The 111240-nt window shown below is 64.1% G+C and carries 110 protein-coding genes and 2 pseudogenes (1 of these 112 only partly in view); 60 read left to right on the top strand and 52 right to left on the bottom strand.

The genetic code is table 11. The annotated features are described in order from the left end of the window. From RFM40_RS12985 to RFM40_RS12935, 11 genes are all read left to right on the top strand, one after another. A protein-coding gene (locus tag RFM40_RS12985) for a DUF3309 family protein (RefSeq protein ID WP_320226273.1) crosses the window boundary here: on the top strand, positions 1-6 show its end. 159 nt of this gene lie to the left of the window's left edge; only the last 6 of its 165 coding nucleotides appear in the window; its start codon lies off the left edge, out of view; its stop codon occupies positions 4-6. A 635-nt stretch (positions 7-641) separates the two neighbouring features. Continuing rightward, positions 642-1868, top strand: a complete 1227-nt coding sequence (locus RFM40_RS12980) for an anion transporter (protein WP_320277634.1) — start codon at positions 642-644, stop codon at positions 1866-1868. Between the two features lie 157 nt (positions 1869-2025). Continuing rightward, positions 2026-3039, top strand: coding sequence for a LacI family DNA-binding transcriptional regulator (locus RFM40_RS12975; RefSeq protein WP_320226275.1), 1014 nt, complete (start codon positions 2026-2028; stop codon positions 3037-3039). Further along, positions 3036-4553: a sugar ABC transporter ATP-binding protein gene (locus RFM40_RS12970; protein WP_320226276.1), complete on the top strand. Its 1518-nt coding sequence runs from the start codon at positions 3036-3038 to the stop codon at positions 4551-4553. The genes RFM40_RS12975 and RFM40_RS12970 overlap by 4 nt, the downstream gene beginning before the upstream one ends. Beyond that, positions 4553-5623, top strand: a complete 1071-nt coding sequence (locus RFM40_RS12965) for an ABC transporter permease (RefSeq protein ID WP_320226277.1) — start codon at positions 4553-4555, stop codon at positions 5621-5623. The genes RFM40_RS12970 and RFM40_RS12965 overlap by 1 nt, the downstream gene beginning before the upstream one ends. Positions 5624-5709: 86 nt before the next feature. Then, on the top strand, positions 5710-6699 hold the full coding sequence (locus RFM40_RS12960) for a substrate-binding domain-containing protein (protein ID WP_430691666.1): 990 nt from the start codon (positions 5710-5712) through the stop codon (positions 6697-6699). A gap of 204 nt (positions 6700-6903) precedes the next feature. Beyond that, positions 6904-7557, top strand: a complete 654-nt coding sequence (locus RFM40_RS12955) for a LysE family translocator (protein ID WP_430691665.1) — start codon at positions 6904-6906, stop codon at positions 7555-7557. Between the two features lie 334 nt (positions 7558-7891). Further along, positions 7892-9967: an ABC transporter ATP-binding protein/permease gene (locus RFM40_RS12950; RefSeq protein WP_320226278.1), complete on the top strand. Its 2076-nt coding sequence runs from the start codon at positions 7892-7894 to the stop codon at positions 9965-9967. A 760-nt stretch (positions 9968-10727) separates the two neighbouring features. Beyond that, positions 10728-12200 carry a polysaccharide biosynthesis/export family protein gene (locus RFM40_RS12945; RefSeq protein ID WP_320277633.1) on the top strand — a complete coding sequence of 491 codons (1473 nt, stop codon included), beginning with the start codon at positions 10728-10730 and terminating at the stop codon, positions 12198-12200. A gap of 553 nt (positions 12201-12753) precedes the next feature. Then, the gene (locus RFM40_RS12940) at positions 12754-12948 is read left to right on the top strand and encodes a hypothetical protein (protein ID WP_320226280.1); all 195 of its coding nucleotides are present in this window, start codon (positions 12754-12756) and stop codon (positions 12946-12948) included. Between the two features lie 309 nt (positions 12949-13257). Continuing rightward, entirely contained in the window at positions 13258-13716 is a 459-nt protein-coding gene (locus tag RFM40_RS12935) for a DOPA 4,5-dioxygenase family protein (RefSeq protein ID WP_320226372.1), read from the top strand. Between the two features lie 91 nt (positions 13717-13807). Here RFM40_RS12935 and RFM40_RS12930 read toward each other — a convergent pair whose 3' ends face one another. From RFM40_RS12930 to RFM40_RS12890, 9 genes are all read right to left on the bottom strand, one after another. Continuing rightward, entirely contained in the window at positions 13808-15007 is a 1200-nt protein-coding gene (locus RFM40_RS12930; RefSeq protein ID WP_320226281.1) for a Wadjet anti-phage system protein JetD domain-containing protein, read from the bottom strand. Further along, positions 15004-18447, bottom strand: coding sequence for an SbcC/MukB-like Walker B domain-containing protein (locus tag RFM40_RS12925; protein WP_320277632.1), 3444 nt, complete (start codon positions 18445-18447; stop codon positions 15004-15006). The genes RFM40_RS12930 and RFM40_RS12925 overlap by 4 nt, the downstream gene beginning before the upstream one ends. Further along, the gene (locus RFM40_RS12920; protein WP_320226283.1) at positions 18444-19109 is read right to left on the bottom strand and encodes a DUF4194 domain-containing protein; all 666 of its coding nucleotides are present in this window, start codon (positions 19107-19109) and stop codon (positions 18444-18446) included. The genes RFM40_RS12925 and RFM40_RS12920 overlap by 4 nt, the downstream gene beginning before the upstream one ends. Then, on the bottom strand, positions 19099-20613 hold the full coding sequence (locus tag RFM40_RS12915) for a Wadjet anti-phage system protein JetA family protein (protein WP_320226284.1): 1515 nt from the start codon (positions 20611-20613) through the stop codon (positions 19099-19101). The genes RFM40_RS12920 and RFM40_RS12915 overlap by 11 nt, the downstream gene beginning before the upstream one ends. A gap of 299 nt (positions 20614-20912) precedes the next feature. Continuing rightward, entirely contained in the window at positions 20913-21158 is a 246-nt protein-coding gene (locus RFM40_RS12910; RefSeq protein ID WP_320226285.1) for a MoaD/ThiS family protein, read from the bottom strand. Positions 21159-21218: 60 nt separating this feature from the next. Further along, a complete protein-coding gene (locus tag RFM40_RS12905) occupies positions 21219-23483 on the bottom strand; it encodes a xanthine dehydrogenase family protein molybdopterin-binding subunit (protein ID WP_320226286.1) in 2265 nt (754 codons plus the stop codon). A gap of 1 nt (position 23484) precedes the next feature. Then, a complete protein-coding gene (locus tag RFM40_RS12900; RefSeq protein ID WP_320226287.1) occupies positions 23485-23961 on the bottom strand; it encodes a (2Fe-2S)-binding protein in 477 nt (158 codons plus the stop codon). Continuing rightward, positions 23961-24821 carry an FAD binding domain-containing protein gene (locus RFM40_RS12895; protein WP_320226288.1) on the bottom strand — a complete coding sequence of 287 codons (861 nt, stop codon included), beginning with the start codon at positions 24819-24821 and terminating at the stop codon, positions 23961-23963. Before RFM40_RS12895 ends, RFM40_RS12900 begins: the two co-directional genes overlap by 1 nt. 296 nt (positions 24822-25117) lie before the next feature. After that, on the bottom strand, positions 25118-25702 hold the full coding sequence (locus tag RFM40_RS12890; RefSeq protein WP_320226289.1) for a TetR/AcrR family transcriptional regulator: 585 nt from the start codon (positions 25700-25702) through the stop codon (positions 25118-25120). 83 nt (positions 25703-25785) lie between these two features. On the opposite strand from RFM40_RS12890, the gene RFM40_RS12885 reads away from it, so the two are divergent. Further along, positions 25786-25908: a hypothetical protein gene (locus RFM40_RS12885; protein ID WP_320226290.1), complete on the top strand. Its 123-nt coding sequence runs from the start codon at positions 25786-25788 to the stop codon at positions 25906-25908. Here the strand turns inward: RFM40_RS12885 and RFM40_RS12880 are convergent. The 5 genes and pseudogenes from RFM40_RS12880 to RFM40_RS12860 form a co-directional block, all read right to left on the bottom strand. Further along, positions 25887-26195 (bottom strand): cupredoxin domain-containing protein, encoded by a 309-nt coding sequence (locus RFM40_RS12880; protein WP_320226291.1) that lies wholly within the window; start codon positions 26193-26195, stop codon positions 25887-25889. The two genes, RFM40_RS12885 and RFM40_RS12880, sit on opposite strands and share 22 nt — an antisense overlap. Further along, positions 26192-26716 (bottom strand): DUF4142 domain-containing protein, encoded by a 525-nt coding sequence (locus RFM40_RS12875; RefSeq protein ID WP_320226292.1) that lies wholly within the window; start codon positions 26714-26716, stop codon positions 26192-26194. The genes RFM40_RS12880 and RFM40_RS12875 overlap by 4 nt, the downstream gene beginning before the upstream one ends. Positions 26717-26902: 186 nt before the next feature. After that, complete coding sequence (locus RFM40_RS12870; RefSeq protein WP_320277631.1) at positions 26903-27595, bottom strand: RNA polymerase sigma factor; 693 nt, start codon at positions 27593-27595, stop codon at positions 26903-26905. A gap of 138 nt (positions 27596-27733) precedes the next feature. Beyond that, positions 27734-28525 (bottom strand): annotated as a pseudogene (locus RFM40_RS12865) (HPP family protein); the annotation flags it as partial. A gap of 220 nt (positions 28526-28745) precedes the next feature. After that, entirely contained in the window at positions 28746-29918 is a 1173-nt protein-coding gene (locus tag RFM40_RS12860; protein ID WP_320226294.1) for a cystathionine beta-lyase, read from the bottom strand. Positions 29919-30473: 555 nt separating this feature from the next. Between RFM40_RS12860 and RFM40_RS12855 the strand changes: the two genes are divergently transcribed. The 4 genes from RFM40_RS12855 to RFM40_RS12840 all read left to right on the top strand — a co-directional run bounded on the left by RFM40_RS12855 (position 30474) and on the right by RFM40_RS12840 (position 34795). After that, positions 30474-31502: an amino acid ABC transporter substrate-binding protein gene (locus tag RFM40_RS12855; RefSeq protein ID WP_320226295.1), complete on the top strand. Its 1029-nt coding sequence runs from the start codon at positions 30474-30476 to the stop codon at positions 31500-31502. A gap of 63 nt (positions 31503-31565) precedes the next feature. Then, positions 31566-32753, top strand: coding sequence for an amino acid ABC transporter permease (locus tag RFM40_RS12850; protein WP_320226296.1), 1188 nt, complete (start codon positions 31566-31568; stop codon positions 32751-32753). A gap of 4 nt (positions 32754-32757) precedes the next feature. After that, positions 32758-33915 (top strand): amino acid ABC transporter permease, encoded by a 1158-nt coding sequence (locus RFM40_RS12845; RefSeq protein ID WP_320226297.1) that lies wholly within the window; start codon positions 32758-32760, stop codon positions 33913-33915. Between the two features lie 76 nt (positions 33916-33991). Then, positions 33992-34795: an amino acid ABC transporter ATP-binding protein gene (locus RFM40_RS12840; protein WP_142867061.1), complete on the top strand. Its 804-nt coding sequence runs from the start codon at positions 33992-33994 to the stop codon at positions 34793-34795. A gap of 127 nt (positions 34796-34922) precedes the next feature. On the opposite strand, the gene RFM40_RS12835 is transcribed toward RFM40_RS12840, so the two are convergent. Then, positions 34923-36143, bottom strand: coding sequence for an FAD-dependent monooxygenase (locus RFM40_RS12835; RefSeq protein WP_320226298.1), 1221 nt, complete (start codon positions 36141-36143; stop codon positions 34923-34925). Between the two features lie 28 nt (positions 36144-36171). Continuing rightward, positions 36172-36417 carry a zinc-finger domain-containing protein gene (locus RFM40_RS12830; protein ID WP_126100681.1) on the bottom strand — a complete coding sequence of 82 codons (246 nt, stop codon included), beginning with the start codon at positions 36415-36417 and terminating at the stop codon, positions 36172-36174. A 237-nt stretch (positions 36418-36654) separates the two neighbouring features. On the opposite strand from RFM40_RS12830, the gene RFM40_RS12825 reads away from it, so the two are divergent. Both RFM40_RS12825 and ppx read left to right on the top strand, forming a co-directional pair. Then, positions 36655-38850, top strand: a complete 2196-nt coding sequence (locus RFM40_RS12825; protein ID WP_320226299.1) for an RNA degradosome polyphosphate kinase — start codon at positions 36655-36657, stop codon at positions 38848-38850. Beyond that, positions 38847-40382: an exopolyphosphatase gene (ppx, locus tag RFM40_RS12820; RefSeq protein ID WP_320226300.1), complete on the top strand. Its 1536-nt coding sequence runs from the start codon at positions 38847-38849 to the stop codon at positions 40380-40382. The genes RFM40_RS12825 and ppx overlap by 4 nt, the downstream gene beginning before the upstream one ends. A gap of 273 nt (positions 40383-40655) precedes the next feature. Here ppx and RFM40_RS12815 read toward each other — a convergent pair whose 3' ends face one another. From RFM40_RS12815 to RFM40_RS12800, 4 genes are all read right to left on the bottom strand, one after another. Beyond that, entirely contained in the window at positions 40656-41078 is a 423-nt protein-coding gene (locus RFM40_RS12815) for a DoxX family protein (RefSeq protein ID WP_320226301.1), read from the bottom strand. A 123-nt stretch (positions 41079-41201) separates the two neighbouring features. After that, entirely contained in the window at positions 41202-41624 is a 423-nt protein-coding gene (locus RFM40_RS12810; protein WP_320226302.1) for a DoxX family protein, read from the bottom strand. Positions 41625-41813: 189 nt separating this feature from the next. Continuing rightward, positions 41814-43211, bottom strand: a complete 1398-nt coding sequence (gene fumC / locus RFM40_RS12805; protein WP_320226303.1) for a class II fumarate hydratase — start codon at positions 43209-43211, stop codon at positions 41814-41816. Positions 43212-43478: 267 nt separating this feature from the next. After that, positions 43479-43958 (bottom strand): cupin domain-containing protein, encoded by a 480-nt coding sequence (locus tag RFM40_RS12800; RefSeq protein ID WP_320226304.1) that lies wholly within the window; start codon positions 43956-43958, stop codon positions 43479-43481. Positions 43959-44126: 168 nt separating this feature from the next. Between RFM40_RS12800 and RFM40_RS12795 the strand changes: the two genes are divergently transcribed. Then, entirely contained in the window at positions 44127-44393 is a 267-nt protein-coding gene (locus tag RFM40_RS12795) for a LysR family transcriptional regulator (RefSeq protein WP_320226305.1), read from the top strand. Beyond that, positions 44384-45037 carry a LysR substrate-binding domain-containing protein gene (locus tag RFM40_RS12790; protein ID WP_320226306.1) on the top strand — a complete coding sequence of 218 codons (654 nt, stop codon included), beginning with the start codon at positions 44384-44386 and terminating at the stop codon, positions 45035-45037. Before RFM40_RS12795 ends, RFM40_RS12790 begins: the two co-directional genes overlap by 10 nt. On the opposite strand, the gene RFM40_RS12785 is transcribed toward RFM40_RS12790, so the two are convergent. Beyond that, positions 45022-45798, bottom strand: coding sequence for an SDR family NAD(P)-dependent oxidoreductase (locus tag RFM40_RS12785; protein WP_320277630.1), 777 nt, complete (start codon positions 45796-45798; stop codon positions 45022-45024). The genes RFM40_RS12790 and RFM40_RS12785 overlap by 16 nt on opposite strands. 86 nt (positions 45799-45884) lie before the next feature. Further along, positions 45885-46535, bottom strand: a complete 651-nt coding sequence (betI, locus tag RFM40_RS12780) for a choline-binding transcriptional repressor BetI (protein ID WP_320226308.1) — start codon at positions 46533-46535, stop codon at positions 45885-45887. An 86-nt stretch (positions 46536-46621) separates the two neighbouring features. Here betI and choX point away from each other — a divergent pair, with 86 nt between their 5' ends. Beyond that, the gene (gene choX, locus RFM40_RS12775) at positions 46622-47560 is read left to right on the top strand and encodes a choline ABC transporter substrate-binding protein (RefSeq protein ID WP_320226309.1); all 939 of its coding nucleotides are present in this window, start codon (positions 46622-46624) and stop codon (positions 47558-47560) included. After that, entirely contained in the window at positions 47557-48393 is an 837-nt protein-coding gene (locus RFM40_RS12770) for an alpha/beta fold hydrolase (protein WP_320226310.1), read from the top strand. Before choX ends, RFM40_RS12770 begins: the two co-directional genes overlap by 4 nt. A 6-nt stretch (positions 48394-48399) precedes the next feature. Here the strand turns inward: RFM40_RS12770 and RFM40_RS12765 are convergent, their stop codons facing one another. Continuing rightward, a complete protein-coding gene (locus RFM40_RS12765) occupies positions 48400-49167 on the bottom strand; it encodes an NIPSNAP family protein (protein WP_320226311.1) in 768 nt (255 codons plus the stop codon). Positions 49168-49315: 148 nt separating this feature from the next. Here RFM40_RS12765 and RFM40_RS12760 point away from each other — a divergent pair, with 148 nt between their 5' ends. Then, entirely contained in the window at positions 49316-49924 is a 609-nt protein-coding gene (locus RFM40_RS12760; RefSeq protein ID WP_320226373.1) for a TetR/AcrR family transcriptional regulator, read from the top strand. Between the two features lie 62 nt (positions 49925-49986). On the opposite strand, the gene RFM40_RS12755 is transcribed toward RFM40_RS12760, so the two are convergent. Then, positions 49987-50580 carry a hypothetical protein gene (locus RFM40_RS12755; RefSeq protein WP_320226312.1) on the bottom strand — a complete coding sequence of 198 codons (594 nt, stop codon included), beginning with the start codon at positions 50578-50580 and terminating at the stop codon, positions 49987-49989. Positions 50581-50822: 242 nt separating this feature from the next. Here RFM40_RS12755 and RFM40_RS12750 point away from each other — a divergent pair, with 242 nt between their 5' ends. After that, complete coding sequence (locus RFM40_RS12750; protein WP_320277656.1) at positions 50823-51953, top strand: metallophosphoesterase; 1131 nt, start codon at positions 50823-50825, stop codon at positions 51951-51953. Positions 51954-51984: 31 nt separating this feature from the next. Here RFM40_RS12750 and RFM40_RS12745 read toward each other — a convergent pair whose 3' ends face one another. Beyond that, on the bottom strand, positions 51985-52164 hold the full coding sequence (locus tag RFM40_RS12745) for a CsbD family protein (RefSeq protein ID WP_292341301.1): 180 nt from the start codon (positions 52162-52164) through the stop codon (positions 51985-51987). A gap of 170 nt (positions 52165-52334) precedes the next feature. Here RFM40_RS12745 and RFM40_RS12740 point away from each other — a divergent pair, with 170 nt between their 5' ends. From RFM40_RS12740 to RFM40_RS12700, 9 genes and pseudogenes are all read left to right on the top strand, one after another. After that, entirely contained in the window at positions 52335-52994 is a 660-nt protein-coding gene (locus RFM40_RS12740) for a glutathione S-transferase family protein (protein WP_320226313.1), read from the top strand. Between the two features lie 120 nt (positions 52995-53114). Beyond that, positions 53115-53870: an SDR family NAD(P)-dependent oxidoreductase gene (locus tag RFM40_RS12735; protein WP_320226314.1), complete on the top strand. Its 756-nt coding sequence runs from the start codon at positions 53115-53117 to the stop codon at positions 53868-53870. Positions 53871-53947: 77 nt separating this feature from the next. Further along, positions 53948-54283, top strand: coding sequence for an ArsR/SmtB family transcription factor (locus RFM40_RS12730; RefSeq protein WP_320226315.1), 336 nt, complete (start codon positions 53948-53950; stop codon positions 54281-54283). Continuing rightward, positions 54283-55062: an SRPBCC domain-containing protein gene (locus RFM40_RS12725; RefSeq protein ID WP_320277629.1), complete on the top strand. Its 780-nt coding sequence runs from the start codon at positions 54283-54285 to the stop codon at positions 55060-55062. The genes RFM40_RS12730 and RFM40_RS12725 overlap by 1 nt, the downstream gene beginning before the upstream one ends. 141 nt (positions 55063-55203) lie before the next feature. Continuing rightward, positions 55204-55433: pseudogene (locus tag RFM40_RS12720) on the top strand (cold-shock protein). Between the two features lie 175 nt (positions 55434-55608). After that, entirely contained in the window at positions 55609-55827 is a 219-nt protein-coding gene (locus RFM40_RS12715; RefSeq protein ID WP_320222643.1) for a hypothetical protein, read from the top strand. After that, a complete protein-coding gene (locus RFM40_RS12710) occupies positions 55827-56234 on the top strand; it encodes a hypothetical protein (RefSeq protein WP_320277628.1) in 408 nt (135 codons plus the stop codon). The genes RFM40_RS12715 and RFM40_RS12710 overlap by 1 nt, the downstream gene beginning before the upstream one ends. 1 nt (position 56235) lies before the next feature. Next, a complete protein-coding gene (locus tag RFM40_RS12705) occupies positions 56236-56409 on the top strand; it encodes a hypothetical protein (RefSeq protein WP_320277627.1) in 174 nt (57 codons plus the stop codon). Positions 56410-56413: 4 nt separating this feature from the next. Continuing rightward, a complete protein-coding gene (locus RFM40_RS12700) occupies positions 56414-56863 on the top strand; it encodes a YkgJ family cysteine cluster protein (RefSeq protein WP_430691664.1) in 450 nt (149 codons plus the stop codon). A 62-nt stretch (positions 56864-56925) separates the two neighbouring features. On the opposite strand, the gene RFM40_RS12695 is transcribed toward RFM40_RS12700, so the two are convergent. Further along, entirely contained in the window at positions 56926-57513 is a 588-nt protein-coding gene (locus RFM40_RS12695) for a TetR/AcrR family transcriptional regulator (protein WP_320226320.1), read from the bottom strand. 196 nt (positions 57514-57709) lie between these two features. On the opposite strand from RFM40_RS12695, the gene RFM40_RS12690 reads away from it, so the two are divergent. Both RFM40_RS12690 and RFM40_RS12685 read left to right on the top strand, forming a co-directional pair. Continuing rightward, the gene (locus RFM40_RS12690) at positions 57710-58843 is read left to right on the top strand and encodes an alpha-hydroxy acid oxidase (RefSeq protein ID WP_320277655.1); all 1134 of its coding nucleotides are present in this window, start codon (positions 57710-57712) and stop codon (positions 58841-58843) included. Between the two features lie 176 nt (positions 58844-59019). Next, positions 59020-59631, top strand: coding sequence for a LysE family translocator (locus tag RFM40_RS12685; RefSeq protein WP_320226321.1), 612 nt, complete (start codon positions 59020-59022; stop codon positions 59629-59631). A 1-nt stretch (position 59632) separates the two neighbouring features. On the opposite strand, the gene RFM40_RS12680 is transcribed toward RFM40_RS12685, so the two are convergent. Beyond that, on the bottom strand, positions 59633-60664 hold the full coding sequence (locus RFM40_RS12680) for an AraC family transcriptional regulator (protein ID WP_320277626.1): 1032 nt from the start codon (positions 60662-60664) through the stop codon (positions 59633-59635). Between the two features lie 189 nt (positions 60665-60853). On the opposite strand from RFM40_RS12680, the gene RFM40_RS12675 reads away from it, so the two are divergent. Together RFM40_RS12675 and RFM40_RS12670 are read left to right on the top strand one after the other, a co-directional pair. Next, positions 60854-61279 (top strand): GFA family protein, encoded by a 426-nt coding sequence (locus RFM40_RS12675; RefSeq protein WP_320222649.1) that lies wholly within the window; start codon positions 60854-60856, stop codon positions 61277-61279. A gap of 56 nt (positions 61280-61335) precedes the next feature. Continuing rightward, positions 61336-61851: an OsmC family protein gene (locus tag RFM40_RS12670; protein ID WP_320226323.1), complete on the top strand. Its 516-nt coding sequence runs from the start codon at positions 61336-61338 to the stop codon at positions 61849-61851. 48 nt (positions 61852-61899) lie between these two features. Here RFM40_RS12670 and RFM40_RS12665 read toward each other — a convergent pair whose 3' ends face one another. The 4 genes from RFM40_RS12665 to RFM40_RS12650 form a co-directional block, all read right to left on the bottom strand. Beyond that, on the bottom strand, positions 61900-62337 hold the full coding sequence (locus RFM40_RS12665) for a VOC family protein (RefSeq protein ID WP_320226324.1): 438 nt from the start codon (positions 62335-62337) through the stop codon (positions 61900-61902). Positions 62338-62548: 211 nt separating this feature from the next. Continuing rightward, positions 62549-62935: a nuclear transport factor 2 family protein gene (locus RFM40_RS12660; RefSeq protein ID WP_320226325.1), complete on the bottom strand. Its 387-nt coding sequence runs from the start codon at positions 62933-62935 to the stop codon at positions 62549-62551. A gap of 18 nt (positions 62936-62953) precedes the next feature. Then, positions 62954-63388, bottom strand: coding sequence for an OsmC family protein (locus RFM40_RS12655; protein ID WP_320226326.1), 435 nt, complete (start codon positions 63386-63388; stop codon positions 62954-62956). Positions 63389-63417: 29 nt separating this feature from the next. Next, complete coding sequence (locus RFM40_RS12650; RefSeq protein WP_320226327.1) at positions 63418-64428, bottom strand: zinc-dependent alcohol dehydrogenase family protein; 1011 nt, start codon at positions 64426-64428, stop codon at positions 63418-63420. Positions 64429-64539: 111 nt separating this feature from the next. On the opposite strand from RFM40_RS12650, the gene RFM40_RS12645 reads away from it, so the two are divergent. After that, positions 64540-65157: a TetR/AcrR family transcriptional regulator gene (locus RFM40_RS12645; RefSeq protein WP_320226328.1), complete on the top strand. Its 618-nt coding sequence runs from the start codon at positions 64540-64542 to the stop codon at positions 65155-65157. Between the two features lie 122 nt (positions 65158-65279). On the opposite strand, the gene groL is transcribed toward RFM40_RS12645, so the two are convergent. The 3 genes from groL to RFM40_RS12630 all read right to left on the bottom strand — a co-directional run bounded on the left by groL (position 65280) and on the right by RFM40_RS12630 (position 68363). Further along, a complete protein-coding gene (gene groL, locus RFM40_RS12640; protein WP_320226329.1) occupies positions 65280-66932 on the bottom strand; it encodes a chaperonin GroEL in 1653 nt (550 codons plus the stop codon). A 62-nt stretch (positions 66933-66994) separates the two neighbouring features. Then, positions 66995-67291, bottom strand: a complete 297-nt coding sequence (gene groES, locus RFM40_RS12635; RefSeq protein WP_040975262.1) for a co-chaperone GroES — start codon at positions 67289-67291, stop codon at positions 66995-66997. 304 nt (positions 67292-67595) lie between these two features. Further along, entirely contained in the window at positions 67596-68363 is a 768-nt protein-coding gene (locus RFM40_RS12630; RefSeq protein ID WP_320226330.1) for an SDR family NAD(P)-dependent oxidoreductase, read from the bottom strand. 104 nt (positions 68364-68467) lie between these two features. On the opposite strand from RFM40_RS12630, the gene RFM40_RS12625 reads away from it, so the two are divergent. Beyond that, positions 68468-69367, top strand: a complete 900-nt coding sequence (locus RFM40_RS12625; protein WP_320277625.1) for a LysR family transcriptional regulator — start codon at positions 68468-68470, stop codon at positions 69365-69367. A gap of 217 nt (positions 69368-69584) precedes the next feature. Here RFM40_RS12625 and RFM40_RS12620 read toward each other — a convergent pair whose 3' ends face one another. Beyond that, entirely contained in the window at positions 69585-70211 is a 627-nt protein-coding gene (locus RFM40_RS12620; protein ID WP_320277624.1) for a TetR/AcrR family transcriptional regulator, read from the bottom strand. A gap of 116 nt (positions 70212-70327) precedes the next feature. Here RFM40_RS12620 and RFM40_RS12615 point away from each other — a divergent pair, with 116 nt between their 5' ends. From RFM40_RS12615 to RFM40_RS12600, 4 genes are all read left to right on the top strand, one after another. Continuing rightward, positions 70328-71512 (top strand): MFS transporter, encoded by a 1185-nt coding sequence (locus tag RFM40_RS12615; protein ID WP_320277623.1) that lies wholly within the window; start codon positions 70328-70330, stop codon positions 71510-71512. A 13-nt stretch (positions 71513-71525) separates the two neighbouring features. Continuing rightward, complete coding sequence (locus tag RFM40_RS12610; protein WP_320277622.1) at positions 71526-72806, top strand: D-arabinono-1,4-lactone oxidase; 1281 nt, start codon at positions 71526-71528, stop codon at positions 72804-72806. Then, positions 72803-73939 (top strand): alanine racemase, encoded by a 1137-nt coding sequence (locus RFM40_RS12605; protein WP_320277621.1) that lies wholly within the window; start codon positions 72803-72805, stop codon positions 73937-73939. The genes RFM40_RS12610 and RFM40_RS12605 overlap by 4 nt, the downstream gene beginning before the upstream one ends. 111 nt (positions 73940-74050) lie before the next feature. Next, positions 74051-74986, top strand: coding sequence for a bifunctional helix-turn-helix transcriptional regulator/GNAT family N-acetyltransferase (locus RFM40_RS12600; protein WP_320226335.1), 936 nt, complete (start codon positions 74051-74053; stop codon positions 74984-74986). Between the two features lie 116 nt (positions 74987-75102). Here RFM40_RS12600 and RFM40_RS12595 read toward each other — a convergent pair whose 3' ends face one another. From RFM40_RS12595 to RFM40_RS12565, 7 genes are all read right to left on the bottom strand, one after another. Then, the gene (locus RFM40_RS12595; RefSeq protein ID WP_320226336.1) at positions 75103-75936 is read right to left on the bottom strand and encodes an AraC family transcriptional regulator; all 834 of its coding nucleotides are present in this window, start codon (positions 75934-75936) and stop codon (positions 75103-75105) included. 158 nt (positions 75937-76094) lie between these two features. After that, entirely contained in the window at positions 76095-77030 is a 936-nt protein-coding gene (locus tag RFM40_RS12590; protein WP_320226337.1) for a phosphatidate cytidylyltransferase, read from the bottom strand. After that, positions 77030-77689, bottom strand: coding sequence for a lysophospholipid acyltransferase family protein (locus RFM40_RS12585; RefSeq protein WP_320277620.1), 660 nt, complete (start codon positions 77687-77689; stop codon positions 77030-77032). The genes RFM40_RS12590 and RFM40_RS12585 overlap by 1 nt, the downstream gene beginning before the upstream one ends. Next, positions 77686-78129, bottom strand: coding sequence for a hypothetical protein (locus tag RFM40_RS12580; RefSeq protein ID WP_320277619.1), 444 nt, complete (start codon positions 78127-78129; stop codon positions 77686-77688). The genes RFM40_RS12585 and RFM40_RS12580 overlap by 4 nt, the downstream gene beginning before the upstream one ends. Then, on the bottom strand, positions 78126-79463 hold the full coding sequence (locus RFM40_RS12575; RefSeq protein WP_320277618.1) for a phosphatase PAP2/dual specificity phosphatase family protein: 1338 nt from the start codon (positions 79461-79463) through the stop codon (positions 78126-78128). The genes RFM40_RS12580 and RFM40_RS12575 overlap by 4 nt, the downstream gene beginning before the upstream one ends. Positions 79464-79476: 13 nt before the next feature. Further along, the gene (locus RFM40_RS12570) at positions 79477-81264 is read right to left on the bottom strand and encodes a bifunctional alpha/beta hydrolase/class I SAM-dependent methyltransferase (protein ID WP_320277617.1); all 1788 of its coding nucleotides are present in this window, start codon (positions 81262-81264) and stop codon (positions 79477-79479) included. 36 nt (positions 81265-81300) lie between these two features. After that, positions 81301-81909 carry a CDP-alcohol phosphatidyltransferase family protein gene (locus RFM40_RS12565; RefSeq protein ID WP_320226342.1) on the bottom strand — a complete coding sequence of 203 codons (609 nt, stop codon included), beginning with the start codon at positions 81907-81909 and terminating at the stop codon, positions 81301-81303. Positions 81910-82202: 293 nt separating this feature from the next. Between RFM40_RS12565 and RFM40_RS12560 the strand changes: the two genes are divergently transcribed. From RFM40_RS12560 to RFM40_RS12550, 3 genes are all read left to right on the top strand, one after another. Next, positions 82203-82676: a MarR family winged helix-turn-helix transcriptional regulator gene (locus RFM40_RS12560; protein WP_320226376.1), complete on the top strand. Its 474-nt coding sequence runs from the start codon at positions 82203-82205 to the stop codon at positions 82674-82676. Continuing rightward, entirely contained in the window at positions 82673-83851 is a 1179-nt protein-coding gene (locus RFM40_RS12555) for an HlyD family secretion protein (RefSeq protein WP_320277616.1), read from the top strand. The genes RFM40_RS12560 and RFM40_RS12555 overlap by 4 nt, the downstream gene beginning before the upstream one ends. Before the next feature lie 292 nt (positions 83852-84143). Continuing rightward, a complete protein-coding gene (locus RFM40_RS12550; RefSeq protein WP_320277615.1) occupies positions 84144-85676 on the top strand; it encodes a DHA2 family efflux MFS transporter permease subunit in 1533 nt (510 codons plus the stop codon). Positions 85677-85704: 28 nt separating this feature from the next. On the opposite strand, the gene RFM40_RS12545 is transcribed toward RFM40_RS12550, so the two are convergent. Continuing rightward, complete coding sequence (locus RFM40_RS12545) at positions 85705-86226, bottom strand: CAP domain-containing protein (protein ID WP_320277654.1); 522 nt, start codon at positions 86224-86226, stop codon at positions 85705-85707. Between the two features lie 91 nt (positions 86227-86317). Between RFM40_RS12545 and RFM40_RS12540 the strand changes: the two genes are divergently transcribed. After that, on the top strand, positions 86318-86716 hold the full coding sequence (locus RFM40_RS12540) for a VOC family protein (RefSeq protein WP_320277614.1): 399 nt from the start codon (positions 86318-86320) through the stop codon (positions 86714-86716). A gap of 139 nt (positions 86717-86855) precedes the next feature. After that, on the top strand, positions 86856-87680 hold the full coding sequence (locus RFM40_RS12535; RefSeq protein ID WP_320277613.1) for a DUF2189 domain-containing protein: 825 nt from the start codon (positions 86856-86858) through the stop codon (positions 87678-87680). Between the two features lie 105 nt (positions 87681-87785). Here RFM40_RS12535 and RFM40_RS12530 read toward each other — a convergent pair whose 3' ends face one another. Beyond that, positions 87786-88418 carry a LysE family translocator gene (locus RFM40_RS12530; RefSeq protein ID WP_320277612.1) on the bottom strand — a complete coding sequence of 211 codons (633 nt, stop codon included), beginning with the start codon at positions 88416-88418 and terminating at the stop codon, positions 87786-87788. Between the two features lie 188 nt (positions 88419-88606). Between RFM40_RS12530 and RFM40_RS12525 the strand changes: the two genes are divergently transcribed. Further along, a complete protein-coding gene (locus tag RFM40_RS12525) occupies positions 88607-89395 on the top strand; it encodes an SDR family NAD(P)-dependent oxidoreductase (protein ID WP_320277611.1) in 789 nt (262 codons plus the stop codon). A gap of 56 nt (positions 89396-89451) precedes the next feature. On the opposite strand, the gene RFM40_RS12520 is transcribed toward RFM40_RS12525, so the two are convergent. Both RFM40_RS12520 and RFM40_RS12515 read right to left on the bottom strand, forming a co-directional pair. Continuing rightward, positions 89452-91425 carry a pilus assembly protein TadG-related protein gene (locus tag RFM40_RS12520; RefSeq protein WP_320277610.1) on the bottom strand — a complete coding sequence of 658 codons (1974 nt, stop codon included), beginning with the start codon at positions 91423-91425 and terminating at the stop codon, positions 89452-89454. Positions 91426-91451: 26 nt separating this feature from the next. Continuing rightward, positions 91452-93422 carry a TadE/TadG family type IV pilus assembly protein gene (locus RFM40_RS12515; RefSeq protein ID WP_320277609.1) on the bottom strand — a complete coding sequence of 657 codons (1971 nt, stop codon included), beginning with the start codon at positions 93420-93422 and terminating at the stop codon, positions 91452-91454. A 295-nt stretch (positions 93423-93717) separates the two neighbouring features. On the opposite strand from RFM40_RS12515, the gene RFM40_RS12510 reads away from it, so the two are divergent. Then, positions 93718-94578 carry a TIGR01459 family HAD-type hydrolase gene (locus RFM40_RS12510; protein ID WP_320277608.1) on the top strand — a complete coding sequence of 287 codons (861 nt, stop codon included), beginning with the start codon at positions 93718-93720 and terminating at the stop codon, positions 94576-94578. 148 nt (positions 94579-94726) lie between these two features. Next, positions 94727-95710, top strand: coding sequence for a bifunctional riboflavin kinase/FAD synthetase (locus RFM40_RS12505; protein WP_320275237.1), 984 nt, complete (start codon positions 94727-94729; stop codon positions 95708-95710). Between the two features lie 398 nt (positions 95711-96108). Here RFM40_RS12505 and RFM40_RS12500 read toward each other — a convergent pair whose 3' ends face one another. Further along, positions 96109-96663, bottom strand: coding sequence for an HdeD family acid-resistance protein (locus RFM40_RS12500; protein ID WP_320223294.1), 555 nt, complete (start codon positions 96661-96663; stop codon positions 96109-96111). Between the two features lie 142 nt (positions 96664-96805). Between RFM40_RS12500 and RFM40_RS12495 the strand changes: the two genes are divergently transcribed. After that, entirely contained in the window at positions 96806-98353 is a 1548-nt protein-coding gene (locus RFM40_RS12495; protein WP_320277607.1) for an acid phosphatase, read from the top strand. A 23-nt stretch (positions 98354-98376) separates the two neighbouring features. Then, positions 98377-98589 carry a hypothetical protein gene (locus RFM40_RS12490; protein ID WP_320277606.1) on the top strand — a complete coding sequence of 71 codons (213 nt, stop codon included), beginning with the start codon at positions 98377-98379 and terminating at the stop codon, positions 98587-98589. A 112-nt stretch (positions 98590-98701) separates the two neighbouring features. Here the strand turns inward: RFM40_RS12490 and RFM40_RS12485 are convergent, their stop codons facing one another. After that, positions 98702-100213 carry a CYTH and CHAD domain-containing protein gene (locus RFM40_RS12485; RefSeq protein WP_320277605.1) on the bottom strand — a complete coding sequence of 504 codons (1512 nt, stop codon included), beginning with the start codon at positions 100211-100213 and terminating at the stop codon, positions 98702-98704. A 131-nt stretch (positions 100214-100344) separates the two neighbouring features. Between RFM40_RS12485 and RFM40_RS12480 the strand changes: the two genes are divergently transcribed. Further along, positions 100345-100524: a hypothetical protein gene (locus RFM40_RS12480; RefSeq protein ID WP_320226355.1), complete on the top strand. Its 180-nt coding sequence runs from the start codon at positions 100345-100347 to the stop codon at positions 100522-100524. A 206-nt stretch (positions 100525-100730) separates the two neighbouring features. After that, complete coding sequence (locus RFM40_RS12475; protein WP_320277604.1) at positions 100731-100964, top strand: hypothetical protein; 234 nt, start codon at positions 100731-100733, stop codon at positions 100962-100964. A 192-nt stretch (positions 100965-101156) separates the two neighbouring features. Here RFM40_RS12475 and RFM40_RS12470 read toward each other — a convergent pair whose 3' ends face one another. Beyond that, the gene (locus tag RFM40_RS12470; protein ID WP_320277603.1) at positions 101157-101618 is read right to left on the bottom strand and encodes a phasin; all 462 of its coding nucleotides are present in this window, start codon (positions 101616-101618) and stop codon (positions 101157-101159) included. Between the two features lie 322 nt (positions 101619-101940). On the opposite strand from RFM40_RS12470, the gene RFM40_RS12465 reads away from it, so the two are divergent. Continuing rightward, a complete protein-coding gene (locus RFM40_RS12465) occupies positions 101941-102738 on the top strand; it encodes a MipA/OmpV family protein (RefSeq protein WP_320277602.1) in 798 nt (265 codons plus the stop codon). Positions 102739-102740: 2 nt separating this feature from the next. Here RFM40_RS12465 and RFM40_RS12460 read toward each other — a convergent pair whose 3' ends face one another. Further along, positions 102741-103175 carry an RES family NAD+ phosphorylase gene (locus RFM40_RS12460; RefSeq protein WP_320277601.1) on the bottom strand — a complete coding sequence of 145 codons (435 nt, stop codon included), beginning with the start codon at positions 103173-103175 and terminating at the stop codon, positions 102741-102743. 3 nt (positions 103176-103178) lie between these two features. Continuing rightward, positions 103179-103595 carry a type II RES/Xre toxin-antitoxin system antitoxin gene (gene parS / locus RFM40_RS12455; protein WP_320277600.1) on the bottom strand — a complete coding sequence of 139 codons (417 nt, stop codon included), beginning with the start codon at positions 103593-103595 and terminating at the stop codon, positions 103179-103181. A gap of 296 nt (positions 103596-103891) precedes the next feature. On the opposite strand from parS, the gene ileS reads away from it, so the two are divergent. After that, positions 103892-106867: an isoleucine--tRNA ligase gene (ileS, locus tag RFM40_RS12450; protein ID WP_320277599.1), complete on the top strand. Its 2976-nt coding sequence runs from the start codon at positions 103892-103894 to the stop codon at positions 106865-106867. Between the two features lie 205 nt (positions 106868-107072). Beyond that, positions 107073-107750, top strand: coding sequence for a hypothetical protein (locus tag RFM40_RS12445; protein ID WP_320226361.1), 678 nt, complete (start codon positions 107073-107075; stop codon positions 107748-107750). A gap of 59 nt (positions 107751-107809) precedes the next feature. On the opposite strand, the gene RFM40_RS12440 is transcribed toward RFM40_RS12445, so the two are convergent. Then, on the bottom strand, positions 107810-108271 hold the full coding sequence (locus RFM40_RS12440) for a nucleoside deaminase (protein WP_320277598.1): 462 nt from the start codon (positions 108269-108271) through the stop codon (positions 107810-107812). Between the two features lie 183 nt (positions 108272-108454). Between RFM40_RS12440 and RFM40_RS12435 the strand changes: the two genes are divergently transcribed. After that, positions 108455-110458 (top strand): pseudouridine synthase, encoded by a 2004-nt coding sequence (locus RFM40_RS12435; RefSeq protein ID WP_320277597.1) that lies wholly within the window; start codon positions 108455-108457, stop codon positions 110456-110458. Continuing rightward, entirely contained in the window at positions 110439-110993 is a 555-nt protein-coding gene (gene rsmD / locus RFM40_RS12430) for a 16S rRNA (guanine(966)-N(2))-methyltransferase RsmD (RefSeq protein WP_320277596.1), read from the top strand. The genes RFM40_RS12435 and rsmD overlap by 20 nt, the downstream gene beginning before the upstream one ends. Positions 110994-111240 lie beyond the last annotated feature (247 nt).

Here is a 111240-nt window from a genome sequence, read left to right as displayed (position 1 = left end):
CTCTGACCATCGTTCGATCAGAGCAGGAGGGCGTCGCGCAGAGCCTTTCGTCCGCGATGAACGGCTTGGCGTGATCGCGACAACGCCCAAGGTAGCTATGTCAAACTTTAATGACGAAGCCTTGCCAGCCATGCGAGAAAGCCGGCTCGTGTCGCGGTGGCCGCTTGCGGGCCGCCCGGGAGCCCGTCGACTCCGGCGGGGTGAGCGGCGGGCTCCTCGAAACGCGATCCGTCAGGCGCTCTGGCTTCCGCGCCCTCCGCATTCGAGACAGACCACACTTTGTCCCGGGCAGCTCAGCCGGTGCGTCCCTTCCGGGCAGCAATGACCGTTGGAACTGACCCAGCGGGCGCAAACGAAGACTTTCCTGGCGCCATAGCAGTGCCGGCATTCCGTCGAGGGCATCAGATTCTCCTTAGCCGAGATGCGATGCCCCCCTTCAACGACCGTGTTCATCCGTTTAGTCCGCAACGACTGGATTGTCGGCCCGGTTTTTCAGAAACAATACATTAGCCTTTTGGAATATAAAAGCCGGGCGGACCGATGACGAAAGCTTCAACGGTCCCCGCTTTCCCTTTGCCGCGCCCTTGCTAAAGGTGAGGCGGGCAGATTCTGCAGGGCAGGGCGAACGGGAACCTCTGGCAATGACATGGACGGGCGCGGCCGCGCTTTTCATCCTCGTGCTCACCTATGCGGGTGTCGCCGTCGGGCGCATTCCGGGCCTCAGGCTCGACCGCGCCGGCATCGCGCTGCTCGGTGGCGCGGCCATGATCGCCATCGGCGCGATCGGCATGGAGGACGCCTACCGCGCCATCAATTTCGACACCATCACGCTTTTGCTTGGCATGATGATCGTGGTGGCGCATCTGAAGGTATCCGGCGCCTTCCGGGCGCTCGGCGGCTTCGCCATCGAGCATGCGCACGCGCCCTTGATGCTGCTGATCATGGTGACGCTTCTGACCGGTGTGCTCTCGGCCTTCCTGGTCAATGACGCGATCTGCCTGGTGATGGCGCCGATCGTCGTCCACGTCACCCGCGTTATCAGGCGAAACCCGGTTCCCTATCTCATCGCCACCTGCACCGCCTCCAACTGCGGCAGTGTCGCCACCATCACCGGCAATCCGCAGAACATGGTGATCGGCGCGCTGTCGGGCATTTCCTATCCGGCCTTCACGGCGGCCCTGGCACCGGTGGCGCTGTTCGGGCTCGTCGCCGTCGTCGTCATCGTGCGCATCGTCTATCGTGCCGAGTTTTCGCGTCCCGCCGAACTCAGCCCCGAGGTCTATCGCGGCCGCATGCTGCCGTGGCAGGTGCTGAAGGCGACTTTCGTGTGCGTGGCGCTGGCAATCGCCTTCTTCGCCGGCTTGCCCGTCGCCAAGGCGGCGCTGATTGCCGGCGCTTTCCTGCTCGTCACCCGCGCGATCAAGCCGCACCGCATCTACCGCGAGGTCGACGGCCCGCTGCTGTTCATGTTCGCCGGCCTGTTCGTGGTGGTGGCGGGCGCCGAGCGTACGCTGCTCACCCCCGATATAATCGCCTGGGCGAGGACTGTCGGCCTCGACGATGTCTGGCGGCTTTCCGGCTTCACCGCGGTGCTTTCCAACATCATGAGCAACGTGCCGGCCGTGCTGGCGCTGCGGCCCTTCATCCCGGGGCTGGAAAACCCCGAGCGTGCTTGGCTGGTCGTGGCGATGAGCTCGACGCTCGCCGGCAATTTCACACTGCTCGGTTCCGTCGCGAACCTCATCGTCGCCGAGCAGGCCAAGGCGGCGGGCAAGGAGCTGTCCTTCATGGCCTTCTTCAAGGTCGGCCTGCCGCTGACCCTGCTGACGCTTGCTGTTGGTACGGCCTGGTTGGCTTTCACCTCCTAGCCATCAACGTTTCTCCACTCGCGATAAAAATCTCTCGCGATCATTGATCGAATCGATTGCGCAAACGTTTCGATGGCTCTATGGTTTCGTCAGATCCGCCGAAGAGCGGACGGGAAACGCAATCCAGGGGAGGAGCGCTTGCGGGCACTCTGTTCGCATGCCGACAATGGCTGAGGTCGCGCGCCGCGCCGGCGTATCGGTTTCGACCGTCTCGCATGTCGTCAACCGCACGCGCTTCGTCTCGCCAGAGAAGGCGCAGCTCATCAACGACGCCATCGCCGCCATGGGCTATCAGCCCAACGAGCTGGCGCGCTCGCTGAAGGTCGCCTCGACCAACAGCGTCGGGCTCGCCATCTCGGCGATCTCCAATCCTTATTTCACCGACATCATCTGCGCGGTCGAGGCCGAATGCGCGCGGCTCGGCCTGATGGTGTTCCTGTCGGATACCCAGGAAGATCCCGACCGCGAGCTTCAGGTGGTGCGTGCCTTCCACCAGCGCCGCGTCGACGGCGTGATCCTGGCGCCGTCCGGCTCACCCGAGCGCGCGATCGCCTATCTCGCCGAAAAGAAGCTGCCTTGCGTTCTGATCGACCGTTTTGCCGACGACCGCTTCGACCAGATCGGCGTCGAGAACGAGACGGCGATGCGCGCGCTTATCGACCACGTCGCCTCCTTCGGCCATAGGCGCATCGGCTACATCGCCGGCCAGCCGGGGCTCACAACCACGCGCGAGCGCATCGAGGCCTTCCGCGCCTCGCTGGCCGCCAATGGACTTGAATGCCTGCCGCACTATGTCTCGCCGGAGAATGTCGACACGGCGAGCGCCACGGCATCGACGCATGCGATCCTGTCGCTGCCCGCGCCGCCCACCGCATTGGTCACCGGCAACAACATGACGACGATCGGGGCAGTCCGTGCCATCCGCGAGAAGGGTCTTTCGATCCCGCGCGACCTCTCGCTCGTCGGCTTCGACGATTTCGAATGGGCGGACTGTTTCGAACCCAGGCTGACGCTGGTCGAGCAGCCTTGCACCGAGATCGGCAGGCAGGCGGCAGCGCTTCTCAGCGAGCGCATCGCCTCCAGCGATGCGGCACCCCGCGCCGTGCGGCTGACGGCGGCGCTCAAGGCACGCCAATCCTGCGCGAGGCCGGCCCACACGAGGCCAGCATGAGCGCGCCGCTGCTTTCCGTCACCGGTGCCGTAAAACGCTTCGGCGGCGTGCAGGCGCTGCGCGGCGTCGATTTCGATTTGAAGGCCGGCGAGATCCACGCGCTGCTCGGCGAGAACGGCGCCGGCAAGTCGACGCTGATGAACCTTTTGTCCGGCGTCTACGCGCCGGACGAGGGCGAGATCCGCATCGACGGCAAGCAGGTAGCCTTCAGCAATCCGCGCGAGGCGCAAGCCGCCGGCATCGCCACCATCTTCCAGGAACTCGACCTCGTGCCATCGCTCGACGTGGCGGCGAATCTCTTCCTCGGCCGCGAGCTGATGCGGCCGGGCGGCATGCTCGACGTGCCGGCGATGCGCCGCGAGGCGAAGCAGCGGCTGGAAGCGATCGAGCTCGCCATCGACCCGGCGCGGCTGGTGGCCGACCTCTCCATCGGCCAGCGCCAGGTGGTGGCGATCGTCAAGGCGCTGTCCTACGCTTCGCGCGTGCTGATCATGGACGAGCCGACGGCCGCACTCACCGTCGGCGAGGTCGAGCGCCTGTTCGACATCATGAGGAAGCTTGCCGCTACCGGCGTCGGCATCGTCTACATCTCGCACCGGCTGGAAGAAGTGCCCGATATCGCCGACCGCGTGACGGTGATGCGCGACGGCCGCGTCGCCGGTGTCACCGAGCCGCACGCGCCGCAGGCCGAGCTGGTGCGCCTCCTGGTCGGGCGGCCGCTGGACGAGCTCTATCCAGAGCGCGCGAAAGCCGTCGGCGAGACGCTGCTCAGCCTCAAGGATGCCAGCTTCAGGCTCGCGCGGGACAGCGCCGGCTGGCAGGCGCCGAGCGGCATTTCGCTCGAGGTCCGGGAAGGCGAGATCGTAGGGCTTGCCGGCATCATGGGGGCAGGGCGCACCGAATTGCTTTCAGCGCTCTACGGCACCGGCCTTGCCGGCCGCTGGCAGGGCGAGGTCGCGGTCGACGGCCGGCCGGTGAAGCTCGAATCCATCAACGCGGCGCGCAAGGCCGGCATCGCCTTCGTCACCGACGACCGGCGCGGCAGCGGCCTGATGCTGAGGATGGCGGTCGGCCTCAACCTGGTGATGTCGGTGATCCGCCGCATCTCGCCGGCCGGCCTGATGTCGCCGCGCCGCCAGGCGGAAGCGGTGCGGCAGTCCTTCGGCCAGTTCGACATCCGCCCGAAGAACCCGGACATCGCCGTCGGCGCGCTTTCGGGCGGCAACCAGCAGAAGGTGGTGCTGGCGAAGGAAATCCTCGGCAACCCGCGGCTCCTCCTGCTCGACGAGCCGACGCGCGGCGTCGATGTCGGCGCCAAGGGCGAGATCTATGCGCGGCTCAGAGCGCTTGCGGCGCAGGGGCTGGGCATATTGGTCGCCTCGAGCGAGATGCCGGAGCTGATCGGCCTTTGCGACCGGATCGTGGTGCTGCGCCAGGGGCGCAATGTGGCGGAATTCATCGGCGGCGTCGACGAGCACACCGTGCTTGCCGCGGCAAACGGCAGGGAGGCCTGATGTCGGGAGAGAAGAGTTCGGTGGCGGCCACCACGGCAGCTTCAAGCCCAGCGGCGCCCGCGGCGGCCAAGCATCGCGTCGATCCGCTGGCTATCATCGTGCGCTTCCAGAGCCTGATCGGCCTGGTGCTGGTGGCGATCGGCGGCGTCATCTTCTCACCCCGGCGCCACGGCGAGATCCTGTTCCTCAACCCCGACAACATCGCCAACATCGTGCGCGCCGTATCGGAGACCGGCATTATCGCCATCGGCATGACCTTCGTCATCATCACCGCCGGCATCGATCTGTCGGTCGGCGCGGTGCTCGGCCTCTCCGCCGTGGTGACCGCCGCCATGATGATCTCCGGCGGCTTTGGCCTCATCGCCACCATCCTGGCCGTGCTCGTCATGGGTACCGTCTTCGGTATCGTCCAGGGCACGATTTCCACCCGCTTCCGGCTCGAGCCCTTCATCGTCACGCTCGCCGGACTGCAGGCCGCGCGAGGTCTCGCGCTCGTGGTCTCCGGCAACCAGTACATCAACATCTCCTATGGCGACGGGCCGGGCCTGGCGCCGCCGGTGTTCGCGGTGCTGGGCGAGCGCCTGTTCGACAACACCGTGCCGGTGGCGACCATCGTCTTCATCATCTTCGCGGCCATCGCCACACTGGTGCTGAACACCACGCGCTTCGGCCGCTACGTCTACGCCGTCGGCGGCAACGAGCGCGCCGCGCGCATTTCCGGCGTGCCGGTGTCGATGGTGAAGATCTCGGTCTACGCCATCACCGGCTTTGCCTCCGCCCTTGCCGGCATCGTGCATGCCGGCCAGTTCAATTTCGGCAGCGCCAATGACGGCATGGGCTATGAGCTGACGGCCATCGCCGCCGTCGTCATCGGCGGCACCAGCCTGTTCGGCGGCGCGGGTTCGATGGTCGGCACCGTGGCCGGCACCATCATGCTCGGCGCTTTGGCCAACATCCTTCAGCTCAACAACATCACCCCCGCCATGCAGCTGCTCGCGACCGCCGCGATCATCGTGCTTGCGGCAGTGCTTCAATCCCTCGTTCGCCGCCGCGAGGGTTTGGGACGATAGGAGGCCGGCGGCAGCATTCTGAAAGAGCAACCCAAGAAACTGCAACGAAGGTCTGGCTACCCGGCCAGACGAGGAGGAGACTGAGTATGAGAATGACAGAGAGAGGACTTAGCCGCGCGCTTCGGACCGCGCTGTTGGCAGGCGTCGGCCTGTGCATCGCAGGGACCGCCCAGGCCGCCGATCCGATGGTGAAGGCCTGCGCCAAGGACGGCCAGTTCGTCATCGGTTTTTCGCAGGCCAACAACGCCGAGCCCTATCGTCAGCACGTCAATGACGAGCTGACGGCGGCGGCCAAGGAAGTGCCGGGCTTCACGCTGCAGATCGCCGACGGCGCCGGCAACGTCAACACGCAGACCTCGCAGGTCGACAACTTCATCACCCAGAAGGTCGATATCCTGTTGATCTCGCCCTTCGAGGCGGCCCCGCTGACGCCTGCCGTGAAGCGCGCCATGGACGCCGGCATTCCGGTGATCGAGCTCGACCGCAAGACGGTGGGCGACCCCGGCAAGGACTACACGGCCTTCATCGGCGGCGACAATTTCAAGATCGCCGAGGAAGCCGGCAAGTACACGGCATCGAAGCTGCTGCCAGGCGGCGGCGAGGCAGCGGTGCTGGAAGGCCTGCCGAGCTCGACGCCGGCGGTGGAGCGGCTCAACGGCTTCAAGGAGGGCGTGAAGGGAAACCCGAAGATCCAGATCGTCGCCGAGCAGGCCGCCGACTGGGTTCCGGATAAAGCCCAGACCGCCTTTTCCGCCATGCTGCAGGCGCATCCCGACATCAAGGTTCTCTATGCCTCGAACGATATGATGGCGGCGGGCGCGCTGCTGGCCGCCAAGGGCGCCGGCAAGGACGTCAAGATCATCGGCACCGACGGCCTGCCGGGTCCGGCCGGCGGCATCGAGGCGGTGGCCAAGGGCGATTGGGCTGCGACCTTCACCTATCCCACCGGCGCCAAGGAAGCGATCGAGATGTCGAAGAAGATCCTCCTCGACTGCGCGACGTCCGTCGAGCCGACGGTGACGGTGGACACCACCGCGATCACGCCGGAAAACGCCAAGCAGCTGGCCGGCAAGTAGGCAGGGCCACAATCGAAGATGTTGCGACAAGGCCCCGGCGCCGGGGCCTTGTTTTTGTTTTTGGGGGCAGCGGACCCGTATCTGGCAGGAATTGGAAGGAACAGTGCTCTTCTGGCCCAACGGATCGCCCGCCAGGGTGGTGACAAGCGGCTTTGCGCGTGCATTGTGTTGCGCTGGAACTTGCACCCGACCGGGGAGGAAACCTTGACCGAGTTCGCAACCATACTGTCCATACTTGGCGTTTTCCTGCTCGGCGCGATGAGCCCCGGGCCGAGCTTCGTCGTCGTCTCGCGCATCGCGGTCGCGGGCGAGCGCACCGACGGCCTGGCGGCGGCGATCGGCATGGGCATAGGCGGCTTCATCTTTGCCACCATCGCGGTCGCCGGCCTGACGGCGCTGCTCGTCCAGGTCGCCTGGCTCGACATTTTTCTGCGCATCGCCGGCGGCGCCTATCTTTTATGGATCGGCATAAAGATCTGGCGCGGCGCTCATGAGCCGGTCGAGATCGCCGGCGATGCGTCGGCGCGCGCCGGCTCGTTCTGGCGGGCGCTTCGCCGGGCGCTTCTGGTGCAGCTCGCCAACCCGAAGACGGCGATCTTCTACGCCTCGATGTTCGCGGCCATGCTGCCGGCCTCGCCGCCGCTCTGGATGCTGCTGGTCCTGCCGCCATTGCTCTTCCTGAACGAATTCGCCTGGTACGCCATCGTCGCCTTCGCCTTTTCCGCCAACCGCCCGCGCTCGGCCTATCTCAGCACCAAGCACTGGATCGACCGCGCCGCCGGCGCCGTCGTCGGCGCGCTCGGCCTGAAGCTGATGTGGGAGGGCATGGCCGCCGCGCGGCGGGGTTTTGCCGGATGAGGTGACGTCCAGGCCCGGCACCGGCGTGAAAGTTGATTGCCTGACTGAGGCGTAGTGGCCATCGCATAGGGTGCGCCCCCGCTCCGTCTCGGCTTCGCCGAGCCACCTCTCCCCCATTTCATGGGGGCGAGGAACCCAAGCTCTCCGAGGCCGCGACTCTGGCGATTGTCGTTTCCTCGCCCCCACAACGTGGGGGAGAGGTGGCTCGGCGAAGCCGAGACGGAGCGGGGGCTGGCGCTGCCATATGCGATTGTCCGACCGGGTGGATGACCCGGTCAGAGGCGGCGCCGCCCGCGCGTCGTGAAACCTTCTGTTTTTTAGGCCGTTGTCGGCCATGACCGAGGGTAAATCCAAATCGAAACCGGCCGACGGCGCCGAACCAAACGATGCCGGGAATCCGCGCCCGGAAAAGTCGCGCCCGGAAAAGTCGCGCCAGGAGAAGTCGGGCCCAGAGAAGTCACGCCCAAAGAGATCGCGCCCGGAAAAGTCGCGCCGGAAGAAAGATTCGACCGTCGAAGCCGCGCCGGAGGTTAACGGCGAGGCTGCGCCGCCGCCGGAGGCCGTCGAGCCCGATCCGCAGCTGACCGCCGAGCAGGCCGAGCAGGCGCGCAAGAAATATCTGTTGCGGCGCTTCTGGATCAGCGGGCGCGGTTACTGGGGCCGGCGCGGCGACAAGCTCGCCTTGCCGTTCACCTTCGGGCTGTTGGTGCTGATCTGCGTCAATGTCGGCTTCCAATATGGCATCAATGTCTGGAACCGCGCGTTTTTCGACGCCATCGAGCAGCGCGATGTCCACACCGTCTATATGCTGAGCGCCGTCTTCCTGCCGCTGGTGGCCGGCAGCATCAGCCTTGTCGTCGCGCAGGTCTACCTGCGCATGACCATCCAGCGCCGCTGGCGTTCCTGGATGACCACCGCGGTCATCGCGCGCTGGCTGGCCAGCGGCCGCTACTATCAGCTGAACCTCGTTGCCGGCGACCACACCAACCCCGAGGCGCGCATCTCGGAGGATCTGCGCATCGCCACCGAGTCGCCCGTCGATTTCGTCGCCGGCGTCCTCCACGCGTTCCTGGCGGCCTCGACCTTCATCGTGGTGCTGTGGACGATCGGCGGCGCGCTCACCCTGTCGCTCGACGGCGCGAGCATCACCATCCCCGGCTTCCTCGTCGTCACCGCGGTGATCTATGCCGCCATCACCTCGACTTCCATGGTCGTCATCGGCCGCCATTTCGTGCAGCTTTCCGAACAGAAGAACCAGACGGAAGCCGAATTCCGCTACGTGCTGACGCGCGTGCGCGAAAATGGCGAGAGCATCGCCCTGCTCGGCGGCGAGGACGAGGAGCGCAGCGGCATCGACAACACCTTCGGGCATGTGCTGAGGCAATGGGCGCTGCTGACCGGACAGCACATGCGCACGGCGCTGGTATCGCAGGTGTCGAGCCTGTTCGCGCCGGTCGTACCGATCCTGCTGTGCGCGCCGAAATTCCTCGAAGGCTCGATGTCGCTTGGCGCGGTGATGCAGGCGGCCTCCGCCTTCGCCATCGTGCAGAGCGCGTTCGGCTGGCTGGTCGACAATTATCCGCGCCTTGCCGACTGGAACGCGTCGGCGCGCCGCATCGCCTCGCTGATGATGTCGCTCGACGGGCTGGAGCGCGCCGAACGCAGCGAGGCTTTCGGGCGCATCCGGCACGGCAAGACTGAAGACGGCGCGATGCTCTCCCTTGACGATCTCTCCGTGACGCTCAACGACGGCACCGGCGTGGTCAAGGAGACCGAGGTCGAGATCGAGCCGGGCGAGCGCGTGCTGGTGGCCGGCGAATCCGGCACCGGCAAGTCGACGCTTGTGCGGGCCATCGCCGGCCTGTGGCCGTGGGGCGGCGGCAGCGTCGATTTCCACGCCGACAGGCGGCTGTTCATGCTGCCGCAACGTTCCTACATCCCCACCGGCACGCTGCGCCGCGCGGTCGCCTACCCCGCCGCCGCCGACAAGTGGACGGTCAAGAAGATCAGCGCCGCCCTCGACAAGGTGGGGCTCGGCTATCTCAAGGACAGGCTCGAGGAAGACGCGCCCTGGGACCAGACGCTCTCCGGCGGCGAAAAGCAGCGCCTCGCCTTCGCGCGTCTCCTGCTGCATGAGCCGGACATCGTCGTGCTCGACGAAGCGACCTCGGCGCTCGACGAGAAGAGCCAGGACAAGATGATGCAGACGGTGATCCACCAACTGCCCAAGGTCACCATCATCAGCGTGGCGCACCGCGCCGAGCTGGAGGCTTTTCACAGCCGCAAGATCACGCTGGAAAGGCGCGAGGGCGGGGCGAAGCTGGTCAGCGATGTCGAGCTTGTGCCAAGGAGGCGCAAGCGGAGCCTGATCAGGCGGGCGCTGTGGGGGAGCGGGACGCGGAGAGGGTAAGATGGCGGAACATTCCTCGCCCTGAGGCAACCGCGGATGCCGCTCCCCCGCTCCGTCTCGGCTTCGCCGAGCCACCTCTCCCCCATTTCATGGGGGCGAGGAAACGCTAGTCGCCGAGGTCGCGAAAACGCCAATCGCCGAGGTGCGGCCTCGGAAAGCTTGGGTTCCTCGCCCCCGCGGGAGCGGGGGAGAGGTGGCTCGGCGAAGCCGAGACGGAGCGGGGGCAGCGCTGCGATTTGCGGTTGAGCTGTTCCGGGCGACGAGCATCGAGAAGTCGAAGATTGTCCCTGCCGTCCCTGCGCAGTTTGCGGGTTCGCCGCGCCGGTTGCAGACAAGGCGCCTGTGCTTCGGCCACAGTCCTACCGGGTACGACAATTACTCACCGGAACATTGGGCGTCGAAGGGGAGCATCGAGGTGAACGAAGTCAGTCCAAGACCGCTTGCGGAGATCGCCAGCTATCACGCCCCATCTACTACGGCGGACAGACCGGCCATCCACGACGGATCGATAACTACTACGTTAGAAGGGGGCGGTCCCTAAGCCTTTTGCGGCGCTTGGCGTTGCCGAGCGTGCTTTTTTATCATGGTTGTTTGGTGCGGCATCCAGCCGCGCAGTATGGGTTGACGCAGAACAAACAGCGGTGAGGGGTCGCACAGCCGGTGGGGTTCAGAGATGAACCATGTGCAGGGTACCCAATCAGCATGCTTCCATCGTGACTGCGCCTTTGTTGGACGACGGGTTTCGAGTTTACTTCCTGGAATGCGCGGCAGCAGCCCCGCGCTATGCCTCATTTCGCTATGCCTCTTGCTGCTGCTGGGACTTCCGGCGAGGAGCCAGTCGGTTGAGGACAGACTAAGCCCGGGAGACCATATCGAACTGCACGTTTGGCACTGGACTGCGCTGCGCGGCGGCGTTTTGGAAGGGCTGCAACTCAACCGAAACTTCAGCATCGACTCGACCGGCAAAGTTGATCTTCCAAATATCGGGAGCATTAGCGCCGCAGGCCTGCGTACGGACGAGTTGGCAAAGCTGATTACCGATCGCCTGCAAGCCAGGAGTGGCTTGCCCGAAAGGCCGGAGACGACCGTCCAGCGCATCCTTGAGCCAGCCATGGAAACGACAACTTCCGTAGAATCCGCAGGCGACCAGGCACCGCCCGAACCGTCAGCGGTTGCCGCGGCGAACGCCAGCCCATCACTTGCAGGCTTGGAGAAGGAACCCGTCACGGCACCACCGGGTGGGCTCGAGTCCCGCAAATCCGCGGAACTGGCGCCCACGACGCCACACGCACTCAAGGCGCCGGAGGCACTCAAGACACCAGAGCCGCTCAAGGAAGCTGCGCGAACGGTGCCTGGCGAGCATGAGCAGGCCTTGCGCCGCGAATTGGCGGCAGCACGAGAAGCGCTGGACGTAATGCAGCGCAACGCGCGCGACGCAAGTGCTGTGGCACATGCCGTGGCCGACAAGGCGGCCAAACAAGCGCAAGACCTGGAAAAGCAACGGCAGAAAGCCAGAGCGCTGGCGCTCGATCTGCAGGCGGCGCGGCGCGTTATCGAAGGCTTCAAGGCCAAGGCGATTGTCTGGGACAACGAGAAGGCCGCCATGCTTAGAGCGCATCGCGCGACGGAAGCCTCTGAGGCTGCTGTTCAGCGAGCCCTTGATGGGGAGCGGCACAGGGTTGAGCTCCTCGAGCAACAACTCGCCGCGTCCCGCCAGACCGTCGACGCTCTGAAGACAGGCGCGAATCTGGCAGCGGCCGGGCAGGCCAACGCCGTAAAGGACCGGCAGGCGGCCGAGGCCGCATCGAGGCAATCTGGCGAGGCGCTGGCGTTGGAACGCCAGCGGGCAGATGCCGCCGCGCGTGTTCTCGACAGCGTGCGCAAGGACCGCGACGCTTCAAGAGAAGCCGCGGCAGCGTTGAGCGCGGCGTTGGAACAGGAGCGTGAAAGATCGATCGGCCTGGCCCGCAGCCTCAGTGCAGCGCGGCAGGCAATTGGCAGCGTCAAGTCTGATGCCGGGCGTCGCACGTTGGGCATGAAGCGCATGGCGAAAGCGCCTGTCCGCGCAAGTCCGCATGCAAGCATGTCGGAGCGCTCCGGATCTGCGCGTAAACCGCCGGACAAACAGAGATTCAAGGTCCATAAGCCACCGCAACCCGATCTGGTGGCGACCATAGCTCTTCCGGCCGCATTGCTCCCGACGCGACCACCGGAGCCCGACCCTCGCTGGTGAAGAGCAGTGAGCCGCAACTATGCCGCAGGTGGCCATGAAAAAATACGTCGCAGCCGCGTTGGCGATCGGGATCACAATCGCGCCCGCCTCGGCTGTTGACGTAGGCGTAGGCGGCAAGGTTGGCGGTGTCGGGCTCGGGGCTGGAGTGAGCGCCGGTTCGCAGGGCGTGTCGGTGGGCGCGGGCGCGAGCGCCGACGGTGTAGGCGGAGCAAACGTTGGCGCATCGACCAGCGGCAGCGGACCACCCGGCGTTGGTGCCGGCGGCAACATGGGCGGCATAGGCGCAGGCGTGTCAGCGGGCGCCCGTGTGGGCGACCATCCTTCCGCCCAAAACGGGCCGGCGGCCTCTGCCCGTCGCCCGGCCGCAGTCACGACAGCCCCCGCTTTGGCCAAGACCGCGGCACAATCCATTTCCCTGCCTCCCGTGCTCAGACCTTCCAGAGCTGGCAACAGTGACCTCCGGCGGGTCACCGACCGCTTAGGGCCTTTCTCGCCCCTGAGAGCGAAACCCGGCACACCGGCTGCCCTGGTGCGCGACTGTCGCGCCGCGATCATGGCTGCCGCGAAGCCCCTCGGCGCCGTGCGGGTCTACGCGGCCAGCGCAGGTTCCCTGCGTCAAGGTCGAGGTGGACTCAACGCGCCGATCGAGGTGCGCATAGACTACGAAAGACAGGGCGGCATTGAAGTCAGGCAGGCGCGAGTCGGCTGTCGCCTCAACGCGGCAGGGATGGTCGTCGCGGTGATCTAGAGCAGGAAGCTCCCTCTCGTGGCGTTCGCCTCGGCCGGGCAGGGTAAACGCATATGGCGCTCCCCCTCTCGTCTCGGCTTCGCCGAGCCACCTCTCCCCCATTTCATGGGGGCGAGGAAGCGCCAATCGCCACGGGCGCGAAAACGCCAATCGCCGAGGCGCGGCCTCGGAAGCTTGGGTTCCTCGCCCTCGCGGGAGCGGGGGAGAGGTGGCTTGGCGCGCAGCGCCGAGACGGAGCGGGGGCCGGCGCCGGCATCTGCGATCCTTCGAGCAGCCGGAGATTCCACAAGTCCCTGCATCGTCGATATGATGCAGCGCTGGAGCGCTATATCATCGAAGGGGAGCATCGAGGTGAACGAAAACACCAGTCCAAGGCAACTCGCGGAGATCGCCAGCTATCACGCCCATATCTACTACGGCGGGCCGGCCGAGCGGCAGCATGCCGAATGGCTGCGTCTTCGCATCGGCGAACGTTTCCGCGTGCGCCTGGGTAACTGGCGCGACGAGGCCGTCGGTCCGCATCAGCAGGCCATGTACCAGGTCTCCTTCGCGACCGAGATTTTCGCCTCGCTGGTGCCATGGCTGATGCTGAACCACGGCGGCTTGAGCATCCTCATCCACCCCAACACGACCAACCCCAAGCGCGACCACACGGTCGACCCGATCTGGATAGGGCGGGCGCTGGGGGTGCACGGCGAAGTTCTCGGCGAGGAGGACGAGGCGGAAGAGGCGCTGGAGGTGAATACGGAGCCGACGCTGGGGGCATAGGGGGGCGCACGCGGTCGCCATGGGCGAGGCTTAACCAATAAAGATATGCTTCGGACAGAGCTATCGTAAAAAATACAGGCGATGTTCAGTATCACGTGCGTCTGCTTGGATACTGTGGAGACAAGCTCTCCTGCTCAAGTACCAGAGCAGAGGTCGCAAGCGCTTCCCACAGACCGCGAACGGCACTCTCCAGCGGTGGTGCATCAGCGGTCCGCATTTGTCTGTCCCTCACAACTCCATGCTCATGAAGCGCGGCGACATCCATGAGATGGGGAAACAAGGACAATCCACGCTCTGCCAACGTGCGTTCCAAATGGCCAAAGATACGAACACCACCATCATCTATGTCACCCCAGTGGAATATCGGCGCTTGGGCTTCCACTGCTAGCCTAACGATCTGTCGCAGATGACTCCGAGACGGAAAGCCACCAGTATAGATGATGAGCGCCGATCGATCGTTATTGATCTCGCGGGCATGCCGGACGAATGAAGTGTAGTTCTCAATAGTCAGGAGATAGTCTACCCGCTCAGACAAGCCAAGCTGGTCCCCCTGTTCCGGCGGTACTCCGTAAAAGCGCAGGGGCGGGAGCGGCTGACCAGCGATCGTAATTGGGCCGCTGACAATCAGGGGTTGAGGCGTTCGGGTCACGCCGAGAGTTGCGAGCCAGTCCGCCGAGTCTAGTTCAGCCGGAGGAGCACGATCTGGATAGAGGCGCTCGAACAGCCTGGGGACGGTCGAGACTAAGCGCTCAAGTGCTTTGCTGGGGGTGCCAGCCAACCGAGAGAACGTACGATAGTCCACCGGTGCAGCGCCGCCGTCGTCTGCACGGATAGCGAGCGCATGAACGAGATCGAGCGATGCGGAAAGACCGGAGCTATCCCCGGGTGCGAGCCCGAATCGGCCAACTCCGCGGGACCAAGCATTCGCAATCTCATCTAGTACATCGAGCGCGCCTTCGGGAAGATCTGGCCGTACGCGCGCTTTACTAAGGGCGATGCTAGCGCTCACTTTTGCAGGCGTCCGATTGACATGAGCATAAAGAACCGTGGGGTCCGCGAGACGGACATTCCCCAAGGCGAATGCGCCTTCGGCCTGCTTACGTTGGACGACTATGCCGCCTGCCTTTTCAACGCCAAACAGCGCCTGAATGAAACGATCACGTTCCTCAACGGTCTGGAGAGCATCTTCGTCGATGTAGGCCAGAATCCTCGACGCCTCCGGATTGGTCTCGTGCCGGTCAAGCAGATCGTGGATCAGCTTGTGGACATCGCCGAACTTCCTTCGGCTCATTCCGCTGCGTCCGAAGCCGGCGAGTTAAGACGCGCAGCGAGCACAGCATCGCTCAAATGCTGTGGGTTCGCAGCGCGCATCTGGGCACGGGCATGAGCCTTGATCCGGACGGTCTCGGCACTGGCACTGTCGCCATGACGAAATACGTCAATGACACTATCGAGGTTCTCATAGACGACGGAGCGCTTCTCCGAAGGAGCTGCGATCACCACTTGAAGCCCGATGTCATCATAAAACTCGAGCAGCGTGCGCTGGTTCGGGCCGTCCATTTTGCTGAATGCCTCGTCGAAGACGGCCAATCCAAGCCCAAGCTCGCTCGTCTCGTATTGCCGTCGGGCGCCATGATAGATGCTCGCTAAGGCAGCGCCGATTACCACATAGTAGGGAACCTGGCGTTCGGCACCGCTCGCAGTTCCTTTGCGCTTGTCGAAGCTGGTCTGCCGGCCCTTCGCGACGTCCTCCATGCGAAGGTCGAAGGTAAAGTAGTTGCGGTAGTCCTGATAAGCCGTGAAATCGAGGGCCTCCTCGCTGAGCAACCGTTCGACCTCGGCGAGGGCTTGTGCATGTTCTTCATTGCGCGGCGTGCCTCGCCCGAACAGCGCCTCGAAGACCTGATCATCATTTTCGCTCTCGCGTGCCAAACGGTGAAGCGACGCAAATTCTTCCTTCGGCCGCGCATGTAGCGTGTAGATTTCGCCATGAAGCGGCCGGGCCTTTAGCGCACGGGTGAGATTGTCGAGCTCGGTCCTGAGGTCATTGAACCTGGCGTTGAGTTCGTGGATGAAAGCCGTACGGAACAGTTGGCCGATTTGTGCTGCCGCTTCGTCGGCCTGTCGCCGGTACTGAATGAGCTCATTCTCCTCGAGCGCCTGCAAATTCGAGGAAACCCAAGGTTTTATCTCAGAGGTGATCGATCCTTGTGTTGCGACCGGGGCAGTGCTGTCGAAGCTTGCGCGGTAGTGACCGAGGGCTTCGCGGATTTCTCCCTCGCACGCTCGATATGCGTCTCGAGCATCATCCGCACGCTTCGACATCTCCTGTGCCACCCGCGACAGCGGCCGCGAGCGCTGAGCAGTGTAGGTCTCACGCAGTGCAACCAATTGGGCACGCGTCCGTACACGATCCTTGAACGCCAAACGCCGGGCCTTCAGACAGTTCCAGGAGCCTGGCTGCCCATCGCCGGCCCCGAGCCGGCGTTGGACGTCGAGATCGGCCTGCTTCAGTTGGCCCCGGCGGCCAACGAGCTCTTCCTTCTCGTCATTGACACTGCGTAGTTGAAGCTTCACGCGATCCAGACCTTGTTGGATCGCTGGATCGACCGTCGCAGCAATCCGGTCCAGCCGCATCTGCAGTTCGATGCGCGTCACGTTATGCTGGTCGATCGCTTCGGCCAGCAAGTCGAGGCGGTCGGCAACCGGCACTTCCTCCAGCAGCGGCTCGAGCTTGCGCCGGATATCGTCGTGGAACCGCTCGGCCTCCAGATGCGTCGCCGCCCAGCCCTGGCGCTCCGCGATCTGGCGCGCCAGCTCGGTTTCCATCAACGGAGCGGCAGCCCGGCCGATCTTGAGGTCCTGCGTGCGCAGCACTTCAACCACGATCCCGCTGTTATATGCGCCGTCGCGCATAATCGCGCGGCCGCCTCCAAGCAACTCGGCTTGTGTGTCAGCCAGACGCACTTGACCCGTTCGGAAACGAATGAAGGCCATAGCAAGCTGATCCTCGCTGGCGAAGATGGTTGCCAGCGAATTGGCCTCGAAGCCGGGTGGTTGTTCGTTCAGGCGCCGGGTATTGACCACACGGCAGCCGCGAAAGCTGTCGCGGCCGGAGCGTAGGATCTCGACCGCGCGAGAAGCGTGCTCGGGCTCGACCAGAACAGCCTCACGATCACGTCCCAGCAGCGCTTCCGCCGCCTCGCGCCAATCAGGATCGGTGATCTCCGCGACCTGACAGAGCGCCCGTGGCCGCATATTTTCCCTCTCGAGCGTGGCCATTAGCCGAACGGTGCGCTCATCGAGCGCGACCTGACCGTTCCGTGCCCGGTCGCGGCGCTCTACGAGATCGGCAATTTCTTCCTGCAGCTTGCGGCGCTGGGTGATCGCGTTGTCGCGGCGGTCGAGTATCTTTGCGATATTGGCCGAAGCAGTCTCGCGCGCGCTCGCGATGAGTTCTTCCATCTCGTGCGGCTCGCGTGGCCATGCCGGCGGCACCTGCCCCTCGCTCTTTCTCTTGAGAGCTTCGAGGCTTTGGAATAGTGCCCCGAGCTTTAGCGATGCTAGGCGATCGCGATGATCGAGCAAGCTGGCGGCGCGGGCAACGGCAACAAATCGTGCCTGCAAGCGCTGCGCGACCGCTTCTTGGGCAAGCTCGACAGCCCTGAGCTCGCTTTGCACCACCGCGCGCTTGCCGGCGACACCTTCTGCTAGGGATTGCGCGACGAGGCTGTCTTGCTGCTCGATTAGCGACTTGATCTCGTCCTCGCACCGCTCGATCATGTGCTGCGTTTGGCCGACCGAAGCACGATTGTCCCGGCGCTCTTTGAGGTTGGCAAGAAGAGCCGAGCCCGCCTCGATCAGTCCCGCCAGCCGGGCGACGCCCCTGGCGATTTCCTCGCGCTCAAGCAAGCTTATGAATCTGGCTACCAGTTCTGCAAGTACTCGCAGTGCCGCAAGCCGTCGTTCGAGTTCGTGGATGTCCTTCTGGATGTCGCGGTAGCGCTGAATGCTCTCCCGTAGCTCGCCAATGTTGATGTCGTTCTTGGCCAAAAGGAATTTGTGGGCGAAGTCTTCAACCGATCGCATGTCCTCGAACGAAAGCGCCATCACAAACGCGCGAACGAAGCGCTCAGGATCGCTATGTCTCCTGCCAGTGAACAGCTGGCGCATATATTCGCGGATATGGTTGCGCGGCCCGTCAGGGCGGATTAGCGCTGTTCCCTTAGCGTTGCAGGACTGCTCCAGGCGATCGCGCACCAATGCCCACGAGGCCGACCGCTGCTTATTGCCTTCCAACTGCTCGACGAGAAGGTCGGTGTCCACACGGATTCCGGGCGCGATGTAGCGCCCGACCACTTGCGCCTCTTCGGTGGCCGAAGCCTCGATACACAGGCCCACACTCACCGGCGGCCGAACACCCTGTGGGTCAGCGAATACGAGCGCGATGTTGGTTACAGCCTCCTCGCGCAAAAATTCATGCTCGTTGAGTTGGCCGAGGCAATAGCCGCGCAAGGTTCGCTCCGATTTGCGACTTCCGGTTTCGCCCGCCGAGCGGTTGAACTGGTACCAGCGCCGAGTACCGCCTGTCATCACGGTCTGGATCAAGTCGATCAGCGTTGACTTGCCTGAACGGTTCTGACCTAGGATCGCTGTGTCGCCCGCAATCGCCAGATCTTCACGGCTGAACAAATGCCATTGTACGAGCGCGATGTGGACGAGCTGCATCATGCTTCGTCGTCCTCATTGGTGTCTGTGTTGTTATCCAGCGGCTCTGCATCGGTGTCTTGAAGATCAGGCCGCGCGAGCAACTCTTCGAGATGAGCGAGGAATTCGTCACCGGCGACGGTTGCTACCAGGGCGCGGATTGTAAGCGGAATATCTTCAAGCTCGTCGTCGAGGTCCCCCAGCCGAACGATGGCACGCCGCTCGAGGGTGGTCACCAGAACTTTAAAGTCACCGATCGAGAGGGTGGGTCGGCGGGCGCGCGCCACCATGTCCTGGTAAGCGTCGTAAGCGGCATTGAGCGTTACAAGCACGCTGCCGTAGCGTTCGATATCGCCTTCCTGGACGCCTTCCTCCCACAGCCTGCGAAAGAGAAGCAACACCAGGGTCTCATCGATTCGCATGCGCGGATGGCTGATCTGCTCCGTATCGGGCAGAATGCCAGCCCATCCCTCGCTCTCGCGCACGATTAATCGATATCCTGCAACGTCGAAATAGTCGGAAGCAAGTCGTTCGACATCCGCTTTGAGCAACGTATCAAGGAGGCCTGACGAGCCTCGATCCTCGACGTGCAAGAACTGGTTGCGCAGCAAATGACTGATCACTTGTCTCACTCGTTGCATGCGGCGTGGATCGCGCGCTTCGAGCGCCTGGAACTCACTGAGCATGGGACCCCTCGAGTGTCACGCTGTCACCCTTGCGTGTGACGGCGAAGCCAGCGCAACTCAGCCAGGCATTGTCAATCCACTCTCCAGGCGAAAAGCCAAACGCCGAAGCGAGATGATCTGCAATTGCGTTGCCGCGGCCATCCTGGTCTGCTGTCAGAATCGAAAGCCGCAAAGTCTCGAACGCAAGAAAATCGTCGATGGTGTCGATCCAGAAGTGCCTGGCATCGGTTACACCCGAAGGGGGAACGCGCCTCTCCAAGAAGCGACTGACTTGTTCTGGCGTCACCGCGAGGCGATTGAGATACTCTCGCTCGAGCTGCTTTCGAAGTTCGCGCAAGGGGTCTGGAGGCGGAAGGACGATGACGCCCCCCGTCACGCTGGTGCGGAAGTTGCGGGCCCGCGCGAGAAGCAGCGGCGACCAATATGTCTGCCGCGGCTCCAGCAACCCGGAAAGACTGAGACCGCCACCGCGTCTCCCGAGCAGCTTGTCAAGCCGAAGCAGGATCGGCTCGCTTCGTTGAAGGAAGGTGCCACCACGACGGCCCGCGTAGCGCACTGTGTTACGCAGGCGCGTTTCGAGGCGGCTTCGATGCTGCTGGATGCGCTCGAACGCTTCCTCGATCTGATCGAAGACGCGCCGAACCTTGTGAAGGTCATCGTACACCTGGTCCCGCGCAGCAGTGATGTCCGCGGCGAGCCGAGCCTCGCAATAGGCTTCGGCGATCGCACCGACGTCGGCGATCGAATCCTCGATCGAATCGAGCGCCGTGAAGATGCGATGACGAAATCGGTAGGGGTGAGAAGTCGTCGAGATCGCAGCATAGTCCTGCAACAGGATCCGCTCGACGAAATCCTCGAAGTAGTGGCGCAGCCTGCGGCCGACGCTGTCGCTTGCCAAGACCTGCTTGTCGATCTCACGCAGCGCGCTCAGTACGCTGCGCAGATAGCGGCCAAATGTGGCGGCGTCGCGCGCAGCTTTGTGCAGCCCCGGTGCGTTCTCCCGTGCATTGAGCTGTAGTGCATCGAGCTCATTCTTTACCTGAATGACCAGGCCGCCCAATTGCTCCGCCAGGCCCTCTTTCAAATTGCACAGAAACTCGGCAAGCCGCATGGCGCCCGCCGGCATGTCCACGGTTACCTTCAGGCCATAACGGCTCTCTTCCATCCAGCCTGTTGCGACCAATCGGTTGTAGATGTGGCGCGCCCGTATCATCGCCTCGTTGGATGCTTGCGGATCGGCCGCTTCCAGCTTCCGTCGCCTGATACGTCGCCCGCGGCGAGCGGCCAACTGGTCGAGAAGGACCGGGGCCTCGTCCTCGCGCCAGAATTCGGCATGCTCGCCCAATAATCCGTAGATCAGGTGGAGGACCTCGCCCTGAGAAGGGAAGTGCAAGTCGGAACGATAAAAACCCTCATAGAGGCCAATCAGGATTCGCTCGTACAAGAAACGGTTGGATCCAGCGAAAAGGGCGAAGATATCGGGGTTCAACTGGCCAAATAGCATCAGGCCGGCGCCTCTTTGGATACGAAGAAATTGTATTTGGCTGTTGCGTGCAGCAGGATCGCTCGCAACGCATGCGCAAATTCAGAATGATAAACTCCCTCGGTCCTTCTAAGCCTCACAGATCAGAGCGGATCGAAATACGGTGTAAACGGCGACTATCGAATATATTGCGAAATCGAGCAAGTAGCGAGCGTAACGCATTATCTGTCGGCGTAGTCACCAATTCACATATGGTCGACAAAGGGGGTAAGAAACGGTCCGGCCGCGACTGGGCGACCTGGCCCCTGTAGCGCCCCACATCATCCCCCCGCCAGCCGCGGCAGCAGGAAAATCTCCGCCCCCGGCGGCAGCTCTTTCGACCACGTGTCGCGATAGATCGTCCCATCAATCGCCACCGCAACGCCGCGATCGATCAGGGGCTCGAAGGCGGGATACTGTTCCGCGAGTTTGCGGAACAGCTCCCTGATGTCCTTGGCCTCGATGTCGACCTTGCTCTGGCCTCCGGCGGCGGCGCTGAGCGAGCCCCAGAGGGTGACTTCGACCATTATCGCCAGACCCTCATTGCATGGTGATGTCAGCCAAAAACCGCTTCGCGCTTTTCGGCATTAGCCTTCCCGTTCGGCCTCGAGCGCGGCGAGGATGCGCGGCGGCGACATCGGGATGTGGGTCATGCGCACGCCGACCGCGTTCGACACCGCATTGGCGATCGCCGCCAGCGGCGGCACGATCGAGGTTTCGCCGACGCCGCGCACCCCGTAGGGGTGGTTGGGGTTGGGGATCTCGAGGATCTGCGTGTCGATCATCGGCAGGTCGGAGCAGACCGGGATGCGGTAGTCGAGGAAGCCGGGGTTCTGCAGCCGCCCGTCCTTGCCGTAGATATACTCCTCGTTGAGCGCCCAGCCGATGCCTTGCGCGGCACCGCCCTGGTACTGGCCCTCGACATAGGTCGGGTGCACCGCCTTGCCGGCATCCTGCACCACCGTGTAGCGGATCACCCTGGTCGAGCCGGTGTCGGGATCGACCTCGATGTCGCAGATATGGGTGGCGAAGGAGACGCCCGCGCCGTCGGCGACGAGCTCGCTGTGGCCGGCGATCGGCCCGCCGGTCTTGCCGGACTGGGCCGCGATCTCCTTCAGCGACAGTTTTCCGAGATTGCCGTGCTTCTCGCCCTTGGCGACCGCATGGCCCTTTTCCCAGGCAACGTCGTCGACGCCGATGTCCCACATCTGCGCGGCGCGCTCGCGCAGCACCTTGATGGCGTTGCGGGCGGCCGAGATCGTCGCCATGGAGGAGGAGAAGGTGCCGCGGCTGCCGTCGGTCATGTCGTTGTAGCCCAGGCTCGAGGTATCGGCGACCACCGCCTTGACCTGGGCATAGTCGATGCCGAGCTCCTCCGCCGCCACCAGCGACAGCGAGGCGCGGGAGCCGCCCACATCCACCGTGCCGACGGCAAGCGAGACCGAGCCGTCCATGCCGATGTTGAGGTCGGTGCAGGTCTGGCCGCCGAAATTGAACCAGAAGCCGCAGGCCATGCCGCGCCCCTGGTTCGTGCCCAGCGGCGCCTTCATGTGCGGATGGCTCTTCACCGCCTCTAGCGTCGGGCCGATGCCGATCGGGCCGTAGACCGGGCCGTAGGAGGCGCGAGTGCCTTCCTGCGCCGCATTCTTGATGCGGAACTCGACCGGGTCCATGCCGATCTCCTTGGCGAGCTCGTCGACCGCGCTTTCCACCGCGAACGCCGCCATCGGCGCCGAGGGCGCGCGATAGGCCGCGGTCTTCGGCCGGTTGACCAGCACCTCGTAGCCCACGGTCTTGACGTTCTCGAGCTTGTAGCAGGCAAACGCGGTCATGGCACCGATCTCGGCCCACATGCCGGCATAGGGGCCGCAAGAGTAGCGCAGGGTCGCTTCCGCCGCAGTGATCGTGCCGTCCTTCCTGGCGCCGATCTTGACGTCGATCGAGGTGGCGCTGGTTGGCCCTGAGGCGCGGAACACCTCGTCGCGGGTCATCACCAGCTTCACCGGGCGGCCGGCCTTGCGCGACAGCGCCAGCGCCACCGGCTCGGCCCAGACATGGGTCTTGCCGCCGAAGCCGCCGCCGATCTCCGAGGAGGTGACGCGCAGCTTGGAAACTTCCAGGCCGAGCAGCTGGGCGCAGTGCTGGCGGTAGACGAAATGGCCCTGCGTGCAGACCCAGAGGTCCGCGGTACCGTCGGGATTGACGCTCGCCACGCAGGCATGCGGCTCGATATAGCCCTGGTGCGTCTGCTCGGTCTTGAAGGAGCGCTCGATAACGAAATCGGCTTTCGCGAAGCCATCGTGGATGTCGCCGTGGCCGTACTGCGTGAGCTTGGTGACGTTGGACGGCTTGACCGGCTTCTCCTCGAGGCCCTCGGTGAAGATGGCGTCGTTGATCAGGGGGGCATGGTGTTTCATCGCCTCGTCGACGTCGGTCACATGCGGCAGCACCTCGTAGTCGACCTCGATCAGCTTCAGCGCCTGCCTGGCGGTGCGGGCGTCGACCGCGGCGACCGCGGCCACCGCGTGGCCGTCATAGAGTGCCTTCTTGCGCGCCATCGAGTTGTCGAGGATGTCGTACATCGCTGTATCGCCATCTGTGAGGTCCGGCAGGTCGGCCGCGGTGATCACCGCCTTCACGCCGGCGAGCTTTTCCGCCTTCGAGGTGTCGATCTTCCTGATGACGGCATGCGCGTGCGGGCTGCGCAGCACGCGCCCGACCAGCTGCCCGGCCATGTTGAAGTCGGCGCCGTAGCGGGCGCGTCCAGTCACCTTGTCGACGCCGTCGGGGCGGATGGGGCGCGTGCCGACGGAAGAGAAATTGCGTCCGGAGTAGCGCGGATCGAAATTCATCTCAGGCTCCCTTCATCACGTTTGCCGCGTCCTGGACGGCGCGCACGATCTTGTCATAGCCGGTGCAGCGGCAGAGATTGCCGGCCAGCCCAAAGCGGATTTCCTCCTCGGTCGGGGAGGGGTTCTTCGCCAGAAGGTCCTTGGCCGCGATCAAAAAGCCTGGTGTGCAGATGCCGCATTGCAGCGCCGCGTGCTCCAGGAACTTCTGCTGCAGCGGATGCAGCTGGTCGCCATGCGCCATGCCTTCGATGGTCTCGACCTGCCGTCCCTCCGCTTCCGCGCCCAGCACCAGGCACGAGCACACCAGCCGGTTGTCGAGGATGACGCTGCAGGCGCCACAGTCGCCGGTGCCGCAGCCTTCCTTGGCGCCGGTGAGACCCAGCCGGTCGCGCAGCACGTCGAGCAGCGTCTCGTCCGGCTGGCACAGATACTCGATCGTGTCGCCGTTGATTGTCGTTGAAACCGCTACACCGGCCATCATTTGCCTCCTGCACGCTCATAGGCGGTCGTGGCGACGCGCTTCGCCAGCACGCCCGCGACTTTCCGTCTGAATTCGATGGTGCCCCGCTTGTCGTCGATCGGGCGGCAGGCGCCCGAACAGACTTTTGCCAGCCGCTCAAGCGTTGCCTCGTCCAGCTTCGAGCCGACGAGAACCTCGGCCGCCTCTTCGACCAGCAGCACCGTCGCTGCCACGGCGCCCAGCGCCACGCGGGCCGATTTGACGACGCCGTTATCATCGAGCGTCAGGTTAACGCCGGCGCTCACCACAGCGATATCCATCTCGGTGCGCGGGATGAAGCGCTGATACGCATCACCCGCATGCGGCGGACGCTTGTCGAGCAGGATCGCCTCGATGATCTCGCCCTTGGCTAAAGAGGTTCGGCCCGGCCCGGTCGGCACGGCCTCTACCGCGACTGTGCGCTTGCCCGCAGGCCCGGCAACCACCGCCTTGGCGCTGGCGGCCACCAGCGCCGGCACGCTGTCGGCAGCGGGCGAGGCGTTGCAGAGATTGCCGACGATGGTGCAGCGTCCCTGCACCTGCTTCGAGCCGATCAGCTTGGCAGCCTCGACGACGCCCGGCCATGCCTTCTTCAGCGCCGCGTTCTCGCCAAGCACGGCGCAGGGCACCGCGGCGCCGATCCTGAAACCGTCAGCCGTTTCGGTGATGTCGCTCAAGCCTTGGATCGCCTTGATGTCGACGATCAGCTCTGGCTCGACAAAGCCGCCCTTCATTCTCACCAGCAGGTCGCTGCCTCCGGCGAGAATGGCGGCCGGGCCGGCCGCGCCGGCCAGCAGGCCCACGGCATCTTCCATTGATTGCGGACGTATGTAGCGCATCGTCTCCCCATAGCTAATGGCAAATCTCGGCGACCGTTATAAAGACTCTCCTCATAATGGCCATCCGCTTCCTGCATTGCACCATCCAAGTCAGGCGGGCTGGCCCTAATTCTTGCTCCGGCTCTTTGGTCCAGGGGCTAAGCATGTCTCCCGAAAGGGGGAACCGGTTTCGGGACAAAGACATGCGTAAAATCAAAAACCTATCCGTTCGCGCCGAGCCGGCCAAGCCTTCACCATGGCTTCCGGCGCGGTAAGGGGGCACGAGCGGCTGCGCTTCGCGGGTTCGAAGCCGAGATCTATGTCGAAGCGCCCATCCGCGCCCGCACCAGCGTCGCGGCGGCGTGGCCGGCGGCCGTGATGTAGTCGGGATCGTGATGGATCAGCATGCTCGAAAAGGCGCCGTCCATCAGAAGCACGATCTCGCGCGCCAGCGTCTTCGGCTCGCGCACGCCATGGCTAGAAAGCTCGCCCGCCAGCCATTTCTCGAAATTGCTCTTGTGGCGGGAGCCGGCCTTCACCGCCGGATGTCCAGGCATCGCGGCGAGTTCGGCGGCCGTGCGCAGGAAGCCGCAGCCCTTCCATTTGACGTGCCGCGCCACGCGCGCCAGGTGGGTGAAGATCGCCGTGACCTTCTTGTCCGCGCCACCCCCCGCAGCCTCGAACCAGCCGGCCATCTGCTTGAGGTTAGGCTGGTCGCGGCTGTCGAGATAGGCCGTGATCAGCTCGTCCTTGCTCTTGAAATGGTAGTAGAGCGTGCGCTTGGTCAGCCCCGCTTTTTCCGCCACGGCATCGACGCTGACGCGGCCGATGCCTTCGGCATAAAACAGCTTTGCCGCCGCGTCGACGAGGCGCTTTCTGGTTGGATTGGCCATTTCGCTCATCCATAAAGTATACCGACTAGTGAATATACAAACAAGCTGAAAGCTGATCCTCTTCGGTCGTTCACGCCCGAAAGGAATGGATAATGACCGAGCCTGTGCTGTGCGAAATTCGCGACCGCATGGCGCCGACCGCCGATCCAGACGAGGCGCGGCGCGCCTCGCTGGCGTTGGACCGGGCGGCAGGTCAGGGCGCCACCTCCAGGTGACCCTTCATGTTGGGGTGGAGGCGGCAGAAATAGTCGACGGCACCCGCTCGGCTGAGCGTGATCTTGCCCTTCGCCTTCGGCGGGATCATCACCTCCCAGCCGCCTTTCACCGTGGCGGTGTGGGCGATCACATCCTTGTTCGTCCACTCGATCGTGTCGCCGACCTTGGCCTGAACGCTCGCCGGCGAGAACACCAGCTTGTCGATCGTCACCTCGATGGTGGCGGCGAGCGCCGGCGAGGCGACAAGCGCCGGCGCGACCGCGAGCAGCAAAAAGCTCGCTCTCATTTCAGCGTGCCGGCGACATGCTCGGCATGCTGCTCATGCCCCTGGAAGATTTTCAGGCCGGTCTCGAGCAGGCTCTTCAATTCGGCGTTGCTGGCCGAGGGGATAAGCAGGGTTTCGAGCGCACCGTCGACCTGCTTGTGATAGGCCACCTCGTTCTCGATATAGGCCTTGTCGAAGGCTGCGCCCTTGAGCTTCGCCAGCTTGGCGCGCTCTTCCTTCGCCGCCTTGGTCAGCGCCTGGCTGGTGGCGTTGTCTTCCGGCGTGACTTTCAGTTTCTTCACCAGGTCGAGCGCCTGCTTGTTCACGGCCTCGTGGTCGCGCTCCATGTCCTTGGCGAAGTCGACGACTTCCTTGGTCTTCGACTTCTTGATCGCCAGCTTGGCCGCTTCGATGTCGAGCGTGCCGGCCGTGTAGGCGATATGGGCGATCTGCGGGTCGGTGGGCTTCTCGGCGGCTTGCGCGTAAGGCGCGGCGCTTGCAAGCAGCAGGGCGGCGAGTGCTGCGGTCGGTCGGATAAACATGGCATCTCCTTCGCCCTGCGGCGCAAGGCCTCGGGCTTGTTTGGTGTTGACGGCCATTGGATGCGGGAAGGGGCGAAACGTTCCCGGCGTTTTCGTTTTCGCCAGTGTGGGGGTGGAGCAAAGAGCGAGTACTTCTTCGCCGCGTTCCGTCACACCCCCCTGGCGTTCAAGTGTTAGGACGAAGCCTCAGTCCTCGAACCCCAGCCTCTTCATCACCGCCTGCGTCAACCGCTCGCAGCGCCGGCCGGCGAAGGGGAAGGCGTCGAGCAGCACCGGGCCGATCTCGTCGTCCAGCGCCTTGCGCACCAGGGTACGCGCCCGGTGCAGCCTGGTCTTCACCGTCTCCGGCCTGATGCCGAGCAGATCGGCGGTTTCCTCGATGCTCAGCCCCTCGATGACGCGGGCGACGAACACTGAGCGATAGACATCGGGAAGGCTGTCGGTCGCCCGTTCGACAAGCCCGAGGATCTGCCGCTGCGCCATCGTCCGCTCCGGATCGTCGCTCGGGTTCAAGTCGTTTGGGTTCAGGGGAAACCGGATGATCTGCGCCTCCGCGGGCATGGCCACCGTGCGCTTTCGCTTGCGCAGCCGGCCGAGCGCCTCGTTGATGACGATGCGCGACAGCCAGGTGGCCAAGGAGGCATCGCCGCGAAAAGCCTCGAGGCTGGCGAAGGCGCGCATATAGGCCTCCTGCACGACGTCCTCGGCCTCGGCGTCGTTGCGCACCACGCCGCGCGCAATGCGGTAGAGCCGCTGGTTGTGCGTCTTGATAATGACGCGGAAGGCGCCAGCTTCGCGTGCCAGCGCCCGACGCACCAGCGCCATGTCGCCGTCATCGGCTGCGGCGATCGCGGCGGCTTGCAGTGCGGGCTTCCTCATCGCGTCCCGATCTCCCGGAGGCGTTGCGTTCGGCAATTGGATGCGCCTGCGGGCAAAAGGTTCCCGAGCTTTTCGCGGCCTATGCTACAGCTTTCAGCGGCGGCCTGTCTGCAGTCTGCACGCGTGCCGCGGCGGCGAGTTGTGGTCGAGAAGCTGCTTGCGCGCCTCCTCGGCGCTGGCGTTCTCCGGCACCGAGATCACGTCGCGCGACATGATGTCCTGGCAAAGCAGCGTGCGCTGCGCGCGCACCATCGCCTGCAACTCGACCTGGCGCAGCAGCCTTTCGATATCGTCGCGGTCGATGTCGAAAGTCTCGTCGAGGGCGGCAAGAGCGGCGTCGACATCCTCTGGGCGGAAACCGACACGCTCCGCCGGCGGCCGGTCGGCGGTGCTGTGGCTGTTGGCCACGGGGACATGCACATGCGGATAATTGCGCCGCGACAGCTTGTGGAACAGGAAGCCGAGCGTCACCAGTATGATCGAGTTCAGCGCCACCGGCACGAAGGGAAACAGGAAGCCGGCGCTGATCACGGCCGGCCCGCCAAGCACGCCGGTGAGGGCTGCGGCACCGCCCGGCGGATGCAGCGAGCGCGTGAACGACATGGCGGCAATGGCGAGCGCCACCGCCAGCCCCGAGGCGATCACCGGGTTGTGCACGAAATGCGCCACCGTCACGCCGACCAGCGCCGAGATGGTATTGCCGCCGATGATCGACCAGGGCTGCGCCAGCGGGCTCGACGGCACGGCAAAGAGCAGCACGGCGGATGCGCCCATCGGCGCCACCAGCATCGCCACATGAGGTCCGCTACCCATGGCGAGCCCGCTGATCACGCCGGTCAGCGCGATGCCGATGGTCGCGCCGATGCAGGCGGTGAGCCGTTCGCGGAGCGTCGCGCCGGCAAGGATCGGAACGAAGAGGCGGAACGCCATGGCAGGCCCTTGGGATCAAATGGCTGGAATTTGCGCTGCTCGCAATGCCGCCGAAGCCACGGATTTGGAAGTCAAACCAATCTGTGTATTCGCGGCCGGAGAGAATATTATTGCGTGAGGCGGCGCGTGCGACATACCGCGAGCGGCCTGCGCTTTCCCAATCGCGCCAAGGCGTTACCAGCGTTTGCGGAATTTGCCTGGCAACGGATCAGCTCGTCACTCAGCCTGCTTCGGCGGCTGCGGCAAGCCCGCGCTGGATATCGGCCTCGAGGTCCTCGACGTCCTCGAGCCCGATCTGTAGGCGGATTAGCGGACCGGCATAGGAGCCCTTGGCGATGGTGCGGTCGCCGAGGAAGACCGGCACGGCAAGGCTCTCATAGCCGCCCCAGGAATAGCCGAGACCGAAGATGGTCAGCGCGTCGAGGAAGGCATGTTGCTGTTTTTGCCCGCCGCCCTTGAGCACGATCGAGAAGATGCCGCTCGAGCCGCAGAAGTCACGCTTCCACAGCGCGTGGTCGGGATGGCTTTCCAGCGCCGGATGCAGCACCTGCGCCACGCCCGGCTGCTCCTCCAGCCAGCGCGCGATGTCGAGCGCGCTCTTCCGGTGATGTTCGAGCCTGACACCCATCGTGCGCAGGCCGCGCAGCACCTGGTAGACGTCGTCCGGCCCGGAACAGCAGCCCAGCGTGCAGAAGCCTTCATAGAGCTGCTTCCAGCAGGCCTCGTTGGCCGAAACAGTGCCGAGCAGCACGTCGGAATGGCCGGCCGGATATTTGGTCGCCGCATGGATCGAGATGTCGACGCCATGGTCGAGCGGCTTGAAAAAGAGCGGCGTCGCCCAGGTATTGTCCATCATGACGATGGCGCCTGCCGCATGCGCGGCCTTTACGATCGCCGGAATGTCCTGGATCTCATAGGTGTTCGAGCCCGGCGATTCGGTGAACACCACCCTGGTGTTGGTCTTGATCAGCTGGGCGATGCCGGCGCCGATGCGCGGATCGTAATATTCGATCTCGACGCCGAGGCGCTTCAGCATGGTGTCGGCGAAATTCCGCGTCGGATGGTAGACCGAATCGACGATCAGCAGATGGTCGCCGGCCGAAACGAAAGTGAGCAGGGGCACAGTCACCGCCGCGAGGCCGGACGGCACCGCGATCGTGCCGGCAGACCCCTCCAGCGCGTCGACGGCGAGCGTCAGCGCATCCATGGTTGGCGTGCCGCGCGTGCCGTAGGTGTATTTCTGGCTGCGCGACGCCATCGCCGCGGCGTCGGGATAAAGCACGGTCGAGGCATGCACGACGGGCGGATTGACGAAGCCGAAATAGTCGCGCGGATCGTTGCCGGAATGGGCAAGCCGCGTGTTGATGCCGATCTCGCTGCCGTCTTTCGCCATAGTTCGTTGCCCGTCATAGTGTGTCAGGGGTCCAGCCATAGAGCGGCGGAACTGGCCGCGCAACCGCTCCGAGCCCGCCAAGCGTTAGTGTTTGGATGGGCCAAACAAAAGATCGCCGGCTCATCGTTTGCGCCCGCTGCGCACTTCCCGGCCGGACACCTGCTGAAGGTGGCCCGCACGCCGTCCGCCGCTATGAATCATGCCAGTCCTTCCATCGTCGGCGACAGTAGTAACGGGCAGGAATTCTCGTAACGTTCAAAATTTTCGGGGGCCTGATTTGCCGGTTCCGGATGCAACTCTTGACCAAATCGCGGGCGCTTTTGGCTGCAATTCGGGCATTTGCGGCAATCGGTTTTCAAACCCGTCGCAATTCGGTCATTTCCCTTGACCTCACAGGAATAATCGCCTTCGATGCGTTTCGTGAATGGGAGGCAGTGCATCGGCAATGATGCGGGTCTGGAGTGGGCCGAAGTGGGAGCTGCATTCACATATGAAAAAAAGATCAGGGCTGCCTGGGAAGCAGGGGCGCCTGTAGCAGAAAAGGGTCTGTGGGTCATGAAACACATTGCAATCGGCATTCTTGGCGCCGCCGCGCTCGGGTTTACGGCATCGGCAGCTTCGGCCGGCACGCTGGATACCGTGAAGCAGAAGGGCTTCATCCAGTGCGGCGTCTCGACCGGCCTCGCCGGCTTCTCGGCGCCGGACGACAAGGGGGAGTGGCAGGGCATCGACGCCGACTTCTGCCGCGCCGTCGCGGCCGCTGTCTTCGGCGACGGCACCAAGGTCAAGTTCACGCCGCTCAGCGCCAAGGAACGCTTCACCGCGCTGCAGTCTGGCGAGGTCGACATCCTGTCGCGCAACACCACCTGGACGATCAACCGCGACACCGCCCTTGGCCTGAACTTCGTCGGCACCACCTACTATGACGGCCAGGGCTTCATGATCAACGCCAAGAAGCTGCCGGGCGTGAATTCGGCGCTGCAGCTTTCGGGCGCCGCCGTCTGCGTGCAGAGCGGCACCACGACCGAGCTCAACCTCGCCGACTACTTCAAGTCGAACAAGATGGAGTACAACCCCGTCGTGTTCGAGAAGCTGGAAGAGGTCAACGCCGCCTATGACGCCGGCCGCTGCGACGTCTACACCACCGACCAGTCTGGCCTCTACGGCATCCGCCTGACGCTGGGCGCGCCGGCCGACCACGTCGTGCTGCCCGAGATCATCTCCAAGGAGCCGCTCGGACCGGCCGTACGCCAGGGCGACGACCAGTGGTACCACATCGTCAAGTGGACCTATTTCGCGTTGCTCGACGCCGAGGAACTCGGCATCACCAAGGCCAATGTCGACGAGATGAAGAACTCGGATAACCCCGAGATCAAGCGCGTGCTCGGCACCGAGCCCGACTCCAAGATCGGCACCGACCTCGGCGTCTCCAACGACTGGGTCGTCAACATCGTCAAGGCCGTGGGCAACTACGGCGAAATGTTCGAGCGCAATGTCGGCTCCGGCAGCCCGCTCAAGATCGCGCGCGGCATCAACGCGCTGTGGACCAAGGGCGGCCTGCAATACGCTCCGCCGATCCGCTGATCGAAATGTGATCCGGGGGGCAGGTAGTCTGCCTCCCGGTTTCTCTTTTCAGGGGATGGTCGCATGGCTTCGCAGGAAATCCTTCGTGAGGAGCCGAGTCGCGGCTCCCTCATCAATGACCCGAAAATACGCAGTCTCTTCTTTCAGACGCTCGTCATCGTTTTGCTGTTCGGCTCGATCTGGTGGATCGTCCACAACGTCATCGACAATCTGCAGCGCCTGCACATCGCCTCCGGCTTTCAGTTCCTGAGGGGCAGGGCGGGTTTCGACATTTCGGACACGCCGATCGCCTACACATCCGATTCGACCTACGGCCGCGCCTTGGTGGTTGGGTTGCTCAACACCATCATCATCGCCGTGGCCGGCGTCATTACCGCGACCATCATCGGGTTCATCATCGGCATCGGCCGCCTGTCGCAGAACTGGCTGATCCGCAAGATCTGCACGGTCTACGTCGAGGTCTTCCGCAACATCCCGCCGTTGCTGGTCATCTTCTTCTGGTATTCGGGCGTGCTGGCCGTGCTGCCGCCGCCGCGCGAGAGCTATCATCTGCCGTTCGGCTCCTTCCTCAACCAGCGCGGGTTCTACTTCCCGCGCGTGTTATGGGGCGAAGGTTCGTGGCTTATCCCGGTCGCCTTCCTTGTTGCGGTCGCCATGGCCTGGTTCGTCGCCCACCGGGCGCGCCAGCGACAGATGGCCACGGGCCAGCAGTTCCCGGTGTTGTGGACCTCGGTCGCGCTGATCGTCGGCCTGCCGGTGCTCGCATTCCTGCTCAGCGGCATGCCGCTCACCTTTGATTTTCCGAAACAGTCGACCTTCAACCTGACCGGCGGCTTCCAGGTCAAGCCGGAGTTCCTGTCGCTCTATATGGCGCTCTCCTGCTACACCGCCGCCTTCATCGCCGAGATCGTGCGCGCCGGCATCAGGGGCGTGAGCAAAGGCCAGACCGAGGCAGCCGGCGCCCTTGGCTTGCGCTCCGGCCCGATCCTGCGCCTGGTCGTCGTGCCGCAGGCGATGCGCATCGTCATCCCGCCGCTGACCAGCCAGTATCTCAACCTGACCAAAAACTCGTCTCTTGCGATCGCCATCGGCTATCCGGACCTCACCGCCACTGCCGGCACCGTGCTCAATCAGACGGGGCAGGCGGTCGAGGGCGTCCTGATCATGATGATCGCCTATCTGGTGCTGAGCCTCGTGACCTCGGCGGTCATGAACGTCGTCAACGCCAGAATGGCATTGGTGGAGAGGTAGGGCCATGCAGGAACACGACTTGTCCTGGGTGCGCACCGAGATGGCGCTCGCTCAGCCGGCGCCGCCCACCGAGCGCGGCGCCTACGCCTGGGTGCGCAAGAACCTGATCGCCACGCCCGGCGACACCATCCTCACCATCATCGGCATCGCCATCGTCGCATGGATCTTGCCGCAGATCATCAACTGGGCCTTCATCAGCGCACAATGGACCGGGCCGAACCGCACGGTCTGTGCCACGGTCGCGCAGGGCGGTATCCAGCCTGACGGCTGGAGCGGCGCCTGCTGGGCCTTCGTCAACGCCAAGTTCGGGCAGTTCATCTTCGGTACCTATCCGATCGAGGAGCGCTGGCGGCCGATCCTGGTCGCCGTCCTGTTGGTGGCGCTTCTGGTACCGATGCTGATCCCGCGCGTGCCGCGTAAGGGGCTGAACGCCATCCTGCTTTTCCTGGTGTTGCCGGTCGTCTCCTTCTTTCTCCTGTCCGGCGGCGTGTTCGGCTTGCCTCAAGTCGAGACGTCACGCTGGGGCGGCCTCCTGGTCACGCTCAGCCTTTCCTTCGTCGGCATTGTCGTGTCGCTGCCGCTCGGCACCGTGCTGGCGCTCGGCCGCAGATCGAAGATGCCGATCGTCAGGCTCTTGTGCGTCATCTTCATCGAGTTCGTGCGCGGCATTCCGCTGATCACGGTGCTGTTCTTCGCCAGCGTCATGCTGCCGCTGTTCCTCCCCGCGGGCGTCACCTTCGACAAGTTCCTGCGAGCGCTGATCGGCGTCTCGCTGTTCGCCGCCGCCTACATGGCGGAAGTGGTGCGCGGCGGCCTGCAGGCGATCCCGAAGGGGCAGTATGAGGGCGCCGATTCGCTCGGCCTCGGCTATTGGCAGAAAATGGGGCTGATCGTGCTGCCGCAGGCGCTGAAGCTGGTCATTCCCGCCATTGTCAACACCTTCATCGGCATGTTCAAGGACACCAGCCTGGTTCTCATCATCTCGATCTTCGACCTGCTCGGCGTGGTCAAGCAGAACCTGTCCGACGCCAACTGGGCGACGCCGCAGACCGCCAGATCCGGTCTGATCTTCGCCGCCTTCGTATTCTGGCTGTTCTGCTTCGGCATGTCGCGCTATTCAATGTACACCGAACGCCGGCTCGACACCGGTTACAAACGCTGATCCATGTCGCCCAAAAGTGTGTAGCGGTTTTGGGATAACGACATGCATCAAATTCAACGATAAAGGGGAATTGGCCATGGCTATCGAAAACGCCGTCAGCGCGGAAGAAATCAAGGTCGATGCCAAGAAGATGCACATCTCGACCACCGATGTCGCCATCGACATCATCGGCATGCACAAATGGTATGGCGAGTTCCACGTGCTGAAGGATATCAACCTCAAGGTGATGCGCGGCGAGCGCATCGTCATCTGCGGTCCGTCCGGCTCCGGCAAGTCGACGATGATCCGCTGCATCAACCGGTTGGAAGAGCATCAGAAGGGCAAGATCATCGTCGACGGCAAGGAACTGACCAACGACCTGAAGAAGATCGACGAAGTGCGCCGCGAGGTCGGTATGGTGTTCCAGCACTTCAACCTGTTCCCTCATTTGACCATCCTGGAGAACTGCACGCTGGCGCCGATCTGGGTGCGCAAGACGCCGAAGAAGCAGGCTGAGGAAATCGCCATGCATTTCCTGAAGCGCGTCAAGATCCCAGAGCAGGCCAACAAATATCCCGGCCAGCTCTCCGGCGGCCAGCAGCAGCGCGTGGCGATCGCCCGCTCGCTCTGCATGAACCCGCGCATCATGCTGTTCGACGAGCCGACCTCGGCGCTCGACCCGGAAATGATTAAGGAAGTGCTGGAGACCATGGTTGGGCTCGCCGAAGAAGGCATGACCATGCTCTGCGTCACCCACGAGATGGGCTTCGCCCGCAAGGTCGCCAACCGGGTGATCTTCATGGATCAGGGCCAGATCGTCGAGCAGAACACGCCGGCCGAGTTCTTCGACCATCCTCGCCACGAGCGCACGAAACTGTTCCTGTCGCAGATCCTGCACTGAGCGATCCGACAGCGATTTGAGATTTGAAAGCCCGGCCACCGTGGTCGGGCTGCGCACCGGCTGGGTGGAGCCCGCTGGGTCACTGCTATTGCAAACGCCTCATTGTCTCGGCAGCCTACCGCCTCGCTCACCGCCCCTCCCACCCGTAGAGCCAGTCCAAATCTGTCGCGAGCTTATCCGCGGGCCGCGTCGCCAGCACCAGGTTGCGCGCGATCGCGACCGGACCCCAGGCATGCCAGGCAAGGCGGTTGAGCGCGCCGCGCCTGAGCACCTTCTCGATGCGCGGCCGCCTGAGATTCTCCCACATCGCGAGGCTTTGCCGCGGATCGGCCGGGAAGTCGGCAACCAGGTCGGCGAGCATCGAGGCGTCTTCGATCGCCATAGCCGCGCCCTGCGCCGCGAAAGGCGTCATGGCATGCGCCGCGTCGCCAATCAGTGCCACCCCCTCCGGCATCGTCCAGCGCCTTTGCTCGACGGTGTGGATCGGAAACGCGGTCCATGGCCCGGCCAAGGCGACAAGCCTTGCCAGCGCCGCCGACGTGCCGCGCATGGAGCTGGCGAGAATGGCGGGGTCGGCATGGCCCGACCAGTCTTCGGCGATGCGCTCGCCCTTGGTGAAGGCGGCGAGGTTGAAGTCGCTGCCCCTGCTCACCGGATAGGCGACCATATGGAAGCCCGGATGCAGGAAGGTGGTGACGCAGTCGGCGGCGCCGATCGCCGCAAACGCCTGGCCGGCGGCGCTTGTCGCCGCAACCGTGGCGCGCCAGGCCAGCTCGCCGGAGAAGCGGCTTTTCCTGAAAGCGGGCTCCCTGCCGGCAAGCTGCGACCGAACCGACGACCAGACGCCGTCGGCGCCCACCAAAAGGCCGCCGGCCGCCTCCATGCTGCCGCTATCTCTATGGGCCGTGACGACGATATTTTGCGGCGCGACGGCGATGTCCGTCACCCGCGCTCCGGTGACGAGTTGGATCTCGGGCCGCTCTGCCACCCGCGCCGCCAGCGCCGCCTGCAGATCGGCGCGGTGCGCCACGAGATAGGGCGCGCCCCATCGCTCTTCCCCGACCTGGCCCAGCGGCACGCGCGCCAGCTCGCGCAAGGTTGCAGCGTCTTTCAGCACCACCGCTTCAGGCCGGATCGCACTCAGCCGTAACCGGTCGAGCGCGCCGAGCTGGCGCAGGATGCGGGTCGCGTTGGGGGAAAGCTGGATGCCGGCGCCTGCCGGTTCGAGCTGGCCGGCCTGCTCCAGCACCGTGGCGGCATAGCCACGCCCGGCAAAGGCAAGGGCCGACGTCAGCCCAGCGATGCCAGCCCCGGCGATGACGACCTGCCGGGACCGTGCCTCATCCATGATCTAGCAGTCATCCATGATCTGCGGATCAGGCGGCCTGATCGATATAGAGGCAGCCGGCCGGCTGAGTTTCCGTCGCCTTCAGCTTCGGCGAATAGCGATAGAGGGTCGAGCAATAGGGGCAGACCTTCTCATCGTCGTCGCCCATGTCGAGGAACACATGCGGATGGTCGAAAGGCGGGTTGGCGCCGGTGCACATGAATTCCTTGACGCCGATGTCGATCGCCGGATGGCCCGCGTCGTTCTGGAAATGGGGAATGGAACCGCCTGCCATCGTCGTCTCCTTCAGTTCGGCCCGTTTGCATCTGGATCATAACCGGGCAGTTTGCAAGATCGATGAAATGAAACTGTCGCAAAAGGCTGGCAGAGGATAAGTTGAGCCGGTTAAGCGCATGACCATGGAATCGGAGCGATTCCGCGACGGATCATGCGTCACAAAGGCATGTTAGAGCGTCCGTGACGACCGGCGATGTGGGCGCTCGAAAAGAACGGTAGCGGCAAGAGCGGGAACATGACCGAATTGAGGCCTGTACAGAGCGAGTTCATCACCGTCGAGGCGGCAAGCCCCGACGGCGGCAATCCCGACCGTTTCGTCAATCGGGAGTTCTCCTGGCTGCAGTTCAACCGGCGCGTGCTGGAGGAATCGCTGAACGAGCGCCATCCGCTACTCGAGCGCGTCCGCTTCCTGTCGATCTCGGCGGCCAATCTCGACGAGTTCTTCATGGTCCGCGTCGCCGGCCTCGCCGGCCAGGTGCGCGAGGGCATTGCGCTGAAGAGCCCGGACGGCCGCACGCCCGAGCAGCAGCTCGAGCAATTGCTGCGCGAGGTCGAACGCCTGCAGGAGGACCAGCAGAAGAGCCTGTCGACCTTGATGGAGCTGCTCAACAAGGAAGGCATCGAGAGCATCACCCGCGACGGGCTCAGCAAGGACGAGAGGGCCTGGCTGGAGGAGCACTTCCAGGAGCAGGTTTTCCCGGTGCTGACCCCGCTGTCGATCGACCCGGCGCACCCGTTCCCGTTCATCCCCAATCTCGGTTTCTCGATGGCGCTGCAATTGCGCCACCGCAAGAACGGCGAGGAGATGAGCGCGCTGCTGCGCCTGCCGGTGGCGCTGCGGCGCTTCATCCGTCTGCCCGACCGCAAGCACCATGTGCGCTTCATCCCGCTGGAGGAGGCGGTCGGCCTCTATATCGGCAAGCTTTTCCCCGGCTATGAGGTCAAGGGCTCCGGCACGTTCCGCATCATCCGCGACAGCGATATCGAGGTCGAGGAAGAGTCGGAAGATCTCGTGCGGCTGTTCGAGACGGCGCTGAAGCGCCGTCGCCGCGGGTCCGTGATCCGCATCGAATTCGACACGCTGATGCCGGCCGAGTTGCGCGACTTTGTCGCCGGCGAGCTCGGCGTCTCGTCGAGCCGCATCAGCGTGCTCACCGGCCCGCTGGCGCTCAACCAGATCTCCGAGATCGTCGCCATCCCGCGCGACGATCTCAAATTCACGCCCTACAATCCGCGCTTCCCCGAACGCATCCGCGAGCATGGCGGCGACTGCCTGGCCGCCATCCGGGAGAAGGACATCATCGTCCACCACCCCTATGAATCCTTCGACGTGGTGGTGCAGTTCCTGCGCCAGGCGGCGGCCGATCCGGAAGTCGTCGCCATCAAGCAGACGCTCTACCGCACGTCGAACGACAGCCCGATCGTGCGTGCATTGATCGACGCGGCCGAAGCCGGCAAGTCGGTCACGGCGCTGGTCGAGCTCAAGGCGCGCTTCGACGAAGAGGCCAACATCCGCTGGGCGCGCGATCTCGAGCGCGCCGGCGTCCAGGTCGTGTTCGGCTTCCTGGAATTGAAGACCCACGCCAAGATGTCGCTGATCGTGCGCCGCGAGGATGGAAGGCTGCGCAACTACGTCCATCTCGGCACCGGCAACTACCATCCGGTCACCGCCCGCATCTATACCGACCTGTCCTTCTTCACCACCGATCCGACGATCGCGCGCGACGTCGCGCAGATCTTCAACTTCATCACCGGCTATGCCGAACCGGCCGAGGAGATGCGCCTTGCCGTGTCGCCCTTCACGTTGCGCAACCGCATCCTGAGGCATATTTCCGAGGAGATCGTCCATGCGCGCGAGGGCCGGCCGGCCCGCATCTGGATGAAGATGAACTCGGTCGTCGATCCGACCGTCATCGACGCGCTCTATGACGCCAGCCGCGCCGGCGTCGAGATCGACCTCGTCGTACGCGGCATCTGCTGCCTGAGGCCGCAGGTGCCGGGTCTTTCAGAGAACATCAGGGTGAAGTCGATCGTCGGCCGCTTCCTCGAGCACAGCCGCATCTACTGCTTCGGCAACGGCTACGGCCTGCCGTCGGACGAGGCGATCGTCTACATCTCCTCGGCCGACATTATGCCGCGCAATCTCGACCGCCGGGTCGAGACTCTGGTGCCGATCACCAATCCAACTGTGCATGAACAGGTGCTTGGCCAGATCATGCTCGGCAACATCATGGACAACCAGCAAAGTTTCGACGTATTGGCTGACGGCACCTCCCGGCGCGTCGCGCTGGAGGAGGGCGAGGAACCGTTCAACGCGCAGGAATATTTCATGACCAATCCGAGCCTCTCCGGACGGGGTGACGCGCTGAAATCGCATGCGCCCAGGCGCATTGCCCAGTTCAAGCGCCGCAAGAAGAACGCCGCCGCGTGATTTCAATTTCCCAGGGCCGGCTTCAGGACCGGCGGCCGTTGTCGATCATCGACATCGGGTCGAACTCGATCCGCCTCGTCGTCTATGAAGGGCTGGCGCGCTCGCCGACGCTTTTGTTCAACGAAAAGATGCTGGCCGGGCTTGGTCGCGGCATCGTTTCGACGGGCAAGCTCGATCCCGAGGCGGTGACGCGCTCAATGGAGGAGTTCCGCCGTTTCCGCGCGCTTTCGGATCAGGCCGGCGCCGAGCACATGTATGTGCTGGCGACCGCGGCGGCGCGCGAGGCGGTCAACGGCCCGGATTTCATCCACCGCGCCGAGGACGTGCTGAAGACCGAGATCCGCGTGCTCTCCGGCAGGCAGGAGGCGCACTATTCCGCGCTCGGCGTCATCTCCGGCTTCTATCCGGCCAACGGCATCGCCGGCGACCTTGGCGGCGGCAGCCTGGAGCTCGTCGACATAAATGGCGAGGCGATCGGCGACGGCATCACGCTGCCGCTCGGCGGCCTGCGCCTGCAGGATATGGCGAAGAACTCGCTGGTCCAGGCACAGAAGATCGCCCGCCAGGAACTGGCGCGGGCGAAGCTTTTGAAGGGCGGGCAGGGCAGGGTCTTCTACGCCGTCGGCGGCACTTGGCGAAACCTCGCCCGGCTGCACATGGAGATGAACAACTACCCGCTCGGCGTGATGCATCATTACGAGATCGGCGCCGATAGCGCCCAGAGCTTCCTCAGGCAGGTGGCAAAGGGCGAGGTCGAGAAGGTCCGGGGCATCGAGGGCGTCTCCAAGAACCGCCGCTCGCTCTTACCTTACGGCGCGGTCGTGCTGCAGGAGATCATGGCGGCGATGCAGCCGTCGAAGATCGTCGTCTCGGCCCAGGGCGTGCGCGAAGGCTTCCTCTATTCGCTGCTCGACGCGGCCGAGCAGAAAGCCGATCCGCTGATCTCGGCCGCCGAAGAGCTGGCGCTTTTGCGCTCGCGCTCGGTCCACCACGCGCACGACCTCGTCGAATGGACCGGCAAGGCCTTCAAGGCCTTCGGCATCGACGAGACGGTGGACGAGGCGCGCTACCGCCACGCCGCCTGCCTGCTCGCCGATATCGGCTGGCGCGCGCACCCGGAATATCGCGGCAGGCAGTCGCTCAACATCATCGCCCATGCGTCCTTCATCGGGGTCGACCATCCCGGCCGCGCCTATCTGGCTTTAGCCAGCGCCTACCGGCATGACGGCATCTTCAACGATAGCATCGCGCCCGAGATCAAGGCGCTGGCGCCGCCGCGTGTGCTCGAGCGAGCGCGTGCGCTGGCGGCGATGATGCGTGTCGTCTACCTGCTGACGGCGGCGATGCCGGGCGTCATGCCGCGGCTGAAATGGGAAAGCCGCGGCAACGGCGCGCTGGCGCTGGTGCTGCCGGCGTCTCTCGCCAACCTTTATGGCGAACGCCCCGCCGGGCGGCTGGCGCAATTGGCGCGCATCACCAACCGCCGCCTGGTGCTGGCGGTCGAGGGGGGTCCAAGTGTTTCGGTGAAATAGCGGTTCCCAAGGCATTTGCGACGGGGTGCACAACTGTCCTCGTCCAATTCGATTGCAACGGTGCACCGATATTTGTCGACGTTGGCGCTGCCCCTATCCGCCTGCCGGCACCTTCTCCCCGTATAGTGACGGGGACAAGGGAATGGCTGCGACGCCGGCGCTCTTCTGCAATGCTTGCGGTTGGCGAAAGCAGCGATGAGAGCGTCCTTCTCCCCGTAAAACGGGGAGAAGATGGCGGCAGCCAGATGAGGGGCAGCGCCGACGCTAAAAGTTTCACGTCACCTCGGCGCCGATGCCGACGCTCCGCCCGTCGGCCGACCATGTGCCTGCGCCGGCCATGGCGAGCGCCAGGAAGCCGCCGGCAATTGCAATGTCCTTCATCAGCATCTGCTGGTGCATGAAGGCTAAAGTCGCGTCGTCGGCGCCCTGACCGTAATGGCCGATAAAGCCGGCGGCGATCGAGAAGGCGGCAAGCAGCAGTGCTGCGATCCGTGTCTGGAAGCCGACGAGGATCAACAATCCGGCGATCAGCTCGAACAGGCCGGTGCCCCAGGCGGCTAAAGTCGGCAGCGGCAGGCCGAGGCCGGCGAAATAGCTGGTCGTGCCGGCGATGTTGGTGAGCGCCTGGAAACCGGAGGGCACGAACAACGCGGCGAGCAGCAGCCGCGAGACGAGAAGCAATGCGTTGCGGGGCATTGGTCACCTCCCTTGCCGGCATCATGCCGGCTGCCGGCGCAGTCTACGCCTGCAACCGGAAAACGAAAAAGCGGCGCGGAAAATTCCGCGCCGGCTTTCGTTTCAGTCTGGGAGGAAAAAACTTCAGTCGCGCTTGGCGTCGATCGAGTAGGCGCCGGCGCCCGAGGAGGCGAGCAGGATGAAGCCGCCGGTGATGGCGAGGTTCTTGAGGAACTGGATCATCTGCATCTGATCGGCCCAGCCGGTATGGGCGACCAGCCCGGTAGCGATCGTGAAGATGGCGAGCACCCACGCGGCGATGCGGGTCTGGAAGCCAACAAGAATGGCAAGGCCGCCGAGCAACTCGATCAGGCCGACGACAACGGCCGTTACAGTCGGCACCGGCAGACCCATGCTGCCGAAATAGGCAGCAGTGCCGGAAATGGCGGTGAGCTTGCCGAAGCCGGAAAGCAGGAAGATGACCGCGAGCAGGATACGGCCGAGCAGGATGGTGAAGGAACTGTTGGACGCGGTGCCGGCGGTAGCGGCGGAAGTGTTGATGGACATGGCGAGTCTCCGAATGGGGTTGAATGCCCAGTCAGATAGACGACGAAGACTGTTCACCAAAGCCGCCTATACGGCGACACATTGTTCACAGATTATATGTTTCTGCGATCGGGCAATCGGCGCGAAATTCGTTTCGTCTGACTTGGCTGCGGGAGTAAAATTCTCCCGTCGCCAAATGCCTCTCAACGCTTAACCCGGATGCGTCATGTCCTCCGGCCGCACCAGCCGATCGTAATCGGCTTCGCTGACCAGCCCGGTAGCAAGGGCTTCCTCGCGCAGCGTGGTGCCGTTCTTGTGCGCCGTCTTGGCGATCTTGGCGGCGTTGTCGTAGCCGATGGTGGGGGCCAGTGCCGTCACCAGCATAAGCGAGCGGTCGAGCGCCGCCTTGATGTTGTCTTCCCGCGCCTCGATGCCGACCACGCAATTGTCGGTGAAGGAGACTGAGGCGTCGGCGAGCAACTGCACCGACTGCAGGAAATTGTAGGCCATCAGCGGGTTATAGACGTTGAGCTCGAAATGGCCCTGGCTGCCGGCGAAGGTGAGCGCGGCATTGTTGCCGAACACCTGCACGCAGACTTGCGTCAGCGCCTCGCACTGCGTCGGGTTGACCTTGCCGGGCATGATCGAGGAGCCCGGCTCGTTCTCCGGCAGCGAAAGCTCGCCGAGGCCCGAGCGCGGGCCGGAGCCGAGGAAGCGGATATCGTTGGCGATCTTGAACAGCGCGGCGGCCGCCGCGTTGACCGCGCCATGCGAGAACACCATGGAATCATGCGCGGCCAGCGCCTCGAACTTGTTCGGCGCGGTGACGAAGGAAATGCCGGTGATGGAAGCGATGCGGTCCGCCACCTTCTCGGCAAAGCCGACAGGCGCGTTGAGACCGGTGCCGACGGCCGTGCCGCCCTGCGCCAGTTCCTGCAGGGCGGGCAGCGTCAGCTGGATGCGCTTGATCGAGGAGGCGACCTGCGCGGCATAGCCGGAAAATTCCTGGCCGAGCGTCAGCGGTGTGGCGTCCTGCGTGTGGGTGCGGCCGATCTTGATGATGTGATTGAAGGCGCGGGCTTTGGCGTCGAGCGCCTTGTGCAGGTGGTGCAAGGCAGGGATCAGATGGTGCGCGACCCGCTCGGCGCAGGCGATGTGCATGGCCGTCGGGTAGGTGTCGTTCGACGACTGGCTCATATTGACGTGGTCGTTCGGATGTACCGGCTTCTTCGACCCCATGACGCCGCCGAGCATCTCGATCGCCCGGTTGGAGATCACTTCGTTGGCATTCATGTTGGATTGCGTGCCCGAGCCCGTCTGCCACACCACCAGCGGAAAATGCTCGTCGAGCTTGCCGTCGATCACTTCCTGCGCGGCCTCGACGATCGCCTTGCCGACGGCTGGATCCAGCCGCTTCATCTCCATGTTCACTTCGGCCGCAGCGCGCTTGATGACGCCGAGCGCCCGCACGATCGAGGCCGGCTGCTTTTCCCAGCCGATCTTGAAATTGCCCAGCGAACGCTGCGCCTGCGCGCCCCAGTAGCGGTCGGCCGCGACCTCGATGGGACCGAACGTATCGGTTTCGGTTCTGGTCTTCTCAGCGCTCACGGGAAATCTCCGGTCTGTCGATGTGCGCAACGGCGTATCGCGTTGCACAAAACGCATCAAGCGGAGATTGCGGGCGGTGATGATGCAAATCGTTTGAAGGGGGCGCCGGTAGTCTCCCCCCTTGAGGGGGAGATGTCGCCTCAGGCGACAGAGGGGGTCGCTCGAACTGCTGCGGCGTACTTTCAAGGCGCGAATGGACGTCGGCGCTCCAGGCGAGACGACCCCCTCTGGCCTGCCGGCCATCTCCCCCCTCGAGGGGGGAGATTTCTACCCCATCGGCGGCCCGACGAGATCGATGCCGTTCTCCGCACATAGCCTTGTCAGCGTCGCGATCATCTCGGGCGTCGGCTCGGCCGGCGGCGGCAGGTCCGGCCGTTTCGCCGGCCGGCTCGCCTTGCGAACCATCGTCTCGAAATCCGAGCCGCGCGTGACGGTGAGCGTGTGCGCGCCTTCCGGGGATTCGACCTTGAACGTATGCGGCAGGCCTTTCGGCGCGATGACGGTCTCGCCGGAGCCGACGATCCGCTCATGGCCGTTGATCTGGAACCGCATCCGTCCCTCGATGATGTGAAAAATCTCATCCTCGTTCCGGTGCACATCCAGCGGTGGAGAATCGCCATAGGGCAGGCGATGCTCGATGACGCAGATGCCGTCCTCGCCGTCGGCCGCGGAGACCTGGATGGCAACGAGCGTGTTGTTGAACCAAAGGAGTTCCTTGCCTGTGATGGCGCTGTTGATCATTGTCATGGCTGCTCTTCCCTTGTTGGGCCGGCAAAGCGGCGTCGGCGCGACCTAACCAAGGACGGGCGGGCGATGGAAATCGAATGATCGTATGGGGCGAATTGATGCGATGAATTTGAACGCGCTGGATCTCAATCTGGTGAGGGTCCTCGACGCGCTGCTGCGCGGAAGAGCGTGACGCGCGCCGGCGAGCAGATCGGCCTCAGCCAGCCAGCCGTGAGCGCGGCGCTCAACCGCCTGCGCCATGCGCTCAACGACCAGCTTTTCGTGAGGCGCGGCAACGATATGGTGCCGACGCCGCGCGCCGAAAGCCTGGCCGAGCCGGTGCGCTCGGCGCTGCGCGAGATCGAGCGCGCCTTCCAGCCCACGACCGGCTTCGATCCGGCGAGACTCGAACGCACCTTCACCTTCATGGGCGCGGACTTTTTTCCATGTTGCTGATGCCGCCATTCGCCGCCCGCATCGCGGCGATGGCACCGCGCGTCTCGTTCCGTTTCCTCGATAGCGCCATCGGCGATGTCTCCAGGCTGCTGCAGGAAGATCAGATCGATGTGGCGCTGGAGCGTCCGCTGGAGGTCGCCGAATGGGTCTCCAGCGTGCCGCTGTTCGGCTCGCCCTTCGCCATCATCGCGGCGAAAGACAATGTCGAGCTACGCCAGGCTGGCATTCGCGAGGGCGAGCAGGTGCCGCTCGGTCTCTTCTGCGAACTGCCGCATGCGCTGCGCTCCATCGATGGCTCGATGTCGGGCTTCACCGATGACGCGCTGGGCAGGATGGGCCGGACGCGCCGGGTCACGCTCGCCCTGCCGCATTTCCAGGCCGTTGCGCTCGCGGTGGCGAGCGGGCCTTATCTGGCCGCCGTCCCAATGCAGTTCGCGACGGCAGCCGCAAAATCCTTGCCGATCGGCATTTATCAACCGCCGATCTCGATACCTTCGCCTGCGGTCAGGATGTACTGGCACGCCCGCCGCGACGACGAGCCGCCGCATCGCTGGGTCCGCGAGCAGGTTCTGGATGAAGTGGGGAAACTCGGATTCAAGGACTGGGACGGCATGGCGGATATACAACCTTATCCCGCCGTGTAGCCGCCATCGACGGCAAATATCGCGCCGCTGGTCCACGCGGCTTCGTCGCTAGCCAGATACACAGCCATGCCGGCGATATCGCTGGGTCGGCCGATGCGGCCGAGCGGATAGCTCCGCTCGACATAGGCCGTGAGATCGTCTTGCGCCTGTTGCGGCAAGGTGACGATCGACTTCCGCCGCATGGCGGTGTCGACCGTGCCGGGCGCGATGGCGTTGACGCGGATGCCGTGCGGGCCGAGCTCGAAGGCGAGCGACTTGGTCAGCGAATTCATCGCGCCTTTCGACAGCGAATAGAGGCTCGACGGCCGCTTCGGGATCATCTTGTTGGCGAAGTAGGACGAGATGTTGATGACCGAAGCGCTGCCGCCCAGATGCGGCAGCAGCCGCTGCGTGAGGAAGAACGCCGCCGTCACATTGAGCGCGAAGGACTGATGGAACTCTTCCTCGCTGACCGCTTCGAACGGCACGAAATAGGCGACGCCGGCATTGTTGACGAGGACGTCGAGCGGCCGGCCGGATTGGCTGATATGGGCTGCCACGGCATCGATGCCGGCGCTGGCGGCGAGATCGGCCGAGAGCGTCTCGACGGTGTCGCCGCCTTTAGCCTCTCCGGTCAGCGTGTCGCGCGCGGTCTCCAGCTTGCCGGCATCGCGGCCGACGATCAGCACACCGGCGCCTTCGCGGACAAAAGCTTCGGCGATCGCCAGGCCGATGCCGTCCGACCCGCCGGTGATCAGCGCCCGCTTGCCGTGAAGTCGCATCGCCATGCTCCTGCAATTGTCGCGCAGGAATGCAGCGCCGAATGGTGCGGGTGGTCAACCCGAAGCCCTATCGTCCGGTATGAACTTTATCCGACCGAGGCCAGGCCGGCGGCAGCAGGTTGTCTCAGGGCAAGCCGCCCCGCGACATAGTCCTTCACCTGCCGGATAGCCTGCTCGCGTGTGACGCTGCCCGGCTGCAGGCCGAGCCTCAGCCACAGCCCGTCGATCAGCGCAGTGACGCCGAGCACGATCTCGTCGACCAGTTCCGGCGATGCGAGGCCGCGCAGGCCGGACAACAGGTTCGAGCGCATGCGCGCGTGGATCACCTTCTGGATGCGCGCCAGCTTCTCGTCGCGCGGCACCTCGGCGCAGAGCGAAAGCCAGGCGTGGCAGAGAGGCGGCAGGAACAGATGCTCCTCGAAATTGCCCTCGATCACCGCGTCCAGCCGCTCCATCGAAGTCCGCGCCCGCTTGAGCCGCGCTACCACCGCGTTGCACAGCACGGCATTTGCCTCGCGCATCGCGTGCTCGAACAATTCCTGCTTGTTGCGGAAATAATGCAGCACGATGCCTTTCGAGGCGCCGGCCTGGGCCGCCACCTTTTCCAGCGTGGCGCCGGCAATACCCTCGCGCTCCAGTACCGCGAAGGCCGCCTGCCGCAACTCCTTACGGCGTATGTCGCTGAGACGCGTGAGCTTCACCGGATCGATCCATGCATTGCGAATCCATGTTGACATTTTCGTCCGCTCAGATCAACAATTGACCAATGGGACAATAATATGACCAGATGGTCAAACAAATGGTCGATATGAGGAGAACCGGAATGTTGCGCATGCTTGCGAATGGCGTTTGTCTCGCTGCCTTGATGCTAGCCGCTCAAACCGCCTATGCGGCCGAGGCGGACGAGTGCAGGGCTGTCCGCATGGCCGAGCCTGGCTGGAACGATCTCGCCTTCACCACCGGCGTGGCCAAGGTCCTGCTCCAGGCGCTGGGCTATGAGCCGCAGAGCGAGGTGCTCGGCATCAACGTCATCTACGAAGGCATGAAGAACAAAGACCTCGACCTGTTCCTCGGCTACTGGGACCCGGCGATGGTCACCTACTACGAGCCCTACAAGAAGGACGGCTCGATCGAGAACGTCCGCGTCAATCTGGTCGGCGCCAAATACACCTTCGCCGTGCCGACCTATGTCTGGGAAGCCGGCGTCAAGGACGTGGCCGACCTGCACAAGTTCGCCGACAAGTTCGGCAAGAAGATGTACGGCATCGAGCCCGGCTCGAACCAGCTGATGATGGACGCCATCGCCGACCCTCAGTTCCAGCTCGACGGCTGGCAGGTGGTCGAGTCGAGCGAAGCCGGCATGCTCTCGGAGGTCGGCTACGAGATCAAGGAGAAGCAGTTCATCGTCTTCCAGGGCTGGGCGCCGCATCCGATGAACACGATGTACGACTTCAAGTACCTGACCGGCGGCGACAAGTTCTTCGGCCCGAATTTCGGCGCCGCCACCGTGACGACGCAGGTGCGCAAGGGTTTTCTGCAGCAATGCCCGAATGTGGCGCAGTTCCTGAACAACCTCGCCTTCGACATCGATCTGGAGAATGTCGGCATGGGCTACCTCATCAATGACGGCATGAAGCCGGAGGAAGGCGCCCTGAAGTCGATCACCCTGAACAAGGACCGCCTCGACGCCTGGCTCGCCGGCGTCACCACTTTCGAGGGCAAGCCCGGCCTTGCCGCGGTCAAGGAAAAGCTCGGACTGTGAAGCCGGAGGCATTGGACCTGCCGGAGCAACAGGCCGAGCAGGGCGCCTGGGCCGGCCGCAAGCGGTTCGTCGATGTCGGTGGCCTCGATCTTGCCTATGTCGAGGTCGCCGGTTCGGAGCCGTCGCTGCTGCTCGTCCACGGCTTCACCGACACCAGCCGCAGCTTCTCGCTGCTTGCGCCGCATCTTTCCGGCCGCCGGCTGATCATGCCCGACCTGCGCGGCCATGGCGCCTCGCAGGCGGGCGAGGGCTGCGCCGTAGCCGATTTCGCCGAAGACATGGCCGGGCTGATCCGTCGCTTGCGGGTCGAGCGGCCGGTCGTCGTCGGCCATTCGCTTGGCGCCATGGTTTCGATTGCGCTTGCGGCGCGGCATCCGGAACTGATCGGCGGGCTGGTGGTCATGGCCGGCACGCTGAAGACCGATTTCCTTCCGGACCATCCCCTCGTCGCCGGCGTCGCGGCGCTGCGCGATCCCATCTCGCTAGCCGATCCGTTCTACGACTGGTGGCATGCCTGCGGGCCCGGCGTGCCGCAGGCCTTTCTTGCCGGCCTGGCGGCGGATGCTTCGGCCATGCCGGCGGCGCGCTGGCGCGCTATTCTCGAAGAAATCCGCCGGACTGATCTGACCGCCGCGGTGCGGGCCGTGCGGGTCCGGACGCTGGTCATAGCGGGTGCCTGCGATCCGCTTTTCGGCGAAGCGCACCAGCAAGCCCTGGTTGAAGCACTGGCCGGATCACGTCTCGTCTGGGCGCAGGATTGCGGTCACAACCCGCATTGGGAGGATCCCGCCCTTGTCGCCGACGCGATCGCCGGGACGTTTCAGAACGCGTAAGCGTGATCACCTCAGCAGCGATCGGGCCGTCGGCGTCAGGCGCAGCGTCTCGGTTGGCTTCGCGGTATCGGCCCGCGCGGCCTCGCGAAACGCTTGCCATGCCGGCGAAGCGGCGAGAGTCGCCTGGCATCGGTCGTGCGCCCCTTCGTCGTCGAAACGGGTGACCGCGACGAAGACGTTTTCACCGGCTCTCACCGGCAGGCGCGGAAATGTGTTTTCGGCATGCTCGCTGACGAAGGTGCCGAGCAGCCGGGCACCATTTGCCGAGGGCTGCGGAACCGCCTCCGCCTGGAAACGCTCGGCAAAGCCGACCTCGGTGCCAGGCCGCAAATAATCAATCGAAATCTCAACAATACCCGCTAAGTGACTCTCCTGGCTTTGTTTTCCGGTTTCGGCAGCGGCGGGCCGCCGCAGTCCCGACAGATCGAAGCCCGCATCTTTCCACGCCGGTTTCAAAAGCAGCACATCGTCGGAATCGATCATCGTCGCATTGGCGGCGTCGCGATGCCCGGTCCACACCGGCCCGCCATAGAAGGCGGTCAGCGCGTCCGTCCTGGCCTCCATGTCCTCGAAGCCGCGCAGCCAGACGAACATGTCGGGGCGGTCTAGGTCGCGGAATTGGCCGATGACGGTCATGCCGGACGCCTCCTGCGTCTCGACGAACTCCCGGTCGAACAGCGCAATCAGCGTTTCGCGCTGGCCGGGCTTCAGCGTGTATTGGCGGAGTTCGACGACAGGTGAGGCAAAGTGAGGGGCGCTGGAGGCTCGGTTCATGATCAAAATCTCAAAACAGGCTAATCGTCCTGTTTATAAACAGACCGGTTGTCCTGTTTTGTCAATCTGATATCTTGGCGGCATGTCAGGAGAGATTGCAGCTCAGCCGCGCTCGCAGCGCAAAAAGCGCACCAACGATCCGGAAGGCATGCGCCGCCGTGTGCTCGACGTGGCGGAAGACTCCTTCCAGGCGCGCGGCTATCACGCCTCGAGCCTCGGCGATCTGATGGCGGCGGCCGGCGTCACGGGCGGCGCGCTGCACCACCATTTCCCGACCAAGAAGGCGCTGGCGCTGGCGGTGATCGAGGAGCGTGTTGCGGCAGCTGTAGAGGAAACCTGGATAACCCCGGTGCGGGCGGCGCCTTCGGCGCGCGACGGCGTTCGCGCCGTGTTCGAGGCGGTGGCGGTGGAACTGGAGCAGCAGGGCTATGTGCGCGGCTGCCCGCTCAACAATCTCGCGCACGAGCTTTCGCTGGCGGACGACGAATTCCGTGCGGCGCTGGTCAGGATCTTTGCCAATTGGCGCCAGGCAATAGCTGATAAGATCCGGGCCGACCAACTGGACGGCGGGGAGGGCGCAACCGATCCGGAGCGTTTTGCAGCGCTGACTGTGGCGGCCTATTCCGGCGCTATGTCGATGGCCAAGACATCGCAGGATGCGGCGGTTTTGCGGGAGTGCTTGAAGGGATTGGAGAGTGTGCACCCGTCTTCGGGCGGACCGACAGCGAGGCGACGCCGCAGAGTGTTGCTGCGATAGACGCAGGCGGGACAGAGGGGGTGTGAAGGATCGCCTTCGCTTGAGAACTTAAGAAGCCAGCACTACTCCCGCAACGCCTTGATCGTCTCGAATCCCACCTCGCTCTGCGCGCTGGTACCCTCGTCATAGCGCCGCGCCAGCACCGCCTGCAGATCCGGCGAATAGAGCGCGGTGAAGCTGTCGACCACCGCGCCGGAATCGCCGGTGATCATCTCGCTCACCGCCAGCACGCTGTATTTGCAGTCACCCAGCTTGTAGGTCTCCTTGCCCCTGACGGAGAGCGCCAGGGTTTCGGTGCCCTTCGGCGCCTTCTTCGCCGACAACCGCACGAACTCGGTCTTGCTCTTGGCGCCGGCCTTCAGCGGAAACAGCTTCTTGATGTCGCCGAGCGGGATCATCGACAGCCGGCCGGTGTCGCTGTCGCGAAAGACCTCGATCAGCCCGGCGTAGAGATACTGCGTCTGCGGCGATTGCGACTGGTAGTCGTTGACGACCGCGACCATGCCGCCCGGCGCCGGCCGGAATTCGCTGCGGATGCCGGGCTTTTCCAGCACGAAGCCCGTCTTGGCGGACTTGGCGTCGACGCAGTCGGCCGCCTGCGCCGAGCCGGCAAGTGCCAGCGCGGCGACCATCATGCCGAACGTTTTGGTTCTCATGCTGTCCTCCTCTGCTCGCTCAGGTTGCCCCTGAAGCAATGGCAGACCGAGGTGGCTGTGTCGACCCGCGCTTAAAGCGCGTCGCACTGAAACGGATTCCGGCGACGCGCTTTAAGTCTTTGTTTTTATGCATGTCGTTTTCGCAAAACCGCTGCGCACTTTTGCGCGACATGCATTAGGCGCGAAAGGTCGCCATGCCCGATCTGGACGATCCGGCGCTGAAACTGTTCAATCGGGTGATCATGAATCGACCACCCTCATTGTCCTTCTCTCGCCGCGCTTTCCTCGAGCGGATGGGAGGCCTCGCCGCGGCCTGCACTTTGCCGCGCGCCGCTTTCGCCCAGACCGGCCGGCGCATCCAGCCGATCGACGCGACTTTTCTGTTCATCGCTGACATCCATGCCTGCCGCATGGCGCGCAAGTTGAGCCCTCATTGCGAACAGGAAGGCAAGACCGACGCGGCCTTGCTGCGCAATGTGGCGGCCTTGAACGGGATTTCGGACAAGGAATGGCCGGTCAAGATCAACGGCGTCGCCACCGGCCTGCATTCGGCCGGCACGCGCATCGGCACGCCGCTCGGCCTCGTCACCGGCGGCGACATCACCGACGACGGCGGCGGCCAGGTCACCGAGCCCAGCGAAGGCACGCAGCTTCTGCAATTCAGCCAGCGCTATCAGCAGGGCGTCGGGCCGGACCGCGTCCACATTCCCGTCTATGTCGGGCTCGGCAATCACGATCTCGACCAGAACGGTTCGCCTCCGCATGTCGACTGGTATCGCCGCGAATTGCGCGACTATGTCGAGGTCAATCATCGCCCCGGCGTGTTCTTCAAGCCGCCGGTGCCGGCGACAAACTACGACGTCGACACCGACTGCTATTCCTGGGACTGGGGCGGCCTGCATCTTGTCCAGACGCACCGCTTCGCCGGCGACACCGGCCATGGCGCGATAAGCAGCCTGCCTTGGCTGAAGCAGGACCTGGCCACTTATGCCGCCGACGGCCGCCCGGTGATCCTGTTCCAGCACTATGGCTGGGACACCTTCTCGATCGAGCGCTGGGACCCGGCAAAGCGCGCCTATGACGACGAAGGCGCGGGCCGGCCGCACTGGTGGGGCGAGGCCGATCGCCAGGCGTTGGTCGCCGCGCTGAAGGGCTACAACGTGATCGCGATCTTCCACGGTCATCAGCACGAGGTGCCGATGATCTACCAGCGCGAGGGGCTCGACTTCATCAAGCCGAAGGCCGCCTATATGGGCGGCTTCGCGCTGGCGCGGGTGACCGATGACAACATCGATGTCGTGCTGGGTGAGGCGACCGGCGATCACGGCGAGGTGGTCTTCACCAACGCATTCTGCAAGCAGTTCGAGACATGAAAAGGCCGCCTGGAGGCGGCCGTTTGCGGGATTAAAGCGCCTTGCGGACCTTGTCCTTCACGTCGCCATAGGCCTTGCGCACCTTGCCGGCGATCTTTTCGGACACGCCTTCCACCTGCATGCGCCGGTTGCCGGTGGCCTTGCCGGCCGCCTGCTTGACCGAGCCTTTTACCTGCTTGGCGATTCCGGCGACCTGATCCCTGTTCACCATGTCCGCATCTCCTGGGTCCGGAATGGGAGACGGATGCGGGGGCTGCATCCGACACGTCAACGAACCGATAACGTTCGGGTTCCGTCCGACCTGCCAGGTCGCGGCAAGGACTTTCGGCGGGAAGGCGAAGCGGTTAGCCTGACGCCGCAATCGGCATGAAGTGGGCAACCATGGCGGAATTCACGCTCTATATCGGCAACAAATGCTTCTCCTCATGGTCGTTGAGGCCCTGGGTGGCGATGCGGCATCTGGAGGTTCCGTTCGAAGAAAGTTTCGTGCGTCTGCGCACGCCCGAGACTGCCGCCAATCTCGCCAAGGTGTCGCCGACCGGCCTGGTGCCGGTCTTGAATCATAATGGCAGGATCGTCTGGGAAACCCTTGCGATCCTTGAATATCTGGCCGACCTCTTCCCGGAGAAAAAACTCTGGCCGGAAGATGCCAGCGCCCGCGCCTTGGCGCGTTCGGTGGCGACCGAGATGCATTCCGGCTTCCGTGAGGTCCGTTACGGCTGGCCGATGAATTTGCGCCGGCCGAAGGCCTACAAGCCGCTCGATGCCGAGGGCGAGGCGCAACGGGCGCGCATCGAGGCGATCTGGCGCCAGTGCCGCGAGCAATATGGCAAGGACGGCCCGTTCCTGTTCGGCCATTTCACCGCGGCCGACGCAATGTATGCGCCGGTCGTCACCCGCTTCGACACCTATGGCGGCGAACTGGCGCCCGTCACCCGCGCCTATGTCGATACCGTGTTGGCGACCCCGGCGATGCGGCACTGGTACGCCGAGGCCGCCAAGGAGCCATGGCCGGAGCCAGGGCCGCACGAACAGGATTGAGCCAATTCCGGGAAAAGTGTGGAGCGGCCCGCAATTGCGTCAACTGCTCTGATGGCGGGGCTTCCAGAATGCCCCGCTCGGCCTATGTGAGGCTGCGGGCCGGGTTCCTGGAGATTTCTCATGACATCCGCTAATTCCCCACTCGCCGGCAAGGTCGCGCTCGTCACCGGCGCCTCGTCCGGCATCGGCGAAGCGACGGCCGCCGCGCTTGCCGCCGCCGGCGCGAAGGTGGCCGTCGCCGCCCGCCGCATCGATCGCCTCGCGACGCTCTCCAGCCGCATCGAAAAAGCCGGCGGTACCGCATTCGCCATCGAAGCCGATATCGCCAAGGGTGGCGACGTCGCCGCCATGGTCGACAAGGCCGCTTCCGAATGGGGCCGGCTCGACATCCTCGTCAATAATGCCGGCGTCATGCTGCTTGCGCCCGCGGCCGAAGCCGATCCCGACGACTGGCGCCGCATGATCGAGATCAACCTGGTTGGCCTGATGGCAACCACCAAGGCGGCGCTGCCGCACCTCAAGGCCTCCAAGGGCCATGTCGTCAACGTCTCCTCGGTGGCCGGTCGCGTCGCCAACCCCGGCGCCAGCGGCTATGCGGCGACCAAGTTCGGCGTCGTCGCCTTCTCGGAGTCGCTGCGCCGCGAGGTCTATGCCGACAAGGTGCGCGTCACCGTCATCGAGCCGGGCCTGGTGCGGACCGAACTCGGCGACCACATCACCAACCAGGAATTCAAGGCCGGGCTCGAACACCGCCTCGCAACCATGGAAGCGCTGACCGCCGAGGATATCGCCAATGCCATTCTCTACGCCGTCAGTCAGCCGCCGCGCGTCAACATCAACGAGATCCTGATCCGCCCGACCGACCAGGAGCGCTGAGCCGCCAGCGAACCCGATCGACAACAATTGACCGGCGCCGCATTTCGGCATAATACGTAACCAGATGGATACATATTATGCCGCAGGCTGATCCCGACCGTTCCGTCTTCCGCGCCATCGCCGATCCGACGCGGCGCGCTATCCTCGACCGGCTGCGGCAAGGCCCGGCGCCGGTCAACGAGTTGGCTTCCGCTTTCTCGCAGAGCCGCCCGGCGATTTCCAAGCATCTGAGGATACTGCGCGAGCTCAACGTCGTCTCCGAGCAGCGGCAAGGCCGCGAGCGCGTTTACCGCCTGGAGCCGGCCGAATTGAAGGACGTCGCGGACTGGATCCTGCCTTACCGCGACTTCTGGCAGCAAAGCCTCGGCAATCTCAAATCCTATCTGGAGAATGCCAATCCGGAGGACGACTAATGGCCAGCAATGACAAACCGCGTGCGATCGCCGACGTGTCAGCCGGCACCATCCTTGCCACGGTGACGATCGCCGTGCCGCCGGAACGCGTTTTCCGCGCCATCACCGCCGGTGACCAGATCCCGCTCTGGTGGGGCGCGGACAACATGTACCGGACGACGAAACACACGGCCGATGTCCGGCCCGGCGGCGCCTGGCGCTCGGAAGGCAACGGCGCTGACGGCCAGGATTTCCATGTCGGCGGCGAATATCTGGAAGTCGAACCGCCGCATCGCCTGGTGATGACCTGGATAGCGCCGTGGGACGGCGATCATGTCACCACCGTTACCTATACGCTGGAAGCAGTGGAGAACGGCACACGGCTGACGCTGCGCCACGACGGCTTCGGCGCGCGCCGCGACTCCTGCCGCGACCACGGTTCCGGCTGGGAGCGCGTGCTTGGCTGGCTCGGCGACTTCCTGTCCAAGGAGACCGGTGCCAAGCCGATGTCGGTCTTTCATTGCCGGATGATCCCGCCGCGCCCCGACTTCGCCTTCACCCTGACGGAGGAGGAGAGGGCGCTGATGAACGCGCATGCCGACTATCTGCGCGGCCTGCTCCACGATGGCACGATGATGCTGGCGGGTCCCGTCGCCGATCCCGCCGGGCCTTGGGGGCTTCTGATCCTGCGCGTCGGCAGCGAGGCCGAGGCCGAGGCCGTGACCGACGGCGATCCGGTGGCGCGTTCGGGCCGCGGCTTCCGCTATGAAATCCTGCCGATGTTGAGCACGATCATGTGAGGCCGAAAAGAAAACGCCTCTCGCGCTTTTTACGGCGCGGGAGGCGTCTTTTGTCAGCTCTTCGTGAGATTGCTCTCTTGAATTGCTGACCATATTCAAATGTACGGACGCTGGATTGGTTCCCGCCGCTTGCGAATTTTTTTGGGAAGCTGGCCGCCTCATTTTTTCGGCGTCAGCACCGGCACGGTAAAATGTTCAAAGACACCATGGGCCGGGTTCAGCCCGACGACGGCTAGGCCGACGTTTTCGTCCATATCTCGGCCGTTGAGCGCGCCGGAATGCACGACATCGAAGGCCAGAAGCCCGGCTACGAGATGGTTCGGGACACGAAGTCGGGCAAGACCTTCGCCGACCATCTGCAGGCTGCCTGAACGAAACTCACCCTGCCATGACCACGGATGTAACTGGCACCGGTAAATGGAAGAAGGTCGCGTCGATGCCTGACCTTTTTTCGTTCCCAAGCGTGGATTGTTCGTCGCGGCCCGATTGCGATGTGCTAAGCAGCCCGCACCCGCAAATGTAAATACTCCGAACCAGGAGAAGATTTTGTCCCTAATTCCGAAGACATCCCGCGACCAGGCCGAGTCCCTTTTCAGCAAGTCCCGGACCCAGTCGATGTCGCTCAACCGCATCATGTCCGAACGGGATGCTGTCAGCCAGGCCCGGGAGGCCAAGACCGCGCGCCTGCGCGAACTGCGGCTGGAGAAGGAAGCAGAGGCGGCTGCCCTCGCCGCCGCCTCCCTGAAACGCAAAGGCAAAGGCTGATGGCAACCAAACGCGTCCCGCCAAGGCCGATCGCCGCCGACTCGACCATCGCCGACATGGTCGATGTTCTGGACAGACCAATCGAATATGTACGGCGCGTTTTGGAGAAGCTGGAGCGCTGCAGGCGCGCCCATGGCGATGCGCAGGTGAGGCTTGGTGTGCGCAGCCGTGCCGAATGCCCGAACTATCTGATCGAATATGTGCGGGAGGACAGCAAGACCCGCGAACGCGTGACCCATCGCGATGCGGCCTATAGCGGCAGCACGCATCGCGAACTGGCGCCGCATCATATCGAGGAGGCCAGGAACTGGTCACCGGAGGAAATGAACATCACGGCGGTTTCGGCGCTGATCGGCCGCCTGCGCAATCCGCGAGCGCCGTCACCGCGTTTCGCTGAAGAGGACTGATATGGCCATAAGATTCTCCGCCAAGGATCAGCCTGCCGAAAAGCCGGCCAAGCCGTCTGCCACCGCAAAGCCGGTCGGGCCCGCCGCCGCTCCGAAAGCCGATGGGCCGGCCGCGAGCGATCTGTTCGAGACGTCGGCAGAAGCGTCGCCGCGCAAGACAGGCAAGAAGAAATAGCGCCTTGCCGCACGACTCCGGCCATAGCCGCTTGCCTTGGCTGCCGGATCCGGCAGCCAAGGCATCTGCCGCCTTCGACTGCCAGAGCTGCGGCGCCTGCTGCGCCTATTCGGCCGACTGGCCACGCTTCTCGACCGAAGAGGATGCCGAACTCGACCGCATCCCCGAAGCACTCGTCGCCGCCGACCAATCCGGCATGCGCTGCGAAGGCGGCCGCTGCGCCGCACTTCGCGGCGAAGTGGGCAAGGGGACAGCCTGCGCGATCTACGAAGTCCGCCCGCATGTCTGCCGCGCCTGCATGCCCGGCGGCGGCGACTGCCTGATGGCAAGGGACATGTATGGGCTGGCGTTGAAGCTGCCAATCTCCCCCCTCGAGGGGGAGATGCCCGGCAGGGCAGAGGGGGGCGCTGTCCCGCCGACGTCTCAGTCGAGCTGTAACTGCACACCGGAGTAGATTTCTCGCGCAAAGAACTGAGAGGGGGGCACGAAGGAATGAGGCGCTGTTCCAGTTGCCCCTCACGACATGGGCGGCGACGAACCGTCCGCCACCAGCCGCTTCGCCGCATCCGCGGCGGCAGTGCAGTAGCTTTGGTCGCCATGGATCAGGATCATCACCATGGCGCCTTCGATCAGCAGGAAGAGCTCGCGCGCCCGTGCCTTGGGCGTCGGCACGTTCGCTTCAGCAAGCAGCGTTTCCAGATGCCGCTCCATCAGCGCCTTGTGCTGGCGGGCGATCGAGCGCGCGGGATGGCCGGATAGGTCGGCGAGCTCGATCGCCAGCCGGGTGAAGCCGGAGCCGGCCCAGCGCGGCTTGGACGACCATTTGACCAGGCCCTCGAACAGCTTGTCGATCAGCTCGGCCGCGCCGCCCGACAGGTCGATGCCATAGTTCTGAAAGTCGGCGAAGGTACGCTCGTGCTGCGAGGCGAGCACGGCGGTCAGCAGCGCGTCCTTGCTATCAAAGTGGTAGTAGAGCGTGCGCTTGGTGACGCCCGCAGCATCCGCGATCTCGTTCATGCCGACGCGGAAGAAGCCCCGGCGGCGAAACAGCTTGTAAGCCGCCTGCAAGATCTCGGGCCTGGTCTCGTCGGACGCTCTGGGCATGGGGCACGGCCGTCGCCGGTGAAAGTATACTCGCTAGTGAATTTACATCAGTGGGCACGCGCCCTTCAATGATCAGCGTCTGCTAATATTCGATAGGAGGACGACGATGGAAAGAGTAGTCCCCACGGCGCTCGATGCCCCGACAGAGATCGTGGCCTTGCCTGACGAGATCATGGCCTCGGCGGCGCCAAAGCTCATGGCGAATATGACCTGCATTGAGGACCTGCGCCATGCCGCGCGTCGCCGGGTGCCGCGCGTCTTCTTCGACTATGCCGAGGCCGGCTCCTATGCCGAGCAGACGTTGCGCGCCAACCGCGCCGACCTCGAGCGCATCACGCTTAAACAGCGCGTGCTGGTCGACGTCGAGCATCGCGACACGGCAACCACGATCCTCGGCGAGAGGGTGTCGCTGCCGGTAGCGCTTGCGCCGATCGGCCTCGGCGGCATGCAATGGGCCGATGGCGAGATTCTTGCCTGCCGCGCGGCAAAAGCCGCCGGCATCCCCTACACGATGAGCACGATGTCGATCTGCTCTATGGAGGACGTTGCTCAAGCGGTGGGCAAGCCGTTCTGGTTCCAGCTGTATGTAATGAAGGACCGTGGTTTCGTGCGAGCGCTCGTCGAGCGGGCGCTCGCCGCCCGCTGCAGCGCGCTGGTACTCACCGTCGACCTTCAGGTGCTGGGGCAGCGCCATGCCGATGTCAGGAATGGGCTCTCGGTGCCGCCTGCGCTCAAGCCGCGCACTATCCTTGACATTGCCAGCCGGCCGGGCTGGGCGGCCCGCATGCTCTCGGCCAAACGCTGGACCTTCGGCAACCTCGCCGGACACGTGAAGGGCGAGGGCAGCATCAAGGCCGTGGCCGACTGGGTGTCGCACCAGTTCGATGCAACGCTGAGCTGGAGCGACGTCGACTGGATCAGGAGCATCTGGCCGGGCAAGCTGATCCTCAAGGGCATCCTCAACGTCGACGACGCGCGGAGCGCCAGAAAGACGGGCGCCGACGCCATCGTGGTGTCCAACCACGGCGGCCGGCAGCTCGACGGCGCGCCGTCGACCATCTCGATGCTACCCAAGATCGCCGAGGCGGTGGGCTCGGAGATCGAGTTGCTGTTCGACGGCGGCGTGCGCTCGGGCCAGGATGTCGTGAGGGCGGTGGCCCTTGGCGCCCGGGCCTGCCTTGTCGGACGCGCCTATGTCTACGGCCTTGGCGCCGGCGGCGAGGCCGGCGTGGCGACGGCGATAGAGATCCTGCGCAAGGAGCTGTCGGTCACCATGGCGCTGACGGGGACAAGAAGTGTCGCGGAGATTGATGGGCGGGTGTTGAATTAAGAGAGGCGGCGGTTCCTCCAGGGCGGCGACTTGACCGCCGAGACGCCGGCGGGGCAGCGCCCCTCTCTGGCCTGCCGGCCATCTCCCCACAAGGGGGAGATTACGCTCTCGCCACCGCTTGCCCACACTCGCACCTCCCGATACCTTGCCGCGCGGGCAGGGCCGTGGAGGAAACCTTGAGCATCGAATTCCTGTTGACGTCACTGATTGTCGTGGCCTCGCCCGGCACCGGCGTTCTCTACACGTTGAGCGCAGGCCTTTCGCGCGGCGCTCGCGCCTCGATCATCGCCGCCTTCGGCTGCACGTTGGGCATCATCCCGCATATGGCCGCCGCCATCACCGGCCTTGCCGCCATCCTGCACACAAGCGCCGTCGCCTTCGAGACGCTGAAATATCTCGGCGTCGCCTACCTTCTCTACATGGCCTGGAACACGCTGAAGGAGAAGGGCGGGTTGAGCGTCGACCAGAACGTTCCGCCACGCTCGGCGGCCAAGGTCATCACTTCCGGCATCCTGATCAACATCCTGAACCCAAAACTGTCGATCTTCTTCTTTGCCTTCCTGCCGCAATTCGTCAGCACCACCGAGCCGCACGCGCTGCCGAGGATGCTGGAGCTCTCCGGCGTCTTCATGCTGATGACCTTCCTGGTTTTCGCGATTTATGGCGTGTTCGCGGCTTCGATCCGCAGCCACGTCGTGTCGCGGCCGATGGTGTTGACCTGGATGCGCCGCACCTTCGCCGGCGCCTTCGTCATGCTCGGTGCCAAGCTGGCGCTGGCGGATCGCTAGTTCACCGCTGCTTGTCGGCCAGCTCGCCTTCGGTTTCGGAAGCCTCGCTTCCGGAACCGGACGCAGCCCGAATGCCGAGCCGCCACGCCGAAGGCGGCACGCCGATCATCTTCTTGAAGGCCCGGCTGAACGCCGCCTCGGATTCGTAGCCGATTTCCGCCGCGATGTTCGCGACGTTGCTGTTGCCGGTGCTGAGCAGTTCCGAGGCGATCTGCATCCGCCATTTGGCGAGATAGTGCATCGGCGGCATGCCGACGAGCCTGGTGAAGCGCTCGGCAAGCACGGTGCGCGACAGCGCGGACTCTTTCGCCAACGCCTCCAAGGTCCAACTATGCGCCGGCCGATCATGGATCAGCGCCAGCGCCCTGCCCAGATGCGGATCGCGCAGGCCCGCCAGCCAGCCGATCTGTTGCGGCGGCAGCGCTTCCACATAGCGGCGCAGGACATCGACGAACATCAATTCGCTGAGTTTGGTCAGCACCGTCTCGCTGCCCGCCCGCTTCTCCGCCACCTCCGACACCGCCAGCTTGATGAACTGGCCGAGCCAGCCGCCATCGCCTTTCACATCCCCGGCCTTGATGACCGGCGGCAGCGCTTCGAGCAGCGGGTTGAAGGGCAGGGCACCGCAAGCGAGATAGCCGCAGACCAGCCGGGCCGACAGCGATCCGTCCTTGACGTAGTTGATGGGGAATGGGGTCTGGCTGGCGGCCGCGATCTCCAGGACATCCGCGGTCGGCGGATCGGCCCTCAAGTCGGGCGTGCTCGACATGATATGCGGGTCGCTCTTGGTGAAGACCACGACTTCGCCGGCCTCCACGAGTATCGCTTCCTTGCCGATGATGCGGGCGAAGCAACGGCCGGCCGTGAGCACGTGGTAGGAAATCAGGTGATCCGCGCCAGGCAATATCCTCGGCAGTATCGAAGCAGGCGAGGGCGAACAGACCGCCCATGGGTCCTGCGCCTCGATGTCGAAGAACGTCGCGCCGGTGAGGCGCACCGTTTTCAACAGGTCAGACAGAGCGTCCCCGGCCATTCCACCCAAGTCCCGTAAGTTGCGCGGCAACCCGGCGCGACATCCCTTCCGAGTTCCGGACGCGCTGTCAAGTAAGGCGGACGCGCCGTCATTCCGTTCATGGCCGGAAGCTTTAAACCCACACCGGTGCTGATCTCCGTTTCAAATCGGACGCTCTAACGCAGTCGAACTCAAGGAAGGATGCAAGTCATGACGGTACACAAGGGCGGATGTTTTTGCGGCGCCGTGCAGATCGAAGTTCATGGAACCGCCGAGGCAATGGGCTATTGCCATTGCGGTTCCTGCCGGTCGTGGTCGGCGTCTCCCGTGAACGCCTTCACGCTATGGAAGCCCGAAAACGTCAAGGTCACCAAGGGCGCGGAATTCCTCTCCGGTTTCAAGAAGTCGAAGATGAGCGACCGCCAGTACTGCACCGAATGCGGCGGGCATCTGATGACGGATCATCCGCCGCTTGGCCTGGTCGACGTCTATGCGGCGACGATACCGACGGTGGAATTCACGCCGGGGGTCCATGTCAACTACGCCGAGACGGTCCTGCCGATGAAAGACGGCTTGCCCAAGCTGAAGGATTTTCCGGCCGAGCTCGGCGGCTCCGGCGTGAGCCTGCCAGAGTAATCACCGGCGATGACAAAGGACTCCCGACAACCGCACTACACGACAGGAGAATACGCATGGATATCGCGACATTTCGCGCCACGCAGGAGCCGATCAAGGATCTATATCGCAACGATGCCGGGGCGGCGCTTCTCACGCTGAAGGCCAAAGGCAGCGCCGACGACGCCAGGGTGACCTGCAAGGTCGAGACCGGACACGGCCTTGCGCTGGCAGGCATCCACCCGAAGGCCGGCGGCAGCGGGCAGGAGCTTTGTTCCGGCGACATGCTGCTGGAAGCGTTGATCGCCTGCGCCGGCGTCTCGATGCGGGCGGCTGCCGCCGTCCTCGAGATCCCGATCAAGTCGGCGAAAATCTCCGCCGAAGGCGATGTCGACCTTCGCGGCACGCTGGGTGTCACCGAAGGCGTGCCGGTCGGCTTCAAGGAGATCCGCCTGCGGTTCGACATCGAGACGGACGTTCCGCAAAAACGATTGACGGAACTGATGGAGCTAACCGATCGCTACTGCGTGATCTTCCAGACGATTCAGCGCAGTCCCAAGACCTTCGTGAAGCTCAACAGGGTCGCGCGCTAGCCGCCCTTTGTGAGACGCGCTTGCTTCGTCATTGTCGTCGTATCGCGCTCAGCTGAGTTCTTGCGCGAGTCCGATGAGAAGCCCTTCAGGCCCGCGGATGTAGCAGAGCCGATACACGTCTTTATACCGGACCACTTCGCCTACCAGCTGCGCGCCGCGATTGCGGAGCCTTTCAAGCGTCTCGTCGATGTCGTCCACGGCGAACATGACGCGGAGGTAGCCTAGAGCATTCACCGGGGCGTTGCGGTGATCCGCGACGGCAGGCGGCTTGAGGAAGCGGGAGAGCTCGAGCCGGCCGTGGCCGTCTGGCGTGCGCATCATGGCAATCTCGACGTGCTGATCGCCCAGCCCAGTGACACGTCCGGCCCATTCTCCTTCGATCGTGGCCCGCCCTTCGAGCTCAAGGCCGAGGTCGCGAAAGAAATCAATCGTCGCTCCGAGGTCGTCGACGACGATTCCCACGTTGTCCATCCGTTTGAGCACCATGTGTCCAATCTCCAAGGTGTCGTCTAAAGCGCGCCGCATTGAAACGGATTCAGGCGACGCGCTTTAAGTCTTTGTTTTGATGCATGTCGTTGCCCCAGAAGCCGCTGCACTTCTGGGCGACATGCAATGGTCTGACAATGGACGACTTTTGCCCGGGAGCCAAACCTTGGCGGGGGGATTCCGGGTTGAGCGCGGCTTTTGCGGCCAGGCCCTATCCCTTCACATAGCCCATCGCCTCGACGATCTGTCCGTCCGCGACGCGCATCAGATTGACGCCGCGCAAAGAATTGCCGTCGGACATCCAGAAGCGCCAGCGGATCGTCGCCCGGTCGCCGGCTACAAAAGTCTCTTCGAGATCGAAGCGCGTGCCGGGTGTGGTGGCGATCGCCGACCACAGCTCGACGCAGGCGGCCTTGCCGGCGCGGCGGGCACCGTCCGGCGCCGGCGTGGTGTTCTCGATCACGCAGTGATCCGCCACCAGCTCGTCCAGCGCCGACGGGTCGTGGCGCTGGAACACGTCGTTGTAGCGCCGCATGATTTCGGCTGTTTCGGCTGAGCGTTTGGCCGTGGCGATATCGATGATCAATTCCTGGGTCATTGGTTTTCTCCTTCCGCTTCAGTGGTCAATGAGGTTCGCCTTGAGCGTGATAGCGGCGACGCCGGTGAGCGCCCGCGAGACGAGGCAGGTCGCCTTTGCGGATTGCGCCAGCCGCTCGAAATCGCCCGCGGCGAGCCCGGCGACGCTCGCTTCCGTCTCCAGCTCGATGCGGGTAATGGTCGGCCCGGCCGTGGTGGCGCCGAGATGCACCTTGGCGATCGTGCGGATGCTTGCCGGAACATGACCTTCACGGCCGAGAATGGCGCTCAGCGCCATCGAGAAGCAGCCGGCATGCGCCGCCGCGATCAGTTCCTCCGGATTGGTGCCCGGGCCATTCTCGAAGCGTGATGGAAAGGAATAGGCGCCCTCGAATACGCCGCTGCCCAGCCGCAGCCGGCCGGATCCTTCCTTGAGTGTGCCCTGCCATTCGGCCGAAGCGTCGCGGATTGTCATTGCTGTCTCTCCTGTCTGGTTGGGAATGGTCAGGCGCCGTCGATGACGACCTTGCCGAAGACGTCGCCCTGCTGGAAATGACGATAGGCCTCGCGCGCCTCGGCGAAGGGGAAGACCTTGTCGATGACGGGCTTCAGCCGATGCGTCGCGACGGCGGTGAGCATCGCCTCCAATGCGCTGCGGCTGCCGACGAACACGCGGCTGATGGTAGCGAGGCTGCGCTGGTAGACCGCGCCGGGGATCTCGACCGACATGCCCTTCTGGTCCTGCACGGTGAGCAGCACGATGCTCCCGTAAAGCGTGCTGGCGATCAGGGATTGCGCGAAGGTTGCCGGGCCGCCAGTCTCGACGACGAGATCGATCCCGCCGGTCGCCTCGCGCAGTTTCAGGCCCCATTCAGGCGTCTCGGCGGTCGCGAAGACGAGGTCGGCGCCGAGCGCCCGCAGCCTTTCGGTTTTCTCTGCCCGCGAGGTGACAGCCGCCACGCGGCAGCCGGCGAGCTTGGCGAACTGCAAGGCAAAGAGCGCGACGCCGCCTGAGCCGATGACCAGAACCCATTGGCCGGGCTTCGGAATCTCCGCGCCCGTCAGCGCGCTCCAGGCGGTCAGCCCGGCGCAGGTGAAGGTCGCGGCCTCATGCCATGAGAGATGGTCGGGCAGCCGCACCGCCCATTGCTCGTCGAGCAAGGCGTATTCCGAGAGCATGCCGTCCAGCGTGCAGCCGAGCTGGTCGACGACGCCGGGATGCATCCGGCCGTCGACCCAGCGCGCGAAATAACTGCCGGTGACGCGGTCGCCGACCGCAAAGCGCGTGACGCCATCGCCAATCGCCATCACTTCGCCGGCCCCGTCGCTCAGCGGGACGATGCTGGGGCGCTGCATCAGCGGATAGGTGCCGTTGAGGATCATCGTGTCGCGGCGGTTGAGCGAGGCGGCGCGCACCTTCACGACGATCTGATGCGGGCCGGGCCGCGGCATTGCTTCCTCGCGCAGCGCCAATCCGTCGATGCCGCCTTGACTCTCAAGCCGATAGATTTGCATTTTTGCCTCGAATATGTAGACCGATTTACATATTATGTAGACCGATTGTCATATTCGGAGCAAGACCTATAATGCGCATTCTGACAGAAGTTGACATGGTGAGAGGTTGACGTGGCGACGGACACACGCACCCGCATGATCGAGGCAACGGCGCTGCTCATCAGGCAGCGCGGCTATCACGGCACCTCGCTCAACGACATCTTGAGCGCCAGCGGCGCGCCGCGCGGCTCGCTCTATTTCCATTTTCCGGGCGGCAAGGATCAGTTGGTCGTCGAAGTGACACGCGCCAGCGTGGCCGACGTGACTGAACGGTTGGGCGCCGAACTGGCCTCCGAAAGCGACCCGGCCGTCGCCGTCCGCCGCATCTACCAGTCGGTGGCGCGCATGCTTGAGGAGAACGAATTCTCGCTCGGCTGTCCGATTGCGCCGGTCGTGCTGGACGCGCCGAACGACGTGCCGGACCTGGCCGAGATCTGCCGCGTGGCCTTCGAGCAATGGATCAGCCTGCTGCGCCAGGCCTTCATGCGGGCAGGGGTGGTCGAGCAGCGGGCGCAGGCGCTGGCGCTGCTGGTCGAGTCCTCGCTCGAGGGCCTGATGGTGATCGCCCGCGCCACCCGCGACCGCGCGCCGCTCGCCACCGTGGCCGACGAGGTGGTGGCCCTGGTCGAGGCGGCGGTGCGTTCGGGCAAGACGGAGCAGAGCGCGCACGCTGCTGATCTCCCCCCTTGAGGGGGAGATTGGCTGTCGCGCAGGCTTTCGCCAATCGCAGCGGTCCAGAAAGTCTTGCTGAATGCCAAACAAAAAGGGCGCCTTTCGGCGCCCTTTCCGTATGTGCGATGGGACCAGACTTCTTAGAAGTCCATGCCGCCCATGCCACCCATGCCGCCGCCGGGCATGCCGCCCGGCATACCGCCGGCGGATTCCTTCTTCGGAGCCTCGGCGATCATGGCTTCGGTGGTGACCAGCAGGCCGGCAACCGAGGCCGCGTCCTGGAGAGCGGTGCGCACGACCTTGACCGGGTCGACGATGCCCATGGCGATCATGTCGCCATATTCGCCGGTCTGGGCGTTGAAGCCGAAGGTCGCGCCCTTGTTTTCGAGGATCTTGCCGGCAACGATCGAGGCTTCAGCACCGGCGTTGGCAGCGATCTGGCGGGCCGGAGCCTGCAGAGCGCGACGAACGATGGCGATGCCGGCAGCCTGGTCGGCATTGGCGCCGGTGGCCTTGAGGACGCCCGAGGCGCGCAGCAGGGCGACGCCGCCGCCGGCGACGATGCCTTCTTCCACGGCCGCGCGGGTCGCATTCAGCGCGTCGTCAACGCGATCCTTCTTTTCCTTGACCTCGATCTCGGTCGCGCCGCCGACGCGGATCACCGCGACGCCGCCCGCGAGCTTGGCCAGACGCTCCTGCAGCTTCTCCTTGTCGTAGTCCGAGGTGGTCTCCTCGATCTGCTGCTTGATCTGGGCGACGCGGCCCTGGATCTCGGCCTTCTTGCCGGCGCCGTCGACGATGGTGGTGTTCTCCTTCGAGATCGACACCTTCTTGGCGCGGCCGAGCATGTTGAGGCCGACATTCTCGAGCTTGATGCCGAGGTCTTCCGAGATGACCTGGCCACCGGTGAGGATGGCGATGTCTTCCAGCATGGCCTTGCGGCGGTCACCGAAGCCCGGAGCCTTGACAGCGGCGATCTTCAGGCCACCGCGCAGCTTGTTGACGACCAGCGTGGCCAGAGCCTCGCCTTCCACATCTTCCGAGATGATGAGCAGCGGCTTCGAGGTCTGAACGACAGCTTCCAGGACCGGCAGCATGGCCTGCAGGTTGGAGAGCTTCTTCTCGTGCAGCAGGATGTAGGCGTCTTCCAGATCGGCGACCATCTTGTCGGCGTTGGTGACGAAGTAGGGCGACAGATAGCCACGATCGAACTGCATGCCTTCGACGACTTCCAGCTCGGTGTCGGCGGTCTTGGCTTCCTCGACGGTGATGACGCCTTCGTTGCCGACCTTCTGCATCGCGTCCGCGATCATCTTGCCGACCGACTCGTCGCCATTGGCCGAGATGGTGCCGACCTGGGCGACTTCCTCGGAGGTCTTGATCTTCTTGGCGGCCTTGCCGAGAGCTGCGACGACTTCGGTGACGGCGAGATCGATGCCGCGCTTCAGGTCCATCGGGTTCATGCCGGCGGCAACCGCCTTGTGGCCTTCCTGGACGATCGACTGCGCCAGAACGGTCGCGGTCGTCGTGCCGTCGCCGGCGATGTCGTTGGTCTTCGAGGCGACCTCGCGCACCATCTGCGCGCCCATGTTCTCGAACTTGTCCTCGAGCTCGATCTCCTTGGCGACGGTGACGCCGTCCTTGGTGATGCGCGGAGCGCCGAACGACTTGTCGATGACGACGTTGCGGCCCTTCGGACCGAGGGTGACCTTCACCGCGTCGGCGAGGATGTTGACACCGCGCAGCATGCGCTCACGAGCATCGCGGGAGAATTTTACGTCTTTGGCAGCCATGTTTTAGCTCCTGGCAGGGGCTCGGAAGAGCCCGAAAATTCAGTTGAGGGAGAGGCCGAAATTCAGCCGATGATGCCCATGATGTCGGATTCCTTCATGATCAGAAGGTCCTCGCCATTGAGCTTGACTTCCGTGCCCGACCATTTGCCGAACAGGACGCGGTCGCCGGCCTTGACGTCGAGCGGCACGAGCTTGCCGCTTTCGTCGCGGGCGCCGGAGCCGACGGCGATGATCTCGCCTTCCTGCGGCTTCTCCTTCGCCGTATCCGGGATGATGATCCCGCCGGCGGTCTTGGATTCGGATTCGACCCGGCGAACGACCACGCGGTCATGAAGCGGGCGGAATTTGGACTTTGCCATGTTGTCTTCCTCGAATGAGAACGGTGAGAACTGTTCCTCCATCCGGCGAGGCCGGATATAAGTTAGCACTCACCTATGACGAGTGCTAACGTGGCGCTGAAATAGGCTGGCGGCGTGCCAGAGTCAAGGCGCGCGGGAAGGGGTGATCACGCGAAATTTTTCTGCCCATGACGCGATGCTGAAAAAGGCGGATCGCGGGGGCGTATCGATATGGGAGCGCCGTGCTTCGCCGGCAAACAGCGGCGAAGCACGGCGCGATGCGAAAGGCAAGCGGATCGGAGCGAATGCTTCCAGGCTTTGCCGCTCAGATATTCATGCCGCCAGAGACTTCGATGCGCTGGGCATTGACCCACCGATTGGCTTCGGACAGCAGCGAGGCGATCATCGGGCCGATGTCGTCCGCGACACCGGCGCGGCCAAGCGCAGTCATCCCGGCCACAACGCGGTTGATCTCGGCGTCGTCGCGCACATGGCCGCCGTTGAAGTCGGTGGCGATCGCGCCCGGCGCTACCGTGTTGGCGGTGATATGGCGCGCGGCGAGCTCCTTGGCGAGGTAGCGCGTGAACACCTCGACGCCGCCCTTCATCATCGCATAGGCGGCGGAACCCGGAACCGAAAAGCGCGCCAGCCCGCTCGAGACGTTGATGATGCGGCCGCCATCGTTGATCAGCGGCAGCAGCGCCTGGGTGAGGAAGAACGCGCCCTTGAGGTGGATGTTCATCAGCGTGTCGAATTCCTGTTCCGTCGTCTCGGCGATCGGCTTGCGCAGACCGGTGCCGGCATTGTTGACGAGATAGTCGAAGCGGTCGCGCTCCCAGGTTTCCTTGAGCGTCTTCTTCAACGCCTCGACGAAAGCCGGGAAGGTGGCAACAGCGCCGGCGTCGAGCTCAAGCGCGGCGGCGCGGCCGCCGGCTGCCTCGATCTCGGCGATGGCCGCCTTCGCTTCGTCGGCGCGCGAGCGATAGGTGAGGACGACGTCGACGCCCTTGCGGGCGAGACTGAGCGCGGTGTTGCGGCCGAGGCCGCGGCTGCCGCCGGTGATGAGGGCGATGGGGCGAATGGAATTGGCCATGGTGAAATCTCCTTCTTGTGACGGAGATGCATATACTCGCCTGAAACACCGATATAATCTGGCCAGAATTGCCAACTCTATTCAGATAATGCGAACAATCGGCCATGGATCGATTTGACAGCATGCGGCTCTTCGCTCGCGTCGTGGAAAGGCGCAGCTTCACCGCGGCCGCCGCCGATCTCGGCCTGCCGCGCTCCAGCGCCACCGCGGCGATCAAGCAGCTCGAAGAGCGGCTTGGCGTGCAACTCCTCAGGCGCACAACCAGGCATGTCACGCCGACGCTCGACGGCGAAGCCTACTACCAGCGCTGCATCGGCATCCTGGCCGACATCGAGGATGCCGAGGGTGGCTTCGGCGCGCATGAAGTGCGCGGAAGGCTGAGCGTCGACGTCAACGGCCATATGGCGCGTACTTTCCTCCTGCCGGAGCTGCCGGCGCTGCTCGCCACATATCCAGGCCTGACGGTGCATATCGGCGAAGGCGACCGCCTCGTCGATCTTGTGCGCGAGGGTGTCGATTGCGTCATTCGGGCCGGTACGCTTCCCGACAGCGACATGATCGTGCGGCGTCTCGGCATCGCGCGCGAGATCACCGTCGCCAGCCCGGCCTATCTCCAGCGCCACGGCGTGCCGCGCACGCCGGACGATTTGGCCGGCCATATGATGATCGGCTTCGTGTCGTCGCGCACCGGGCAGGTGATGCCGCTGGAATTCACCGTCGACGGCAAGATCCGCGAGATCGTCCTGTCGTCGCGCGTCACGGTGTCCAATTCAGACACCAGCGCCGCGCTTGTCCGGCTGGGATTCGGGCTGTTCCAGGCGCCGAGGCTCCGCTACGCCGACGACCTCGAGGCCGGCCTGCTTATCGAGGTGCTTCCCGACCATCCGCCGACCGCGACGCCGATCTCGGTGCTCTATCCGCGCAGCCGGCAGCTGTCGCCAAGGGTGAGAGTGTTCGTCGACTGGCTGGTAGAGATTCTGGGGCCGAAGTTGGATGCGATTTGAGTAACGATAGTGACGTTGGCGGGACAGCACCCCTCTCTGTCCTGCCGGACATCTCCCCCCCAGGGGGGGGGGGAGATTGGCAGCGTCGGCGCCCCGCTCCCTCTTGCAGCGTTGGAGATTGGCGAAGGCCGGCGCGACATCTGATCTCCCCCCTTGAGGGGGAGATGGCCCGCAGGACAGAGGGGGGTGAGCGCTGCCGTTCGAAGCTACGAGCGTACTACAAAAACAGCCGCAACTGCGCATGGATGATCGAGCGATAATCCTCGATCGTGCGCCGGCCTTCTTCCTCGTCCTGCGTCAGCGCCAGCCGCACGACGCCACCGGCGAGCTGGAAAATCAGGAACACCACGCGCCCGAACGCCTCGCGCTGCTCAGGTTTCAGCATCGGCGCCACATGGTCGCAGAACATCTCCGCTTGCCGCCTCGTCTCGGCGATATCGAGATGCTGCAGCGCCTTATCGGCCTGGATCGCGTTCTGCAGGTCCTGGATGGCCGGATCCTGCGCGACACGGCTGTAATAGTCGTCGAGCAGGCGGTCGGCCGCCGCGGTCACGTCGTCCAGCCCTCGGATTTCGGCAATGATCGCCCGGAAGCGCGCGCGGCTTTCCTCCGAGAAGCGTTCGTAGAGCATCGCCAGGATCGCCGATTTGCTGGGAAAGTAGTGATAGACGGTGGCGATCGGACCGCCGGCCAGCGCGCCGACTTCCTTCATCGTCACCGCGTCGATGCCTTTTTCGCCGATCAGCCGCATGGTCGTGGCGAGGATCGCATCGATGCGCTCGCGGCTGCGCTCCTGCTTCGGCCTGCGCCTGGGTTCCGTCGCCGTTCGCCTTGTGTCCGTCATACGCCAAATCTCTCACGAGAGTGCGAATTCTCGGTTGACAAGAAACATGATCAAGTATCAGTTTCGTGAAATGCTGACAATCTGTCAGTTTTTGGCGGACTGCAAGGGGGCGCCTCGTGACTGTCACCGATGCCAGGCATGTGGAAGAGGGCGACTGGCTGGTCGGCAACCCGACCGGCCTGCAGCTTGCCTCGGCGCTTTGGATCGGTTCGGTCGGGCTGCTCATTCTCGGGCTGCAGCCGGTGCTGCTCGGCGCGCTTTACACGGAAGGCCATGTCACCGGCGACGAACTGGCGCTGGTCGCCACCGCCGAGATGATTGCCATAGCGATCGGCTCGGGCGTAGTGGCGATGCTCTTGCCGGCGCGCAACATGCGCTGGAAGAGCGCTTTGCTTCTGGTCCTGCTGGCGCTCGCCAATTTCTGGGCGGCCTATGCCGGCAGCCCGAATGCGCTGATCGGCGCTCGTACTCTCGCAGGCTTGGCGGAGGGCGGACTGGTCGCCGTCGCCACCGAGCTAATCGCCCGCTCGCGCCGGGCCGAGCGCATCGGCGGCTATTTCGTGACACTGCAGACACTGGCGCAATGCGCGCTGGCGCTGCTGCTCGCGCTCTATGCGGTGCCCGCGGCGGGCTCGGCCGGCGGCTTCGTCGCGCTCGGCGTCGTGTGCTTGCTGTCACTCCTCGTCGCCTGGGCGGTGCCGGACGATTACGCCGACCTGCCGAAGGAAGAGCAATTTTCCAATGTGCTCACCGTGCCGGCGATCACCGCGTTGCTTTCGATCTTCTGCTATTTCATGTTCTTCGGCGCCGTCTGGGCCTTTCTCGAACCGATTGGCGCGCAGTTCGGCATCGACGGCCGCACCGTCGGCCTGATGGTCTCGGCAAGCCTCGCCACGCAGGTGGTGGGTGCGATGACGGCGACCGTCTTTGAAGCGCGCATCGACTATCGCTTCGCCATAACCATCATCGGTGTCTTGGCGGCGATCAGCTCCGGGCTGCTTGCCTCCGGCCCGGGGCTTTCCGTGTTCTGGGCGATGGCGTTGGTGATGGGCTTCATCCTGCTCTTCATCGTGCCTTACCAGATCCGTCTGGCGATCACGGCCGACGAGACGCGAACGGCTGTACTCCTCGTACCGGCCGCGCAGCTCTTCGGCCTCGCCATCGGCCCGATCGCCGCTTCGCTGCTGATCGAGGGTGGAAACTTCCGTCCCGTGCCGGAATTCGCCTCGGCAAGCGCGCTCGCCAGCGTGGCGCTGCTCGGCGTTTTCGTGCTGGTCGCGCGGCGCCGCGTTCCAGCCTGAGCCGGAGGTGACGATGGCGAGCTCCTGGAGCAACTGGTCGGGCTTCGTGAAGGCCGCGCCCAAGCTGATCGCCACACCCGCCGATGCCGGCGAGCTGGCTGAGCTGGTGCGCTCGGCGCCCGGTCCGCTGCGTGTCGCCGGTGCCGGCCATTCCTTCACGCCGCTGGTGCAGTCGGACGGCACCATCGTCTCGCTGGAAAAGATCGAGGGGTTGGTCTCGCACGAGGCCGAAACCAGCCGGGCGCGGGTGAGGGCGGGCACGCGGCTCGGCGCCCTGATGCATATCTTGCAGGGCATCGGCCAGGGCCTGCCCAATATGGGCGACATCGACCGCCAGGCGATCGGCGGAGCGCTGGGCACGGCGACGCATGGCTCCGGCCCGACGCTCGGCGCTTACCATACTCAGCTCGAGACGGTGCAGTTCGTCGACGGGGAAGGAAAACTGCGCGAATTCAGCCGGGCGAACGACCAGGACATGATCCATGCCACTGGCGTCGCGCTCGGCGCTTTCGGCGTGCTCATCGAAGTGACGATGAACAACATCCCGACCTACCGGCTGCGCCGTCGCAAATGGGCGCTGCCGATCGCAGACATGCTGCGCGATTTCGAGACGATGATGGCCGCGCACCGCTCGGCCGAATTCTATTACATTCCGTTTTCCGGCTACGCCCAGTTCATCGCCAGCGACCTGAGCGACGCGCCGCCCACGCCGCGGCCGACCGAGGACGACGAGGAGGGGCTGGCGACGTTGCGCAAGCTGCGCACCATGCTGCGCCGGCTGCCATGGCTGCGCCGCGCGCTGATTAAGGGCGCGGTGAAAAAGGTGCCAGCCGAGGATTATGTGCAGGACTGGCTCAACGTCTATGCCAGCGACCGCCGGACAAAGTTCAACGAGATGGAATATCACCTGCCTTTCGAAGAAGGCCCGAAGGCGTTGGCCGAGATCATCGAGCTGACGGAGAAGCACTTTCCGGAAGTCTATTTCCCGATGGAAGTGCGTTCGGTGGCGCCCGACGATTTCTGGCTTTCGCCCTTCCACAAAAGGCTGACCTCGTCGATCGCCGTCCACCACGATGCTGCGAACGACCCGCTGCCTTTCATGCGCGCGGCTGAGCCGATCTTCCGCAAGTACGGCGGCAGGCCGCATTGGGGAAAGATGCACAGCCTGAAGGCGGCGGATTTCAAAAAACTCTATCCGCGCTGGGATGAGGCGATGGCGGTGCGCCGCGACATCGATCCGGAAAACCGCTTCATGTCGCCCTACATGGCCGGCCTGTTCGGCATTGAACGATGAGCGCCTATTTCGCCGAGCTGTCGAAGGCGCTGAAGGCGGCGGACATCTTTCGGCCCTGCCTGGTGCTCGACCGCGACCGGCTCGACGCCAACATCGCGCTGGTGAAGCAGAGGCTGGCGGCTGGCCTTGCCGTGCGGCTGGTCGACAAGTCGCTGCCATGCCTGCCGCTGCTTTCGCATATCGCGAGAGCGCTCGGCACCGACCGCTTCATGACCTTCCATCCGCCGGTGACGCAGGCCCTGCTCGACGCCTTCCCCGAGGGCGACCTGCTCTACGGCAAGCCGATGCCGGTCGGCGCGGCCAGGGCCGCGCTCACGCGGGGCGGCGCCGGCTGGTGGTCGCGCGTCTGCTGGCTGATCGATACGCCGGAGCGTCTGGCGGAGTATGGTGCGCTCGCCGCCGGGCTCGACACCGAACTGCGCTTCGCTTTCGAGGTCGATGTCGGCCTGCATCGCGGCGGTTTTTCCAGTCCCGCCGGAATCAGGGCGCTGACGATCCCCAAGGGCCTGCGCTGCGAAGGCGTCATGGCCTATGAGGCGCATGCGCCCGAAATCCCTGGACTGTTCGGCGGCGCGGAAAAAGCGTTGAAGAAGGCGTCGGCCAAAGCCGCCGAATTCGTCGCCGCCCTCGATCCGGACCGGCGCCGCATCCTCAACATCGGCGGCTCGAAGACGGCGCTCCTGCATGGCTCAGGCGTGGCGAACGAAGTCTCGATCGGCTCCGCCTTCGTGCTGCCCAAGGATTTCGACACGCCCAGCCTCGACGGCTTCCAACCGGCGGCCTTCATCGCGACGCCGATCCTGAAGGCGGTCGATCCGGTGTTACCCGGCCCGGCGACGATCTCCAGGACGCTACGGGCGCTCGGCCTCTTCCCGCGCAAGGGCTGCTATCTCTACGGCGGCAAATGGATGGCCGAGCCCGTGTTCCCCGAAGGCATGAAGCCGAACGGGCTTATCGGGCTGTCGTCCAACCAGCAGTTCATGGGACTGCCGGCTGATGCTGCCGTGAAGCCCGGGGACTATGCGTTCCTCAGGCCGACGCAAAGCGAGGCGGTGCTGCAGCATTTTGGGGCGATTGCTGTGTTTTCGACGGGACGGATCGTGGAGTTCTGGCCGGCGCTGCCGATGGGGTGAGGGTGCGCTTCAGGCACTCGCGACTAGCGCCGGCGACCGTGAAGGCGTGACAATCAATTCATTGACTCCGTCAACTAAATGGTTGATCCTGTCGAAGGCAGGAGGAACTCCATGACGATCCACGATCATCCCGGCAAGGACCGCATCGACGCGGTGCGCGCCTTCAACCGCTTCTACACCCGCCAGATCGGCGTTCTCGATGAAGGCTGGCTGAAAAGCACCTTTTCGCTCACTGAGGCCCGGGTGCTTTATGAGCTTGCCCATCGCGATGGGCTCGTTGCCAGCGATCTGGTGCGCGATCTGGGCCTCGATCCCGGCTATGTCAGCCGGCTGCTGAAAAAATTCGAGGACCGCGGCCTGGTCGAGCGCGCCGCCACCGAGGCCGATGCGCGCCGCGCCTCGATCACGCTCACGTCCGCGGGCAGAGAGGCTTTCGCGCCTCTCAACCAGGATTCGCACGACCAGGTGCGCGCGCTGCTCGATCGTCTGGCGCCCGTCGATCAGGAACGGCTGGTCAAAGCGATGCGCACGGTGCAGGACCTGCTCGGCGACAAACCCGAACCCAAGGTGCCCTATATTCTTCGTCTGCTGCAGGTCGGCGATATCGGCTGGATCACGCACCGCCAGGGCTTGCTCTACGCGCAGGACTATGGCTGGGACGAAACCTATGAGGCGCTGGTCGCGGAAATCCTCGGCGAGTTCGTCAAGAATTTCGTCCCGCAATGGGAGCGCAGCTGGATCGCAGAGCGCGAAGGCGAGGTGGTCGGCTCGGTCTTCGTCATGCGCAAGTCGCCCAAGATGGCGAAGCTCAGGCTGCTCTACGTCGAGCCGTCGGCGCGCGGCTTGGGCATCGGCCGGCGGCTGGTCGACGAGTGCATCGCCTTCGCCCGCGCCAAAGGCTACAAGACACTGACGCTGTGGACCAACGACATACTGGGCTCGGCTCGCCGCATCTACCAGGCGGCGGGCTTCAAGCTGGTCGAGGAAGAGCGTCACCATTCCTTCGGCAAGGATCTTGTCGGCCAGACCTGGAACCTGGAGCTATAGCGCAGAGACGGATGAGGGGTGTTCCAGCGAAGTGAGACGCTGGTTTTCCCTGGAACACCCCTCATCCGTCGCCTTCGGCGACACCTTCTCCCACAGGGGGAGAAGGGGAAGGCGCCTTAACCCTTCACCGGCACCCAGATCTCCAGCCCGCCATTGCCGCTGTGCGCATCGAACTCGGGCCCGTAACGCTCGAATTCCGGGGCATCGGCGATCTCGTGGCCGGAGGCCGGCAGCCATTTGTTCCAGATCGTGTTGACGGTGCGGCGGATGGTCGAGATGTGCTCGCGATGCGCGAACACCGCGTACTTCTGCGCTGGCACTCTGACCCGGCAGAAGTCCTTTGGCAGATCCGAGAAATCGGCGACCTCTACGCCGGCGACGTAGTCGAAATTGCCGACGTCGTCGCCGTTGACGCAGACGCCGTAGGCGACATTGCCGATCTGGCCGGGGATGTTGCCGATATAGGGGCCGAAGCGCTGCCACTGCGTCGGGATGCCGGCGCTGGACTCGCAACTGTAGCGCTCGCCGAGCCCGGCGATGAGGAACGGCCGGCTGGTCTCGAAGCGCGGCGGCTCGAGAGTGGTGAGAAGCGAACTGTCCATGAGGATGGGCTCCACGAGGTCGAGGTTTTGGGTCGAGCCTCCAGCGCGCACCAGCTCCGGCGTGGTGCCGAACTGGTCTCGGAAAGCCCGCGTGAAAGCCTCATGCGAGCCATAGCCGGCATCGAGCGCTACCGACAGGATGTCGCGCGCGCCGCCGGCAAGCTTGCGCGCCGCTTCGCTGAGCCGGCGCGCCCGCATATAGCCCATGACCGACCGGCCGGTGGCCGCACCGAAGGCGCGCGTCACGTGGAAGCGCGACACGCCGCTGCTTGCCGCGACATCGTCGAGCGAAATCGCATCCGGCAGATGGCTTTCGACAAACCACAGCGCTTTCTCGGTCGGGTTCATGGCTCCTCGCATTTGGCGCGGCGACACTAGCCACCGCGCCGACAGCCAGTTTGATCGAAATTGCGCATGGCGCGAAGTCGAAACGATGTTGACAAACGGAGGCAGTGCCGCCTTCGCCGTCGTCACGCTGCTGATGCGCAACCGGTCCAGTTGGTCGATCACACCGTCCAGAAGTAGCGCACGATGTGGAAGAAGATCGGCGCGGCGAAGACCAGGCTGTCGGTGCGGTCGAGCATGCCGCCATGGCCCTCGATCAGATGGCCCCAGTCCTTGACGCCCTGGTCGCGCTTGATCGCCGAGGCGACGAGCCCGCCGAGGAATCCCATCGTGCAGGCGACAAAGGCGACGGCCGAAGCCTGCAGCGGCGAAAACGGCGTGATGAAGGCGAGCAGCGCGCCGAGCAGGCACGACGCGACCAGTCCGCCGATCAGGCCTTCCCAAGTCTTCGACGGCGAGACATTCGGCGAGAAGCGGTGTTTTCCGAACAGCTTGCCGAAGATGTACTGCAGCACGTCGCTGCCCTGCACGACGATGATCAGGAAAGCGATGAGCAGGAGGTTGCGGCCTTCGAAGCCTGGCACGTTGAGGGTGAGCAGGGCAGGGACGTGGCTGACGCAGTAGACCGAGATCATGATCGCCCATTGCTGCGCGGCGATGCGTTCCAGGAATCGCTCGGTGTCGCCATGCAACGCCGTGATCGCCGGCATCAGCAGGAAGCAGTAGACCGGGATGAAGATGACGAACAGCCCGTACCAGGCCGTCCACACCAGCCAATACTGGAACGGAATGACGATGCCGAACATGCCGAGCAGCACCCAATGGTCGCTGCGGCGGCTATGCGTCAGCGTCACGAACTCGCGCAGCGCCGCGAAGGAGATCAGCGCGAACAGGATGGTCATGCCGTAGCGGCCGAAGAAGAAGGCGATCGTCATCAGCGCCACCATCACCCACCAGGCGTTGATGCGCTGGGTGAGGTTGACGAGCGTCGCGCTCAGCGGCTTCGGCGCGCGCATCGAAAGGATCCCGGCGGTGACGCTGGCCGTGCTCAGCACCACAAAAAGACCGATGATCAAAATGCTGATTTCGTGGCGCATCAATCGTCTCGGTCGGGGCGCGGATCGAGCGCCAGAAGTGCTTCGCGGGCGCGCGCGAGGAAGGCGCGGCGCTCCTCGCCAGGCGCCACCGCCACCGGCGCGCCGAAGACGACCCGGCAGAGCAGCGGCACCGGCAGAAACTGGCCCTTGGGCAGCACGCGCGACATGTTCTCGATCCAGCAGGGGATGAGTTCCACATCCGGCCGCGCCATCGACAGATTGTAGAGCCCGGAGCGGAAGGGCAGCAGCTCGTCGCTCATATTGCGCGTGCCTTCCGGGAAGATGATCAGCGAATGGCCCTGGTCGAGCACCGAGAGCATGATCGAGATCGGGTTCTCCTCGGGGCTCGTCCATTGCCTTTTGATCAGCACGGAGGAGAGCATGTCCTCGGCGATGAAGCGGCGCAGGCGCGACTTCCCCCAATATTCGGCGGCGGCCACCGCATGCGTGATGGCGCGCTCCTTCTCGCTGAGACAAGCCGACAGCAGGATGAAATCGCCATGGCTGGTGTGGTTGGCGAAATAGATGCGCTGCCGGTCCGACGGCTGGCTGCCGCTCCAGATCGGGCGGACGCCGGTCACGGCCCAGGCCAGCGCCGACAGGCCGACGGAGGTCGCCGTCTGCAGCAGCGTGAAGGTCCGGAGCGCAAGCTTGCTCATCGAGGCATCCAGAAACCGGCCGTTAGGAACGCTAAGACGAAGATCGCGAAGGCGATGCGCTGCCGGGCAAGCAGGCGGCGTGTTCCGGCGATGCGCTCGTCGAGCGCGCGCGGGGAGGAGGGAGCCGGCTTCAGCCGCATGCGCGCCAGCAGGTCGTCGACCGCCGCGCCTCCCGAAACATCGTCGCTATGGCTCGCCATCAGTCGGAACAGCAACGCGTCGAAAAGCAGAAGCGCCGAAAACCCAAGCACGCCGACGGCACTCGCCGCCGCGACCAGCAGCGCCAGCACCGCGATCGGCGAGTAGAGCGCGCCGCGCGCCGAGGCGACCAGAGGCGCAAAACCGTCGCAGGCGAGCACGATAACGGCAGGCCACGCGGCCTGCTTGATGAGCATGGCGGCGAAGGCGGCTGTCTGCTGCTGATGGGCCTCGTCCCTCATGCCGGCTTGTCCAACCCGATCGGGAGAAGTACTGGTCGGCCAGAAGCGGCGAGCTGCTTGCGCGCCTGCGCCGGTGTGTGCGAGCGGCCGCTCGTGACCAGCCATTCGGCGACGACGGTGGCGCTGCGCTGGAAGCCGAGCGCACAGCAGACCAGCACCGTGCCGTGCCCGCGCGCCGGCTCGATCGCAGCCACCGCCTGGCCGAGCGCGTCCGCTGGCGTCGGCAGTAGATCGAGCATGCCGAAGCTCTCCCAGCGGCCTGACGCGTCGCGGGGCCGCTCCAACTCGGCGGCGAGATCGATCACCGTGCCGAAGCCGTTGGCTTCGGAGGCAGCGGGAAAGCGTCCGAGGAAGACGCCGTCGGCGATGGCCACGACCGGCGGCAGCTTGCGCGTCCAGGCAAGCAGATTGATCGTCGCGCCAAGCCGATGGGGCCAGAGCAGGATGCGGCTCGCCAGCGACACGCGGCCGTCCTGCGCCTTCTGGAACACCTTGGCGCCGGCCCCGGCATAGCCGAAGGCGACGATTGCGAGCCCCAGCGCCGGCCACAAAAGCACAAGCGCGGTTGCGGAAAAGAAGACGCCGATGGCGGCGCCACCAAGCGCCACGATGGCGCCCAGCCCATAGGACAGCGCAAGGCGCCTCGCCATCCTGCTGGCGCTCAGGCGAAAGCCGGCAAAAGGCGGTTCGCCCTTGGCCGGAAAGAGCCACAGCGCGAAGAAGCCAAGCAGCGCGCCGGTCGGGATGTCGATGAAGTGGTGCTGCCAGGTCGTCAGCACCGAGGCGCCGATCAGGAAGCACCAGCCGTGCCAGAGCGGCAGGAGGATGCCGCCGAGGCGCTGGCGCCAATGGTCCCAGATGATCACCAAAAGCGCGATATGCAGCGACGGCGCCTGGTTGAACGGCTTGTCGAAGCCGCCAAGCATGGCAAACAGGAAACCCGGCAGGCCGGTCGTTGCCGGCCGAACGAAGGTCGCGGTCAGCGGAAACAGGACGAAGCAGATGACGGCGACGATCTGCGCGGTGAGATATCGGCCAGCCAGCCGGTCGACGCCCTGCCGGCTGCCATTGAGCAGCAGCGACAGGCCGTAGAACAGGTTGATCGACCAGTAGGGCACGATCGTCCACGCGACGAACGGCACATGGTGCTCCCAGGAGAACACGATGCTGCCGACATGGTCGCGCGTCGAGGCCAGCCAGTTGGCGAAGCCGTAGGTCGAATAGAAGAACGGCGCGAGCAAGGCGAGCCACAGTGCGGCCCTGACCACGATCCGGCCATAGGGTTCGGCTGCTGGGTTGGCTGGAAGCGAAGGGGGCTCGGCACTGATGGGCATGCGTGGACCGTTCCTAGAGCCGCCTTGCCAGCGAGACGGTGAAGATGCCCCATTGGTCGATGCGCTGGTCGAGCTTCTCGAAACCGGCCGCCTCGACCAGCTGATCCATCTCGCCTTGTGTGCGCCGCCGCATCACCCAGGCCTGTCCGCCCCGATGCGAGGTCAGGCTGCGCGCGATCATCTCGAGCTGCGGGTGCCAGGGCTGGTTGGTGTAGAGCAGCAGGCCGCCCGGCTGCATGGCGCGGGCAAGGCCGCCGAGCGAGCGGGCGATCAGCGCATTGTCGGAGAAAAGCTCGTAGAGGCCGGAGACGATGGCGAGATCCGGCGCGGGATCGAGCCTGGCCAGCCCGTCGCCGTCGAAGGCATCGGCGCGCTGGAACGAGACGCTCGCCGGTAATTGGCGCTCGGCGATCAGCTTGCGGCCGAGCTCGACATTGAGGTCGGAATAGTCCCGCAGGCGCACGCTGGCCGGCGGATCGGGGCTCTTGGCGATGGCGTCGAGCACGTAGCGGCCGTGGCCGGCGGCGATGTCGAGGATATGGCCGGGCCGTCCGCCGGCCTTGAGCATCGCCAGTGACGTGCCAATCAGCTCTTCTAGGTTGAGCTTGCGCTGGCGGATGCCGCGCCAGCCGATGGCGTCGAGAAACGTCCGGTCGACCATGCGGCCGATCGGCCCGAGCCCGCGCGGTTCGTTCTCATAGATATAGTCCAGCGTCGAACCGGAATCGAAGCCGGTGCCGACACCGACCTTCATGCCTTGCGAGAACCAGCTGCCGATGCGGATGAACGCCCGGCTGAGCGCCCAGTACAGACCCGTCGGGGACAGAAGGTCGAGCGGCGAAGCGAGCCGGTCGGCCTCGTCGCGCGTGTAGCCGGCGATGTCCGCCTGCTTCAGGTCGACGGCTTCGGCCGGCGAAACGAACTGCCCTTCGAGGAAGGGCCGGATCAGGTCGAGCGCCTTGGCGCGGTCGCGCTCGCCCAGCGTGTCGTGGAAGAAGCCCGGCAGCACATGGCGCTCCTTGATGCGACTGCCGAGGTTGACGAAGAACTCGTGTTGCGGCGGGTGCCGCACCACCCAGTCGCTCCCCGAGAGGAGAAGCTGTGTCGGCACGGTGATGGCGCGGGCATCGGCGACGATGCGCGCCGCATGCTGGTAAAGCTCGACGAGGATGTTCGACGCGATCGGCCTTGTGATCAGCGGATCGTTTTCGAAGGAGGCGATGCGCACCGGGTCATGGGTGAGGAGGTTCGCCTTGACGTAGGAATTGACGAAGAAGCGTCCCTTGATCTTCTGCCACAGCGCGATGCCCTCCTTGGCAAAGGGAACATAGAGCTTGACCGAAAAGGCCGGCGAGGCCAGCACCATGGCCCGCAGTTTCGGCGCATAGTCATGCGCCCATGCGGCGGCGAGCACCGCGCCGAAGGACTGCGCGATCAGCGCAATATCCTGCGCGGCAAAACCGTCCCTGCCGGCGATCTCGCGCATGAAGCAATCGATGTCGCGCACCAGCGCCGAGAAGGAAGGGGCATAGCCGCGTTCACCTTCGGAGCGGCCGTTGCCGCGCGCGTCCCAGGCATAGAAGGCATGGTCGGGCATGCGCAATTCGTCGACCAGATGCGCCATGCGGCCGCCATGCTCGTGCCCGCGATGGAACAGCACGACCGCGCCCTTGGCCTCGGCGGATACCGCCGGCCAGAAACGGTAGAAGATCTCCGTGCCGTCATGGCTGCGGAACGTCCGTTCCTCCGCTTGCCGCGCAGGGCTTTCCGCCGGCGCGGCGGCGATCGGTTCGTGAAGCATGGCGTTTCCCCCGGGCGGCATGGCGAGCTTCGATGCTTAGCCGGTGCTGCCAATAAGACCGGCGCGTATCCGGTTTATGGCGGTCAGCAGCGAAAGCGTAGCCATGGCCGGAAACACAAACGGCGCGATCGACGCGGACCAGAGCCCGAAGGCGTACAGCACGGTGACCACACCGAGTGTCAACGCTCTGTCGCTTTTGCCGAACGGCCCGGCATAGTTCCGTCCGATGCCCGCGGCGATGCCGAGCACGCCGGCGAATTCGGCGAGCATCGCGGCGATAGCGAAGGCGACGACGCCCCAGGCGCCGAATTGCGGGAAGGCGGCAAAGGGCAGGATCAGCGCCATGTCGGAAACGACATCGCAGATTTCGTTCAGATACATGCCGAGCGTCGAGGCCTGGCCATGCTCCCGCGCCAGCATGCCGTCCATGGCGTTGAGCGCCATGCGAACGAAAAGCACGACGGGAATGAGGAGGAGGAGTATGCGCCAGCCCGGCAGAAGCGCGATTGCGGTTCCGGCAGCAATGGACAGCAAGGCAGCAAGTATCGTTATGCCGTTGGCCGTGATGCCCATTGTCGCCAGCCTCTCGACCAGCGGCCGCAGTCTGTCCTGGAAAGCCGGCTTGAGCGCATAGAGCGTCGGCATTGCGTCGATCCCCCGATCCACGCTTTTATCTCTACCATGAAGAGGCCGAGCGGCGCCAGCGCACGGCTAAAACACAGTGAATTTTCAGACGGTTGACGCCCGGTTTTGAACGCGTCCCCTCAAGCCGCCGCAGTCGCCATCTCGATCAGGCATCGCATCGGCTCGCGCTCGAGGCGCCGGACCTTCGGCAACCGACAGCCGTGGGTCCGTCGCATGGCTGCCATGCGATTTGGCGGCTTCTGGAACAACGCATTCCCCTTGAATGGTGAGCACGCTTATTATATATGCCGCTCATGGTTTCAGACGGCATCGACAGATTGGGATTTTTGATCCACGACGTGCAGCGCCTGATGCGCAAGCGCTTCGAGGCGCGCGCCAGCGGGCTCGGCCTGTCGTCGGCGCAATGGCGCCTGATGGTACGCGTGGCCAAGGAGGCCGGCATTACCCAGGCGCGGCTTGCCGACATGCTGGAAATCGAGCCGATCAGCGTTTCGCGTCTTGTCGACCGGATGGAGGAGGGCGGCTGGATCGAACGCCGCACCGATGCGACCGACCGTCGTGTCCGGCTGATATTTCCCACCGCCAAGGCGAGCGCGGCCTATGCCGACGTCAAGAGCCTTGCCGGCGAGGTCTATGAGGAATCGCTTACCGGCGTATCGCCGGAAGACCGCCGCATCCTGATCCGGGTGCTCGACACGATCGTGCAGAATCTGACGGACGGCGAAGCGTCGTCGCTGGAAAAGAAGACGGAAGGCGCAGCAGCATGAACGCGGCAGCCAAGATGGAAGACAACGTCACCAAGCTGGAAATGGAGGCGCCGGCGCAGCCGGCGTCCACTCCGGTTTCTTTGGCGCCCGAGCCGCAGCCGGCGCCAGCGCCGAAGAAGAAGCGGCGCCTGGGCCGCTTCCTTTTGATGGTAGCCCTGCCGCTGGCTTTGCTCGCCGGTGGCGCTTATGTCTGGGTGACGGGCGGGCGCTACCAGGACACCGAGAACGCCAACCTGCAGCAGCCGAGGATTTCGATCGCTTCCGATACGGCCGGCCGTATCGTCCAGGTCGGCATTGCCGACAACCAGGCGGTCAAGGCGGGGGATCTTCTCTTCGTCATCGACCCCGAGCCTTACCGGATCGCGCTGGCCCAGGCCGACGCGGCTGTGGCCGCCGCGCGCCTCAATGTCCAGCAGCTGCGCGCCGCCTACAGCCAGGCGATGGCGCAGGAAAAGTCGGCCAAAAGCGAAGTCGACTATGCGCAGTCGCAATATGACCGCGCCGCCGATCTCGCCCAGAAGGGCATCAACGCCAAGTCGTCGCTGGACGAGGCCCGCAACGATCTCGACAAGGCCAAGCAGCAGCTTGCGGTCGCGCAGCAGGGCATCGTCAGCGCCAAGGCGGCGCTTGGCGGCAATCCGGATATCGAGACCGACAAGCATCCGACCGTGATGTCGGCGCTCGCCGCCCGCGACAAGGCGGCTTACGACCTCGCGCAGACCACGGTGAAGGCGCCAGCCGACGGCATCGTCTACCAGGCCTCGTCCTTCCGGGTCGGCCAGTACGTCGCTGTCGGCACGCCGCTGTTCGCACTGGTCGAGACCGGCGACACCTGGATCGACGCCAATTTCAAGGAGACCCAGCTCACCAACATGAAGCCGGGTCAGAAAGCCGAGATCGTGGTCGACACCTATCCGGGCAAGACCTTCGAGGCGACCGTGAAGGCGATCGGCGCCGGCACCGGTGCCGAGTTCTCGCTGCTGCCCGCCCAGAACGCCACCGGCAACTGGGTCAAGGTCACCCAGCGCATCCCCGTGCGCCTGGAACTGACCGACCCCGACGCCAAGATGGCGCTGCGCACCGGCATGAGCGCGACGGTCACCGTCGACACTGGCGTGGCGCGCGGCCTGCCGTCGATCTTCGGCCACGCCACGGCCGGCGAGCACGCGCAGTAAAGGAAAATTATCTCGCGAGGACGAGCGGGCGCAGGGATTGGTCCGATGGGAGGAGTGGAAGAGATCAGCATCCAGAGCGAGCCGCACGGCTTGGCCAAGCTGAAGCTTTCGACACGTACCCGTCGGTCCTCAGGTTTCCGGGCGGCAGGGATCCGCTCGAATAGAGACTTTCGGTCGATGTAACCCCCACATCGATAGTCGCGTCCCACCGCGATGAGGGTCTCTCAACGGAAGGCTTCGCCGCCCGGAAACCCAGTGTACGTTTTTTGTTACCTGCTGGAAGTTCGCCACCATGAGCACGCCCGAACCCTTCAAGGAAGTGCCGCACCGCGGGCTGATCACGGTCGCGCTCATGCTGGCGACGATCATGCAGGCGCTCGACACCACGATCGCCAATGTCGCGCTGCCGACCATGACCGGCGACCTCGGCGCCTCGCCCGACAACATCAACTGGGTGCTGACCTCCTACATCGTGGCCGCGGCGATCATGACGCCGGTCACCGGCTGGCTTGCCGATCGCCTCGGCCGCAAGGAACTGTTCCTCGCCTCCGTCGTCGGCTTCACCATCTTCTCCATGCTCTGCGGCCTCGCCTGGAGCCTCGAGACGATGGTGCTCTTCCGGCTCTTGCAAGGCGTGTTCGGCGCGGCGATCGTGCCGCTGTCGCAGACCTTCCTGCTCGACATCAATCCGAAGGAACGCCACGGCCAGGCGATGGCCATCTGGGGCGCCGGCATCATGCTGGGGCCGATCCTGGGCCCGACGCTCGGCGGCTGGCTGACCGAGAACTTCAACTGGCGCTGGGTGTTCTTCATCAACCTGCCGGTCGGCATCCTCGCCTTCATCGGCATGGCCGCCTATCTGCCTGTCGTCGCCAAGCGCGTGCGCAGCTTCGATTTCTTCGGCTTCGCCATGATCTCGCTCGGCGTCGGCGCGCTGCAGCTTCTGCTCGACCGCGGCGGCGAGGTAGACTGGTTCTCCTCGGCCGAGATCTGGATCGAACTCGCTTTGTCGATCACCGGCTTCTGGGTGTTCATCATCCACACGGTGACGTCCGAGCGTCCCTTCATCGATCCAAAGATCTTCCTCGACCGCAATTTCGTGACCGGGCTGGGCTTCATCTTCGTCATGGGCGTGCTGATCCTGGCCTCGATGTCGCTCTTGCCGCCGATGCTTGCCAACATCTTCGGCTACCCGACCGTCACCATAGGCGTCGTGCTGGGGCCGCGCGGCATCGGCACGATGATTTCAATGCTGTTCGTCGGCCGCATCATGCACAGGATCGACGCGCGTATCCTGGTCGCCATCGGCTTCCTGCTCACCGCGCAGTCGCTCTACACCATGGCGAGCTTCACGCCGCAGATGGACAACTGGCTGATCATCTCTTCGGGCGTCATACAGGGTCTGGGCATGGGCATGGTGTTCGTGCCGCTGTCGACGGTCGCCTTCGCCACGCTCGACGCGCGCTACCGTACCGACGCCACCTCGCTGTTCAGCCTGGTGCGCAATCTCGGCTCGTCGATCGGCGTGTCGGTGGTTGCGGCGCTGATGGTGCGCAACACGCAGGTGAACCATACCGAGCTTTCCGCCTTCATCAATCCGTACAATCCCAACCTGTGGGCTGCCTCGCCGGCGGCCGCAGGCGGCGATCCCGCCGCGCTTTCGCAGGTCGACAGGCTGGTGAATGTCCAGTCGATGATGATCTCCTACATCAACGACTTCAAAATCCTGATGGTGATGACGCTGCTTGCGGTTCCGTTCGTGGTCCTGCTGCGCAAGCCGAAGGCGGCGCCGGCGGCTGGCGCGCCGGCGGCACATATGGACTGATTTTCGAAGGGATCGCTATCGCGATTCGTTACCTGCCCAGCACCAGCGCCCAGTAGCGCAGGCTGGGGTCGCGGCCGTCGCGCACATAGGCGAGGCCGAAGCGGCTGAAGTCCGGATCGAGCATGTTGCGCCGGTGGCCGTCCGAATGCATCCAGATGTCGAACAGCTTTTGCAGGTCGAAGCGGCCCTCGGCGATGTTCTCGCCGGCAGCGCCGCGTACCCCGTTGCCCTTCATGCGCGAGGCGAAGTCCTTGCCCCAGCCGGTCGTGTGGCTCATGCGGGCGCGCGACGCCATGTAGCCGGCCTGCTGGAGCGCTGCCTGTTCGAGCTGCGCATCCGGCACCAGCGTCGGCAATCCGGCCGATGCGCGGATTGTGCTCAAGGTGGTTGTAGCGGAGGACGACACGCCGGCGCCTTCGCCGGTCGGCAGCGCGACGCTGCCGCAGGCGGCAATGCCGCCAAGCGCCGCCAGGCCGGCGGCCTTGAGCCCAATGGCTTTGAGCAATGCGCGTCTGTCGACATCGCGGGAATCGATGGTCAGGCTGGTCATGCGGCCTCTGATACCGGCGATCATGGCTTTTGCCGGGCAGGCGTTGAAAATCGCCAGGACGGCGAAGCGATTCGACAACAGGAGGTCTGCCATGCTCCACCACATTTCCCTCGGCGTCTCGAACATCGAGCGCTCGGCCGCCTTCTATGACGCTACATTGGCGCCGCTCGGCTATGTCCGCGTCTGGGACGATCTCAGGCCCGGCGAGCCCGATCAGGCTGTCGGCTATGGCCCGCCCGGCGGCGGCGACAAGCTGGCGATCAAATTCCGACCGAAGGGGCAGCGTCCGCCCGGACCGGGATTCCATCTGGCGCTCGCCGCTCCTGATCGCCAGAGTATCGCACGGTTCCATGCGGCCGCGCTCGCCCATGGCGGCAAGAACAATGGCGGGCCAGGCCCGCGCCCCGACTACGGTCCGCACTATTACGCGGCTTTCGTCATCGACCTGGATGGGCATCGCCTCGAGGCGGTGTTCAACGCGCCGGAATAGGCGAAACGAGCTTCGCTGCGTTGAAAATCACGTGGGCGACAATTCCCGGAAGATCGGCTATGATCACGGTGTTTTGAAAGTGGCAGCCACGGGCGGCCACCCAGGCGGTGACCGCCCCCGCGGAATACGGAGGACGGTTATGGCTGGTTTTCACGTCATGGCGGACGCGCGAGGGATGCATGTGCAACCCACGGTGCGCCACATCACCACGTCGGATCTGTGGGATGCGTTGCGGCTCGGCGCAGAGGATTTCTGGGCCAAGCCTTCGCACTATGTGTTCCTGTGCCTGATCTATCCGATCGTCGGCCTGATCCTGACGCAGTGGTCGTCTGGCTCCAACGCCATCCAGCTCGTCTATCCGCTGATGTCGGGCTTCGCGCTGATCGGACCCTTCGCGGCGATCGGCCTCTATGAGATCAGCCGCCGGCGCGAGCTCGGCATGAGCAGCCGCTGGCACCATGCGCTCGACGTGCGCCATTCGCCCGCGCTGCCCTCGATCGCGGTGATAGGCATCCTGCTTTTCGCGCTGTTCCTGCTGTGGCTGTTCGCCGCGCAATCGATCTACACCGGCCTATTCGGCGCCGAGCCGCCAGCTTCGGTGGGCACGTTCCTGCGCGACGTGCTGACGACCGGCAGGGGCTGGATGCTGATCCTGCTCGGCAATGCCGCAGGTTTCATCTTCGCGGTCGTCGTGCTTGCCACCACCGTGATTGCCTTCCCGCTTCTGCTCGACCGCGACGTCGGCGCCGTCTCGGCGATCGAAACCTCGGCGCGCGCGGTGATGGCAAATCCGCTGCAGATGGCGCTCTGGGGCCTGACGGTCGCCGTGCTTCTGGTGATCGGCTCGATCCCGCTGTTTGCCGGCCTTGCCGTCGTCATGCCGATCCTCGGCCACGCGACCTGGCATCTCTATCGCAAGGTGGTCGAGCCGGAGCAGATCCGGCCGGTACGCAGGCCGATGTAAAGCACTCTAAAGCAGGTCGCGTGAAAAAGGATTCACGCGACCTGCTTTAGGTTCTTGATTTTAAGCATGTCTTCGTCCCGAAACCGGGCCCACTTTCGGGAGACATTAACGCTGCGCTTCGGTTGCCATCCGAAGCGCCAGCGCGGTCAGCACCGTGCCCATCATCCAGCGCTGGACGACCAGCCAGAACGGCCGTCCGGCGAGGAAGGTGGCGATCGAGCCTGCCGTCACCGCGATGATCGCGTTGACGGTGAGACTGATCGAGATCTGCGTCACGCCGAGCAGCAGCAGCTGCGACAGCACATGACCCTTGGCCGGGTTGATGAACTGCGGCAGCAGCGACAGATAGAGCACCGCCACTTTCGGGTTGAGCAGGTTGGTCATCAGGCCCATGACGAACAGCTTGCGCGGCCTGTCCTTCGGCAGCTCGCGGACCTGGAAGGGCGAGCGGCCGCCTGGCCTCAGCGCCTGCCAGGCGAGCCACAGCAGGTAAAGCGCGCCGACGATGCGCAGCGCGTCATAGGCGTAAGGCACGGCGAAGATCAGCGCCGTGATGCCGAACGCCGCCGACAGCACATAGAACAGGAAGCCCAGCGCCACGCCTGCCAGCGAGATCAGCCCCGCCTTCGGCCCTTGCGACAGCGAGCGCGAGATCAGGTAGATCATGTTCGGCCCAGGTGTCAGCACCATGCCGAGACAGATCAGCGCGAAGGTCAGATGATTGGCGGCGTCGGGCACGAGGCGTCTCCTGGAAAGCGCGCCTCAGATGTGCCCTGCCTCGCAGAACGGCACAAGGGCTTCAAGGCGCCGGCCGTTGCGCCAGCCTCGATGCGCCAAATCCGGCCGTTTCTCGACCAGGAGGTGATAATCCAATACACTTCCATTCACCTAGAAATTCGAGAGTCAGCTTTGCACGGGTCAACGCAATGCAAATCTCCTTCAAGGGCAAAAAGGTTGTTGTAACGGGTGCCAGTCGCGGCATCGGCCGATCAATCGCTCTGGCATTTGCGGCGGAAGGCGCCGATGTCGCAATCTGCGCCCGCGGTGCGCCGGGGCTCGAAGCGGCTGAGGTCGAGCTGAAGCGGCATGGAGGGACCATTTTCGCAATGCCATGCGATCTCGCAGAGGCATCTGCGCCTGCGAGCTTTGTGGCGGGAGCCGTTAGCGCGCTCGACGGTATCGACATCCTGGTCAACAACGCGTCGGGCATCGGCATGAGGGATGACGAGAGCGGCTGGCGAGCCAGCATCGACGTCGACCTGATGGCGACGGTGCGCACCACCCAGGCAGCCATCCCGTTCATGGAAAAAGCGCGGGCTGGCGTCATCATCAACATCTCGTCGATTTCCGGTTTCAGGGCGGTGCCGCGCACTTTGCCTTACGCCGCGATCAAGGCGGCGCTCGTCAACTACACAATGGGCCAGGGGTTGGCGCTTGCGCCAAAACGCATCCGGGTAAACGGCATCGCGCCTGGTTCAATCGAGTTTCCAGGCGGCGTGTGGGATAACCGCAAGGCGTCCGATCCCCAACTGTATCAGCGCACGCTCGACAGCATACCTTGGGGGCGGTTTGGCACGCCGGAGGAGATCGCAAAAGTTGCACTGTTCCTGGCGAGCGACATGGGAAGTTGGATTACGGGGCAAACGATCGCGGTCGACGGTGGCCAATTGCTGGCCTCAAAGACGGGCCCTTCAGCGACATTGCCTGCATCGTGAAGCATACTTTCAGAGCCTGGACGCTGACAATCAACGCCTATCTCTGATTTCCGGCCTTACCCCACAACCCGCAAATTCGACAACTCGTTCGCAATTTCCTTGAAATTGTCGGACAGCGTCGCGCCGGTCGCGTTCCAGAACAGTTTTGCCGGCTTGCTGGGATCGGTCGGATCCTTGCGGAAGCGGGAGTCGGACGAGCAGGTCTTCAGCGCCTCCATCGCTTTCTTGTCGCCGGCGTCGGTCGAGGACATGTCGAGCGCCACCGTCATCACCATGATGTTGGCTGCCTTGGCATTGTCGCAGAGCTTGGCCATCTGCTCGTTGAGGGCGCTGGTGTAGTTGCCGGACGAATAATTGAACTGGCCGATATCGCTCGATGTGCCGCCGAACAGGCGGGTAACCGAAGTGCGGTTATAGCCGACGCCGGTATAGCCGTAGGCGGCATAGGTCGACTTGTTGCCGGCAGGGTCCGGATTGACCGTCGAATAGGTGTTCTCGCCGTCGGTAAGCACGATGACGACCTTGTCGTTGCCGCGCTCGGTCTCCGGCCGTCCTTCGGTGAACGGTGCCGCGCTGGAGACGGTGCGCCAGCCCCAGGCCATGCCTTCCGGCACATTGGTGTTGCCGTTGGGAACCATCAGGTCGATCGCCGCCTTGACGGCTGCGAGCCCGTCGGCGTTGGTGACGTCGGTGAGCGGCGTGATCGGCGTCGTCGTGCAGCTGTAGTTCGGGCCGGCGCCCGCGCCCAGCACCGGGGCATTCATCGGCCGCGGCTGGAAATACTTGGCAATGTTCGATTGCCTGGTCTTGCCGGTGGTGCTCGACGGGTCGTCGTTCCACCAGCTGTTGGCGGCGCCGTAGGTTTTCGGCGGAAGTTCGTCCGGATCCTGCGTCACTTTCCAATGATTGCCGGGCTCGTCCGGCGCGAACATCGGCACGAACATGGTCGCGGGGTCGCCGACACCGATGCCGGTGTTGTTGGGGCCGCCCGATGCCGGCGTGTCGTCGACATTGTAGGGATAAGGCCGCACCTCGACGCAACCCTGCCAGCTGGCGAACGGGCCATAGGTGTCGTTGTAGTCGTATTCGTTGTGGCTGCGCTCGCAGGTGTTGTTGGAACGGTATTCGTCGCAGACGACACGCTTGCTGCCGACGATGCGCTCGTGGCTGGTGACGACCTTCATGTCCCGGTAGAGCGAGAAACGGCTCAGCGCCTGGCCTTCCTCCGTGCCCCAGCCGGTGCCTTTCTTGTACCAGATGCCGTTGATCTTCTCGGCGTATTGGTCGGCGGCGTTGAGCGTCGACCAGTCGAAATTCTCGTTGGCGATCGGCGACAGCCCGTAGACGTCCATCCAGGAGGCGTTGTCGTTGTCCGGACCGACATTGACCGAGGCGGCGAAGGGCACGAGGCTGAACTGGACCGGCTTGTCGATCTGCTTGATCTGCGCCGCCTGCTGGGCCAGCGTGTCGACGAGCTGCTTGGCGGCCTGCTTGAGCAGGTCGATGCGCTTCTGCCCTGTGCCGGATCCCTTCATCGACATCGAGCCCGAATTGTCGAGCACCATCGCCACTTCCAGCGTGTTCTTCAGCCGCACCTGCGAGCACGGCCCGAGCGTGATCGGCTTGTTCGCGTCGCCTTCGGACGCGCCGTTGAGCAGAGCCGCCGCAGGGTAGAAATAGGGGTGGTAGTTGAGCGTCGCGCACATGCTCACCAGGCCGCCGCCGGCCTGGCTGCTGGGCAGCGTGACGTCGAGCGAGATCGTCGCCGGGTCGATGTTGTTGAGGTTGGCGTTGAAGAAGTCGACCGCATAGGCCCTGATCTGATCGTCGGTCGCGCCTTCCGCCAAGCGCCTCGCGGCGGCGAAGTTGGCCGCGTCGAGCGCATTCAGCACCATCTGCTTTTGCCGGTTGAGCTCGGTGAAATCGACGGCGATCGCCAGGGCGCCCATCAGCGGCACCATGGCAATCGCCGTCACGAGGGCATAATTGCCGCGCCGGTCGCGGCAAAATCGACGCCAGAATTCGCGCATCTGTGGCAAACGGTCCCTCTTACGGATCAACCGACGATGCGCAGGTTCGACAATTCATTGGCGATTTCTTTGAAATCGTCGGAAAGCGTCGCCCCAGTCGCGTTCCAATAAAGCTTGGCGGGCTTGCTCGGGTCGGTCGGATCCTTGCGGAAACGCGAGTCCGACGCGCAGGCCTTCAGCGCCGCAATCGCCTTCTTCTCGGCCGCCTTAGTCTCGACCAGATCGAGCGAGACCGTCATCACCATGATCCCGGCCGCCTTGGCGTTGGCACACAAGGTCTGCATCTGCTCATCAAGCGCAGCCGTGTAGTTGCCGTCCGTGTAGGTGGTCTTCGGCACGCTGGCGCTGGTGTTCATAAACAGGCGCGTGACGCCGCCCAGTGCAGGATTGATGTAGCCGGTGTAGCCATAGGCCGCATAGGTGGAACGATTGTTGGCGTAGCTGCTATCGCTGATGGCGCTGTAAGTATTGGCGCCGTCCGTCAGCACGATGACCACCTTATCGTTGCCTTTCTCGGTATTCGGCCGTCCCTCTGTGAATGGCTCATTGCTGGACACGGTCCGCCAGCCCCAGGCGAGGCCTTCCGGCACGTTGGTGTTGCCGGTCGGCGCCATGTCGTCGATCGCGTCGTCGAGTTCCTGCTTTTGAGCCGCCACCGTGACGTCTTTGAGCGGCGTGATCGGGCTGGTGGTGCAGGCTGCATTTGGACCATCACCCGATGCGGCCGACTTCGATCCGTAGGGTTTGACCAGAAAATATTTGCGCATGTCCGACTGCCGCTGCGAGGCGGTCGGATTGACCGGATCGTACGGCCAGTCGGCCCACCAATTGTTGTCGTAACCATAGGACGCCAAGGCGACGTCGTCGGCGCCGTCGCGATTGAAATCGCGCCATAGAGTCCCGGGCTCGTCCGGCGCGAACATCGGTACGAACAGCGTTGCCGGGTTGGCGCTGTCCGGCGTCGTGTCGTCGTCGTTATACGGATAAGGCCTTGCCTCGACGCAACCCTGCCAACTGGCATAGCGGCTGGTCGTGTAGACGTATTCCGGGGGAGGAGTGACCCAATGGCCTTTGCTGCAGGTGCCGTCCCTTTTGGTAACGTCGCAGACATACTGCTTGGGGGGCTGCACCGTTTCGCGGCCGGACTCGACGGTCATGTCGGAATAAAGGCTGAAGCGGGTCAGCGGCTGGTCCTTGGTATCGCCCCAGCCGTCGCCGCGCTTATACCATACGCCGTTGACCTTCTGCGCGTAGTTGTTCGGATCGCTGGCGGCGGTCATCTTCGTCCAGTCGAAATTCTCGTGCTGGATGGGAGAAATGCCGTTCTGGTCCATCCAACTATCCTGGTCGTGCGTCGGGCCGATATTGACCGAGGCGGAGAATGGAACCAGCGAGAACTGTACCGGCTTGGAGACCTGCTTCATCTGCAGGGCCTGCAGCGCCAGCGAACTGACCAACTGCTTGGCGGCGGCCTTAAGCAGGTCTATGCGCTTCTGCCCGGTTCCAGAACCAAGCGTCGACATCGAGCCCGAATTGTCCAGCACCAGCGCCACTTCCAGCGTGTTCTTCAACCGGATTTCTGATCGGGCCGAGAAATTGACTGTGGTGTCGCCCGCCTTCCCGCCGAGCAGCATCGTTGCTGCGGGCAGGATATAGGGGTGGTATTTCAGGGAGGCCTGCATGATCAGCGTGCCGCCGCCGGTATTGTCCTTGGGCAACGTGATGGTCAGCGTAGTGTTAGCCGGAAGGACGTGCCTGAGGTTGGCCTCGAAGAATTTCTTGGCGTAGGCCTTGGTTTCGTCGTCGCTTGCCCCGCTGACGATCTGTTGCGCCGACGCGATGCCGGCGGCGTCCAGAGCGTTGAGCGTTTCCTGCCTCTGCCGGACCAACTCCGTGTAGTCGACGGCAAGTGCTACGGCGCCCATCAGCGGCACCATCGTGATGACTGTCATCAGGGCATAGTTGCCCCGGCAGTCGCGAAGAAATCCGCGGATCATTGCGTTTAGCCCCCGCCAAAGACCCAATTGATGTACGACCATGGTCGTATTTGATCTGCAACCATGGTCATAAATCCTTAAATTTCAGCTTGAGCGAAACGATCAACAACGCGCTGCCTTTTTGACCGCGCGTTAACCCTTCGCTTTCGGGCGGGCGATATCGGAGCTCCCCGCCGGCGATGGCGAAAGCTGATGACAGGATGGAGCGCTTCGGTTATGCGGGACCGGCCGTGGCGGCCTCCGAACTGAAAGGATGGCTGTCGCGGCCTTGCCAGGGATCAGATCAGGAAAACGCATGGCGGATTGGCCGGACATCATAGCTTCGCTCGCCGATCTGACGGGAAACTACGCGGCCATTCTGTGCGACGTATGGGGCGTGGTGCACAATGGCGAATGGCACTTTCCCGTCGCCGCGGAGGCGCTGGCCCGGGCGCGCGCGGCAAAAGTGCCGGTGGTGCTGATCACCAATTCGCCGCGCCGCAGCGCCGACGTCGTTGCGCAGATGAATGTTATCGGCGTGCCGGCCGATGCCTATGATCGCGTCGTCACCTCGGGCGACGTCACGCGCGACCTGATCGCCGAGGGTCCAAGGAAGATTTTCCACATCGGCCCGGAGCGCGATTTCACACTCTATGACGGCCTGGACGTCGAGCTCGTCGAGGAGTTCGAGGCTTCAGGCATCGTCTGCACCGGGCTCTATGACGACGAGGTGGAGAAGCCGGCCGATTATGCGGAGCTGCTGCAGCGCCTGCGCGCCCGCAACCTGCCGTTCATCTGCGCCAATCCAGATATCCTGGTCGAGCGCGGCGAGCGCACCATCTGGTGCGCCGGCGCGCTCGCGCGCGACTATGCGCAGCTCGGCGGCCGCACGCTGGTTGCCGGCAAGCCTTTCGCGCCGATCTACAACCTCGCCATGAAGGAGGTCGCAGGCCTGCTCGGCCATCCGGTCGAGCGCCCGGCTGTGCTCGCCATCGGCGACGGCATGATGACCGACGTCAAGGGCGCCGCCGACAACGGCTTCGACGTGCTCTACGTTTCGGGCGGCATTCATGCGCGCGACTATGGCGACCCGCTGCGGCCCGATCCCGAAAGGCTGGCGGGCTTCCTCGCAACGCACGGCTACCGGCCGGTCGCAGTCATTGCGCGGCTGCAATAGAGCATGATCCCGAAAAGTGTGCAGCGGTTCTTGGAAAAGATCATGCTCAAACAAGAAGATAAAGCGGAAGGACGATTCGAAGAAAGGTCATCCCGCTTTATGCTGGTAGCGTGGCCATGACGGGCGCCCCGACATCACACAGGTTGACATGACGCAAGCTTTCGAACGCATTTCGGCGGTCGCGCCGTTGCCGGCGCATCTGCGCGGCGGCGTCGTGGCGATCGGCAATTTCGACGGCGTCCACCGCGGTCATCTTTCGGTGCTGGAGCGGGCGCTGGCCGAGGCTGGCCGCCGCGGCGTGCCGGCCCTGGTACTCACCTTCGAGCCGCACCCGCGCAAGGTGTTCAGGCCGGAGGTGCCGCTTTTCGTGCTGACGCCGCCGCCGATGAAGGCACGGCTTCTGGCCAGGCTCGGCTTCGCAGCCCTGGTCGAGCAGCCTTTCACGCGCGACTTCGCCGCGCTCTCGGCCGAGGCTTTCGTGACCGATGTTCTGGAGCACAAGCTCGGCGTCAGCCATGCCGTCACCGGCTTCGACTTCCATTTCGGCAAGGACCGCCAGGGCGGCCCGGCCTTCCTGATGGCGGCCGGCGAGCGCCACGGCTTCGGTGTCACGCTGGTCGACGCCTTCCGCGACGAGGGTGCCGAGGTGGTCTCGTCGAGCCGCATCCGCGCCTTGCTTTGTGAAGGCAAGGTCGAGGAGGCCGCCGGCCTGCTCGGCTACCGCTTCACCGTCGAGAGCGAGGTTATCGGCGGCCAGCAGCTTGGCCGCACGCTTGGCTTCCCGACCGCCAATATGAGGCTTTCGCCGGAAGCCACTCTGAAGGAAGGCATTTACGCCGTCCGCTTCCGCCGCGCCGACGGCACGCTGCATGACGGCGTCGCCAGCTTCGGCCGCCGCCCGACTGTCGACGACAATGGCGCGCCGCTGCTCGAAACCTATGTCTTCGATTTCTCCGCCGATCTCTACGGCGAGACCTGCCAGGTGTCGTTCTTCGGCTACCTGCGCCCGGAGCTGAAGTTCGATGGGCTCGACGCGCTGGTGGCGCAGATGAAGCGCGACGAGGCCGAGGCGAGGGCGCTGCTCTCAGGCGTGCGGCCGCTATCCGAGCTGGACGCCGCAATCTGTTTCTGAGGGCCGATGAAAGCGCCGCTTAAGATATCACTTGCTGCAAGACGCGAGATCAATGCTGGTTTGGAGCGCTAGAGGCCAAAAGCCGGCGGTGGACTGATTCCTGCGATTATGTGGGTCAATTCCGAACTGAATAACGGAAATATAGAAACCGGTGTCATAGTCGGCGCGTATACTGCCGCGCAGAGAAGCGAATTGGCCGGCGAAATCAGGAATGACCGCGGATACGAGTTCGTGTTGGCCGTCCCTGACTATGAGTTAGTACGATTTCTGGGAAAGACGCTTGATTTTGCCGGCGGAAAGTTCGTCCTTTTGTAGCAAGCCTCAGCGCCCTTTGCGCGCCTGGGGGCTCAGCGGCTCTCTATAGGTACCGGTTTGAAGGCAGTACAACGGCTGCTGTGCTACCGCTTCAGCGCCAGGCCGATGGCAATAAAGCTCCAGCCCTGGAAGATCAGGTCGATGGCCAGGAACATGCCGAGCACCCACAGGCTGTTGACCGGCCAGCCCATGGCGATGATCAGGCCAAGCAGGATGGTGATGATGGCGGCCGCGAGCAGCCATCCCCAGCCTTGCTCAGGCCGGTGGTTGTAGGCCACCCAAGCCCTCAGCAGCCCGGAAGCGACGAGCGCGATCGCCAGCAGCAGCGTCAGCACCGCCGAGGCAAGCAACGGATTGTCGAAGGCGAAGAAGCCGGCCACGGCGTAGAGCAGGCCGCTAAGCAGCCAATAGAAGAAGCGTCCCCAGGTCTTGACGCCGAAAGCATGGATGATCTCGATGGCGCCCGCCATCAGCATCAGCCAGCCGACGACATAGACGGAGGCGACGGTGGCGATGAACAGATTGCCGAAGGCGATGCCGCCGAAAATCAAGAGCAGCACGCCGAGCGCCACGAACCATCCCCATTTGTCGCGCGTCCGTCCGATCGCGTCTTTCAGGGCATCGCCTTGCAAGCTCATGATCCATCTCCCTCCAGATTTGGCCGCGCATCCTGCGGTTGATGGAGGGTAATCCCAATGGCATAGCCCGTCCAGCGCGGTGGCTATTGCAAAGACATGCCGAAGCTGGTGTCATTCCATTTTGCGTTAGGGAGGTATGGCGATGAGATCCTCTGGGCTCGCCCTGTTTTCCTCTGCTCTCGCTCTGTGCGCTGCCGCTTCGGCTCCTGCGCTCGCGGCGCAGCCCGGCGATCCGCCGGACGGCATCGCCAAGATAGAAACGGTGGTCGTCATCTTCGCGGAGAACCGCGCCTTCGACAATCTCTATGGCCATTTTCCCGGTGCCGAAGGCATCGACAAGGCGAGCCAGGAAAGCCTGCAGCAGCGTGACCGTGACGGTTCGGTGCTGTCCGAACTGCCGCCGGTCTGGGACGGGCTGACCGCCAAGGGCGTCACGCCGCCGGTAACGCAGGCGATGACCGAGCACCTTCCGAACGAGCCGTTCACCGTGAACGACGCGAAGGGGTTCAATGTTCCGCTCACCGTCGTAACGCACGATCTATGGCACCGTTACTATCAGAACCAGATGCAGATCAACGGCGGCAAGAACGACATGTTCGTTGCCTGGGGTGATTCAGGCGCCATGCCGATGAGCAACTGGGACACTTCCAAGGGCGATATGTGGGCCGTTGCGCAGAAGTACGTCCTGGCCGACCATTTCTTCATGGGCGCCTTCGGCGGCTCTTTCTTCAACCACCAGTGGCTGATCTGCGCCTGCGCGCCCTATTATGCTGATGCCGACAAGAACCCGGCCAAGCCTTCGATCTCGGTGACGGACGATAGCGGCACTGCGCTGAAGGTCGCCGACAACTCGCCGAAATCGGCGCGCGACGGCATCCCGAAATTCGTCTCCGACGGCAATCTGACGCCCGACTTCTACGTGGTGAACACGATGCAGCCGCCTTACCAGCCGAGTGGCAACGATCCGGCGCCCGGCGGCGATCCGCGCATGGCGGATGCGGCCAAGCCGACGACGCTGCCGCCGCAGACGGAGCCGACCATCGGCGACATGCTCAGTCTCAAGCACGTCAGCTGGGCGTGGTATTCGGGCGCCTGGCAATACACACTCGACCACGGCAACCACACGCCGACCCCGAATTTCCAGTACCATCACCAGCCGTTCAACTATTACGCCAACTATGCGCCGGGCACCGAAGCCAGGCGCGAGCATCTGCGCGATGCCGGGCTCGGCGGCGTGAGCTTCATTCAGGCCATCGACGATGGCGGTCTGCCGCAGGTCTCCTTCTACAAGCCGCAAGGCAATCTCAACGAGCATTCCGGCTATGCCGACATCCAGGCCGGCGACCGCCATATCGCGGATGTCATCGCCCATCTGGAGAAGAGCCCGCAATGGCCGCATATGCTGGTTGTCGTCACCTATGACGAGAATGGCGGCATCTGGGATCACGTCGCTCCGCCCAAGGGCGATCGCTGGGGGCCGGGCACGCGCATCCCCGCGATCATCGTTTCGCCTTTTGCCAAGCACAGCTACGTCGACCATATGCCCTACGACACGACGTCGATCCTGCGCTTCATCACCGAGCGCTTCGAACTGCCGGTGCTGCATGGCATCGTGGTCCGCGACAAGGCTGTGGCCGCGCATGGCGAGCCGCCGCTCGGCGATCTTACCGGCGGGCTCGACCTGAATTGAGGGCGCGTGTCCGGAGAACGACGATGGACGTTGACAGAACCGTCGCCTTGATCACCGCTGCCGGCATCGAACTCACCGACCGCCGGCGTAACGCCAAGGGCAATGGCTGGTCCCTCAGCTTCGCCAACGGTGCTACGGTGGAGGTGGGGGACGACGGATCGGCGCGCATTGCCGGCAAGGGCGCCAAGGCCGTGGCGAGGCTGCTGGATCTGCCGACAGCGCCGCGCGGCACCTGATCCGCGCGGCACCTGATCCGCGCGAGCGATCCGCCTACGAGACGACTGCTCTTGACCCGGAATTGACGTCTGTCTTCCGATGCCGGACCTTCGTCGCCCCTCCGCATGCCACTCAACGCCAGAAGCGCCTGGTATTGACAAAGGCGTCGTGTGCTTCCGCGGCGTCCTTGAGAAGCTTGGACTTGTCCTCGGCGCTGAAAAGATCCTTCGCACCCGCCACGTCCGAAAGCTCCAGCGCTGCCAACATATCGGGCGCGGTGGCAATATCGTTGAGGCTGCCGAGATGATCCTGCAGGCCCTTCATCGCCTTGATGAACCGTCGATGGCGTTTGGCTTCTGCCTTGCCGTTGTAAAGCGGCTCGAAGAACTCGGCCGCGTAGCGCAGTTTCTTTGCAGCGATCCGTACTTTATGGCGGGTCTCGTCATCGGCATCGATGAGATCGCTGCCGCCGTTCGCCACCTTTTTCCAAAATTTGTCGAATACACCCGAGGCCAAATTCCTCGACGACTGGTCGTGCAACTTTTCGTCCGATTGGGTTCGCCAGTCCCCGATGGAAATCCACTCAGTGGCATCGATCATCAAGGAGCGAGCGCGCACCGAGGAGAGCGATGCTTCGACCGCCGCGTAGGCGTCGTCGCGCGCGTCTTGAAGACGGCTTGAAAGAGCCTCGCTCGAAGCACGACCGATCATCACGTCGATATTGCGTGCCTCGCCAAGCTCCGAGGCGAGCCATTTCAATTCTTCTCGCAGGTGGTCGAAACGGCTGTCGTCGAATAGCGACTTGCAGATCGAGCATAGGGAGCGCAGCCGTCGCAGCGACACACGAGCCTGGTGCAGGGCGTCGGCATCGCGAGACCAGCCGAGCGCCGTTTCATTGAACCGAAACTGTTTGAGACAGGCCGCCGCGATGCGCGCGAAAGCCGTTGCCGCACTCATGTCGGAAGTGAGCAGGGTCGTGGCAGATTTCACAGCACCGGGCGCCGAACCAAGCAGACGATAGCCCCGTTCGGCTTTACTCAGCACGCCGAGATGAGCCGGCGTGATCAGGTCGACTTTCCGGGCGAGCGCAAACAGCGCTCTCGATGAGCCCGCCTTCTTTTCCAACTCGATCTCGCAGAGCGGAGCCTCGCGGTCGGCTGCAACGACCTTGCCAGTGTCCAGAGCGACTTCGATCGTCGCGTCGTCATCGATCACATTCCAACGATGCCGTTTGACATGAACCTCGAACAAGGGCGTGAGCTTTGGGCCATCCCCTGCAAGCAGGTCTCGGATCCGTGGATCGTCAAGTATCGGTGTGTCGCCGGCGACCGGTCGCTCCCATTCCTCGCGTGTGAACGATCCGGCCGCGGCGCCATCGCCCGCTTTGAGGGTTTGTATCCTTTCGTTTCCCGATTGCCGAATGCGAAGCGATAGGCCGCGCTTGGACAGATCCCATCCGGTGGTATCGAAGTAGATGGATATCTGCTGAAGAATGGTGGGCGGGGATCCGAACGGATTTTTCTTTAGGAGCGAGCGCGCACCCGATTGCGAAAGCTCGAGCTTCAGTTCCGTTTCCTGCATGATGTCCTCGGCGCCGCCTCGCTTCACGGCAATCGAAGGGACCCCATCTGCATGGTGCGTCATAAAGCTGTCACAAACAACCGCCCGCCTTGACCAACTGTGGCCGGACCTCAAGCCGGCACACGACAATGCGCGAGCGGAACCACACTTCTCAATTCTCGTTCATCCGATGATGAAAGAGAAGGACACATGTGATGGCTACCAGAGAAAAAAAGAAGAAGGCGAGCCGCGTTGTGAAGGGGCAAGAGCTGGAGGTAGAGCACCTGACGGAAATTGCCGACGTCACGCCGAAACAGGCGCGCGCCTTGTTGCGGAAGCATGGTGCCGACTGGACCAAACTCAAAGACGAAGCCGAAGATTTGAAGCAGGAGTGAACTGTCGGCATGGCTTCGCCATCTTCCGAGCGGCACCGGCCGGCTGGCTGGTTGACGCCATGGCGGCAAAGCGCTTTCGCCCTTATGAGACAGCTGACCCAGCCCCGGAACGCGCTGGCTCGTCTCCGATTGTAACGCGAATTCAGTTTCAGCTAACAGAGGCGCTCTGCTAAACTTGCCAGCGGGGCCAGGGACGGAGTTTCCCAATGGATGCAACCGAATTGCAGGCGATCAGCGACACTCTGATGCGGATTGTGACGCCAGATATGACGCCGAAAAAACTACTGAAGGCGGCAAGGAAGGAACACCCGGACGCGTCAGAGAAAGACATCGCCCGTGCGGCGTTCTTTTCGATTATCGCCAATGCCGAACAGGACCACGGAAAGGTCAAAAACCTACAGGCATTCGCCATCGCAGGCCGAGTGAGCGGTGACGCCTAGTGAGATGAGCCTTGCGTCTAAGGATTGCCAAGCACTCTGCAACTTATTGCGGACAGGCTGAGAAACCTCGAAACCAGCGATATCACTCCGATGCAGTCGGGCGGACAAAAGCCGCCCGACCAAATGGAAGTAGGCCGGCGCAACGCGCCCAGGGAGCAGGCACGCCCCTTCGGTCTGGGATGCCTTAGGCAATCAGGCAGCCTTGCGTTCCTTCAAAGCCTTCTCGAACACATCCTTGATCGGCTTGGACATGTCCTCGCTAGCTCTGATCATCGCAGCCTGGAGGTTTCTGGCCTGCTCGGCGGATTTTTCGATCTGCTTGCGAAGGAAAGCGGTCTGAAGTTCGATGCACTCGGACAGCGACTTCGCGGCAACCAGTGCCTCAAGGTGGGTGAAGCCGGCTTCGGCATTGTCTCTCAGAGCCGCAATCATCTTCAGGGACACCTCGTTGCCGGTGGTCTTGGCCATTTCAAAGGTCGACTCAAGAGCCTTTTGTGTCGTTTCGGCGTCCGAACTCAATTTGGAGAATGCCTGCTTCGACTGCTCAACGCCCTGGTCGACAACAGCGCGAACTTGCTCGGTAGCCTTGGACGGGTCGAAGATAGGGGATTCGACGTTTTCAATCGTTTCGGTCTTGTCCGGGATCTTGGCCATTTTTCCATCCTTTTTTGCAGGGGGGCGGTCACAAAACAAAGCCGCCTCGTTAATGTACGAGATCGTCGCAACGGATTTGTGTAACCGACATGAATTTGCGCGACGTCGAAGTCCCAGGCGGAGCCGAACGTCCGTCCGCTGGTGATGCATTCCGGATGTCTCGAGTTTTGCGATGATGGCGAGAGATTGAATTAGCTGGGACCCAAACAGTCCAATCGCCGTCACCGATGTTACGGATTTTAAGTCAAATTTTACCGAACTGGCGCCATGCCTTCTCTACTGCCGGGTGTTCCCGCCAGCCTGTTTCGCGTAAGGGGTGACGATGCGTATTGTCGGGACGATTCCGCTGCTTCTCGCCTCTGGCCTGATGGCCGTCTCCTCAGCCCGGGCAGGCGAGGGGAGCTGGATTTCGGGCGACTGGTATCTGACGCTCGGCGCCACCGGCCTGGTCGCGCCGAATTTCGAGGGCGGCAAGAAGTACATGCTGAGCGCCCAGCCCATCGTCTCGCTCGGCAAGGTCGGTCCAGAGGCGCGCTTCACCTCGCGCAACGACAACATCTCGCTGGCGCTGATCGACGACGGCAGCGTGCGCGCCGGCCTCACCGGCAAGTTCCTGTTCTCGCGCGACAGCAAGGACGAGCTGAAAGGCCTCGATCCGGTGCGCTGGGGCGGCGAGGTGGGCGGCTTCTTCGAATTCTATCCGCTGGATTGGGTGCGGGCGCGGGCCGAGCTCAGGCACGGCATCCGCGCCCATGACGGCTTCGTCGCCGACATCGCGGCGGACGCCTTCTACGACGTCACCCCGACCGTCCGCATCTCCGGCGGCCCTCGCGTTTCCTTTGCCTCGTCCGATTATTTCGACGCCTATTACGGCGTCAGCGCCAAGGAAGCGGCAGCTTCGGGCTTGAGCGAATATCATCCGGGCGGCGGGCTGAAGTCGACGGGCCTTGGCGGCGCGATCACCTGGAAGGTGACCGAGCCGATGACGGCGAGCGTCTTCACCGAATATTCGCGCCTGATGGGGCCAGCGGCCGATTCCAGCCTGGTCAAGGAGCGCGGCGACCGCAACCAGTGGACCGTCGGCGTGTCGACCACCTATCGCTTCAATTTCTCGATGTGAGGTTACTCCAACAATCTCGTATCGACCGGATGCGTCGTGACGCTAACGATCCAGATGCCGTCACGTGTCACCAAATCAGGACTGAGAAGATAGTTCTTTGTGAACGGAACGATTGCACAAGGAACTTCCATGACCGAGTGGGTGGCAGCGACGACAAAGTCCGTGCCTAGCCGCTGCGTCGTGGCCATGTCATTCTTCCAGTCGTCAGCTAGGTCGGGAGACAGAATGTCAATGCCGTCAGGCACTTCGATTTCGAGAAGCTGATAGGTCTGCGGCAAATCTTCAGCATCAACATGCACCAGGATTTCGACAAGGGCCGTGGCCGGATGATCGGCGCAATAGACGATCGGCGTGCCTAGCACATGCCAACGGCCATCGCTGACCAAACCGCCGACTCCCGCAAGGTCGGCGTAGCCGGAAATGCGCCAGAGCTGCATGAGTCAGGCGAAGATGCCGTGGTCGATACGATGGAGCTCTTCCTCCACCAGGACCGCGCCCGTTTCGGACTGCAGGAGGTTGATCGGCATCTCCTGCAACACCCTGCTGCGCTTGCGCAGCCAACGCTGCGCCTTTTCGTGATTGCCGAAAACCCGATCCGCCATTGCCGATATCCGTTCGAGCCGCTGGACACGGTCGGATTCGGCAATCGTCAGCGTCTCGTTTCGTTCCTTGCGGCGCGCCAGTGTGCGTCGCGGGCCGACGATTTTGTAGATCTCATCATTGCTGAAGCCGCGCTGACGAAGCTCATCGACCCTGGCGACGGGAACCAGAAACCGGTCCGTCGCTACATCGGGCATTGCGGTGTCGGCAAGCCTAGCCTTCGGCTTTGGCTGAACCTTGATATGCAAGCTGGACATGGTTTGGCTCCACTGCCATTTGCCCAACAATGTATGCGCAATTGGCACAAGTCGCAAGGAAGTCGCCGGCGAGTTCGGGCTTTTCAAGGGGGCCGGCCTCGTTTAAAAGCCGCCAGATGACGCAGTTTCCTCGCGCTCTCGCGATCGCGATACGAATTACGAGCCCGGTGTTCCGGGCGGCCTGAGCGCCGCGCGGAGCCGCCGGGAGTTTTCGCGCGCGCCCTCGCGCTTTTTTCAGAACATGATAGTTGAACGCCCGAGCCCCTTAGCCGCCGGGCAGCGCACATGGCAGATCAATGAACGACACCGTTGAAACGATCGACTATTCCAAAACGCTCTATCTGCCGCAGACGGATTTCCCGATGCGCGCCGGCCTGCCCGAGAAGGAGCCCGGCCTGGTCAAGCGCTGGCAGGACATGGACCTTTACCGCAAGCTCCGCGAGGCGTCCGCCGGCCGCGAGAAATTCGTGCTGCATGACGGCCCGCCCTACGCCAACGGCAACATCCATATCGGGCATGCGCTGAACAAGATCCTCAAGGACGTCATCAACCGGTCGTTCCAGATGCGCGGCTACGACGCCAACTACGTGCCGGGCTGGGACTGCCACGGCCTGCCGATCGAATGGAAGATCGAGGAGCAGTATCGCGCCAAGGGCAAGAACAAGGACGAGGTGCCGGTCAACGAGTTCCGCAGGGAATGCCGCGACTTCGCCGCGCACTGGATCAAGGTGCAGGGCGGCGAGTTCCAGCGGCTCGGCGTCATCGGCGATTTCGACAATCCCTATACGACCATGGCCTACCATGCCGAGGCGCGCATCGCCGGCGAGCTGTTGAAGTTCGCCATGTCGGGCCAGCTCTATCGCGGCTCGAAGCCGGTGATGTGGAGCGTGGTCGAGCGCACTGCGCTCGCCGAGGCCGAGGTCGAGTACCAGGACTATGAGAGCGACACGATCTGGGTAAAGTTCCCGGTCGCGAGCCTTGCCCGCCTGGTGGACGGCGGCGAGGGCGGGCAGCCGGCGGCGTTGTCCGAGGCCTCGCTGGACTTGCTCGAAGCCCATGTCGTCATCTGGACGACGACGCCTTGGACGTTGCCCGGCAACCGCGCCGTCAGCTATTCGCCGCGCGTCGCCTACGGCCTCTACGAGGTAACGGCGGCCGAGAACGCTTTCGGGCCGCAACCCGGCGAGAAGCTGATCTTCGCCGACGCGCTGGCTGAGGACGCCGCGGCCAAGGCCAAGGTCACGTTGAACCGCGTTCACAGCGTTTCGGCAGAACAGCTTGCAAGCCTTACGCTTTCGCATCCGTTCAGGGGGTTGGGCGATGGCTATCAGTTCCCCGTGCCTATGATCGCGGGTGAGCACGTCACCGACGATGCCGGCACCGGCTTCGTGCACACCGCACCCAGCCACGGCCGCGAGGATTTCGACGCCTGGATGGATGCGGTGGCCGATTTGCTCAAGCGCGGTGTCGACACCGCAATTCCGTTCCCGGTCGACGATGCCGGCTTCTTCACCAAGGACGCGCCGGGCTTCGGCCCGGACCGCGAAGGCGGTGCCGCGCGCGTCATCGACGACAACGGCAAGAAGGGCAACGCCAACCAGGCGGTGATCGAGGAACTGATCAAGCGCAACGCGCTGTTCGCGCGCGGCCGGCTGAAGCACAGCTATCCGCATTCCTGGCGCTCGAAGAAGCCGATCATCTTCCGCAACACGCCGCAATGGTTCGTCTACATGGACAAGGACCTTGGCGACGGCACGACGCTGCGCAGCCGCGCGCTGAAGGCGATCGACGACACCCGCTTCGTGCCGGCGGCCGGCCAGAACCGCATCCGCGCCATGATCGAGGAAAGGCCGGACTGGGTGCTGTCGCGCCAGCGCGCCTGGGGCGTGCCGATTGCCGTCTTCGCCGATGTCGACGGCAACGTGCTGAGGGACGAGGCAGTCAACCAGCGCATCATGGACGCCTTCGAGAAGGAGGGCGCCGACGCCTGGTTCGCGCCGGGCGCCAAGGAGCGCTTCCTCGGCAACCACGACGCTACGAAATGGCACCAGGTGATGGACATCCTCGACGTCTGGTTCGATTCCGGCTCGACGCATGTCTTCACGCTGGAGGACCGTCCCGATCTCAAATGGCCGGCCGACGTCTATCTCGAAGGTTCCGACCAACACCGCGGCTGGTTCCATTCCTCGTTGCTCGAAAGCTGCGGCACCAGGGGCAGGGCGCCTTACGACACGGTCATCACCCATGGCTTCACCATGGATGAGGAGGGTCGCAAGATGTCGAAGTCGCTCGGCAACACCGTCGTGCCGCAGGACGTGATCAAACAGTCCGGCGCCGATATCCTCAGGCTCTGGGTGGTGACAACCGATTATTGGGAAGACCAGCGGCTCGGCAAGAACGTGCTGCAGACCAATATCGACGCCTACCGCAAGCTCCGCAACACCATCCGCTGGATGCTGGGCACGCTTGCCCATGACGACGGCGAGGATGTGCCGCTGGATAAGATGCCGGAACTGGAGCGGCTGATGCTGCACCGGTTGTCCGAACTCGACGAGGTGGTGCGCCAGGGTTATGACGCCTTCGAGTTCAAGCGCATCACCCGCGCGCTGCTCGACTTCATGGTGGTCGAGCTTTCGGCCTTCTACTTCGACATCCGCAAGGACGCGCTCTACTGCGACGCGCCGTCCAGCCTGCGCCGCAAAGCGGCGGTGCAGGTCGTGCGCCATCTGTTCGAATGCCTGGTGAAGTGGCTGTCGCCGATGCTGCCCTTCACCATGGAAGAGGCCTGGCTCGAGCATCACCCAGACGCCGTCTCCGTGCATCTCGACCAGTTCCCGGCGATCCCGGAAAACTGGAGAAACGAGGCGCTGGCTGAGAAGTGGCGCAAGGTCCGGCAGGTGCGCCGCGTCGTCACCGGCGCGCTTGAGATCGCGCGCGCCGAGAAGCTGATCGGTTCCTCGCTGGAGGCCGTTCCGGTGGTCACCATCGACGATGCCTCGCTCGAAGCGGCGATCGCCGACATCGACATGGCCGAGATGGCGATCACCAGCGACCTGGTTATCCAACACGGCAAGGCTCCGCAAGGCGCTTTCACCCTCGACGACGTCAAGGGCGTCGCCGTGGTTGTGGAAAAGGCTGAGGATCGCGGTCTGGTCAAATGCGCGCGTTCCTGGCGCTATACGGCCGATGTCGGACAGGATCCGGAATTCCCGGACGTCTCGGCCCGCGACGCCGCGGTGCTGCATGAACTGAAGGCGCTCGGCCGGTTGTAGCATCGGGATTATAAGCCGATGCAGAAATACCACGCGGGCGGCGCAAATCCGCTCGCGCGTTGCCCTTAATAAGTGGTTGAGGTAAACACGCGACACTCCGGCAGACAAATTGTCGCCGGATTTCCATCGCAAATGCGGGGAAGAAGGGGACCGCGCCCCTGTGGCCGGTGGCGACCGAAAGGCTGTTAGAGTGGGACTTTTTGGCATGACCGAAAGAACGTTTGCGCGCGCCGCGCTGCTGGCGCCGCTTGTGGCATCGGCCATTGCCATGTCCGGCTGTGTCAGCTCGCCCACCTACGGAACCGATAAGACTGCCGCCGCGCAGCTCTTCGACGATGTGTCCGGCGCTGCCGCGATCACGCCGAAGCATCGCGATCCGATCGACTACAAGCCGCGTCCCGATCTGGTGAAGCCTGCCGCCGGGCAGAAGGAAAACCTGCCGCCGCCGCAGGAGAGTATCCAGACGGCGAGCGCCGACTGGCCGGAATCGCCCGAGGCCCGCCGCGCCCGCATCCGCGCCGACGCCACCGCCCATCAGAACGACCCGAATTACCAGCCCGAAGCTGTCGAGGACGTGCAGACCGATCCGGTGGCAGTGAAGAAGGCGATGGCCGATTCGGCTTCCAGCCACCCGCCGCGCTGGTCGCCGGACGATTCCAGTGCTGCCCGCTCCGCCGAGATCCAGCGCCGTCTGGCCGAAGGCAAGCAGGGCGATCCGACCACCCGCAAATATCTGAGCGAGCCGCCGCTTGCCTATCGTCAGGCCGCCGGCACCGCGCCGCAGAACGAGCTCGGCGAGGACGAGTACAAGAAGGAGCGCCGCCTCAAGGCGCAGGCGGAAGGCAAGAAGAGCGGCGGCTGGTTCGACTGGCTGGGCCTGTGAATGGTGAATAGTGAATAGTGAATAGATCTGTACTCGCTACTCACTAGTTTCTTCACCATTCACCACTCACCACCATTCCGTCTCTCGCGAAAGAAGTCCTTGAGGATGAGGGCGGCTTCGCTTTCGCCCAGCCCAGGATAGATGTCCGGCGTGTGGTGGCAGGTGGGCGAGGCGAAGAAGCGCACGCCGTTGACCACCGCGCCGCCTTTCTCGTCGGCGGCGCCGAAATAAAGCCGCCGCAGCCTCGCGAAGGAGATGGCGCCGGCGCACATGGCGCAGGGTTCCAGCGTCACATAGAGGTCGTGGCCGGTAAGCCGCTCGCTGGCGAGTTTGCGGCAGGCGTCGCGGATCGCCAGCATCTCGGCATGGGCGGTGGGGTCGGCGAGTTCGCGCGTGCGGTTGCCGGCTTTCGCCACGACGATGTTGCCATTGGCGATCACCGCGCCGACCGGCACTTCGCCGCGGCTTGCAGCCGCCTCGGCTTCCTTGAGCGCCAAAGCCATGAAATCCGGCCGCTTCACGCGCTTTCCATTCCGATTACTCCTCGCCACCCGACGGTGATCCTGTTATCTAGCGCGTGACCCTGAAAACCGGAATCGGTTTTTGCCGCGCTGACATATGCGCAAAAATCAAGATGACACTGCCTGCGTTGGGCGTCCGAAAGGGCGGGCGGCATCGTAGCAGCTTCAAGAAGAGCCAAGGCAATGGACGACAACGACAAGAAAGTTCCGCGCAAAGGTGCGGGCAAAGGCGGATCGAGGCCGGCAGGCCCGCGCGACCGCAGCGGAGCCGCAGGCAAGAATGGCAAGCCATCCTTCGGCGGCAAGAAGCCGTTCGCCAAGCGCGACCGGCCGATGGCCGCGGGTGGCGAGCGACCTGCGCGCGATTTCAAGCGCAGCTACAAGCCTCGCGAAATGGGTGAGGGTGCCGAGCGCGGCGAGAAGCCGTTCCGCAAGGGGCCGCGCCCCGAGAGCAAGCCGTTGGAGAAGCGCGAAGGGCCGCGCAAGCCGTTTGAGCCGCGCGGCGACCGCCCCATGGCGGCCGAAGGCGAGCGCCGCGATTTCAAGCGCAGCTACAAGCCGCGTGAAGCGGGCGAGGGCGGGGAGCGTGGCGAAAGACCGTTCCGCAAAGGACCGCGCCCCGAGGGCAAGTCCTTCGAGAAGCGCGACGGTGCGCGCAAACCTTACACGCCGCGCGGCGACCGGCCTATGGCCGCCGAAGGCGAGCGCGGCGAAAGGCGCTTCGACCGCCCCAAGCGCGACTTCCCCGATCGTCCCAAACATGATTTCGCCGAGCGGCCCAAGCGCGATTTCAGCGATCGTCCGCCGCGCGACACCGCGCCCAGGCAGGGCGGCTTCAAGCCGCGCCCGCGGCCCTCGGAAGCAGCGCCGGAAGCCGGCGAGCGCATCGCCAAGCGGCTGGCGCGCGCCGGCATCGCCTCGCGCCGCGACGCCGAGGAATTGATCGCGGCCGGCCGCATCAAGGTCAACGGGAAGGTGCTGACCTCGCCTGCCTTCAACGTTATGGCCGACGACGTCATCCATCTCGACGGCACCGAGATCCCGCCGATCGAGCGCACGCGGCTGTTCCTGTTCCACAAGCCGGCGGGCGTGGTCACCACCAACCGCGATCCGGAAGGCCGCAAGACCGTCTTCGACGTGCTGCCTGCCGACTTGCCGCGGCTGATGACCATCGGCCGCCTCGACATCAACACGGAAGGCTTGCTGCTGCTGACCAATGACGGCGGGCTGTCGCGGGTGCTCGAATTGCCGGCCACCGGCTGGCTGCGGCGCTATCGCGTGCGCGTCCACGGCAAGGTCGAGGAGAGCGCGCTGGCCGCCTTGCGCGATGGTATTGCCGTCGACGGCGTCTTCTACGGCTCGGTCGAGGCCTCGCTCGATCGAGAGCAGGGCAGCAACGCCTGGCTGACGATCGGCCTGCGCGAAGGCAAGAACCGCGAGGTGAAGAACATTCTCGGCGCGCTCGGGCTGGACGTGACGCGGCTGATCCGCATCTCCTACGGGCCGTTCCAGCTCGAGGATCTGCCCGAGGGCCATGTTCTGGAGATCAAGGGTCGCGTGCTGCGCGACCAGCTCGGCGAACGGCTGATCGAGGAATCCGGCGCCAATTTCGACGCCGAGATCCAAAAACCATTCTCCAACAAGCCGGTGCGGCGGAGCGAACCGCGCCGCGATGAAGGCGAGCGGCCGAGATTCACACGTGAGGGCGACCGCCGTCCGATCGGCGAGGGTGGGCTGATCAAGGCCCGCAAGCGCCGCGAAGGCAGCCGCGACGAGGCGCTGAGCAAGCTTTCGACGCGACCCGAAAGGGCGTTCGGCGAGCGCGGCCCCAAATCCGGCTTCGACAAGTCCGAGCGCGGCTTCGGCAAGTCCGAACGCGGCGGCTTCGGCGGCAAGCCGGGCAAGAAGGGCGAGCCGCGGCCGATCGAGCCGCCCGGCCAGCGCAAGGCCAATGTCTGGATGGCGCCCGGCGCGCGCCCGATCGGCAAAGGCAGGGCGGAGGCCGACGCCGCCAAGGCCGCTGAGGCGAAGGCGCGCAAGGCATCGTTCAAACCCAGCGGCAAGGGCAAGCCGTTCGGCAAGCCAAGAGGCGACCGACCCGAGGGAAGCGGTGGCGACAAGCACGAAGGCAGAGGGCCACGTGGTCCGAAGGGGCCGAGGGGCGGCAATGCGGATCGTCGGCGGTGAGTTTCGCGGGCGCCCTTTGGCGACGCCCCGTTCGAATGCCATCCGCCCGACCACCGACCGTACCCGCGAGGCGGTGTTCAATGTGCTCGCGCATCGCTACGCCGAAAAGCTCGAAGGCGGCCGCGTGCTCGATCTCTTCGCCGGCACCGGCGCGCTCGGGCTGGAGGCGCTGTCGCGCGGCGCCTCCTACTGCGTCTTCATCGAGGAATCGGCGGAAGGGCGCGGCCTGATCCGCGACAATGTCGAGGCCTTCGGGCTCACCGGCCGGACGAAAATCTTCCGCCGCGACGCCACCCATCTCGGCGAGGCCGGCACGCTTTCGCCTTTCGGCCTGGTCTTCGCCGACCCGCCCTATGGCAAGGGTCTCGGCGAGCGCGCTTTGCGCTCGGCAAAAGCCGGCGGCTGGCTTTCGCCGGGCGCGCTCTGCGTGGTCGAGGAGGCGGCGTCCGCGCCGTTCGAGCCGGGCGCGGATTTTTCCGTGGTGGACGAGCGCGGCTATGGCGATACCGTCATCCGGTTTATCGAGGCGAGGTGAGGGGCGGATTTTCCCTTCCCCTTGTGGGAGAAGGTGGCCGAGCGAAGCTCGGACGGATGAGGGGTGTTGGACGGATCGCTGCCTTGCAGATACAAGCAGTTGAAGCGATTGTATTTTAGGCGCCTCATTTCTTCCAGCACCCCTCATCCGTCTCGGCGCTCACGCGCCGATCCACCTTCTCCCACAAGGGGCTAGCGTGCGCACACATTTGCTTCGTGGTGTGGTCAAGTGTGAAGAAGCGAAGTCG

The sequence above is a fragment of the Mesorhizobium captivum genome (genome assembly GCF_033977165.1).
In the GTDB taxonomy this organism is placed as follows: domain Bacteria; phylum Pseudomonadota; class Alphaproteobacteria; order Rhizobiales; family Rhizobiaceae; genus Mesorhizobium; species Mesorhizobium captivum.
Note: the sequence above shows the minus strand (reverse complement) of the source record. Positions and strands in the feature narration are given on the sequence as shown.

Excerpts from the sequence above, each read along its gene's own strand:
- RFM40_RS12980 (WP_320277634.1), top strand. The coding sequence starts at position 642 with ATGACATGGACGGGCGCGGCCGCGCTTTTCATCCTCGTGCTCACCTAT.
- RFM40_RS12975 (WP_320226275.1), top strand. The coding sequence starts at position 2,026 with ATGCCGACAATGGCTGAGGTCGCGCGCCGCGCCGGCGTATCGGTTTCG.
- RFM40_RS12970 (WP_320226276.1), top strand. The coding sequence starts at position 3,036 with ATGAGCGCGCCGCTGCTTTCCGTCACCGGTGCCGTAAAACGCTTCGGC.
- RFM40_RS12965 (WP_320226277.1), top strand. The coding sequence starts at position 4,553 with ATGTCGGGAGAGAAGAGTTCGGTGGCGGCCACCACGGCAGCTTCAAGC.
- RFM40_RS12960 (WP_430691666.1), top strand. The coding sequence starts at position 5,710 with ATGAGAATGACAGAGAGAGGACTTAGCCGCGCGCTTCGGACCGCGCTG.
- RFM40_RS12950 (WP_320226278.1), top strand. The coding sequence starts at position 7,892 with ATGACCGAGGGTAAATCCAAATCGAAACCGGCCGACGGCGCCGAACCA.
- RFM40_RS12945 (WP_320277633.1), top strand. The coding sequence starts at position 10,728 with ATGCGCGGCAGCAGCCCCGCGCTATGCCTCATTTCGCTATGCCTCTTG.
- RFM40_RS12940 (WP_320226280.1), top strand. The coding sequence starts at position 12,754 with ATGGCTGCCGCGAAGCCCCTCGGCGCCGTGCGGGTCTACGCGGCCAGC.
- RFM40_RS12935 (WP_320226372.1), top strand. The coding sequence starts at position 13,258 with ATGCAGCGCTGGAGCGCTATATCATCGAAGGGGAGCATCGAGGTGAAC.
- RFM40_RS12930 (WP_320226281.1), bottom strand. The coding sequence starts at position 15,007 with ATGAGCCGAAGGAAGTTCGGCGATGTCCACAAGCTGATCCACGATCTG.
- RFM40_RS12925 (WP_320277632.1), bottom strand. The coding sequence starts at position 18,447 with ATGATGCAGCTCGTCCACATCGCGCTCGTACAATGGCATTTGTTCAGC.
- RFM40_RS12920 (WP_320226283.1), bottom strand. The coding sequence starts at position 19,109 with ATGCTCAGTGAGTTCCAGGCGCTCGAAGCGCGCGATCCACGCCGCATG.
- RFM40_RS12915 (WP_320226284.1), bottom strand. The coding sequence starts at position 20,613 with ATGCTATTTGGCCAGTTGAACCCCGATATCTTCGCCCTTTTCGCTGGA.
- RFM40_RS12910 (WP_320226285.1), bottom strand. The coding sequence starts at position 21,158 with ATGGTCGAAGTCACCCTCTGGGGCTCGCTCAGCGCCGCCGCCGGAGGC.
- RFM40_RS12905 (WP_320226286.1), bottom strand. The coding sequence starts at position 23,483 with ATGAATTTCGATCCGCGCTACTCCGGACGCAATTTCTCTTCCGTCGGC.
- RFM40_RS12900 (WP_320226287.1), bottom strand. The coding sequence starts at position 23,961 with ATGGCCGGTGTAGCGGTTTCAACGACAATCAACGGCGACACGATCGAG.
- RFM40_RS12895 (WP_320226288.1), bottom strand. The coding sequence starts at position 24,821 with ATGCGCTACATACGTCCGCAATCAATGGAAGATGCCGTGGGCCTGCTG.
- RFM40_RS12890 (WP_320226289.1), bottom strand. The coding sequence starts at position 25,702 with ATGAGCGAAATGGCCAATCCAACCAGAAAGCGCCTCGTCGACGCGGCG.
- RFM40_RS12885 (WP_320226290.1), top strand. The coding sequence starts at position 25,786 with ATGACCGAGCCTGTGCTGTGCGAAATTCGCGACCGCATGGCGCCGACC.
- RFM40_RS12880 (WP_320226291.1), bottom strand. The coding sequence starts at position 26,195 with ATGAGAGCGAGCTTTTTGCTGCTCGCGGTCGCGCCGGCGCTTGTCGCC.
- RFM40_RS12875 (WP_320226292.1), bottom strand. The coding sequence starts at position 26,716 with ATGTTTATCCGACCGACCGCAGCACTCGCCGCCCTGCTGCTTGCAAGC.
- RFM40_RS12870 (WP_320277631.1), bottom strand. The coding sequence starts at position 27,595 with ATGAGGAAGCCCGCACTGCAAGCCGCCGCGATCGCCGCAGCCGATGAC.
- RFM40_RS12860 (WP_320226294.1), bottom strand. The coding sequence starts at position 29,918 with ATGGCGAAAGACGGCAGCGAGATCGGCATCAACACGCGGCTTGCCCAT.
- RFM40_RS12855 (WP_320226295.1), top strand. The coding sequence starts at position 30,474 with ATGAAACACATTGCAATCGGCATTCTTGGCGCCGCCGCGCTCGGGTTT.
- RFM40_RS12850 (WP_320226296.1), top strand. The coding sequence starts at position 31,566 with ATGGCTTCGCAGGAAATCCTTCGTGAGGAGCCGAGTCGCGGCTCCCTC.
- RFM40_RS12845 (WP_320226297.1), top strand. The coding sequence starts at position 32,758 with ATGCAGGAACACGACTTGTCCTGGGTGCGCACCGAGATGGCGCTCGCT.
- RFM40_RS12840 (WP_142867061.1), top strand. The coding sequence starts at position 33,992 with ATGGCTATCGAAAACGCCGTCAGCGCGGAAGAAATCAAGGTCGATGCC.
- RFM40_RS12835 (WP_320226298.1), bottom strand. The coding sequence starts at position 36,143 with ATGGATGAGGCACGGTCCCGGCAGGTCGTCATCGCCGGGGCTGGCATC.
- RFM40_RS12830 (WP_126100681.1), bottom strand. The coding sequence starts at position 36,417 with ATGGCAGGCGGTTCCATTCCCCATTTCCAGAACGACGCGGGCCATCCG.
- RFM40_RS12825 (WP_320226299.1), top strand. The coding sequence starts at position 36,655 with ATGACCGAATTGAGGCCTGTACAGAGCGAGTTCATCACCGTCGAGGCG.
- RFM40_RS12815 (WP_320226301.1), bottom strand. The coding sequence starts at position 41,078 with ATGCCCCGCAACGCATTGCTTCTCGTCTCGCGGCTGCTGCTCGCCGCG.
- RFM40_RS12810 (WP_320226302.1), bottom strand. The coding sequence starts at position 41,624 with ATGTCCATCAACACTTCCGCCGCTACCGCCGGCACCGCGTCCAACAGT.
- RFM40_RS12800 (WP_320226304.1), bottom strand. The coding sequence starts at position 43,958 with ATGACAATGATCAACAGCGCCATCACAGGCAAGGAACTCCTTTGGTTC.
- RFM40_RS12790 (WP_320226306.1), top strand. The coding sequence starts at position 44,384 with ATGTTGCTGATGCCGCCATTCGCCGCCCGCATCGCGGCGATGGCACCG.
- RFM40_RS12785 (WP_320277630.1), bottom strand. The coding sequence starts at position 45,798 with ATGCGACTTCACGGCAAGCGGGCGCTGATCACCGGCGGGTCGGACGGC.
- betI (WP_320226308.1), bottom strand. The coding sequence starts at position 46,535 with ATGTCAACATGGATTCGCAATGCATGGATCGATCCGGTGAAGCTCACG.
- choX (WP_320226309.1), top strand. The coding sequence starts at position 46,622 with ATGTTGCGCATGCTTGCGAATGGCGTTTGTCTCGCTGCCTTGATGCTA.
- RFM40_RS12765 (WP_320226311.1), bottom strand. The coding sequence starts at position 49,167 with ATGAACCGAGCCTCCAGCGCCCCTCACTTTGCCTCACCTGTCGTCGAA.
- RFM40_RS12760 (WP_320226373.1), top strand. The coding sequence starts at position 49,316 with ATGCGCCGCCGTGTGCTCGACGTGGCGGAAGACTCCTTCCAGGCGCGC.
- RFM40_RS12755 (WP_320226312.1), bottom strand. The coding sequence starts at position 50,580 with ATGAGAACCAAAACGTTCGGCATGATGGTCGCCGCGCTGGCACTTGCC.
- RFM40_RS12750 (WP_320277656.1), top strand. The coding sequence starts at position 50,823 with ATGAATCGACCACCCTCATTGTCCTTCTCTCGCCGCGCTTTCCTCGAG.
- RFM40_RS12745 (WP_292341301.1), bottom strand. The coding sequence starts at position 52,164 with ATGGTGAACAGGGATCAGGTCGCCGGAATCGCCAAGCAGGTAAAAGGC.
- RFM40_RS12740 (WP_320226313.1), top strand. The coding sequence starts at position 52,335 with ATGGCGGAATTCACGCTCTATATCGGCAACAAATGCTTCTCCTCATGG.
- RFM40_RS12735 (WP_320226314.1), top strand. The coding sequence starts at position 53,115 with ATGACATCCGCTAATTCCCCACTCGCCGGCAAGGTCGCGCTCGTCACC.
- RFM40_RS12730 (WP_320226315.1), top strand. The coding sequence starts at position 53,948 with ATGCCGCAGGCTGATCCCGACCGTTCCGTCTTCCGCGCCATCGCCGAT.
- RFM40_RS12725 (WP_320277629.1), top strand. The coding sequence starts at position 54,283 with ATGGCCAGCAATGACAAACCGCGTGCGATCGCCGACGTGTCAGCCGGC.
- RFM40_RS12710 (WP_320277628.1), top strand. The coding sequence starts at position 55,827 with ATGGCAACCAAACGCGTCCCGCCAAGGCCGATCGCCGCCGACTCGACC.
- RFM40_RS12705 (WP_320277627.1), top strand. The coding sequence starts at position 56,236 with ATGGCCATAAGATTCTCCGCCAAGGATCAGCCTGCCGAAAAGCCGGCC.
- RFM40_RS12695 (WP_320226320.1), bottom strand. The coding sequence starts at position 57,513 with ATGCCCAGAGCGTCCGACGAGACCAGGCCCGAGATCTTGCAGGCGGCT.
- RFM40_RS12690 (WP_320277655.1), top strand. The coding sequence starts at position 57,710 with ATGGCGAATATGACCTGCATTGAGGACCTGCGCCATGCCGCGCGTCGC.
- RFM40_RS12680 (WP_320277626.1), bottom strand. The coding sequence starts at position 60,664 with ATGGCCGGGGACGCTCTGTCTGACCTGTTGAAAACGGTGCGCCTCACC.
- RFM40_RS12675 (WP_320222649.1), top strand. The coding sequence starts at position 60,854 with ATGACGGTACACAAGGGCGGATGTTTTTGCGGCGCCGTGCAGATCGAA.
- RFM40_RS12670 (WP_320226323.1), top strand. The coding sequence starts at position 61,336 with ATGGATATCGCGACATTTCGCGCCACGCAGGAGCCGATCAAGGATCTA.
- RFM40_RS12665 (WP_320226324.1), bottom strand. The coding sequence starts at position 62,337 with ATGGTGCTCAAACGGATGGACAACGTGGGAATCGTCGTCGACGACCTC.
- RFM40_RS12660 (WP_320226325.1), bottom strand. The coding sequence starts at position 62,935 with ATGACCCAGGAATTGATCATCGATATCGCCACGGCCAAACGCTCAGCC.
- RFM40_RS12655 (WP_320226326.1), bottom strand. The coding sequence starts at position 63,388 with ATGACAATCCGCGACGCTTCGGCCGAATGGCAGGGCACACTCAAGGAA.
- RFM40_RS12650 (WP_320226327.1), bottom strand. The coding sequence starts at position 64,428 with ATGCAAATCTATCGGCTTGAGAGTCAAGGCGGCATCGACGGATTGGCG.
- groL (WP_320226329.1), bottom strand. The coding sequence starts at position 66,932 with ATGGCTGCCAAAGACGTAAAATTCTCCCGCGATGCTCGTGAGCGCATG.
- groES (WP_040975262.1), bottom strand. The coding sequence starts at position 67,291 with ATGGCAAAGTCCAAATTCCGCCCGCTTCATGACCGCGTGGTCGTTCGC.
- RFM40_RS12630 (WP_320226330.1), bottom strand. The coding sequence starts at position 68,363 with ATGGCCAATTCCATTCGCCCCATCGCCCTCATCACCGGCGGCAGCCGC.
- RFM40_RS12625 (WP_320277625.1), top strand. The coding sequence starts at position 68,468 with ATGGATCGATTTGACAGCATGCGGCTCTTCGCTCGCGTCGTGGAAAGG.
- RFM40_RS12620 (WP_320277624.1), bottom strand. The coding sequence starts at position 70,211 with ATGACGGACACAAGGCGAACGGCGACGGAACCCAGGCGCAGGCCGAAG.
- RFM40_RS12610 (WP_320277622.1), top strand. The coding sequence starts at position 71,526 with ATGGCGAGCTCCTGGAGCAACTGGTCGGGCTTCGTGAAGGCCGCGCCC.
- RFM40_RS12605 (WP_320277621.1), top strand. The coding sequence starts at position 72,803 with ATGAGCGCCTATTTCGCCGAGCTGTCGAAGGCGCTGAAGGCGGCGGAC.
- RFM40_RS12600 (WP_320226335.1), top strand. The coding sequence starts at position 74,051 with ATGACGATCCACGATCATCCCGGCAAGGACCGCATCGACGCGGTGCGC.
- RFM40_RS12595 (WP_320226336.1), bottom strand. The coding sequence starts at position 75,936 with ATGAACCCGACCGAGAAAGCGCTGTGGTTTGTCGAAAGCCATCTGCCG.
- RFM40_RS12590 (WP_320226337.1), bottom strand. The coding sequence starts at position 77,030 with ATGCGCCACGAAATCAGCATTTTGATCATCGGTCTTTTTGTGGTGCTG.
- RFM40_RS12585 (WP_320277620.1), bottom strand. The coding sequence starts at position 77,689 with ATGAGCAAGCTTGCGCTCCGGACCTTCACGCTGCTGCAGACGGCGACC.
- RFM40_RS12580 (WP_320277619.1), bottom strand. The coding sequence starts at position 78,129 with ATGAGGGACGAGGCCCATCAGCAGCAGACAGCCGCCTTCGCCGCCATG.
- RFM40_RS12575 (WP_320277618.1), bottom strand. The coding sequence starts at position 79,463 with ATGCCCATCAGTGCCGAGCCCCCTTCGCTTCCAGCCAACCCAGCAGCC.
- RFM40_RS12570 (WP_320277617.1), bottom strand. The coding sequence starts at position 81,264 with ATGCTTCACGAACCGATCGCCGCCGCGCCGGCGGAAAGCCCTGCGCGG.
- RFM40_RS12565 (WP_320226342.1), bottom strand. The coding sequence starts at position 81,909 with ATGCCGACGCTCTATGCGCTCAAGCCGGCTTTCCAGGACAGACTGCGG.
- RFM40_RS12560 (WP_320226376.1), top strand. The coding sequence starts at position 82,203 with ATGGTTTCAGACGGCATCGACAGATTGGGATTTTTGATCCACGACGTG.
- RFM40_RS12555 (WP_320277616.1), top strand. The coding sequence starts at position 82,673 with ATGAACGCGGCAGCCAAGATGGAAGACAACGTCACCAAGCTGGAAATG.
- RFM40_RS12550 (WP_320277615.1), top strand. The coding sequence starts at position 84,144 with ATGAGCACGCCCGAACCCTTCAAGGAAGTGCCGCACCGCGGGCTGATC.
- RFM40_RS12545 (WP_320277654.1), bottom strand. The coding sequence starts at position 86,226 with ATGACCAGCCTGACCATCGATTCCCGCGATGTCGACAGACGCGCATTG.
- RFM40_RS12540 (WP_320277614.1), top strand. The coding sequence starts at position 86,318 with ATGCTCCACCACATTTCCCTCGGCGTCTCGAACATCGAGCGCTCGGCC.
- RFM40_RS12535 (WP_320277613.1), top strand. The coding sequence starts at position 86,856 with ATGGCTGGTTTTCACGTCATGGCGGACGCGCGAGGGATGCATGTGCAA.
- RFM40_RS12525 (WP_320277611.1), top strand. The coding sequence starts at position 88,607 with ATGCAAATCTCCTTCAAGGGCAAAAAGGTTGTTGTAACGGGTGCCAGT.
- RFM40_RS12520 (WP_320277610.1), bottom strand. The coding sequence starts at position 91,425 with ATGCGCGAATTCTGGCGTCGATTTTGCCGCGACCGGCGCGGCAATTAT.
- RFM40_RS12515 (WP_320277609.1), bottom strand. The coding sequence starts at position 93,422 with ATGATCCGCGGATTTCTTCGCGACTGCCGGGGCAACTATGCCCTGATG.
- RFM40_RS12510 (WP_320277608.1), top strand. The coding sequence starts at position 93,718 with ATGGCGGATTGGCCGGACATCATAGCTTCGCTCGCCGATCTGACGGGA.
- RFM40_RS12505 (WP_320275237.1), top strand. The coding sequence starts at position 94,727 with ATGACGCAAGCTTTCGAACGCATTTCGGCGGTCGCGCCGTTGCCGGCG.
- RFM40_RS12500 (WP_320223294.1), bottom strand. The coding sequence starts at position 96,663 with ATGAGCTTGCAAGGCGATGCCCTGAAAGACGCGATCGGACGGACGCGC.
- RFM40_RS12495 (WP_320277607.1), top strand. The coding sequence starts at position 96,806 with ATGAGATCCTCTGGGCTCGCCCTGTTTTCCTCTGCTCTCGCTCTGTGC.
- RFM40_RS12490 (WP_320277606.1), top strand. The coding sequence starts at position 98,377 with ATGGACGTTGACAGAACCGTCGCCTTGATCACCGCTGCCGGCATCGAA.
- RFM40_RS12485 (WP_320277605.1), bottom strand. The coding sequence starts at position 100,213 with ATGACGCACCATGCAGATGGGGTCCCTTCGATTGCCGTGAAGCGAGGC.
- RFM40_RS12480 (WP_320226355.1), top strand. The coding sequence starts at position 100,345 with ATGGCTACCAGAGAAAAAAAGAAGAAGGCGAGCCGCGTTGTGAAGGGG.
- RFM40_RS12475 (WP_320277604.1), top strand. The coding sequence starts at position 100,731 with ATGGATGCAACCGAATTGCAGGCGATCAGCGACACTCTGATGCGGATT.
- RFM40_RS12470 (WP_320277603.1), bottom strand. The coding sequence starts at position 101,618 with ATGGCCAAGATCCCGGACAAGACCGAAACGATTGAAAACGTCGAATCC.
- RFM40_RS12465 (WP_320277602.1), top strand. The coding sequence starts at position 101,941 with ATGCGTATTGTCGGGACGATTCCGCTGCTTCTCGCCTCTGGCCTGATG.
- RFM40_RS12460 (WP_320277601.1), bottom strand. The coding sequence starts at position 103,175 with ATGCAGCTCTGGCGCATTTCCGGCTACGCCGACCTTGCGGGAGTCGGC.
- parS (WP_320277600.1), bottom strand. The coding sequence starts at position 103,595 with ATGTCCAGCTTGCATATCAAGGTTCAGCCAAAGCCGAAGGCTAGGCTT.
- ileS (WP_320277599.1), top strand. The coding sequence starts at position 103,892 with ATGAACGACACCGTTGAAACGATCGACTATTCCAAAACGCTCTATCTG.
- RFM40_RS12445 (WP_320226361.1), top strand. The coding sequence starts at position 107,073 with ATGACCGAAAGAACGTTTGCGCGCGCCGCGCTGCTGGCGCCGCTTGTG.
- RFM40_RS12435 (WP_320277597.1), top strand. The coding sequence starts at position 108,455 with ATGGACGACAACGACAAGAAAGTTCCGCGCAAAGGTGCGGGCAAAGGC.
- rsmD (WP_320277596.1), top strand. The coding sequence starts at position 110,439 with ATGCGGATCGTCGGCGGTGAGTTTCGCGGGCGCCCTTTGGCGACGCCC.